Annotated in this window: 110 protein-coding genes (2 of these 110 running past the window's edge); 63 read left to right on the plus strand and 47 right to left on the minus strand. The window is 67.2% G+C overall.

Annotation, left to right across the window (positions count from 1 at the left end; translation table 11 throughout):
* The 3 genes from mdcH to AC5P60_RS03375 all read left to right on the plus strand — a co-directional run.
* Positions 1-45, plus strand: the final stretch of a protein-coding gene (gene mdcH / locus AC5P60_RS03365; RefSeq protein ID WP_483692961.1) for a malonate decarboxylase subunit epsilon. Its footprint begins 876 nt before the window's first position; only the last 45 of its 921 coding nucleotides appear in the window; the start codon falls outside the window, past its left edge; the stop codon is at positions 43-45.
* Between the two features lie 104 nt (positions 46-149).
* Positions 150-1,517: an SLC13 family permease gene (locus tag AC5P60_RS03370; RefSeq protein WP_049445977.1), complete on the plus strand. Its 1,368-nt coding sequence runs from the start codon at positions 150-152 to the stop codon at positions 1,515-1,517.
* A 105-nt stretch (positions 1,518-1,622) separates the two neighbouring features.
* The gene (locus tag AC5P60_RS03375) at positions 1,623-2,342 is read left to right on the plus strand and encodes a GntR family transcriptional regulator (protein WP_049453233.1); all 720 of its coding nucleotides are present in this window, start codon (positions 1,623-1,625) and stop codon (positions 2,340-2,342) included.
* 71 nt (positions 2,343-2,413) lie between these two features.
* Here the strand turns inward: AC5P60_RS03375 and AC5P60_RS03380 are convergent, their stop codons facing one another.
* Positions 2,414-2,746: a hypothetical protein gene (locus AC5P60_RS03380; protein WP_043034145.1), complete on the minus strand. Its 333-nt coding sequence runs from the start codon at positions 2,744-2,746 to the stop codon at positions 2,414-2,416.
* Between the two features lie 151 nt (positions 2,747-2,897).
* Here AC5P60_RS03380 and AC5P60_RS03385 point away from each other — a divergent pair, with 151 nt between their 5' ends.
* Positions 2,898-3,845, plus strand: a complete 948-nt coding sequence (locus AC5P60_RS03385) for a nucleoside hydrolase (protein ID WP_033833331.1) — start codon at positions 2,898-2,900, stop codon at positions 3,843-3,845.
* Between the two features lie 4 nt (positions 3,846-3,849).
* Here the strand turns inward: AC5P60_RS03385 and AC5P60_RS03390 are convergent, their stop codons facing one another.
* From AC5P60_RS03390 to AC5P60_RS03415, 6 genes are all read right to left on the minus strand, one after another.
* Entirely contained in the window at positions 3,850-5,109 is a 1,260-nt protein-coding gene (locus AC5P60_RS03390; RefSeq protein ID WP_483692962.1) for an MFS transporter, read from the minus strand.
* Between the two features lie 78 nt (positions 5,110-5,187).
* Positions 5,188-6,201 carry a hypothetical protein gene (locus AC5P60_RS03395; protein WP_483692963.1) on the minus strand — a complete coding sequence of 338 codons (1,014 nt, stop codon included), beginning with the start codon at positions 6,199-6,201 and terminating at the stop codon, positions 5,188-5,190.
* 125 nt (positions 6,202-6,326) lie between these two features.
* On the minus strand, positions 6,327-7,640 hold the full coding sequence (locus AC5P60_RS03400; protein ID WP_483692964.1) for a sensor histidine kinase: 1,314 nt from the start codon (positions 7,638-7,640) through the stop codon (positions 6,327-6,329).
* The gene (locus AC5P60_RS03405; protein WP_483692965.1) at positions 7,637-8,377 is read right to left on the minus strand and encodes a response regulator; all 741 of its coding nucleotides are present in this window, start codon (positions 8,375-8,377) and stop codon (positions 7,637-7,639) included. The genes AC5P60_RS03400 and AC5P60_RS03405 overlap by 4 nt, the downstream gene beginning before the upstream one ends.
* Before the next feature lie 57 nt (positions 8,378-8,434).
* Positions 8,435-8,980, minus strand: coding sequence for a redoxin family protein (locus AC5P60_RS03410; RefSeq protein ID WP_033833327.1), 546 nt, complete (start codon positions 8,978-8,980; stop codon positions 8,435-8,437).
* A 3-nt stretch (positions 8,981-8,983) separates the two neighbouring features.
* Entirely contained in the window at positions 8,984-9,778 is a 795-nt protein-coding gene (locus AC5P60_RS03415) for an alpha/beta fold hydrolase (protein ID WP_049453220.1), read from the minus strand.
* Positions 9,779-10,119: 341 nt separating this feature from the next.
* Between AC5P60_RS03415 and AC5P60_RS03420 the strand changes: the two genes are divergently transcribed.
* The 5 genes from AC5P60_RS03420 to AC5P60_RS03440 all read left to right on the plus strand — a co-directional run bounded on the left by AC5P60_RS03420 (position 10,120) and on the right by AC5P60_RS03440 (position 13,684).
* Positions 10,120-10,761 (plus strand): HvfX family Cu-binding RiPP maturation protein, encoded by a 642-nt coding sequence (locus AC5P60_RS03420; protein ID WP_483692966.1) that lies wholly within the window; start codon positions 10,120-10,122, stop codon positions 10,759-10,761.
* A 95-nt stretch (positions 10,762-10,856) separates the two neighbouring features.
* A complete protein-coding gene (locus tag AC5P60_RS03425; RefSeq protein WP_005408500.1) occupies positions 10,857-11,333 on the plus strand; it encodes an HvfA family oxazolone/thioamide-modified RiPP metallophore in 477 nt (158 codons plus the stop codon).
* A 56-nt stretch (positions 11,334-11,389) separates the two neighbouring features.
* Entirely contained in the window at positions 11,390-12,235 is an 846-nt protein-coding gene (locus AC5P60_RS03430) for an HvfB family MNIO-type RiPP peptide maturase (RefSeq protein ID WP_483692967.1), read from the plus strand.
* Positions 12,228-12,962, plus strand: a complete 735-nt coding sequence (locus tag AC5P60_RS03435) for an HvfC family RiPP maturation protein (RefSeq protein WP_483692968.1) — start codon at positions 12,228-12,230, stop codon at positions 12,960-12,962. The genes AC5P60_RS03430 and AC5P60_RS03435 overlap by 8 nt, the downstream gene beginning before the upstream one ends.
* 83 nt (positions 12,963-13,045) lie before the next feature.
* Entirely contained in the window at positions 13,046-13,684 is a 639-nt protein-coding gene (locus AC5P60_RS03440; RefSeq protein ID WP_043034153.1) for a ferric reductase-like transmembrane domain-containing protein, read from the plus strand.
* 55 nt (positions 13,685-13,739) lie between these two features.
* Here the strand turns inward: AC5P60_RS03440 and AC5P60_RS03445 are convergent, their stop codons facing one another.
* The 5 genes from AC5P60_RS03445 to AC5P60_RS03465 form a co-directional block, all read right to left on the minus strand.
* On the minus strand, positions 13,740-14,876 hold the full coding sequence (locus tag AC5P60_RS03445) for a metallophosphoesterase (RefSeq protein WP_483692969.1): 1,137 nt from the start codon (positions 14,874-14,876) through the stop codon (positions 13,740-13,742).
* Between the two features lie 134 nt (positions 14,877-15,010).
* Positions 15,011-16,549: a TerC family protein gene (locus AC5P60_RS03450; RefSeq protein ID WP_495201678.1), complete on the minus strand. Its 1,539-nt coding sequence runs from the start codon at positions 16,547-16,549 to the stop codon at positions 15,011-15,013.
* Positions 16,550-16,591: 42 nt separating this feature from the next.
* Positions 16,592-16,816, minus strand: coding sequence for a helix-turn-helix domain-containing protein (locus AC5P60_RS03455; protein WP_005408494.1), 225 nt, complete (start codon positions 16,814-16,816; stop codon positions 16,592-16,594).
* Positions 16,816-17,283 carry a DUF2975 domain-containing protein gene (locus AC5P60_RS03460; RefSeq protein ID WP_005412578.1) on the minus strand — a complete coding sequence of 156 codons (468 nt, stop codon included), beginning with the start codon at positions 17,281-17,283 and terminating at the stop codon, positions 16,816-16,818. The genes AC5P60_RS03455 and AC5P60_RS03460 overlap by 1 nt, the downstream gene beginning before the upstream one ends.
* Before the next feature lie 184 nt (positions 17,284-17,467).
* Entirely contained in the window at positions 17,468-18,049 is a 582-nt protein-coding gene (locus AC5P60_RS03465; protein ID WP_483692971.1) for an NMCC_0638 family (lipo)protein, read from the minus strand.
* A gap of 129 nt (positions 18,050-18,178) precedes the next feature.
* Between AC5P60_RS03465 and AC5P60_RS03470 the strand changes: the two genes are divergently transcribed.
* Positions 18,179-18,490, plus strand: coding sequence for a metalloregulator ArsR/SmtB family transcription factor (locus AC5P60_RS03470; protein WP_483692972.1), 312 nt, complete (start codon positions 18,179-18,181; stop codon positions 18,488-18,490).
* Positions 18,491-18,514: 24 nt separating this feature from the next.
* Complete coding sequence (locus tag AC5P60_RS03475) at positions 18,515-19,909, plus strand: DUF2867 domain-containing protein (protein ID WP_483692973.1); 1,395 nt, start codon at positions 18,515-18,517, stop codon at positions 19,907-19,909.
* A 38-nt stretch (positions 19,910-19,947) separates the two neighbouring features.
* On the opposite strand, the gene AC5P60_RS03480 is transcribed toward AC5P60_RS03475, so the two are convergent.
* Positions 19,948-20,379 (minus strand): pyridoxamine 5'-phosphate oxidase family protein, encoded by a 432-nt coding sequence (locus AC5P60_RS03480; RefSeq protein ID WP_005412573.1) that lies wholly within the window; start codon positions 20,377-20,379, stop codon positions 19,948-19,950.
* Positions 20,380-20,663: 284 nt separating this feature from the next.
* Here AC5P60_RS03480 and AC5P60_RS03485 point away from each other — a divergent pair, with 284 nt between their 5' ends.
* Together AC5P60_RS03485 and AC5P60_RS03490 are read left to right on the plus strand one after the other, a co-directional pair.
* Positions 20,664-21,098 carry a hypothetical protein gene (locus AC5P60_RS03485; RefSeq protein WP_483692974.1) on the plus strand — a complete coding sequence of 145 codons (435 nt, stop codon included), beginning with the start codon at positions 20,664-20,666 and terminating at the stop codon, positions 21,096-21,098.
* A gap of 35 nt (positions 21,099-21,133) precedes the next feature.
* On the plus strand, positions 21,134-21,640 hold the full coding sequence (locus tag AC5P60_RS03490) for a PaaI family thioesterase (protein ID WP_483692975.1): 507 nt from the start codon (positions 21,134-21,136) through the stop codon (positions 21,638-21,640).
* Between the two features lie 9 nt (positions 21,641-21,649).
* Here the strand turns inward: AC5P60_RS03490 and AC5P60_RS03495 are convergent, their stop codons facing one another.
* The 4 genes from AC5P60_RS03495 to AC5P60_RS03510 form a co-directional block, all read right to left on the minus strand.
* Positions 21,650-23,392 (minus strand): GGDEF domain-containing protein, encoded by a 1,743-nt coding sequence (locus tag AC5P60_RS03495; RefSeq protein WP_483692976.1) that lies wholly within the window; start codon positions 23,390-23,392, stop codon positions 21,650-21,652.
* A 162-nt stretch (positions 23,393-23,554) separates the two neighbouring features.
* Positions 23,555-24,580, minus strand: coding sequence for an AI-2E family transporter (locus tag AC5P60_RS03500; RefSeq protein WP_005408485.1), 1,026 nt, complete (start codon positions 24,578-24,580; stop codon positions 23,555-23,557).
* Between the two features lie 107 nt (positions 24,581-24,687).
* On the minus strand, positions 24,688-25,746 hold the full coding sequence (locus tag AC5P60_RS03505) for a sensor domain-containing diguanylate cyclase (protein WP_483692978.1): 1,059 nt from the start codon (positions 25,744-25,746) through the stop codon (positions 24,688-24,690).
* Between the two features lie 146 nt (positions 25,747-25,892).
* Positions 25,893-26,900, minus strand: a complete 1,008-nt coding sequence (locus AC5P60_RS03510) for a LacI family DNA-binding transcriptional regulator (RefSeq protein WP_024956977.1) — start codon at positions 26,898-26,900, stop codon at positions 25,893-25,895.
* A 95-nt stretch (positions 26,901-26,995) separates the two neighbouring features.
* Here AC5P60_RS03510 and AC5P60_RS03515 point away from each other — a divergent pair, with 95 nt between their 5' ends.
* The 5 genes from AC5P60_RS03515 to AC5P60_RS03535 are packed head-to-tail and all read left to right on the plus strand — an operon-like array spanning position 26,996 to position 31,628.
* Positions 26,996-28,048: a sugar phosphate isomerase/epimerase family protein gene (locus AC5P60_RS03515; protein ID WP_024956976.1), complete on the plus strand. Its 1,053-nt coding sequence runs from the start codon at positions 26,996-26,998 to the stop codon at positions 28,046-28,048.
* A gap of 27 nt (positions 28,049-28,075) precedes the next feature.
* Positions 28,076-29,293: a nucleoside permease gene (locus AC5P60_RS03520; protein WP_495201679.1), complete on the plus strand. Its 1,218-nt coding sequence runs from the start codon at positions 28,076-28,078 to the stop codon at positions 29,291-29,293.
* 12 nt (positions 29,294-29,305) lie between these two features.
* Complete coding sequence (locus AC5P60_RS03525; protein ID WP_049453198.1) at positions 29,306-30,430, plus strand: Gfo/Idh/MocA family protein; 1,125 nt, start codon at positions 29,306-29,308, stop codon at positions 30,428-30,430.
* A gap of 19 nt (positions 30,431-30,449) precedes the next feature.
* Positions 30,450-31,313 (plus strand): sugar phosphate isomerase/epimerase family protein, encoded by an 864-nt coding sequence (locus AC5P60_RS03530; protein ID WP_483692982.1) that lies wholly within the window; start codon positions 30,450-30,452, stop codon positions 31,311-31,313.
* Between the two features lie 18 nt (positions 31,314-31,331).
* Entirely contained in the window at positions 31,332-31,628 is a 297-nt protein-coding gene (locus AC5P60_RS03535) for a c-type cytochrome (RefSeq protein ID WP_012479397.1), read from the plus strand.
* A gap of 30 nt (positions 31,629-31,658) precedes the next feature.
* On the opposite strand, the gene AC5P60_RS03540 is transcribed toward AC5P60_RS03535, so the two are convergent.
* The 5 genes from AC5P60_RS03540 to AC5P60_RS03560 all read right to left on the minus strand — a co-directional run bounded on the left by AC5P60_RS03540 (position 31,659) and on the right by AC5P60_RS03560 (position 36,385).
* Positions 31,659-32,417, minus strand: coding sequence for a 3-keto-disaccharide hydrolase (locus tag AC5P60_RS03540; protein WP_483692983.1), 759 nt, complete (start codon positions 32,415-32,417; stop codon positions 31,659-31,661).
* Entirely contained in the window at positions 32,417-32,992 is a 576-nt protein-coding gene (locus tag AC5P60_RS03545; RefSeq protein ID WP_005412559.1) for a gluconate 2-dehydrogenase subunit 3 family protein, read from the minus strand. Before AC5P60_RS03545 ends, AC5P60_RS03540 begins: the two co-directional genes overlap by 1 nt.
* A complete protein-coding gene (locus AC5P60_RS03550) occupies positions 32,992-34,677 on the minus strand; it encodes a GMC oxidoreductase (protein WP_483692985.1) in 1,686 nt (561 codons plus the stop codon). The genes AC5P60_RS03545 and AC5P60_RS03550 overlap by 1 nt, the downstream gene beginning before the upstream one ends.
* A gap of 27 nt (positions 34,678-34,704) precedes the next feature.
* The gene (locus tag AC5P60_RS03555) at positions 34,705-35,610 is read right to left on the minus strand and encodes a hydroxypyruvate isomerase family protein (protein ID WP_483692987.1); all 906 of its coding nucleotides are present in this window, start codon (positions 35,608-35,610) and stop codon (positions 34,705-34,707) included.
* 202 nt (positions 35,611-35,812) lie between these two features.
* Complete coding sequence (locus AC5P60_RS03560) at positions 35,813-36,385, minus strand: single-stranded DNA-binding protein (RefSeq protein ID WP_005408464.1); 573 nt, start codon at positions 36,383-36,385, stop codon at positions 35,813-35,815.
* A gap of 292 nt (positions 36,386-36,677) precedes the next feature.
* On the opposite strand from AC5P60_RS03560, the gene AC5P60_RS03565 reads away from it, so the two are divergent.
* The 4 genes from AC5P60_RS03565 (at position 36,678) to AC5P60_RS03580 (ending at position 43,236) form a co-directional block, all read left to right on the plus strand.
* Positions 36,678-37,709, plus strand: a complete 1,032-nt coding sequence (locus AC5P60_RS03565; protein WP_012479391.1) for a LacI family DNA-binding transcriptional regulator — start codon at positions 36,678-36,680, stop codon at positions 37,707-37,709.
* A gap of 129 nt (positions 37,710-37,838) precedes the next feature.
* Complete coding sequence (locus AC5P60_RS03570; RefSeq protein WP_262236098.1) at positions 37,839-38,741, plus strand: ABC transporter ATP-binding protein; 903 nt, start codon at positions 37,839-37,841, stop codon at positions 38,739-38,741.
* A gap of 12 nt (positions 38,742-38,753) precedes the next feature.
* The gene (locus AC5P60_RS03575; RefSeq protein ID WP_483692989.1) at positions 38,754-42,338 is read left to right on the plus strand and encodes an ABC transporter permease/M1 family aminopeptidase; all 3,585 of its coding nucleotides are present in this window, start codon (positions 38,754-38,756) and stop codon (positions 42,336-42,338) included.
* A gap of 475 nt (positions 42,339-42,813) precedes the next feature.
* On the plus strand, positions 42,814-43,236 hold the full coding sequence (locus AC5P60_RS03580) for a hypothetical protein (protein WP_483692991.1): 423 nt from the start codon (positions 42,814-42,816) through the stop codon (positions 43,234-43,236).
* 5 nt (positions 43,237-43,241) lie between these two features.
* On the opposite strand, the gene AC5P60_RS03585 is transcribed toward AC5P60_RS03580, so the two are convergent.
* From AC5P60_RS03585 to AC5P60_RS03610, 6 genes are all read right to left on the minus strand, one after another.
* Positions 43,242-43,544: a hypothetical protein gene (locus AC5P60_RS03585; RefSeq protein ID WP_049403246.1), complete on the minus strand. Its 303-nt coding sequence runs from the start codon at positions 43,542-43,544 to the stop codon at positions 43,242-43,244.
* Entirely contained in the window at positions 43,541-44,005 is a 465-nt protein-coding gene (locus AC5P60_RS03590) for a GNAT family N-acetyltransferase (protein WP_111188035.1), read from the minus strand. The genes AC5P60_RS03585 and AC5P60_RS03590 overlap by 4 nt, the downstream gene beginning before the upstream one ends.
* Before the next feature lie 150 nt (positions 44,006-44,155).
* Positions 44,156-44,542: an SseB family protein gene (locus AC5P60_RS03595; protein WP_483692993.1), complete on the minus strand. Its 387-nt coding sequence runs from the start codon at positions 44,540-44,542 to the stop codon at positions 44,156-44,158.
* A gap of 121 nt (positions 44,543-44,663) precedes the next feature.
* The gene (locus AC5P60_RS03600; RefSeq protein ID WP_483692995.1) at positions 44,664-46,379 is read right to left on the minus strand and encodes an alpha-amylase family glycosyl hydrolase; all 1,716 of its coding nucleotides are present in this window, start codon (positions 46,377-46,379) and stop codon (positions 44,664-44,666) included.
* Entirely contained in the window at positions 46,379-47,866 is a 1,488-nt protein-coding gene (locus AC5P60_RS03605; RefSeq protein WP_483692996.1) for an MFS transporter, read from the minus strand. The genes AC5P60_RS03600 and AC5P60_RS03605 overlap by 1 nt, the downstream gene beginning before the upstream one ends.
* Positions 47,863-50,055 carry a glucosidase family protein gene (locus AC5P60_RS03610; protein WP_483692998.1) on the minus strand — a complete coding sequence of 731 codons (2,193 nt, stop codon included), beginning with the start codon at positions 50,053-50,055 and terminating at the stop codon, positions 47,863-47,865. Before AC5P60_RS03610 ends, AC5P60_RS03605 begins: the two co-directional genes overlap by 4 nt.
* A 237-nt stretch (positions 50,056-50,292) precedes the next feature.
* Here AC5P60_RS03610 and AC5P60_RS03615 point away from each other — a divergent pair, with 237 nt between their 5' ends.
* Complete coding sequence (locus AC5P60_RS03615) at positions 50,293-52,344, plus strand: glycoside hydrolase family 97 protein (RefSeq protein WP_483693000.1); 2,052 nt, start codon at positions 50,293-50,295, stop codon at positions 52,342-52,344.
* A 216-nt stretch (positions 52,345-52,560) separates the two neighbouring features.
* Positions 52,561-55,317: a TonB-dependent receptor gene (locus AC5P60_RS03620; protein ID WP_483693002.1), complete on the plus strand. Its 2,757-nt coding sequence runs from the start codon at positions 52,561-52,563 to the stop codon at positions 55,315-55,317.
* 245 nt (positions 55,318-55,562) lie between these two features.
* Here the strand turns inward: AC5P60_RS03620 and AC5P60_RS03625 are convergent, their stop codons facing one another.
* Positions 55,563-57,176 carry an alpha-glucosidase gene (locus AC5P60_RS03625; protein ID WP_049397513.1) on the minus strand — a complete coding sequence of 538 codons (1,614 nt, stop codon included), beginning with the start codon at positions 57,174-57,176 and terminating at the stop codon, positions 55,563-55,565.
* A gap of 214 nt (positions 57,177-57,390) precedes the next feature.
* Here AC5P60_RS03625 and AC5P60_RS03630 point away from each other — a divergent pair, with 214 nt between their 5' ends.
* Entirely contained in the window at positions 57,391-58,389 is a 999-nt protein-coding gene (locus tag AC5P60_RS03630; protein ID WP_049452246.1) for a polyprenyl synthetase family protein, read from the plus strand.
* Between the two features lie 189 nt (positions 58,390-58,578).
* On the opposite strand, the gene AC5P60_RS03635 is transcribed toward AC5P60_RS03630, so the two are convergent.
* Positions 58,579-59,370, minus strand: coding sequence for a dienelactone hydrolase family protein (locus tag AC5P60_RS03635; protein WP_111198492.1), 792 nt, complete (start codon positions 59,368-59,370; stop codon positions 58,579-58,581).
* Positions 59,371-59,502: 132 nt separating this feature from the next.
* Here AC5P60_RS03635 and AC5P60_RS03640 point away from each other — a divergent pair, with 132 nt between their 5' ends.
* Positions 59,503-60,096, plus strand: coding sequence for an SMI1/KNR4 family protein (locus AC5P60_RS03640; protein ID WP_012479376.1), 594 nt, complete (start codon positions 59,503-59,505; stop codon positions 60,094-60,096).
* Positions 60,097-60,190: 94 nt separating this feature from the next.
* On the opposite strand, the gene murD is transcribed toward AC5P60_RS03640, so the two are convergent.
* The 3 genes from murD to AC5P60_RS03655 all read right to left on the minus strand — a co-directional run bounded on the left by murD (position 60,191) and on the right by AC5P60_RS03655 (position 65,604).
* Positions 60,191-61,600, minus strand: coding sequence for a UDP-N-acetylmuramoyl-L-alanine--D-glutamate ligase (gene murD, locus AC5P60_RS03645; RefSeq protein ID WP_483693006.1), 1,410 nt, complete (start codon positions 61,598-61,600; stop codon positions 60,191-60,193).
* Positions 61,581-62,933: a UDP-N-acetyl-alpha-D-muramoyl-L-alanyl-L-glutamate epimerase gene (gene murL, locus AC5P60_RS03650; RefSeq protein WP_005412538.1), complete on the minus strand. Its 1,353-nt coding sequence runs from the start codon at positions 62,931-62,933 to the stop codon at positions 61,581-61,583. Before murL ends, murD begins: the two co-directional genes overlap by 20 nt.
* 76 nt (positions 62,934-63,009) lie before the next feature.
* The gene (locus AC5P60_RS03655; RefSeq protein ID WP_483693007.1) at positions 63,010-65,604 is read right to left on the minus strand and encodes a bifunctional aspartate kinase/diaminopimelate decarboxylase; all 2,595 of its coding nucleotides are present in this window, start codon (positions 65,602-65,604) and stop codon (positions 63,010-63,012) included.
* A 75-nt stretch (positions 65,605-65,679) separates the two neighbouring features.
* Between AC5P60_RS03655 and AC5P60_RS03660 the strand changes: the two genes are divergently transcribed.
* Positions 65,680-66,552, plus strand: a complete 873-nt coding sequence (locus AC5P60_RS03660; protein WP_049430436.1) for a PhzF family phenazine biosynthesis protein — start codon at positions 65,680-65,682, stop codon at positions 66,550-66,552.
* 131 nt (positions 66,553-66,683) lie between these two features.
* Positions 66,684-67,562 carry a PhzF family phenazine biosynthesis protein gene (locus AC5P60_RS03665; RefSeq protein WP_005408444.1) on the plus strand — a complete coding sequence of 293 codons (879 nt, stop codon included), beginning with the start codon at positions 66,684-66,686 and terminating at the stop codon, positions 67,560-67,562.
* A 158-nt stretch (positions 67,563-67,720) separates the two neighbouring features.
* Here AC5P60_RS03665 and AC5P60_RS03670 read toward each other — a convergent pair whose 3' ends face one another.
* Complete coding sequence (locus AC5P60_RS03670; RefSeq protein WP_005408443.1) at positions 67,721-68,152, minus strand: OsmC family protein; 432 nt, start codon at positions 68,150-68,152, stop codon at positions 67,721-67,723.
* A gap of 372 nt (positions 68,153-68,524) precedes the next feature.
* On the opposite strand from AC5P60_RS03670, the gene AC5P60_RS03675 reads away from it, so the two are divergent.
* The 4 genes from AC5P60_RS03675 to AC5P60_RS03690 all read left to right on the plus strand — a co-directional run bounded on the left by AC5P60_RS03675 (position 68,525) and on the right by AC5P60_RS03690 (position 70,788).
* Positions 68,525-68,923 carry an HU family DNA-binding protein gene (locus tag AC5P60_RS03675; protein ID WP_005408442.1) on the plus strand — a complete coding sequence of 133 codons (399 nt, stop codon included), beginning with the start codon at positions 68,525-68,527 and terminating at the stop codon, positions 68,921-68,923.
* A gap of 295 nt (positions 68,924-69,218) precedes the next feature.
* Complete coding sequence (locus tag AC5P60_RS03680) at positions 69,219-69,527, plus strand: DUF3861 family protein (RefSeq protein ID WP_005408441.1); 309 nt, start codon at positions 69,219-69,221, stop codon at positions 69,525-69,527.
* Between the two features lie 51 nt (positions 69,528-69,578).
* Entirely contained in the window at positions 69,579-70,109 is a 531-nt protein-coding gene (locus AC5P60_RS03685) for a hypothetical protein (RefSeq protein WP_033835571.1), read from the plus strand.
* Positions 70,110-70,191: 82 nt separating this feature from the next.
* Positions 70,192-70,788, plus strand: coding sequence for a YceB family lipoprotein (locus AC5P60_RS03690; RefSeq protein ID WP_049430438.1), 597 nt, complete (start codon positions 70,192-70,194; stop codon positions 70,786-70,788).
* A 38-nt stretch (positions 70,789-70,826) separates the two neighbouring features.
* Here AC5P60_RS03690 and AC5P60_RS03695 read toward each other — a convergent pair whose 3' ends face one another.
* Both AC5P60_RS03695 and AC5P60_RS03700 read right to left on the minus strand, forming a co-directional pair.
* On the minus strand, positions 70,827-71,369 hold the full coding sequence (locus AC5P60_RS03695; protein WP_033835569.1) for a type 1 glutamine amidotransferase domain-containing protein: 543 nt from the start codon (positions 71,367-71,369) through the stop codon (positions 70,827-70,829).
* A gap of 162 nt (positions 71,370-71,531) precedes the next feature.
* A complete protein-coding gene (locus tag AC5P60_RS03700; protein ID WP_012479369.1) occupies positions 71,532-71,999 on the minus strand; it encodes an SET domain-containing protein in 468 nt (155 codons plus the stop codon).
* 208 nt (positions 72,000-72,207) lie between these two features.
* On the opposite strand from AC5P60_RS03700, the gene AC5P60_RS03705 reads away from it, so the two are divergent.
* From AC5P60_RS03705 to AC5P60_RS03730, 6 genes are read left to right on the plus strand one after another with little or no spacing between them, the layout of a single operon-like run.
* Complete coding sequence (locus AC5P60_RS03705) at positions 72,208-72,663, plus strand: SUF system Fe-S cluster assembly regulator (RefSeq protein ID WP_005408436.1); 456 nt, start codon at positions 72,208-72,210, stop codon at positions 72,661-72,663.
* 17 nt (positions 72,664-72,680) lie between these two features.
* Complete coding sequence (sufB, locus tag AC5P60_RS03710; protein WP_005408435.1) at positions 72,681-74,156, plus strand: Fe-S cluster assembly protein SufB; 1,476 nt, start codon at positions 72,681-72,683, stop codon at positions 74,154-74,156.
* Positions 74,153-74,557, plus strand: a complete 405-nt coding sequence (locus AC5P60_RS03715) for a hypothetical protein (RefSeq protein ID WP_049430440.1) — start codon at positions 74,153-74,155, stop codon at positions 74,555-74,557. The genes sufB and AC5P60_RS03715 overlap by 4 nt, the downstream gene beginning before the upstream one ends.
* Positions 74,558-74,559: 2 nt before the next feature.
* On the plus strand, positions 74,560-75,324 hold the full coding sequence (gene sufC, locus AC5P60_RS03720; RefSeq protein WP_033835567.1) for a Fe-S cluster assembly ATPase SufC: 765 nt from the start codon (positions 74,560-74,562) through the stop codon (positions 75,322-75,324).
* The gene (gene sufD, locus AC5P60_RS03725; RefSeq protein WP_033835566.1) at positions 75,324-76,586 is read left to right on the plus strand and encodes a Fe-S cluster assembly protein SufD; all 1,263 of its coding nucleotides are present in this window, start codon (positions 75,324-75,326) and stop codon (positions 76,584-76,586) included. The genes sufC and sufD overlap by 1 nt, the downstream gene beginning before the upstream one ends.
* Positions 76,583-77,839: a cysteine desulfurase gene (locus AC5P60_RS03730; RefSeq protein ID WP_005408431.1), complete on the plus strand. Its 1,257-nt coding sequence runs from the start codon at positions 76,583-76,585 to the stop codon at positions 77,837-77,839. The genes sufD and AC5P60_RS03730 overlap by 4 nt, the downstream gene beginning before the upstream one ends.
* A 15-nt stretch (positions 77,840-77,854) precedes the next feature.
* Here the strand turns inward: AC5P60_RS03730 and AC5P60_RS03735 are convergent, their stop codons facing one another.
* On the minus strand, positions 77,855-78,484 hold the full coding sequence (locus tag AC5P60_RS03735) for a transposase (protein ID WP_111118894.1): 630 nt from the start codon (positions 78,482-78,484) through the stop codon (positions 77,855-77,857).
* Between the two features lie 229 nt (positions 78,485-78,713).
* Here AC5P60_RS03735 and AC5P60_RS03740 point away from each other — a divergent pair, with 229 nt between their 5' ends.
* The 13 genes from AC5P60_RS03740 to AC5P60_RS03800 all read left to right on the plus strand — a co-directional run bounded on the left by AC5P60_RS03740 (position 78,714) and on the right by AC5P60_RS03800 (position 92,220).
* On the plus strand, positions 78,714-79,253 hold the full coding sequence (locus tag AC5P60_RS03740; protein WP_033835564.1) for a GNAT family N-acetyltransferase: 540 nt from the start codon (positions 78,714-78,716) through the stop codon (positions 79,251-79,253).
* Positions 79,250-79,582 (plus strand): non-heme iron oxygenase ferredoxin subunit, encoded by a 333-nt coding sequence (locus tag AC5P60_RS03745; protein WP_033835563.1) that lies wholly within the window; start codon positions 79,250-79,252, stop codon positions 79,580-79,582. Before AC5P60_RS03740 ends, AC5P60_RS03745 begins: the two co-directional genes overlap by 4 nt.
* 200 nt (positions 79,583-79,782) lie before the next feature.
* Positions 79,783-80,187 carry a hypothetical protein gene (locus AC5P60_RS03750; RefSeq protein WP_033835562.1) on the plus strand — a complete coding sequence of 135 codons (405 nt, stop codon included), beginning with the start codon at positions 79,783-79,785 and terminating at the stop codon, positions 80,185-80,187.
* Between the two features lie 152 nt (positions 80,188-80,339).
* Positions 80,340-82,646 carry a TonB-dependent receptor gene (locus tag AC5P60_RS03755; RefSeq protein WP_483693009.1) on the plus strand — a complete coding sequence of 769 codons (2,307 nt, stop codon included), beginning with the start codon at positions 80,340-80,342 and terminating at the stop codon, positions 82,644-82,646.
* Positions 82,647-82,714: 68 nt separating this feature from the next.
* Entirely contained in the window at positions 82,715-83,434 is a 720-nt protein-coding gene (locus AC5P60_RS03760; RefSeq protein WP_033835560.1) for a tetratricopeptide repeat protein, read from the plus strand.
* Positions 83,435-83,444: 10 nt separating this feature from the next.
* Positions 83,445-84,122: a Fe2+-dependent dioxygenase gene (locus AC5P60_RS03765; RefSeq protein ID WP_049430447.1), complete on the plus strand. Its 678-nt coding sequence runs from the start codon at positions 83,445-83,447 to the stop codon at positions 84,120-84,122.
* 163 nt (positions 84,123-84,285) lie between these two features.
* Entirely contained in the window at positions 84,286-84,687 is a 402-nt protein-coding gene (locus tag AC5P60_RS03770) for a hypothetical protein (protein WP_483693011.1), read from the plus strand.
* 146 nt (positions 84,688-84,833) lie between these two features.
* Positions 84,834-87,254 carry a TonB-dependent receptor domain-containing protein gene (locus AC5P60_RS03775; protein ID WP_483693013.1) on the plus strand — a complete coding sequence of 807 codons (2,421 nt, stop codon included), beginning with the start codon at positions 84,834-84,836 and terminating at the stop codon, positions 87,252-87,254.
* A 230-nt stretch (positions 87,255-87,484) separates the two neighbouring features.
* Positions 87,485-88,123, plus strand: coding sequence for a PepSY-associated TM helix domain-containing protein (locus AC5P60_RS03780; protein WP_005408421.1), 639 nt, complete (start codon positions 87,485-87,487; stop codon positions 88,121-88,123).
* Between the two features lie 26 nt (positions 88,124-88,149).
* Positions 88,150-88,668 (plus strand): DUF2271 domain-containing protein, encoded by a 519-nt coding sequence (locus tag AC5P60_RS03785; protein ID WP_005408420.1) that lies wholly within the window; start codon positions 88,150-88,152, stop codon positions 88,666-88,668.
* A 122-nt stretch (positions 88,669-88,790) separates the two neighbouring features.
* Positions 88,791-89,594 (plus strand): DUF4198 domain-containing protein, encoded by an 804-nt coding sequence (locus AC5P60_RS03790; RefSeq protein ID WP_005408419.1) that lies wholly within the window; start codon positions 88,791-88,793, stop codon positions 89,592-89,594.
* A 53-nt stretch (positions 89,595-89,647) separates the two neighbouring features.
* Positions 89,648-90,619, plus strand: a complete 972-nt coding sequence (locus AC5P60_RS03795) for an FAD:protein FMN transferase (RefSeq protein WP_033835582.1) — start codon at positions 89,648-89,650, stop codon at positions 90,617-90,619.
* Positions 90,616-92,220, plus strand: a complete 1,605-nt coding sequence (locus AC5P60_RS03800; RefSeq protein ID WP_483693015.1) for a sulfite reductase subunit alpha — start codon at positions 90,616-90,618, stop codon at positions 92,218-92,220. Before AC5P60_RS03795 ends, AC5P60_RS03800 begins: the two co-directional genes overlap by 4 nt.
* Before the next feature lie 173 nt (positions 92,221-92,393).
* On the opposite strand, the gene AC5P60_RS03805 is transcribed toward AC5P60_RS03800, so the two are convergent.
* The 4 genes from AC5P60_RS03805 to AC5P60_RS03820 form a co-directional block, all read right to left on the minus strand.
* Complete coding sequence (locus AC5P60_RS03805) at positions 92,394-93,002, minus strand: HutD/Ves family protein (protein ID WP_005412516.1); 609 nt, start codon at positions 93,000-93,002, stop codon at positions 92,394-92,396.
* Between the two features lie 34 nt (positions 93,003-93,036).
* Positions 93,037-93,762 (minus strand): murein L,D-transpeptidase catalytic domain family protein, encoded by a 726-nt coding sequence (locus tag AC5P60_RS03810; protein ID WP_005408415.1) that lies wholly within the window; start codon positions 93,760-93,762, stop codon positions 93,037-93,039.
* Positions 93,763-93,779: 17 nt separating this feature from the next.
* Positions 93,780-94,865 carry a L,D-transpeptidase gene (locus AC5P60_RS03815; protein ID WP_483723588.1) on the minus strand — a complete coding sequence of 362 codons (1,086 nt, stop codon included), beginning with the start codon at positions 94,863-94,865 and terminating at the stop codon, positions 93,780-93,782.
* 352 nt (positions 94,866-95,217) lie between these two features.
* Positions 95,218-95,544: a ComEA family DNA-binding protein gene (locus AC5P60_RS03820; protein ID WP_024958219.1), complete on the minus strand. Its 327-nt coding sequence runs from the start codon at positions 95,542-95,544 to the stop codon at positions 95,218-95,220.
* 199 nt (positions 95,545-95,743) lie between these two features.
* On the opposite strand from AC5P60_RS03820, the gene AC5P60_RS03825 reads away from it, so the two are divergent.
* The 4 genes from AC5P60_RS03825 (at position 95,744) to murU (ending at position 99,372) form a co-directional block, all read left to right on the plus strand.
* Positions 95,744-97,237: a M20 family metallopeptidase gene (locus AC5P60_RS03825; RefSeq protein WP_111173503.1), complete on the plus strand. Its 1,494-nt coding sequence runs from the start codon at positions 95,744-95,746 to the stop codon at positions 97,235-97,237.
* Between the two features lie 68 nt (positions 97,238-97,305).
* Positions 97,306-97,575: a GlsB/YeaQ/YmgE family stress response membrane protein gene (locus tag AC5P60_RS03830; RefSeq protein WP_005408411.1), complete on the plus strand. Its 270-nt coding sequence runs from the start codon at positions 97,306-97,308 to the stop codon at positions 97,573-97,575.
* 64 nt (positions 97,576-97,639) lie between these two features.
* Entirely contained in the window at positions 97,640-98,665 is a 1,026-nt protein-coding gene (locus AC5P60_RS03835; protein WP_423373239.1) for an aminoglycoside phosphotransferase family protein, read from the plus strand.
* A complete protein-coding gene (murU, locus tag AC5P60_RS03840; RefSeq protein WP_231522603.1) occupies positions 98,662-99,372 on the plus strand; it encodes an N-acetylmuramate alpha-1-phosphate uridylyltransferase MurU in 711 nt (236 codons plus the stop codon). The genes AC5P60_RS03835 and murU overlap by 4 nt, the downstream gene beginning before the upstream one ends.
* A gap of 544 nt (positions 99,373-99,916) precedes the next feature.
* Here the strand turns inward: murU and hda are convergent.
* From hda to AC5P60_RS03855, 3 genes are read right to left on the minus strand one after another with little or no spacing between them, the layout of a single operon-like run.
* A complete protein-coding gene (hda, locus tag AC5P60_RS03845; protein WP_005408408.1) occupies positions 99,917-100,624 on the minus strand; it encodes a DnaA regulatory inactivator Hda in 708 nt (235 codons plus the stop codon).
* Complete coding sequence (locus AC5P60_RS03850) at positions 100,624-101,793, minus strand: AI-2E family transporter (RefSeq protein WP_005408407.1); 1,170 nt, start codon at positions 101,791-101,793, stop codon at positions 100,624-100,626. Before AC5P60_RS03850 ends, hda begins: the two co-directional genes overlap by 1 nt.
* Positions 101,790-102,929, minus strand: a complete 1,140-nt coding sequence (locus AC5P60_RS03855; RefSeq protein ID WP_049403272.1) for a DUF2066 domain-containing protein — start codon at positions 102,927-102,929, stop codon at positions 101,790-101,792. The genes AC5P60_RS03850 and AC5P60_RS03855 overlap by 4 nt, the downstream gene beginning before the upstream one ends.
* Before the next feature lie 99 nt (positions 102,930-103,028).
* On the opposite strand from AC5P60_RS03855, the gene purM reads away from it, so the two are divergent.
* The 7 genes from purM to AC5P60_RS03890 all read left to right on the plus strand — a co-directional run bounded on the left by purM (position 103,029) and on the right by AC5P60_RS03890 (position 107,959).
* Entirely contained in the window at positions 103,029-104,087 is a 1,059-nt protein-coding gene (purM, locus tag AC5P60_RS03860) for a phosphoribosylformylglycinamidine cyclo-ligase (protein ID WP_005412508.1), read from the plus strand.
* A 23-nt stretch (positions 104,088-104,110) separates the two neighbouring features.
* Complete coding sequence (locus AC5P60_RS03865; protein ID WP_005408404.1) at positions 104,111-104,599, plus strand: hypothetical protein; 489 nt, start codon at positions 104,111-104,113, stop codon at positions 104,597-104,599.
* Positions 104,596-105,024: a hypothetical protein gene (locus AC5P60_RS03870; protein WP_483693020.1), complete on the plus strand. Its 429-nt coding sequence runs from the start codon at positions 104,596-104,598 to the stop codon at positions 105,022-105,024. The genes AC5P60_RS03865 and AC5P60_RS03870 overlap by 4 nt, the downstream gene beginning before the upstream one ends.
* Before the next feature lie 41 nt (positions 105,025-105,065).
* Complete coding sequence (locus tag AC5P60_RS03875; protein ID WP_049403273.1) at positions 105,066-105,728, plus strand: DUF2238 domain-containing protein; 663 nt, start codon at positions 105,066-105,068, stop codon at positions 105,726-105,728.
* The gene (gene purN, locus AC5P60_RS03880) at positions 105,725-106,384 is read left to right on the plus strand and encodes a phosphoribosylglycinamide formyltransferase (RefSeq protein ID WP_049403274.1); all 660 of its coding nucleotides are present in this window, start codon (positions 105,725-105,727) and stop codon (positions 106,382-106,384) included. Before AC5P60_RS03875 ends, purN begins: the two co-directional genes overlap by 4 nt.
* Before the next feature lie 67 nt (positions 106,385-106,451).
* Complete coding sequence (locus tag AC5P60_RS03885) at positions 106,452-107,273, plus strand: DUF3108 domain-containing protein (RefSeq protein ID WP_005412504.1); 822 nt, start codon at positions 106,452-106,454, stop codon at positions 107,271-107,273.
* 2 nt (positions 107,274-107,275) lie between these two features.
* Positions 107,276-107,959 (plus strand): DUF3108 domain-containing protein, encoded by a 684-nt coding sequence (locus AC5P60_RS03890; protein WP_005408399.1) that lies wholly within the window; start codon positions 107,276-107,278, stop codon positions 107,957-107,959.
* Between the two features lie 139 nt (positions 107,960-108,098).
* Here the strand turns inward: AC5P60_RS03890 and AC5P60_RS03895 are convergent, their stop codons facing one another.
* From AC5P60_RS03895 to AC5P60_RS03905, 3 genes are read right to left on the minus strand one after another with little or no spacing between them, the layout of a single operon-like run.
* Positions 108,099-108,416, minus strand: a complete 318-nt coding sequence (locus tag AC5P60_RS03895) for a hypothetical protein (RefSeq protein ID WP_005408398.1) — start codon at positions 108,414-108,416, stop codon at positions 108,099-108,101.
* Positions 108,413-109,684 (minus strand): UDP-N-acetylglucosamine 1-carboxyvinyltransferase, encoded by a 1,272-nt coding sequence (gene murA, locus AC5P60_RS03900; RefSeq protein WP_049432040.1) that lies wholly within the window; start codon positions 109,682-109,684, stop codon positions 108,413-108,415. Before murA ends, AC5P60_RS03895 begins: the two co-directional genes overlap by 4 nt.
* A gap of 21 nt (positions 109,685-109,705) precedes the next feature.
* Entirely contained in the window at positions 109,706-109,936 is a 231-nt protein-coding gene (locus AC5P60_RS03905) for a BolA family protein (RefSeq protein WP_005408396.1), read from the minus strand.
* Between the two features lie 54 nt (positions 109,937-109,990).
* Here AC5P60_RS03905 and AC5P60_RS03910 point away from each other — a divergent pair, with 54 nt between their 5' ends.
* Positions 109,991-110,129: the start of a KpsF/GutQ family sugar-phosphate isomerase gene (locus AC5P60_RS03910; RefSeq protein WP_033835544.1), read on the plus strand. The gene runs 863 nt beyond the window's last position; only the first 139 of its 1,002 coding nucleotides appear in the window; its start codon is at positions 109,991-109,993; the stop codon falls past the right edge of the window.

A 110,129-nucleotide genomic window follows, 5' to 3' on the forward strand; every position in this document is an offset into this window, starting at 1 on the left:
GGCGCCGCGGCCTGGGTCCGCAGCGCGCTGGAGCGGCTGCAGTAACGGGTTCGAGCAGTACGTATCACGCAACACGCCGTACATCGCCTTACCCCGGGATGGCGGGTCTCCATCCGCGCTGTACGTGAGTCACGTGTCTGGGAGGGCGCATGAGTCCACAAATCGCAACGATCATCGGTCTGGTGATCATGTTCATCGTCGCCACCGCGATGCCAATCAACATGGGTGCCGTCGCTTTCGCGCTGGCCTTCATCATCGGCGGGCTGTGGGTCGACATGGGCGGCAAGGAGGTCCTGGCTGGCTTTCCCGGCGATCTGTTCCTGACCCTGGTCGGCATCACCTATCTGTTCGCCATCGCGCAGAAGAACGGCACCATCGACCTGCTGGTGCACTGGGCAGTAAAAGCCGTGCGCGGCCATATCGTGGCCATTCCGTGGGTGATGTTCGTGATCACCGCGGTGCTGACCGCCTTCGGCGCGCTCGGCCCGGCAGCGGTGGCCATCATCGGTCCGGTCGCGCTGCGCTTTGCCAAGCAGTACAACATCAATCCACTGATGATGGGCCTGCTGGTCATCCATGGCGCGCAGGCCGGTGGCTTCTCGCCGATCAGCGTGTACGGCAGCATCACCAACGGCGTGGTGCAGAAAGCCGGGCTGGAAGTGACAGAGATGGCGGTATTCCTGACCAGCCTGGGCTTCAACTTCATGATGGCGACGATCTGCTTCTTCGCGTTCGGCGGCATCGCCCTGCTGCGGCGTGGCTCGATCACCGCGGCCGGAACGATCGGCAATGCCGAGCTGGCAATGGCCGGTGGCCCGCAGGCATCGTCGCGGCAATTCGCCATCGAAGGCCATGGCGCGCTGGTCGCGGCCGGCGGCGGCACGCTCAGCAATGATCCGGCGGCACTGGATGCGGTGGGCCTGACCCGCGAGCGGTTGTTCACCCTGATCGGCCTGCTCGGCCTGGGCGTGGCTGCGCTGATCTACAACCTCAACGTCGGCCTGGTCTCGATCACCGTGGCTGTCGCGCTGGCACTGCTGTCGCCACAAAGCCAGAAGGGCGCGGTGGATGGCATCAGCTGGTCCACCGTGCTGCTGATCTGCGGTGTGGTGACCTACATCGGCGTGCTGGAGCATGCCGGCGCGGTGGACTTCATCGGCAATGGCGTGTCCGACATCGGCATTCCGCTGCTCGGCGCGCTGCTGGTCTGCTACGTCGGCGGCATTGTCTCCGCATTCGCCTCGTCGGCTGCGGTGCTGGGCGCCACGATTCCGCTGGCGGTGCCGTTCCTGATGCAGGGTCACCTCAGCGCCGCCGGCGTGATCTGCGCGCTGGCGGTGTCGTCCACCATCGTCGATGTCAGCCCGTTCTCCACCAATGGCGCACTGGTGGTGGCCTCGGCAGCCAAGGAGGAACGCGAGACCCTGTTCCGCCGCTTCCTGGTCTACAGCGGACTGGTGGTGGCCCTGGGGCCGCTGCTGGCCTGGCTGGTATTCGTGGTACCGGGCTGGATGTAACCACCCAACGGTAGTGCCGGCCGCTGCTCAGCAATCCCATGAAGCCATCCAGCGATCATGGGTTGCCGGCCAGCGGCCGGCACTACCTGGCGGTACACTTCCTCCATGGCCATTGCCCCTGCCCCGCGGTCACCGAAGAAGCGCGCCCCTCTGTACGAAGAGGTGGCCGAACACGTGCGCGAGCGCATCTACGACTACCGGCTGCCGCCGGGTGAGTGGATCGACGAGCCCGCACTGTGCGAAGAACTGGGGATCAGCCGTACGCCGCTGCGCGAGGCGCTGAAGCTGCTGGCTGCCGAAGGCCTGGTGCAGATCGATGCCGGTCGTGGCTGCCGGGTCACCCGGTTGACGCTGGAAGACCTCAACCAGCTGTTCCCGGTGATGGCCATGCTGGAAGGCCGCTGTGCGCACGAGGCGGTCAGGCACATCGACGATGCCGGCGTGCAGCAGCTGGAAGACCTGCATGCGGCGATGGAAACCGCGGCAGCCGATGGCAACATCGCCGAGTACTACCGCAACAACTACCTGATCCACGAAACCGTGCAGCACTACGCCGGCAACCCGTGGCTGATCCGCATCACCCACGACCTGCACCGCATCCTGAAGATGCATCGCGGCCGCCAGTTGCTGACCCCGGGCCGCACCGCGCAGTCGCTGGCCGAGCACCGCGAACTGATGGAGTGCTTCCGCCGCCGCGACGCGCAGGCTGCCGAACGCACCATGGAACGCCACTTGCTCAGCCAGGGCCAGGCCTTGGCCGCCTATGTGGCGGCAGGCGGGCTGCTGAACGTACCGGCGCCGTTGCCGACCGAAGGCGGTGGTTGAGCGGATGAGGTTGCCGGCCAGCGGCCGGCACTACCAGGACGTGACCTTGGCCGGCATCCTGGAACATCTCGTCAATCGCCACCACCGCAGCTGCCACCGTCACCACCCCCACCGCTGTCGCCGCTACCGCAGTCGGAGCTGCTGTAGCTGTGATGGCTATGGTTGTCACTGGAATAGCCAACGGAGGTGTCATGGCTTCCGCCGCCATCCCCCCGGCTACCCGAGCCATCGGCCGTGGCCACCGCCATGCACAGGATCGCGCCGACCAGCGGCAGAAGCCAGACCAGCAGCAACTGCACCGTCCGGCCGCCTGCCGAGAGGCCATCGCGCCTGACGATCACCACGGTAGCCACCACGTTCAGGCCCAGCACCAGCAGGACCAGCAGAAGGGCAACGATCAGCATTCGGCGGTTCCGTGCCTGGACTGCGGGCATTATGGCCTGCCTCCCCGGCAATGGCCCTGCCTGTCATGAAGATGGGACAATGTAGGGCGCGCCGGCCTGCTTCCGGGCCGCCGGCGCCCCCCGCACCACACGGAAGAAGAAGAACAACAACATGCTGAAAGTCATTTTCGATACCGACCCGGGCGTCGACGACGCCTTGGCCCTGCTGTACCTGCACAAGCACGCCCAGATCGACCTGATCGGCGTCACCACCACCTTCGGCAATGCCTCGGTGGAGTCGACCACGCACAATGCGCTGTACCTGAAGCAGGCCTGGGGCTTTGCCGCTCCGGTCGCACGCGGTGCCGGCGGCCCGCTGCAGCCGGAAGCCACCCCGGAAACCTGGCCGGTGCACATCCATGGCCACAACGGCCTGGGCAACCACCCGGTGCCGGCCGAACTGGACGCGGCCGCCGACGCGCGCCCCGCCCACCAGCTGATCATCGACCTGGTCCGCGCCCATCCGGGCGAGGTGACCCTGGTCGCGGTCGGCCGCATGACCAACCTGGCCCTTGCCCTGCAGCAGGCGCCGGACATCGCCGGCTTGGTACGCGGCGTGGTGATCATGGGCGGCGCCTTCCACGTCAACGGCAACATCACCCCGGCCGCCGAGGCCAACATCTGGGGCGACGCCGAAGCGGCCGACGTGGTGTTCACCGCCAGCTGGCCGGTCACCGCCATCGGCCTGGACGTGACCACCCGCGTGGAAATGGACCGTGACGGCCTGGACAAGCTGGCTGCGATCGGCGGTGCCGATGCCGAACTGGTGCGTGCGCTGTCGCAGGATTACGTGGACTTCTACCTGCAGGCCGGCCACAAGGGCATGGTCGTGCACGACTGCTGCGCCTGCATCGCGCTGACCCGTCCGGAGCTGTTCCAGTTCGAGCGCGCCAGCGTGCGCGTGGCCACCGACGGCGTCGCCCGCGGCATGACCATTCCCAAGCCGGAAGGCCTGGCGTTCGGCCCCAGCGTGTGGGACGGCCACGTGGTGCAGTCGATTGCCATCGGCGTCGATGCGGCCGCCGTGCTGGCCGACATCGAGCAGACCCTGAAGGTCTGACCCGCTAGCGCTTGGCCCTGCCCGGGACCGTCTCGGGCAGGGTCCACAGCACCGGCAGCACCAGCACCGCCACCAGCGCGATCATCGCGCCCGGCGCCGCCGCCCAGCCGCTGCGTTCCACCCACCATTGCGCCAGCCAGGGCGTTGCCCCGCCGAAGAAGGCCGTGGCCATGGTCACGCCCAGTGCCAGCCCACTCACCCGCCCTTCGCCGGGGAACTGCTCGGCCGTGGCCGGGGCCGCCACCGCGCTCACGCCACCGGCCACGCAGGCCAGCAATACCGCGGCCAGCGCGATGCCCAGCGGCGTCGCCTGCGCCATCCACGCGAACAAGGACAGCGGCAGCAGCGCTGCCAGCACGGTCAGGCCCAACAGCACCGGCCTTCGTCCGACTCGGTCGGACAATGCGCCGCACAGGGGCGTGATCGCGATCACCGCCACGGCCGCAATCGTCGACAGCCACAGCGCATCGCCCTCATCGTGGCCCCGCGCATGCAGGAATGCGGGCAGATAGGTGATGCCGACGTAGTAAGTAATCGAGCCCAGCGCCGAGATCGCGAACGTGCGCGCCACCGCCAGCGGATGGTTGCGCAGCACATGCTTCAGCGGCGTCGCGGGAATGCTGCCCTCGCGGCGCTGCCGCTCGAACTCCGGCGACTCGTGCATGCCCGAGCGTGCGACCAGGATCACCAGTGCCAGCGCCGCACCAACGAAGAACGGAATCCGCCAGCCCCAACGGTCCAGCTGCGCGGTGGGCAGCAGCGCGACGATAAGTGCAGAGATCGCCACCGCCAGCAGTGCGCCCACTTCGCTGGCCGCCGAAGCCAATGACGTAACCAGGCCGCGTCGGCGCGCCGGTGCGCTTTCCAGCAGGTACGCCACCACGCCGGTATATTCGCCGCCCACCGAGAACGCCATCACGCAGCGCAGCACCAGCAGCAGCACGCCGGCCGTGGCGCCTGCGGTGGCCGCGGTCGGCAGCAGCGCAGTGGCCAGCATTGCCGCTGCCATCAACGCCATCGACGCGAGCAACATCCAGCGTCGGCCGAGCCGGTCACCCAGGTGACCAAAGCACAGCGCGCCCAGCGGACGCATCAGGTAGGACACCGCGAAGCCTGCCAGCGTGACCAGCAGCGCCTGTTCGCCGCCGCCGAAGAACACCCGCGACAGCACCGTGGCGAAATACAGGTACAGGGTGAAGTCGTACCACTCCACTACCGTGGACAGGCCCGCCACCCACATCGAGCGCTGCCGCGCCGCGGTCATTGCGTATTCGCCTTCAACAGCCTCGATCCCGGTTGCGCAGGTTCGGGGCAGGATGTCATGGCCGGGGTGAAATACCGGTCATCGGCTATCCGTCGCCTGCATGTACTGGGTTTCATGGCCGGTGAAGCGCTCACCGTCAAAGCCAAAGCAGAACCGCCCTTCCTCGAACACGCGGTAGACCAGCAAGGCGCCATCAAGGCAGAACTGCGGCTGGTCCACGCCCGTTTCCAGTGTCCCGTAGCCGGTTGCGTCTCCGCCCTTCCCCGCCGGCCCGGTGAAGGCATCGATCGGCAATGGCGTCGCCCTGCCGGTGCGGGTATCGACCAGCACCAGCGTGCGCTGGAAGTATTCGGAACGATCATCGACCTGCACCAGCAGATAGTGCTGGTTGAAATTGGGCGCCTGGTGCTGGAGCGCATCTTCGATGGCTCCGCGGTGCCGCGCATCGCAGAAGTCGACCGGGCTGTAGCGGTAGCTGCAACCGTCGTGGTCGTAGGGCAGGTTCATGCCGGAATAGCTGATGCTTCCCTCGCTGTCCACGTCGTGGCCCAGTTCCGGGGTGCTGCACAGCAGCCACGAACGCTGCACATCCTCCGGGTCGGCCAGCAGCTTCGGCTCGCGGCCCTCCTCGTAAGCCACACCACCCGGGAATTCCCGGCCGAAACGCTGGCGGACGATGGGACGTGCCTTCTCCAGCGGCAGGCCGACCCTGGCCCCACGGAACGAAACAAACGTCATCGTCGGCAGGATCACCTCCTCCACCGGCAGCCCCTTCCATTGCCCCTGCACGCAGAACGTGGCGGTCTCGTTCTCCCCGTCTTCCTTGCAGGGCTTCGGTGCGTTCGTCGCCAACCAGGGATGGGCCGGGCGCCCGGTCTGCTGATCGATGTACCAGCCGTCCAGCGCGCAGGTCGGCAGGGCATCGAGCAGCGGAGAGAGGTCTGTTGCGGTGGCCGGGGCGGCAAGTGGTGCGCCCGCTGCGGGTGCCCCGGTCGGCGCATCCGTTGTGCGCTGGCAGGCCGCCAGCGCGAGTAGACCGACCAGCAGCGCGACGTGGCGCGGGCGCCGGATTGAATGCTGCGTTCCCTGCATTGCGTGTTTCCTGGTTTCGACACTCCCTGCAGAGGATCGCCGATCCCGAAGCCGTGCAGGAACGCCGCAGATCCCACATCGGGGTCAGAGCCCTTCGCTCCCGCAAAGAGATCCGACCCCGCCCGTTACCCCGGCAGCTGCAGTTCCGCCCGCAGGCCGCCGCCCTCGCGGTTGTGCAACCTCAGCGAGCCGCCCAGCGACTGTGCCAGCTGCACCGCGATGGCCAGGCCCAGGCCAGTGCCGCCGGTATCGCGGTTGCGCGAGCTTTCCAGCCGATGGAACGGCGCCAGCACTGCCTGCAGCTGGTCCTCGGGAATGCCAGGGCCACGGTCGGAAATGCTGATCCACACTCTGCCGGCGTCATCACGGCCCGCCTCGACCTCGGCGGCACCGGCGTAACGCAATGCGTTGTCGACCAGATTGCCGACCACCCGGCGCAGCGGCTGCGGCCAGGTCTGCACGACCAGTCCAGCGGGCGCACCACCGCTGACCGGCTTGCCCATGTCCTCGTAATCGCCGACCACACTGGCCAGGAACGCGCCCAGGTCCATCGACATCGGTGCGCCACTGGCGACGTGGCTGCTGCGCGCATAGGCCACGCCCTCACGCACCAGTTGACCCAGGTGGTCGAGGTCGTCCAGCAACCGCTGCTGGGTGCTGTCTTCAGGCAGGGTCTCCACCCGAAGCTTCATGCGCGTGATGGGGGTCTGCAGGTCATGCGAGATCGCGGCCAGGATCTGCAGACGCTCAGTGACATGGCCACGAATGCGTGCCTGCAGTGCGTTGAGCGCGGCCGCCGCGCCGCCCACTTCCGCCGGGCCATCTTCAGGCAGTTCGGGCCCGTCCTTGCCCGGCTGCAGATGCTCCACCGCATGCGACAGCTGCTGCAGCGGGCGCATGGCCAGGCGCACCGCCAGCCACGCGCACACCAGCAGCAGCGCCAGCTGCACCAGCAACACGGCGGGCAGCCAGCGCGCCAGCGGCAGGCCCGACGGGGTGATCTCGATGGTCAAGGGAGTGCCGTCGTGCAGGCGCAGTTCCACCTCGAACCGCTCCGGCAGGCGAGCCACCTGGCGCGCCTCCAACGGATAGCGGCGCTGCAGGCTGTCGTCGATGATCGCGGTGACCTGGCGTGCACGATCGGTCTGCAGTCCCGGCCCGGCCGCAGCCGGGCGCAGCAGGTAACGGTAGGTGCGCCGCTCCAGCCGCGGCACCCAGGCCGCGCGCTGGCCTGCGGGCAGGTGCTCCAGCAGCGCGACACTCACGGCCACGTCTTCATCGAGGTTGCGCAGCATCATGCTGCGGGTGGACTGGTAGCGTTCGAAGAACAGCAGGCCGAAAGACAGTGCGTGGGCCAGCGCCAATCCACCCAGCAGCACCAGCAGCAGCCGCGCCGACAGCGTGCGCGGCCAGCGTGGGCGGTGTGCGGTGGTGTTCATTCGTCCGGCCCCAGCAACTGCACCGGCACGCTGAACACATAGCCTTCGCTGCGCACGGTCTTGATGTAGGTCGGCTCGCGTGCGTCGTCACCCAGGCGCTGCCGCACGCGGCTGACCAGCAGATCGATCGAGCGGTCGAACAGTTCGGCATCGCGGCCCTGGGTGAGGCTGAGCAGCTGGTCACGGCTGAGCACCCGATTGGCGTGATCGAGGAACACGCGCAACAGGCGGAACTCGGCGCCACTGAGCGGATGCGCGGTGTCCTGCGCATCCAGCAGATGGCGTGCGGTGGTGTCCAGGCGCCACTCGCCGAAGGCCAGCTGGCGACCTGCTTCGCTCACCTGCAGATTCGGCGGCAGCATCTGCGTGCGGCGGATCACCGCATTGATGCGTGCCAGCAGTTCGCGCGAAGAGAAGGGCTTGGTCACATAGTCATCAGCGCCCATTTCCAGGCCGATGATGCGGTCGGTCTCGTCGTCGCGGGCGGTCAGCAGCACCACCGGCACCGCACGATGCTTGCCGGCGCGCAGGTTGCGGCACAGGCTCAGGCCGTCCTCGCCCGGCATCATCACGTCCAGCACCACCAGGTCCACGGCATGGGTATCCATCAGCGCGCGCATGGCCCGGCCACCGTCGGCCTGGCTCACGCGCAGGCCGTTGTGCTGCAGGTAATCGGCCAGCATCTGACGGATCTCGCTGTCATCGTCGACGACCAGGATATGCGGTACGTGGTTCATTGCGTTCTCGATGAAGACGGAGGTCAGGGCCGCGCTGCGCGGCCATGGTAGCGCGGCTCAGGCGTTGGCCAGCAGGCGCTGGATCTCGCTTTCGGTACGTGCGTAGTCGCCCTCGCCGTAATGGCGGTAGACCACCCGCCCCTGACGGTCGAGCAGGTACAGCGCGGGCCAGAAGCGGTTGCGCCAGGCGTTCCAGATCCGGTACTGGTTGTCCTGCACCACCGGCCAGGTGATGTCCAACCGTGCGATGGCCTTGCGCACGTTGCCGGGCAGCCCTTCATAGGCGAACTCCGGCGTATGCACGCCGATCACCCTCAGGCCCTGCGACGCGTAGCGTGCATGCCACTGGTGGACATGCGGCGCCACGTTGAGGCAGTTGCTGCAGGTGTAGGTCCAGAACTCGACCAGCACCACCTGCCCCCGCAACTGCTCCAGTGTGAGCGGTGGGCTGTTGTGCCAGGGTCCGCCACCGTCGAACCCGGCGGCGGGAACGGCCTGTGCCGGCTGCGCATCGGCCTCCGGACTGGGCCAGGCCATCAACAGCGCAGCCCCACCCAGCACGCCCATCAGCAACGGCAGCACGTACGCACGCAGTGCGGCCATCGCTCAGCCCCCCTGCTCGGCCAGTGGCAGTTCCGCCGGCTTCACCCCCGCCGCTTCCAGGATGCTGTCGGCCACCTGCGCCGGATGCGAAAGCAGCGACACATGGCTGCTGCCGATCGATTGCAGCTGTGCACCGATGCGACGTGCGGTCGCGGCCTGCAGCTGCGGCGACAGCATGCGGTCATCGCGGCTGAGCACGTACCAGCTCGGCTTGCTGCGCCACGCCGCAACGTTCACCACCTCGCCCAGCGCGCTGGCCTTCAACGGGACCTGCGTGCTGTACAGCAGTGCGGCCGATTTTTTCATCACGTCCGGCGCGAAGTCCTGGGCGATGGCATCAGCCGGCAAGGTCAGGTACCCATCCCTTTCCCGCAGTCGGGTCAGACCCGGACCGACCGGGAAACCTTCGCCCTGTTGCGCCGAAGACTGCCCTGCATCCGGTGCGAAGGCCGCCACGTACACCAGCGCCTGCACCTTCGGGTCATTGCCCGCTTCGGTGATGACCGTGCCACCCCAGCTGTGGCCGACCAGCACCACCTTGCCAGGCGCGGCGGCAATCGCGCGGCGGGTGGCGGCGACATCGTCGGCCAACGAGGTGAGCGGATTCTGTACGGCCACCGCCGGCAGCTTCCAGTCATGCAGGGTACTGATGACCTTGCTCCAGCTGGAGCCATCGGCGAAGGCGCCGTGCACCAGGATGACGGTGGGCGGTGCAGCGGTATCGGCCTGGCTAGCGAAGGCGGGGGCGGCTGCGCCGGCAAGGGCGAGAGCAGCGGCAAGCAACGAGGTACGGATCATGGGTGGCACTCCGGTGTTGGGAGTGGCCATTTCCGCCTGCCGGTGTATCACCGCTGTTTCTCCGCGGCGCGGAGTTGTACCGGACTGTAGGGCGCAGGCGGGTTTCTACAGTGGGATACATTCGGGCGCCGGTCCTGGCCGGGCGCTACCGGGTGGATATCGCTCCCCGCACGCGGGCGCGCAACGCCCCGATGTGCGTCAACGCATCGTCCTTGTATCTGACTGTACGAAACCCGGCCGCGGCCACAGTCGCTGACAAAATCCCGGGCAACGGCACACGTTGCCGATACCTGCGCCGCCTGGAATGGCCTCCATCGACCACTGGCCCGCAGGACACCACCATGATCAGCACCGCCTCTTCCATGTATACCCCCCGCCTGGACGCCGTCGGCCGCTGGCTCTCGCCATTGGCGCTGCGCACCCTGCTGGCCTGGGAGTTCTTTGAATCCGGCCGCGAGAAGCTGGGCGGCCAGAACTGGTTCGCCGACCTGGAAGGCCGCTTCCCGTTCCCGTTCTCCGCCCTGCCCGCCTCGCTGAACTGGCAGCTGGCGACCTGGCTGGAACTGGTGGGCGCGGTGATGCTGCTGCTCGGCCTGGCCACGCGCTCGGTGGCCTACGTCTTCTGGGTCCTCACCATCGTTGCCATCGCCGCCGTGCACTGGCCCGACCAATGGAACGGCCTGGGTGAACTCTGGCAGGGCTATGCGATCACCGACCAGGGCTACGGCAACTTCAAGCTGCCGCTGCTGTTCCTGGCCATGTTGCTGCCGCTGATCCTCAACGGCGGTGGCGCGCTCAGCGTGGACCGGCTGTTGGCCGGCTCACAGCATGCCGCTGTCGGCAATGACGGCCTGGGCTGGGGCGTCAGCCTGATCGCCCTGCTGCTGCCGGTTGCGGCGCTGCTGCCCGGCATCGGCTTCGGCGGTGCCCTGCTCGGCGGCGTGCTGCTGGGCTATCTGCTGCGCCGTCGCCACGCCGCCTGAGCTGATTCCCCTGTTCCCGCGCCTTTCGCTTTCCGTCGCCTCCTCGGCGGCGTCCATCCCGCACGCCCCGCGTGCTTTCCCAAGGAGTCATCACCATGTCCATCTCGACCAAGAACACCCCCTCCTCCCGCCTGCCGCGCATTGGTGCCATCGGCATCGCCCTGGCCGGTGGCCTGCTGCTGGCCGGCCAGGCCGCAGCGATCCAACCGCTGGCGATCAGCGCGGTGGCCATGAGCGCCGCCGCCGAAGGCAAGTGCGGCGAAGGCAAGTGCGGGGCCAACAAGGCCACCACCGGCAAGCCCGCCGGCAAGGCCAAGGTGGCCGAGGGCCAGTGTGGCGAAGGCAAGTGCGGCGACGCCTCGTTTGCCCGCACTGACCGCGACCACGACGGCAAGGTCTCGCGTGCCGAGTTCAACGCTGTGGCCGCCAAGCGCGCCGCCGAGTTCGACCGCATCGACACCGACCACGACGGTTACATCAGCGAGCAGGAAGCGCACGACTACCTGCGCAGCGTCTACACCGCCAACGGCAAGCCGATGCCGAAGGGCCTGTTCTCCCGCGTTGCCGATTGATCGACGTTCACCCGGCGCTGCCTTCAAGGCGGCGCCCTCTCTCTGGAGCATCCACCATGTCCCTGCCCCTGCCCACCCATGCCGCCGGCCTTGGCCTGCGCCGCGGCCTGATCGACGAACTGCTGGCCATGCCGGCCGGAGCCATCGACTTTCTCGAAGTCTCTCCCGACAACTGGATCGGCATCGGCGGTGCACACGGCGCTGCGCTGCGCCAACTCAGCGAGCGCCACTCCTTGACCTGCCATGGCCTGTCGCTGTCGCTGGGTGGTCCTGATCCGCTGGACCGCACACTGCTGGCACAGACCCGTGCCTTCCTCGACCTGCACCAGGTGCAGCTGTACAGCGAACACCTGAGCTACTGCGCCGCCGGCGGCCATGTCTACGACCTGCTGCCGCTGCCGTTCACCGCCGAGGCCGTTCACCATGTCGCTGGTCGCATCGCCCAGGTGCAGGACATGCTGGGCCGACGCATCGCAGTAGAGAACATCTCCTACTACGCCGTTGCCGGCGCGGACATGAGCGAGATCGACTTCATCAACGCCGTGCTCGCCGAAGCCGACTGCGACCTGCTGCTGGACGTCAACAACGTTTTCGTAAACGCCTGCAACAACGGTTATGACGCCTTCGAATTCCTGGCCCGCGTGCCGGCCTACCGTATCGCCTCGCTGCACGTCGCGGGCCACTTCGATGAAGACGATGGCTTCAAGATCGATACCCATGGTGCACCGGTGAAAGGCGTGGTCTGGGCACTGTTGCGCGAGGCCTATGAGCGGGTGGGCGTGCGCCCCACGCTGCTCGAACGCGACTTCAACTTCCCCCCGCTTGCCGAATTGCTGGCCGAGGTCGGGCAGATCCGCCAGGCGCAGGCCGAGGCACGTTGGCCCGAGGTGGCCCATGGCTGAGTCGCTGGCTACCCTGCAACGGCGCTGGGCCGATCATGTGCGCGCCCCTGCAAAGACCGCACCCGATGGCATCGAGGCGCGGCGGATGGCGGTCTACCGCCGCCTGTGCATTGACAGTCTGGACAGCCTGCTGGCGGGCAGCCTGCCGCGACTGAAGTCGCAGCTGGGCGATGCCTGCTGGCGCAACACCGTCGAGCACTACTACGCGAGGCACGCCTGCCGCACGCCGTTGTTCCCACGGATCGCGGGCGAGTTCGCCGCCTGGCTGGCGGTGCAGGACACGCTGGCGCTGCCGGGCTGGGCAGCGGAACTGGCGCACTACGAGAGCACGCAGCAGTCGCTGCACATTGAAGCGCGTGACGGCGGGCGGCCGTTGCAGCGCGCTCCCGTAAGCAATGATGTGCTGGCGATTTCGCCGTTGGTGCGGGTGCTTGGCTACCAGTGGCCAGTACATGAGGACGGGGCGCTGGAGCCGGTGTTGAGCACGGCTCCCACGCTGCTGGTGATCCGGCGCCTCGCCGATTTCAGCCTGCAGACCGAGGAACTGTCACCGCTGACCTACGCGCTGCTGTCGGTGTTCGGTGACGACAGCGCGTCGGTGGATGAAGCACTGCAGCTGCTGTCCGAAACACATGGCGTGGCAGCGGACGCATTGCGCATGGCCTGCGTGCCTGTTCTGGGCGAGCTGTGCGCGGCGGGCGTGCTGGTTGCATTGCCCGCTTTCTGAGGTTGCCGGCCAGCGGCCGGCACTACCCCTTCCTTGACCGGCCAGCGGCCGGCACTACCGTCCCCCTACTTCGAGATCTCATCATGGCTCCTTCCAACACGTCCTTCCTGCATGGCTGGCGCCTGTTCGTGGCCGTAGCGGTGGTCCTGATCGCCTTCGCGCTGGCGGCCTTCGCCCTGTATCCCGATGCAGCCGAAGGCAGCCGAGCCGCGATCCGGGTCACTGCGCGCACATCGTTCCTGCTGTTCCTGGCAGCGTTCACGGCATCGTCGTTCGCCAGCCTTCTGCCCGGCCCGTTCACCCGCTTCCTGCTGCGGGAACGGCGCATCATCGGCCTGTCCTTCGCGTTCTCGCACCTGTTGCATGCAGTCGCGATCACCAGCTTCGGCGTCCTCAACCCGGCGTTCTGGCCAGCACGATCCGCGCTGGCCAACCTCCCGGGCACGGTGGGCTACATTGCCATCCTGGCGCTGGCCATCACCTCGCACCGGGGGCTCGCCCGGCGCATGGGACCCACCGCCTGGCGTCGCCTGCACGTCACCGGCATGTGGATCATCGCGGCGGTGTTTACCTACTCGTACTTCAAGCGCGTTCCGGGCAACTTCTGGTATGCGGTGCCGTCGGCGCTGCTGTTCACCGCCTTCGTGGTGCGCTGGATTGCCAAGCGGGCGCAGGCGCTGCGCCGAAGTGCGCATGTGCGGCCGCCGCTGCGGGCGGCCTGAGGGGCTGGGGCCAGATACCTTTACCTGCGAAAATGGGATATGACCCCACTTCAGGTCAAGGCGCGCGGCGCAGCGTGATCAGGGTGATCTCCGACGGCACGCCGATGCGCGCCGGGAAACCGGCCCAGAGGCCCACACCGTTGCCCACGTACAGCGTCATCCCGTCCACGTCGTAGCGGCCGGACACAAAACCGCCATTGGCTCGCTTCACCAGCTGGTCCATGCCGATGATCTGCCCGCCGTGGGTATGCCCAGAGAGCTGCAGCTTCACGCCGCGCGCGGCCGCCTCGCGCGCATTGCGAGGGCGGTGATCGAGCAGGATCACCGGCGCGGCGGGATCGGCACCGGCCAGCGCGGTCTCCAGATCCGGCAGCGGCAGGCCATAGCGTGCCGCCACCGGATCGGTGACGCCGGCGATGGTCAGCGCCGCGTCACCTCGGCGTACCTGCAGATGGCTGTTCTCCAGCACCTGCATGTGCAGCGCGCGGAACGCCTGCATCCACGCCTGGTACTGCGCGTAGTACTCGTGGTTGCCGGTGATGGCGACGACGCCGTCCGGCGCCCGCAGGTCCGCGAGCGGGCGCGCGTCGTCACGGCGGGCCTCGACACTGCCGTCGATCAGATCGCCAGTGATCACGATCAGGTCCGGTGTCAGTGCGTTGCTCTCGTCCACAACTTTGCGCACCCAGTCGCCGGTCAGCAGGCGGCTGGCATGGATGTCGGTCAGCTGCAGCACGCGATAGCCGTCGAACGCAGCAGGCAGATCCTTGATCGCCACGTCGATCTGCCGAGGCTGGGGCACGGCCATGCCCTGGCTGATGCCATAGCCACTCACAAGCAGCGCCAGCAGGCCGGCCAACGGCCGCAGCTTCGAGGCGCGCAGGACCGATACGATGCGCGGCCAACGCAGCAGGTGCGAAAGCAGCAGGCCGGCATCCAGTACCAGCATCATCAAGGCCAGCAGCAGTACCGCCGTGGAGCCGGTGGCCAGAACGGCGATGGCCAGCTTCGGGATCTCCGGCGAGGCCATCGTGCCCCAGAAGGTGGCGACGATGCGCAGCTGCACGGCCACGCCCACCAGCAGCAACGACAGCACGACCTTCATCCAGATGGGCATGCGCAGTGGCCAGAACAGGCGCCAGGCCACATACAGGCCCATCAACAAACCGATCGTACTCAGCACTGCAACCATCCATGACAGAAAGCGGGCCCGCCATGGTGACGGCTGCGGGTCGTGTTGTGTAGAGCCGGGCCCATGCTCGGCTGCTCAGGAAGCCGTCGAGCATGGCTCGACGCTACAGAACCTCGATCGCGCATGGCTCGACGCTACGGATGCCCCAGGCACTCCACCCGCAGGCGGGCGATGCGACGCTTCTCCATCGCCAGTACGGTGATGCGAACATCCGCAATCTCCACCGCGTCACCGATGTCCGGCAGGCGCCCCAGACGCTCCAGCACCAGGCCGGAGATGGTCATGTAGTCGGCACTGCGCGGCAGCGATACGCCGGCCAGCCGCTGCAGGTCGTCCAGGGTCAGGGCACCGTCGGCCTCCCATTGGTCCTCGCCCTGCGCGACCACGCCATAGCGCGCGTCCTGGGTATCGACCAGGTCACCGGCAATGGCCGCCAGCAGGTCGTTGGCGGTCACCAGGCCTTCCACGCTGCCGTACTCGTCCACCGCCACCGCCAACGGCACCGGGTGCTGGCGGATCAGTTCCAGCGCCTGCAATGCGCTGGCACTGGACAGCACGTACTGCGGCTCGCGCAGGTTGCCTTCCAGCTGCAGCGGCCTGCCCTGCAGCAGGTCGGCCAGCAGGTCGCGGCTCTGCACCACGCCACGCAGGCTGTCCAGGTCGCCATCACCCACCAGCAGGCGGGTGTGCGGCGACGCCACCAGGCGTGCCACCACATCCTCCTGCCCACGGGCCAGGTCGATCCACTGCACGTCGGCACGCACCGTCATCACGCTCGACACCGGGCGATCGGCCAGCCCCAGCACGCTGCGGATCATCTCGTGCTCCGCCGGCTGCAGGCGCTCTTCGGCATCGACGTGTTCGTCCGCGCTTTCGTCGTCGTGGCCATTGGCCGGGCGCGCGCCCAGCATGCGCAGCACGGCGTCGGCGGTGCGCTGGCGGAACGGCTGGCGGCGTTCGTTGCGCTCAGGGTTGAAACGCACCCACTGGTTGAACGCCTCGACCAGGATCGAGAAGGCAATCGCCGCGTACAGGTAACCCTTCGGAATCTTGTAGCCCAGGCCCTCGGCCACCAGGCTGAAACCGATCATCAGCAGGAAGCCCAGGCACAGCACCACCACCGTGGGATGCTTGTTGACAAAGCGCGTCAGCGGCTTGCTGGCCAACAGCATCAGCGCCATCGCGATGGTCACGGCGGCATACATCACGCCCAGGTTGTCGACCATGCCCACCGCGGTGATCACCGAGTCCAGCGAGAACACCGCGTCGAGCACCACGATCTGTGCCACCACCATTGCGAAGCTGGCGTAGACCTTCTTGCCATCCTCGTGGTGTTCGCGGCCTTCCAGCCGTTCGTGCAGCTCCATGGTGCCCTTGAACAGCAGGAACAGGCCACCGCCCAACAGGATCAGGTCACGCCCGGAGAAGCTGTGGTCGAACAGCGTCAGCAGCGGCTCGGTCAGTTTCATGATCCACGCCAACGCCGCCAGCAGCACCAGCCGCATCAGCAAGGCCAGCGCCAGGCCGATTACCCGCGCGCGGTCACGCTGGTGCGGCGGTAGCTTGTCGGCAAGGATCGCGATGAACACCAGGTTGTCGATGCCGAGAACGATCTCCAGCACGACCAGGGTTGCAAGGCCCATCCAGATCGAGGGGTCAGCCAACCATTCCATTTCAGGTCCGTTTCGTCAGTAGGTAAGGAAAAGAGCGACCGCTCAGTCAGCGTCCTGTGCCTGCGCCGGGTCGTGCCCGAGCAGGTCGCCGGGCGTGCACTGCAGCTCGCGGCAGATCGCATCAAGGGTGGAAAAGCGGATGGCGCGCGCCTTTCCGGTCTTCAGGATCGACAGATTGGCCAGGGTGATGTCGATGCGCCCGGCCAGCTCGGACAGGGTCATGCCGCGTTCCTGCAGCATGCGGTCCAGGGTGATGACGATCGCCATCAGATGACACCGTCGAGGTCGTCGCGCATCGCTGCGCCCACGGCGAAGACGCGCGCCAGCACGAACAGCATCAGCACGGCCACCAGGCCAGTGATCGACATGCCACCGCCGACCTCCATCCAGGTGAAATCCGGGCCCATCCAGGCCGAATAGGCACCGATCAGGATCGACAGCAGTTCCATTGCCAGCATCAGCCAGGCCATGCGCTGCAGGCGCCGTGCATTGGCGTGGGTGAACGGCCGCTCGCGCGCCGCCGACTTCAGCAGCCTCAGCAGATGGCGCAGGAACAGCAGGCACAGCACCAGCAGCGCGATGATCGCGCCCAGGCCCAGGCAGAAGTGCAGGAACAGATCATTGCCGTGCGCGGCAGCGGCCTCGGCGTCATGCACGCTGTCGAGCAGCCAGCGGCGGTCGTGGGCGACCAGCGGCACCGCCAGCAGTGCGGCCAGGATGCCCAGCCAGCACATCGCCCGGACGGCCTGTACGGCGGCCTGGGCCAGGGCAAACAGGCCTCGCGCGGGTCTGGCGCGGGCGGGACGAGCGGTCAAGCGGCCTCCGGTGTTGGGGTGGACGCGCCGCCCCGGGATGGATTTATCGATAAACGATATATCACACGCTGCGTGAAAGGCTGAACCGCAGGCGTGGCGCCTGTCAGGGCCCGGGCGCGCCCCGCTCCTGCATCGCCTCACCCGGCGTCGCAGAGGCCATCGCCTGCACACCGGCATCGGCGGCCTGTCGCGTGACCAGGCGGAAGCGCACCTGCAGCTTGCCCTGCCCCGGGGTGGCCCAGCCGTACTGGATCGCCACCTGATCGGCCGACAGCGGCCCACGTCCCGGCAGCGAGCGCACCTGCAACGGCATCGGCGCGGCCTGCACCAACCGGGCGAATCCCTTCTGCACGACCGCCGCGTCGGCCTTTTCGGCGTAGACCGTGCACGTGCCATCGTCAGCCCAGCTCACCGCATAACGGCCACTGGCCAGGGGCACCATCCAGGCCACGCCCGATTGCCCCTGCAACAGCGCGGCGGCTTCGGCGGGCTGCAGCGGCGACAGCCCATTGGATTCCATCAGCGACTGCAACCGCGCCGGGGCCCCGATGTGCTGCATGCAGGCGGTATCGAACAACTCGCTGAAGGGATCCTGCGCCGGCGCCTTGGCCTTGGGCGTGCGCGCGGGTTGCGCCGCCGCCAGGGTGGGCAGCAGGGCCAAAGCCAGCCAGAACGCAGGACGCATCGGGATTCCACGCTACGGAAAACAGCAGGGAGGATGGCAAAGCCCGGGCGTGCCGCGCAATGGGTCATGGCTTGACAGCCGCCACCGGCGGGAGGAGTATCAGTTAACGAATTAGTTAATTAGCTCGCCATGGACCGCATCTTCGAAGCCCTTGCCTCCACCGCCCGCCGGCAGATCCTGGCCTATCTCAGTCCCGGCGAACTCAGCGCGGGCGAGCTGGCCGAGCGCTTCGACTTCAGCAAGCCGGCGTTGTCCAGCCACCTGCGCATCCTCGAGGAAGCCGGGCTGATCGAACGCGAGAAACGCGGCCAGTTCGTGTACTTCAGGCAGGTACCCGACCGTTTGGCCAACACGTTGTTCTCGTGGGCGGCCGAAGTCTGCCCTGTTGGTGGCCCGCTCAAGCGTGAAGCCCGCGCCCGCCGCAAGCCCCCCGCCCGCTGATCCGCCCCGCCAAGGAGCATGACGATGCCTGGTTCGACCCGCGATCGCCGTTCGTTTCCAGCAGTGCAGTTTCCGGCACAGGACGGCGGCAGTCCGACCGAAGTCACCCTGATCGCGCAGCTCGGCATCGGTGCCGGTGACGCGCTGGTGAGTGACGCCGGCCAGCGTCAGCGCCACCACCCGGCGTTCATCGATGCGTTGGATGAACCTTCGGCGCGACTGGGTGGAATGCACCTGCAGCATGGGGATGCCTCCTCGCTGTACAGCTTCACCGTCGGTGCCGGTGGCCACCCGTTTCATCGCCATGCAGGCCCGCGCATGTTCACCGCCATCGCCGGCAGCGCGGGAGCCGAGCTGCGTTTCGCCGCCGCCTCCGACACGCAGCTGGCAGCAGATCCCGGTGCCTTCGCGCGCACGCTTCGGCGCATCCGCATCCCACCGGACTGCCTGTTTACCGTGCGCTTCGGCGGCGGCACCTGGCACCAGTTCGCGTCGAACCATCCTGCACATCCCGCGCTGTTCGCGTTGTCCTGCCACAGCAATGAACTGGCCGGCGCGATGAGCGAGCAGGCGCGTGCACAGGTGCAACGCAATGCCGCCGATATCCCCAGCCTGACCGAGGTGCTTCCGGAATCGCACTGGCCTTCGGGCACTTCGCTTGCGGCGGCACCGCTGTTGCAACTGTCGCTGCAGGCGGCGCCTCCCAGCCTGTGCGCACACCTCTGCGCGCGTACCCGTGCCCTGCTCGGCCCGCTGCGCCGCATCCCCATGCGGCCGCTGCACGGGTTCGTCGAACGTGCCACACCGGCCTATCCCATCCGTTCGCGGCCCGCCGCCACCGATGGCCTGCTGCCCACAGCGCTGCCGCACAGCCACTACCAGGACCTGACCACCCTGTGCCTGGAACCCTCGCAGGTGGTCCACCGCTCCGCGTCGGCACTGCTGGCCGATGTACTGGACGGCTTCCTGCGCAATCCGCCCAGCGGCGTAGGCCATCTGATGGCGCTGCGAAACCGACTGGTGGCGCCGTTGCGGTTGCGCACGTCGCCGCTGGGCTGCCCGGTGTCGTCACTGCTGTCCACCGATCGCAGCCGGTTGTTCGCTGGTCGATTTCCGGTGCTGGATTCGCACATCGATACGCAGGACAACGACGCCGAAGTCCTGCTCGGCGCCGACGATCGGCACCTGCGTTTCCGCAGCAGCGTGCGCGTGCAGCGGCGTAGCGATGGACATGTCGAGATCAGCCTGGGCTCTCGCGTGCAGACCTTCAATGCGTTCGGCGGCATGTACATGGCACTGATCGACGCCGGGCACCGGCACTATGTCGCGCCGGCACTGCTGCGGCGTGCGGTGGAACACGCCTTGGCACCGGAGCTGGCCAATGTTGGGGATCCGGCAGCACACCCTGCGAACTGCTGACCCTGGAACACGATGCGCCGGGCCCTGCACGGTTCCGCTCAGATAACGATTTCGCCCTCGTCCTCGCCATCCCAGTAGTGGATGCGGCTGGCGCGCACGTGAATCAGCACCAGTCCCGGTGTATCCACGCCCTGTTCGAACCATCGCTCCAGGTCCTTCACCCAGTGCTGGCTCATCGTGGCCCGGTCGCGCACCAGCGCTGCCCTTCCCTGCACGTGCACGAACAACGGTGGCTTGCCCAGCAGCGACTTGCTGCCGGAAAAACCCAACGCGACGGCGGGGTCAGCTTCAATCTCGCGCACCATGTCGGTGTCTTCGGTGGTGAAAAACCAGCTGTCACCGTCATAGTCCACGTCGCCGTTGTTGCTCATCGGACGACCGGCAATCTCTCCGCCGGCGTGGGTCTGCAGCATCGTGAAATCGATGCCGGCCATTTTCCTGGACAGTTCAGGCAGGGTGAGCTGGGTCATGTCGTCGTCCCTCGTCGGATGGAATCCCAGCGTCTGCGCAGAGCGGTGACCGAAGCGTGGATGGGCAGTTGCGACCTCTTCACAGAAAACGCGATAGGTCGCATGGCACGTGTGTGACGCATTCCTCACCACCACACCCGCGTTAAAGGCGGATGGAGGAACGGTCCTCCACGCCGCGACACGCCTCTAACAGGGCATTGCCCGAGAATCGCGCAACCTCGCGATGCATCCGGCATGGCCGCCGGCATCACCGAGGCTCCCCTCCGCAACCGCATGGCCCCCACATGGACCTGTTCGCCTGGCTCGCGTTCGGCTGCTACCTGTTGGCGTTCTTCATTGTCTCGCTGTTTGCTGCGGCCTACCTGAAACGCTCCAACTTCATGCCCTACCACGGCCAGGCCGTGGGCCTGCCATGGAAGGAGGTCGAACCGCGCATGCAGTTGCTGCTGATGGCACTCATCCGCGTGGTCGGCGCCGGTTGGATCGCACTGGCCGGCGCCGGCGTGATGCTGGCCTGGCTGATCTTCTTCGGCGGACACTTCGCGCTGCCGCAACTGCTGGCCTTCCAGCTGTTCTGCCTGGTCGCCACCGTGCCGCCGGTACTGGTCGCTTCCGGCGTGCGGCGACGCACCGGTGCGAGTACACCGGTGCCCGCCGGCGCCGCGGTGGTGCTGCTGTCGGTCATCGGATTCGTGCTGGCCCTGTTGGCACTGTCCTGATGCGTGCTCCCTCCTATCCCTCCATCGAGGCTCCCATGAATCCCGAATCGATCTTCTACAGCGTGGTCAACGGTGATCTGCCGCCCTCCCAGGCGGGCACCCTGCTCGGCTGGCGATTCGTCGAATACGACGACGCACTGCGCCGCATCCATGTCGAGTTCGACGCCGGGCCGATGCTGACCAACCCGATGGGCAACGTGCAGGGAGGCTTCCTGTCGGCGATGCTGGATGACTGCATGGGGCCGGCGATCTACGCCACACTGCCCGCCAACCGCATCGCGGTCACGGTGGAATCCAAGACCAGTTTCGTCAGTCCGGCACGACCAGGGCGCATCATCGGTTGGGGCGAAGTCGAGCACAGCAAGGGGAGCATCGCCTTCACGCGTGGCTGGCTGACTGACCCGGCAGGCAACGTACTGGCCACCGCCACCGCCACCTTCCGGGTGGGTGCGCTGCGCTGGCGTGGCTTATCGGTACCACGTCCGATCGCGCGCCGGATGATCGCGCGGACGCTGCGGCGGGCGCATGCACGCATCGGCTGACGCATGCCCTCAACGCGTGATGCGACCGCCACCCGCCACCCGTACCCGATCACGCCCCTGCGCCTTGGCCCGATACATGGCCGCATCGGCGGCTCGTAGCAGGGTGCGCCAGCCCAGCGCGTCGGTGCCGCCCTCGGCCACGCCGAAACTGGCGGTCACCCGCAGCACGGTGCCGCCGGCCAGCGCGATGTCCATCTGCTGCAGGGCCAATCGCAATGACTCGGCCAGCTGGCGGCCACCGGCCAGATCACCGTCGGCCAGCAGCACCAGGAATTCCTCGCCGCCATAACGGGCGATGCTGTCGCTGCGGCGCAGCTGATGCCGCAACAACTGCGCCACCCGCACCAGCACTTCGTCGCCGGCATCATGGCCATGGCCATCGTTGATCGCCTTGAAGCGATCCACGTCCAGCAGGATCACCACGGCGCTTGCATCGCCCCCCGCGTGTCTCTGCTGCACCACCTCATCCAGCGCGCGCCGGTTCAACAATCCGGTCAGCTCGTCGGTGCCAGCGAGCTGGCGCAGCTCGCTGGTCAGTGCCGAGCGCTCGCGCGATTTCTCACGCAGTACTTCGATGGCGTCGAACAAGCGCTGCATCTCGGCCAGCGGGTGGGTGATATGCTGCTCCGGACCGGGTGCATCCGAGGCAAGCTGGATCACCTGCGCCTGCGCCTGCAGCAACGGCTGCAGGATCTGCCGGTGGGCAATGCGCAATGCCACGCCCAGCACCACCAGTGTGCCCAGCGCGGTCGCCACCAGCACGGCCAGGCGCATGGCCTCGCGATTGCGGGTGCGTTCAAAGCGGGCGATGGACACGCTCAGGTAGCCATCACGCAGCGCCTCAAGCGACTGCAGGGTCGGCACGTAGCGCGTGGTGAATTCGGCGGCGGTCCATGGCGGCGGCAGGCCTCGGCGGCCATCTTCGATCAACTGCTCGATCATCGGCAGCGATTCGCCGAAGAACTGCCGACGCGCCATGTCCCAGTGCCATGACAATTCCGGGTCACTGCGGAACACCGACTCGTGGCTGCCCGCCAACCGCCACAGCTCCAACAGGCGACCCTCGGTCTGCAGTGCAGCGCGTACCTGTTCCTCCCGCCATGCCCCTGGCACCGCCACCGGCGCCATCACATTCGAGGCCAGGCGGCCACCATGCTCGCGAAGATCGATCAGCACCTGGCCCTGCATCGCCGGAATCGCTGCTTCACGGTCGGCGCTGACCAGCACGTTGATCTGTGCCGAGGTCAGCAGGTGCAGGCGATCGACCACGGCGAACATGCCACTGATCGCACGCTCCACCTCCTCCACGCGGCGTGCGTCATGGGGTTGCGCCACGACCCGGTCGACCGCAGCCCGCGCCGATTGCAGGCGACGTTGCGCGTCGGCCAGCAGCCCATGCTCGTCGACCACTCCCGGATCAGCCTTGAACACGGTGTCCAGCTGCAGCAGGGCAGCGTCGACCCGCTTGCGCGCGGCCGCCAGCTGCGCGGCCAGCGGTGCCTGCTCGGCCGCATCGGCCGGGTCGGCCCCCAGCAGGCTGTTGGCGGGGCCGCGTTCGGCCGACACCAGGTTGGCCAGGTCGAAGGTCTGCCGCAGCTGGCGCAGGCTGGCCAGGTTGTCCTCGGCGGCCGTGAAGCGCAGCGTGCCCTGCACCAGTGCGATGGCCATCAGCGGCAGCGTACAGACTACGAACAGCCCAGCCAGGATCCAGACCCAGGTCCGCAATCCGATGGGCGACGCCTTGCGGGCCATGCACATTTCCCCTGTAGTGCCGAACACTGTAACGGCCGGCTACACAGGCGCCAAGCCACTCGCGGGCCAACCGTGGCGGTGGGTATACCCTGCCGACCGCGAACGCACCGACAAGGCCGCGCGAACATTCGAACCGGGACAACTACGTCATGCCCAGCCGCGTCAGATCCAGCGCTGGTCGACCAGTTCGCGCTTCACGTAGGCATAGAACACCGGCGCGGCGACCAGGCCCGGCAGGCCGAAGGCCGCCTCCATCACCAGCATGGCCAGCAGCAGCTCCCAGGCACGCGCCTGGATCTCGCCACCGACGATGCGCGCATTGAGGAAGTACTCCAGCTTGTGGATCACGATCAGGTACAACAGCGCGGCCACGGCCACATAGAACGAGACCGACAACGCGACGATGCTGATGATCGTGTTGGAGATGATGTTGCCCACCACCGGCAGCAGGCCGGCGATGAAGGTGATCAGCACCAGCGTCTTGGAAAGGGGCAGGTGCACGCCGAACAACGGCAGCACGCCCAGCAGGAAGATGGCGGTGAAAAGGGTGTTGAGCAGGGAGATCTTCACCTGCGCGAACACCACCTGGCGGAACGCGGTGGCCAGGCGGCTGGTGCGCCCGATCAGCTCCTGCGCCAGCGGCCCCATCGTCGGCAGCGGCAGTTCGTCGTACAGCGCGATCATCGCGCCCAGCACCATGCCGATCAGTACGCGTACACCCACCTGCACCACCGAGGTACCGGCCACGCCCAGCTGGCGCTGGTGCTCGGCGGCCCAGTCATTCAGCGCCGCACGCAGCGCCGGCATGTCCTCGGGGATATACGGCTGCAGCAGCGCCGGTACCTGGTGGCGCGACGAATTGAGGATATCCATCAGCCGTGCCAGCAGGGCGTCCGGCCCACCGGTCTCGTTGCGGAAGAACGACGCCACACCGATCCCGGCCAGCACCAGCGCGCTGATGATGATTGCCGACAGCACGATCACCGCGATCGCCCGCGCCCGCCCCGGCGGCAGCTTGCCTTCCACGGTGGACGCCAGCACATGGGTCAGCTGGAACACCAGCAAGCCCGACAGCAGCGTTACCACCAGGCCGAGCTTCAGCGCCAGCCACATGCCCAACAGCATCATCAGCCAGGCCGCGATCCTCGCAACGGGGGGCTTGGGCTGGGCAACGAGGGCGTCTTGCATGGGCGGCGCGTCCGGGCGGGGTGGCCCATGGTAGAGGATTGGCGTGCCGATTCCGCGTGCAGGATGAACGGGCGTTTCGGCCTCGTTCGGCGGCAGCCGTGCCGCACTCACTCACCGTAGCTGGCTGTGTTCTTGCCCTGCCGCTTGGCGTGGTAGAGCGCGCGGTCGGCCAGTGCCAACCAGTCCTCGACACTACCGCCACGCGGCGTCGCGGCAATACCGATACTCACGCTGAACTCCACGCCCGGCGTGGCCTGCCGCGCGGCCTCCAGCAGGTGCAGGCGCACCCGCTCGGCCACGTGCATCGCATCGACGGGCGCGCAGTCGCACAGCAGCACCACGAACTCATCGCCCCCCAGCCGCGCGGGCGTATCACCGGGCCGGGCAAAGGTGCGCAATGTCGCCGCGATATGCCGCAGCACCTCGTCACCGGCGCGGTGGCCATGCGAGTCATTGATGCGCTTGAAATCATCCACATCGAGCATCAGCAGGCAGGCAAAGCCGCCCTGGCCCTGGCCCTGGGCCCGGTCCAGCGCCTGCTGCGCACGCAGGATCAGGAAGCCACGGTTGGCCAGCTCGACCAGCGGGTCCATCCGGCTGAGCCGCTGCAGCTGACGGTTCTGCGATTTGACCCGGCGCGCCAGCTGCCAGCTGAGAATGCTGAGGCCGATGCCATACACGAACAGGAACGGGACACTCAGCACGATCGTGCGCTGCGAGGTGACCGGCTGGTAAGGGAAGCCGAGCAACCACCAGGTGAGTGCGAAGCCCAGCAGCAGGGCCAGCGTGGCGCGCATCGCCAGGCGCACGCCACCGGCAGCGATCTTGTCGGCCACCAGCAGCGCGGCGAACAGTGCGCTGGGCACCGCGCTCAACGCCATGAAGGCGATCCAGCCACCGCCGAAGAAGGAGTCGGCCACCATGCAACGGAACTGGACGACCGCCGGCTGGCGGGAGCGCTGGGTCAGCAGCAATGCCAGTGCCGGCCACGCCAGCGCGTTGAGCAGCAGCAGGACCCACGCCAGCCCGCCATCCTGGCGTTCAAGCATGATCGAGGCGATGGGGATCGCTCCCAGTCCATTGCCGACGAAACGCATCCAGCCGATGCGACGTGCCGCGCCAATGCCTTCGACCGCGCCTTCCGCCGAATCGGTGAAGAATGGCACTGCCGCCCCCCTTGCGCGATCGCACCTGCTGCTAAGGCCCTTGCCGGGCTGCCTGCGATGAGTCTGACAGCTTTGCGTCAATTCGGGATCAAGGTTGCACGATATCGCGCGGGCCGGCTGCCACGCTCCGCGGCCCCACCCCGTGGTCACCTGCGTCGGGGCGCAGCCGTCGATCCCCGCACCATCAGGCTGAAATCCAGCGTCTGTTGAAGCGGAACATCCACCTGTTCGATGATGGCGAGCAGCAGGTTGACCGCGCGCGCGCCGATTTCCCGCATCGGCTGCCGGATGGTCGTCAGCGGCGGCGTGAGGTAGCGGGAAGACGCCAGATCATCAAAGCCGACGATGGACAGGTCTTCCGGCACGCGGATGCCCAGCTCCCGGCAGGCCGCCAGGGTGCCCAGCGCCATCTGGTCGCTGAAGCAGAAGATCGCCGTTGGTGCGGACGTGCCGTCCAGCAGCGCCATGGCAGCCGCATGGCCGGATTCCACTGAAAAATCCCCGGGCACGATGCTCAGCTGGCGCAGGCGGCCACGCACCTTGCCGGCCCCCCGTACCCCTTCCAGGCGCTGCTGGTGCAGGGGATTGTCCGGCGGCCCACCGACCACGGCGATCCGTTCATGGCCCAGTGCGTACAAGTGCTCCATGACGGCGCGTGCGGCGGCGGCATTGTCGATGTGCACACTGGGCAGGCCCAGCGCGGGATCGAACTCGCAGCCGTTGACCACCGGCGCGGCAGCCCCCCTCTGCTGGACAATCTCGCGCGCCGTCGGTGGCAGGCGATGGCCAAGCACGATCATGCCGTCGGCCTCGTTGCGCCGGAGCATCTGCGCGTAGCGTTCCTCGCGGTCGGGTTGGTCCTGCGTATCGCCCAGCAGCACCGCATAGCCGACAGCCTGCGCGGCGTCTTCCGCCCCTTGCAGGATCTGCGCGAAGAACGGGTTGGCGATATCCGGCACCGTGACCAGGATCTTGCCGCTGCGCTGGGTCTTGAGCGTGCGGGCAACCGTGTTCGGCACGTAGCCCAACGCCGCGGCGGCCTGCTCGATGCGCGTGCGCGTGGCCGGCAGTACTTTGTCCGGCCGCGAAAGTGCACGCGACACGGTGCCGGCGGAGACGCCGACGTGCTTTGCGATGTCGTAGATGGTGGCCATGGCGTTAGTTCTCCCGCCCGCTGTGCACTGCACAACAGGTCCTGCGTGCGCCCCTGCTAGGATAATGCAATCGATTGCATCGAGGGCGAATCACGTTGAAGACGCTCAAGGGTCCAGCGCTGTTCCTGGCGCAGTTCATCGGCGACACGGCTCCTTTTGATCGGCTGGACACGCTGGCCGGATGGGCCGCGGGTCTGGGCTATTCTGGCGTACAAGTCCCCACCACGGCGCCCCACCTGTTCGATCTGGCCGAGGCCGCGCGCAGCCAGGCGTACTGCGACGACCTCGCCGGCATGCTGGCAGGTCATGGCGTGCAGATCACCGAGCTGTCCACCCATCTGCAGGGGCAGCTGGTCGCGGTCCATCCGGCCTACGACAGCCTGTTCGACGGATTCGCACCCGCGGACAAACGTGGCGATCCCACGGCCCGCCAGGCCTGGGCGGTGGAGCAGCTTCTGTTGGCCGCCAAAGCCAGCCAGCGGCTGGGGCTGACCGCGCATGCCACGTTCTCCGGCGCATTGGCCTGGCCCTATTTCTATCCCTGGCCGCAGCGCCCACCGGGACTGGTGGAAGAAGCCTTCGCCGAACTCGGCCGCCGCTGGCGCCCGATCCTCGATGCCTTCGATGCCTGCGGCGTGGACCTCTGCTTCGAGATCCACCCGGGCGAGGACCTGCACGATGGCGCGACCTTCGAACGCTTCCTCGATGTGGTGGATCATCACCCCCGCGCCAAGATCCTGTACGACCCCAGCCACCTGCTGCTGCAGCAGATGGACTACCTGGGTTTCATCGACCGCTACCACGCGCGCATCGGCATCTTCCACGTCAAGGACGCGGAGTATCGCCCCAGCGCAAGCAGCGGCGTGTATGGCGGCTACCAGGACTGGATCGAGCGTCCGGGCCGCTTCCGTTCGCTCGGTGATGGCCAGATCGACTTCAAGGCGATCTTCTCGAAGTTCGCCCAGTACGACTTCCCCGGCTGGGCGGTACTGGAATGGGAGTGCTGCCTGAAGCACCCCGAGGACGGCGCACGCGAGGGTGCCGCCTTCATCCGCGACCACATCATCCGCGTGACCGACCGCGCCTTCGACGACTTTGCCGACAGTGGCACGGACGCCGCGTCACTGCACCGCATGCTGGGAATCTGAGCCAAGACCGCCCCGGGAGGGCAAGCCATGACGCACGCCATGTCGCGCCTGGGCGCGATGATGTTTCTGCAGTTCTTCATCTGGGGGGCGTGGTTCGTCACCCTCGGAACCTACCTGGTGCAGGGCCCGCTGCAGGCCAGCGCCAGCCAGGTGGCCACCGCCTTCCTCAGCCAGTCCATCGGCGCGATCGTTGCGCCGTTCCTGGTCGGCCTGATCGCCGACCGCTACTTCGCGGCGCAGCGCATCCTCGCGGTGCTGCACCTGGCCGGCGCGGTGCTGATGTGGCTGGCGTCCACCGCCACCAGCTTCAGCGTGTTCTCGGCCTGCGTGATGGGCTACATGCTGCTGTTCATGCCGACGTTGGCACTGGCCAACAGCGTGGCGGTGCGGCACATGCAGTCGCCCGAGAAACAGTTCCCGCTGGTACGCGTGGCCGGCAGCATCGGCTGGATCATTGCAGGTGTGCTGATCGGCTGGCTGGGCTGGGAACAGGCCCATCGGCTTGAACTCACCTTCCGCATGGCCGCGCTGGCATCGCTGGTGCTGGGCCTGTATGCATTCACCCTGCCGCACACGCCACCGCTGGCGCAGCAGCGCGATGCCGGACTGGGGCAGATCCTGGGGCTGGATTCGTTGCGACTGCTGAAGTCGCGCGCCTACCTGGTGTTTTTCCTGGCGTCCATCGCCATCTGCATCCCGCTGTCGTTCTACTACAACTTCACCAATCCGTATCTCAACGACCTGGGCGTGCGCGGCGCAGCAGGCCTGCAGTCGCTGGGCCAGGTCTCCGAAGTGCTGCTCATGCTGGCCATGCCGTTCCTGTTCGTGCGGCTGGGGGTGAAGACCATGCTGGCGGTCGGCATGGCCGCCTGGGTGGTGCGCTACGCCATGTTCGCCTTCGGCGATGCGGGCAGCGGCTTCTCGCTGCTGGTGATCGGCATCGTGCTGCACGGCATCTGCTACGACTTCTTCTTCGTCACCGGCCAGATCTACACCGATGCGCATGCCGGCCCCGCCGCGCGCAGCAGCGCGCAGGGCTTCATCACCCTGGCTACCTACGGCGTGGGAATGCTGATCGGCACCTTCCTGTCCGGCGCGGTGGTGGAGCACTTCACCACCGAGGCCGGCCCCGACTGGCAGCAGATCTGGCTGTTCCCGGCCGGCGTTGCACTGGTGGTGTTGATCGCCTTCTTGCTGCTGTTCCGCGACCGGCCGACGGTCACGGCCGCGCCCTCCACACCCTGAGGATCCCCGTCGATGCCCAAGCTTGGAATCGCCATCGTCGGCGCTGGCATGATCGGTGCAGTGCATCGTCGTGCGGCACTGCTGGCCGGTGCCGAGGTGCGCGGCGTAGCCGCCTCGTCAGCGCAGCGCGCGCATGAGGCCGCGCAGTCCTGGAATGTCCCGCGCGCCTACCGCGATATCGAGGAGGTGATCGCCGATCCGCAGGTACAGGTCGTGCACGTGTGCACGCCCAACCATCTGCACCGCGCCATGGCACAGGCTGCGCTGGAAGCCGGCAAGCACGTGATCTGCGAGAAACCGCTGGCGACGACGCTGGACGATGCACAGGCGCTGGCGGCGCTGGCCGCATCGACCGGATTGGTTGCCACGGTGCCCTTCGTCTACCGCTACCACCCAGTGGTCCGGGAGGCGCGCGCACGCATCGCCCAGGGCGATCTGGGGCCGTTGCACCTGATCCACGGCAGCTACCTGCAGGACTGGCTGCTGGATCCGGCCAGCAACAACTGGCGCGTGGACCCCGCGCTGGGAGGCACGTCGCGCGTGTTCGCCGACATCGGTTCGCACTGGTGCGACCTGGTCGAATGGGTCAGTGGCGAGGGCTTCGCCGAAGTGAACGCGGCGTTCTCCACGGTAATCGCCGAGCGTGGCGCCGTCAGCGGGCAGAGCTTCAGCACGCCAACGGCCGCCAGTGCGATGCAGGCTGTCACCAGCGAAGACGTGGCCGCAGCGATGTTCAGGACCGGCGCCGGCACGCTGGCGTCATTGACGGTCAGCCAGGTCTCGGCCGGACGCCACAACCGCCTCTGGTTCGAGATCGATGGCGCCAAGGCCAGCGTGGCCTTCAACCAGGAGGATGCCGAACGACTCTGGATCGGCCTGCCCGATCAGCGCGAGGAAACCTTCATGCGCGGCCCCGGTGCCGGCAGCGCCGAACAACGCCGCCTTTCCATGCTGCCGGCCGGGCATGCACAGGGCTACGCCCAGTGTTTCGAGGCGTTTGTGGCCGACACCTATCGCGCCATTGAAGGCGAGCGGCCGCAGGGCCTGCCCACCTTCGAAGACGGTCTGCGCTCGGCACGGATCGTCGATCGCGTCATTGCATCAGCCAGGTCACGTACCTGGACCACCATCGGTTGAATTCCGGGAGGATCTGTTGATGAAAGCTCTTTTCCGTAGAAGTGCAAGTCTCGTCCTGCTGCTCGCTGCCCTGCCCGCCTTCGCGAGCGAAGCCGCCACCACGCAGAAGCCGATCGCGGTGCAGATGTACACCCTGCGCAATGCAGGCTCGCTCGATCAGCAGTTGAAGATCGTCCACGACGCGGGCGTCCGCGCGGTGGAAACGGTCGGTACGCAAAACACCAGCGCCACCGAACTCAAGCAGCTGCTGGACCGGTATTCGATCAAGGCGGTTTCGTCGCACGTGCCACTGGCCGAGCTGCGGGGCAACCTGGATGGTGTGGTGACGTTCAACCGGTCGATCGGCAACAGCACGCTGGTGGTGCCTTACCTGGACCAGAAGGACCGCCCAACCGATGCCGCGGGTTGGACCGCATTGGGCAAGGAGCTGGGCCGCATCGCCAAGCAGGTGCGCGGCAAGGGCATGCGCCTGGCCTATCACAACCACGATTTCGAGCTGGCCGACTTCGACGGTCAGACCGGGCTGGAGCTGCTGTTCGCAGCGTCCGGGCCCGACCTGCAGACCGAGCTGGACCTGGCCTGGGTTGCACGCGCGGGCCTGGACCCGGCGGTGATGCTGGGAAAATTCCGTGGACGCGTGTTTGCGGTGCACGCCAAGGACAATGCGCCGAAGGGCCAGGCCCAGGATGAAGGCGGATTCGCCGCGGTGGGCCAGGGCGTGCTGGACTGGAACGCGATCCTGCCCGCCGCTGCGGCGGCCAAGGTGCAGTGGTACATCGTCGAACACGACCAGCCACGCGACCCGGCCAAGGTCATCCAGACCGGCGCGGACTACCTGCGTGAACACCTGCCCGCCAACGTGCCCACCCGTGCACGGCGCTGACGCATCAAGGAGCCCCACATGAAGATGATCCTGGCCCTGGCCCTGGCTCTGGGCGGCATGAGCACTTCAACGGCAGCCCGGGCCAAGGACGATCCTGCCGCCGGCGCGAAACTCTATGCCCAGCACTGCACTGCCTGCCACGGTGCTGAACGCGCCGGCGTACCGCCTACCTTCCCGGCGCTCACCGACGTCGGCAAGCGGCTTCAGCCCGCCCAGGTCAAGGACAAGATCAGGAAGGGCGGAGGATTGATGCCGCCCTTTGCCCAGCTGTCGCAGCAGGAGATCGACGACCTCGCCAGCTATCTGGCGAAGTAGGCGGCCGGCGACCACGCCGGCCGCGTGCCGCTACAGTTCGCGCACCCAGATGTTGCGGTAGCTGACCCTGGAGTCATGCTCCTGCAGATAGAGCGGCGCGCACGCATGGGGTGCGTACGAAGGCGCACCGATGTACTCGGTCCTGCCTGCCAGCACGGTGTCGTCCTGCACGAGTACGCCGTTGTGCAGCACGGTGATGCGCGCGGGCGACGTCAGGCCGCCGCCCTGCGAGAAGCGCGGTGCCTTCCAGATGATGTCGTAGACCTGCCACTGGCCCGGTGCGCGCGAGGCGTTCACCCGTGGCATGGCCTGCTTGTAGATCGAACCCGCCTGGCCGTTGGCATACGTCGGGTTGCTGTAACTGTCCAGCACCTGCAGCTCATACAGTTCCTGCAGGAAGATGCCGCTGTTGCCCCGGTTCTGGCCGTCGAAGCCCTTCGTCTCGGTGGGGGTACGCCATTCGACATGCAGCTGGACATCGCAGAAGCGTTGCCGGGTGCGGATGCCCTTGCTGCCCGGAACGACGGTCATGGCGCCATCGGCAACCGTCCAGGGCACGCGCCCGCCCTGCTCTGCCTCCCACGCCGAGACATCCTTGCCATCGAACAGCACGATGGCATCGGAGGGGGCCTTGCCTGGCGGCGTGGCCACGACTGCGGGCACGGGCGTCCACACTTCGGTCTTCTTCGGGTCACGCGCAGCGTCGGTACCGTCCTGAGCGAATGCAGATGCAGCGGCCAGCAGGCCGGCCGTGATCAACGCAGGGCGGATCATCAGGATGGTGTCCATCAGCTGGTCCCCCACGCGGGCGTACCGGGGACATAGGCCAGGTCACCGTCGTAGCGGCCCGGCACGGCGACGTACTGCAGCACACCGGTCGCCCCGACCTTTGAAGTGAAGAAGCCGAAGATGGCCAGCTGCTTGATCATCGTGAAGTAATGCGGCATGGCCTCGCCTTCCTCGGGAGTGCCGGTCTCGGTCACGTCGGCATTGCGTGCCTTGGCTTCGGCGTCCAGCGTTCGCAGCAACCCGGTGCGGGCTTCCGGCGTGAGCGATACGAAACGGCCACCGGCGCGCGTGTCGATGTCGGCCAGGCCGGCGCGGAACGTCGCCTGCTGCCGGGCGGTGTAACAGTCGCTGACGAACGTCGCCATGAACGCACCGGCACCCGCGTCCTTGGCCCCGGGCGTCCTTGTCCGCGGCAGGATGGTTTCGGCGATCTCGTCCAGCATGCCAATGTCGGCATCGGAGAACGCGGGCATCGCCCCGGCAGCCGGCACCTTGCCATGCACCAGCGCAGGCAGGCCAACCATGGCCGCACCGGTAGCGGCAACGATCATCTTCAACAGTTCGCGGCGATCCATCAGAGGTTCCCCGCTTTCAGTTCGCGTACCGCATGGTCGGCCGCGCGCGCGGTCAGCGCCATATAGGTCAGCGAGGGATTCACGCAGGCGCTGGAGGTCATGCAGGCACCATCGGTCACATAGACGTTGGGGGCATCCCAGACCTGGTTGTGCGCATTCAATACCGAGCTTTTCCGATCACGTCCCATGCGTGCGGTCCCCATCTCGTGGATGCCCTTGCCCGGGGCATAGTCGTTGTCGTGCATCTTCACCTCCTTGACCCCGGCCGCCTCCAGCATCTCGGCGGCATCGGCGGCCATGTCCTTGCGCATCGCCAGTTCATTGGCGCGCATGGACACGTCCATCGCCAGCACCGGCAGTCCCCATTTGTCCTTGCGGTCGTGGTCCAGGCGGATCGTGTTGTCGTGGTGCGGCAGCATTTCACCGAACCCGGTCATACCGATGCGCCAGTCACCCGGCACGGTCAGTGCCTCCTTCAGATCGGCACCGATGTTGAGCTCGGCGATCTCGCGCGACCATCCGGTGCGGCTGGCACCGCCCTGGTAGCCGAACCCGCGCAGGTAGCCGCGCTTGTCGGCCGCGACGTTGCGGAACCGCGGAATGTAGAAGCCGCAGGGACGGCGGCCGAAGTAGTACTTGTCTTCGTAACCCTCGACCCGGCCCGAGGCGCCCGCACCGAAATGATGGTCCATCACGTTGTGCCCCAACTCGCCGGACGAAGAGCCCAGCCCGCCGTCCCAGACGTCGGTGGCCGAATTCATCAGCAGCCACGTCGAGTTGAACGACGATGCATTGAGGAAAATGACCTTGGCCGTGTACTGGTAGGTCTGGCCGGTTTCGGCGTCGATCACCTCCACGCCACGCGCGCGCTTGCGATCCTTGTCGTAGAGCACTTCCTTGACGATCGAGAACGGCCGCAAGGTCAGGTTCCCGGTCTTCATCGCCGCTGGCAGCGTCGCCGCCTGGGTCGAGAAGTAGGCACCGAAGGGACAGCCCAGGATGCACTTGTTGCGGTACTGGCAGTTCACGCGCCCCTGCTCGGGCATCGGCTGGGTGATGTTGGCAGTGCGCGAGTGGATCATGTGGCGCGTTCCGCCGAAGGCCTTCTTGATGCGCGCGGCCACATCCTTCTCGACGATGTTCAAGGGAATCGGCGGCAGGAACTCGCCGTCCGGCAGCACGTCCAGTCCTTCGCGCGTGCCGGCGATGCCGGCGAACTTCTCTACATGGTCGTACCACGGCGCGATATCGGCGTAGCGGATCGGCCAGTCGGTGGCGATGCCGTCCTTGAGGTTGGCCTCGAAATCCAGATCGGAGAAGCGATAGCTCTGCCGCCCCCACATCAAGGAACGACCACCGACGTGGTAGCCACGGAACCAGTCGAAGCGCTTGGTCTCGATGTAGGGCGATTCCTGTTCGTTGGCCCACATTCCTTCCAGGTTCTCGGCCAGGCCGTAGTCGCGCATCAGCACCGGGAAGGCGGCCTTCATCGCCTGCGTTGGCCGGTTGCGGTGCGGGAAATCCCACGCCTCCTTCATCGCGTTGACGTAGTCCTTGACGTGCTCGATGTTGCGCCCGCGTTCCAGCATCAGGACCTTCAGGCCCTTCTCGGTCAGCTCCTTCGCCGCCCAACCGCCACTGATTCCCGAGCCAACAACAATGGCGTCGTAGTGATTATCTGCCATGGGTTTCTCACCTGGGTGGATATCGTTTCAGACGTCGCAGAGGCGGATCGCCTCGCGCAATGAGGCAACGGGATCGGGCGCTGCAGGCGTGAATTCCTGCGCCAGATACCCCTTGAAACCGGTGTCGCGGATCGCGCGACAGATGGCTGGATAGTGGAGCTCCTGCTGGTCTCCGATCTCGTTCCGGCCGGGCACGCCTGCGGTGTGGTAGTGCTTGAAGCAGGCGTGATGCTTGCCGATGGTGGCGATGATGTCGCCCTCCATGATCTGCATGTGGTAGATGTCGTAGAGCAGGCCGAAATTGTCCGAGCCGAGCCGCTGGCACAGCTCCACACCCCACGCGGAGTGGTCGCACAGGTAGTCGCGATGATCGACCTTGGAGTTGAGCAGCTCCATCACCAGCACCACGCCGCGCTTCTCGGCATGCCCGAGGATGCGCTTGAGCCCAGCCTCGGCATTGGCCATGCCGTCCTGCGGGTCCATACCGTTGCGGTTGCCGGAAAAGCAGATGAGGTTTCGATAGCCGGCATCGGCGACCAGATCGATGTGCCGCGTGTAGCGTTCCACCAGCTGGTCGTGGAACTCGCGGCCGGCAAAGCCCTTGGTCAGGCCCAGTTCCGCGCCGTTGCACATCGAGCTGTACACGCCATTCGCCTTCAGCGTGGGCCAGTCTTCCGGGCCGACCAGGTCGATAGCGGCAAAGCCGATGTCCTTCACCGTCGTGCAGAGCTGGGCAACGGACAGCTGCGGGAAGGTCCAGCGTGCGACGGAATGCTTCAGGTTGCCCTTGAGTGGCGCCGTGGCGGCGAATGCGGGCAATGCGCCCACGGTTGTCGCGGCCCCCAGGCCAATGCTGCCGGCAACTGCGATGCGCAGCGCATCGCGCCGCGTGAGCCCCCTCGAAGGAGCCGGTCTGATCGAATGGATGGACATCCACCTTCCGGCCTCCCAACCGGTATCAAACGCAACGATTCACAGCAATGCAATCGATTGCACCATAGGGGAGGAAATTGTCTGTTTGCAAGTCGCGGTGCACGAAAAACTGATGGTGCGAGGCACAACGCAGATGGCATCGCGCAAAAAGAAAAGCCCCGCATGAGCGGGGCTTTCTTTTCTGCTGCGAATGAGCGTTCGATCAGAACGGAATATCGTCGTCAGCGAAGTCATCCATCGGCGGCGCCTGCTGCGGCTGCGGACGCTGGTTGCCACCCTGGTTGCCGTAACCGCCGCCCTGGTTGCCGCCCTGGTTGCCATAGCCGCCACCCTGGCCCCCACGCTGGCCGCCACCGCCACCATACTCCTGGCGCGGAGCCTGCTGGCGCTGCGGACGATCGCCGCCGTAGTTGCCACCACCGCCGCCGCCACCGCCTTCACCGCGGCCGCCCAGCATCTGCATTTCATCGGCAATGATGTCGGTGGAGTACTTCTCCACGCCGTCCTGGCCGGTGTACTTGTCGTAGCGCAGGCTGCCTTCGACGTAGACCGAGCTGCCCTTGCGCAGGTACTCGCCGGCGATCTCGCCGAGCTTGCCGAAGAACACCACGCGGTGCCATTCGGTACGCTCCTGCTGGTTGCCATCCTTGTCCTTGCGGACGCTGGTGGTGGCCAGGCTGATGCGGGTGATCGCCATGCCGCCCTGGGTGTACTTCACGTCCGGGTCGTTGCCGAGATTGCCGACCAGGATGACTTTGTTGATGCCGCGCGCCATAGGTACCTTCGTCCGTTGTCCAGGGGCAGACCGCCAGTGATAGCACAGCCCCGGGCGGGGGTGCAGTAGGCGAGGCCGCCCCTGTTGAAATTTGGGGGAATGCGAGAACGATGCATCTTAGCATTGCCGCCGCCATCCGCCCGGTCAGAAGACCCCGGCCGCGCAGGAGGATTGAACTGATTTCCTTGTCCGGCAATGACTTACCCTCGCTTCGGTGGACATCCGGAGGGGCATTGGCGTCTGCCCATGGCATCATGCCCGGGCACCTCCCCCCGCCCCCTTCCGCGTTCCCATGACGATCAAAGGCAAAGCCACCTCCCTGGACATCGCCCACCTGGCCGGGGTCTCCCAGCCGACCGTGTCGCGGGCCCTGCGTGGCAGCCCGATGGTCAACGCCGAGACTCGCGAGCGCATCCTGCGCATCGCCCGCGAGCTGAACTACAAGGTCGACAAGAACGCCTCCAGCCTGCGCCTGCGCAATGCCGGCACCCTGGCCCTGCTGTTCTTCGAGGACCCGACCAACGACGACTCGCTGATCAACCCGTTCTTCCACTCGATGCTGGGCTCGATCACCCGTGCCTGCGCCCTGCACGGGCAGGACCTGCTGGTCTCGTTCCAGCAGCTGTCCACCGACTGGCAGGCCGATTACGAGGACAGCAACAAAGCCGACGGCATCATCCTGCTCGGCTACGGCGACTACCACGAATCGCGCGATCGCCTGCAGCGGCTGGTTGAACAGGGCACGCACTTCGTGCGCTGGGGCGCCGCCCTGCCCGGCCAGCCCGGCGTGTCGATCGGCAGCGACAACTTCCAGGGCGGGCATGACATCACCACCCACCTGTTACAGCAGGGCTGCCGCCGCATCGCCTTCCTCGGTCATGCCTCCAGCCACTACCCCGAGTTCCAGGAGCGCTACCGCGGCCATGTCGCGGCCCTGCAGGACCACGGCCTGGCCGCCGAACCGGCACTGCAGCACGATGCGATCACCACCGAGGCGTCGGGCCAGGAAGCCTGCCAGGCGCTGCTGGCACGCGGTGAACCGATCGATGCGATCTGCGCCGCCAGCGACCTGATCGCCATCGGCGCGATGCGGGCCCTGCGCGAGGCCGGGCTGCGGGTGCCACAGGACGTGGCGGTGACCGGCTTTGACGACATCCCGCTGGCGGCTTCGGTGTCCCCGGCGCTGACCACCGTGCAGCAGGACACCAAGCAGGCTGGCCAACTGCTGGTCGAGCGCCTGCTGGCGCTGATCGGCCGGCAGCCGGTGGAGAGCCAGAGCATCCCGGTGAAGCTGGTGGTGCGGGAATCGTCGCTGCGCGGGTAGGCACCGCAGGGCCGGCGCCCCTACCAACGCACGACGGCCCGATTCCCCCCCCATGACCAACGGCGGATGCGCACGGAGGCTGATGCGCGGATAACGCGCAGACATCGCCCATGGAAAGGTGTACGTCACATGCTGAAGATCGATTCGCTGTCGAAGACGTACGCTAATGGCGTGCACGCCCTCAACAACGTCAGCCTGGACATCCCGCGCGGCATGTTCGGCCTGCTCGGTCCCAACGGCGCCGGCAAGTCGTCGCTGATGCGCACGCTGTCCACCCTGCAAGAGGCCGACAGTGGTACGGCGACACTCACCATTCCAGGCGAGGCACCGATCGATGTACTGCGCGACAAGGACGCGGTGCGCCGCCGGCTGGGCTACCTGCCGCAGGATTTCGGCGTGTACCCGAAAGTCAGCGCGCTGGACCTGCTGGAGCATTTCGCAGTGCTCAAGGGCCTGACCCAGCGCGCGCAGCGCCGCGAGGTGGTCGATGGGCTGCTGCAGCAGGTGAATCTGTGGGATGCCCGCAAGCGCAAGCTGGGCACCTACTCCGGCGGCATGCGCCAGCGCTTCGGCATTGCCCAGGCGCTGCTGGGTGACCCGCGGCTGGTGATCGTCGATGAACCCACCGCCGGCCTCGACCCGGAAGAACGCAACCGCTTCCTCAACCTGTTGGCGGCGATCGGCGAGAACGTGGCGGTAATCCTCTCCACCCACATCGTCGAGGACGTGACCGATCTGTGCCCGACGATGGCGATCATGAACAAGGGCCAGGTGCTGCTGACCGGGCGCCCGGCCGATGCCATCGACGCCCTGCAGCAGCAGGTCTGGCGCAAGCAGGTTGATCCTTCGGAACTGGCCGACCACGAGGCACGCTACGTGGTGCTGTCCACCCGCCTGGTCGGTGGCCGCCCGGTGATCCACGTGCACAGCGCCAACGACCCTGGCGACGGCTTCGCGGCCGTGGCTCCCGACCTCGAGGATGTGTACTTCCAGCGCCTGCGCCTGCAGGCCCGTGCCCGCGCGGCAGCCTGAGCGGAGCACGCCATGATCTTCAATTTCTTCCGCTTCGAACTGCGCGAGCAGCTGCGTTCCCCGCTGCTGTGGCTGCTGGCCGGGCTGTTCGCCCTGCTTGCCTTTGCCGCCGCGTCCAGCGACGCCGTGCAGATCGGTGGCGGCACCGGCAACGTGCACAGCAACGCGCCCACCGTGATCGCGCAGATGCTGGGCATCTTCACCCTGCTCGGCATGCTGGTCACCGCGCTGTTCGTCAGCAACGCGCTGTTGCGTGACTTCGAACTCGGCACTGCCGAACTGATCTTCGCCAGCCCGGTGAAGCGCCGCGATTACCTGGCCGGGCGCATCGCTGCCGCCCTGGCGGCCGGGCTGCTGGTCTACATCCTGATCGCGTTCGGCCTGTGGCTGGCGCCGTTCATGCCCTGGGTCGATCCCGAGCGCATGGGCCCGATCAGCTGGCAGGGCTATGCCTGGACGTTCGCGGTCATCGTCATTCCGAACCTGTTGTTCACCACCGCACTGCTGTCGCTGCTGGCAGTGCTGACCCGCTCGATCCTGTGGGTCTACATCGGCCTGGTGGCCTACCTGGTCCTGTACGGCGCCAGCGCGGCGCTGCTGCGCGACATCGACAATACGTGGATCGCGGTGCTGAGCGAACCGCTGGGCATGCGCGCACTCGGCCGTACCATCCGCTACTGGTCCACTGCCGAACGCAACGACGGGGTTCCCGAGCTGGCCGGTTACCTGCTGGCCAACCGCGCCCTGTGGTTGGGCGTGGCTGCCGCGCTGTTCGCCGCCACCTTCGCGCTGTTCCGCACCGAACGCAGCGGCAGTGGCCGTCGGCGCTGGGGCCGCAGGCAGGCGCAACCGGCTACCGATGCCAGCGTGGTCCGCCCCACCCGCGCGACACTGCCGCGCGTGATACCGGCGTTCACTGCCAGCACGGCGTGGCAGCAGTTCCTGCGCCAAGTCCGCTTCGATACACGCGGCGTCCTGCGCAGCGTGCCGTTCATCGTGCTGCTGGTATTGGGCCTGGCCAACTTCCTGCCCAGCGCGCTGTTCCGGCAGACCCTGTACGGCACCTCGATCTGGCCGGTCACCTCGCAGATGATCATGGGCCTGCAGGGGGCCTTCAGCTGGCTGCTGGTGATCATCGTGCTGTTCTTCGCCGGTGAGCTGGTCTGGAAGGAACGCAGTGCGCGCATCAATGAAGTGACCGATGCCATGCCGGTGCCGAACTGGGTGCCGCTGCTGGCCAAGTTCACCGCACTGCTGGCCGTGATCATCTGCTTCCAGGCCGCCGGCGCGCTGGCGGCGATGGGCGTGCAGCTGGCCAAGGGCTACACGCATCTGGAGCCGTTGCTTTACCTGCGCAGCCTGGCGCTGGATTCGGTGGTCTACATCCTGATGGGGGGCCTGGCGCTGGTGCTGCAGGTGCTCACCAACAACAAGTTCGTCGGTTACGCATTGCTGATCGTGGTGATGATCGGCCAGGGCGTGCTCGGCCTGCTCGACTACACACAGAACCTGTACAACTTCGGCAGCTGGCCCAACGCGCCCTATTCGGACATGAACGGCTACGGCCACTTCCTGACCGGGCAACTGGTGTTCCAGGGCTACTGGGCGTTGTTCCTGCTGACGTTGATGTGCCTGGCGTCGGCCTTCTGGGTACGAGGTGTCAGCCAGAGCCTGCGCCAGCGCCTGGCCCTGGCCGGCCGCCGCCTGCGCGGCCCGACCGGGGTCTTCGCCGGAGTCGCCGCATTGGCCTTCGTCGGCGTGGGTGGCTGGCTGTACTGGAGCACCAACATCCGCAACGAGTTCGTCTCGCCCGACCAGCAGCTGGACCTGCAGGCCCGCTACGAGCGCGAGCTGTCGAAGTACCGCAACCTGCCGCAGCCCCGCATCGTGGCGGTGGACAACCGCGTGGACCTGTCCCCCGAATCGCAGTCGATGGTGATCGATGCGAACTGGACGGTGCGCAATACCCACGCCACGCCGATCCAGGACGTGCACGTCTCGATGGGCGATGACAAGCAGCTGGTCGCGGTCGACCTGGGTGGGCAGACACTATCGATGCATGACGCCGATCTCGGCTACCGCATCTACCGCCTGCAGAAACCGCTGCAACCGGGTGAGACCCGCAGCGTGCATTTCCGCGTGGTGCAGAAGCCCAACGGCATCACCGCGGGCCAGGCACCAAGCAACATCGTCGACAACGGCACCTTCTTCAACAGCCGCGTACTGCCGTCGTTCGGCTACAACGAAGGCGCCGAGATCAGCGACCGCAACGAGCGGCGCAAGCGCGACCTGGGTGAGCCGCGGCGCATGCCCAAGCTGGAAGACGAAGCCGCGCGTGCCAACACGTACATAGCCCACGATGCCGACTGGCTCGACTTCCGCACCACGGTCTGCACGGCACCGGACCAGGTGGCGTTGGCGCCGGGCTACCTTCTGAAGGAGACCACGGTAAATGGCCGGCGCTGCTTCAGCTACGCCATGGACCGGCCAATGCTGAACTTCTACGCCTACCTGTCGGCACGCTGGGAGGTGCGCAGGGCGAAGTACAAGAACATCCCGGTGGAGGTCTACTTCGACCCGGCGCACGGCTACAACGTGGACCGGATGATCGAAGCGGTGCAGAAGTCGCTGGCCTACTACGAAGCGAACTTCACCCCGTACCAGCACCGCCAGGTACGCATCATCGAGTTCCCGGGCTATGCGCGCTTCGCGCAGTCGTTCGCCAACACCATCCCCTACTCCGAAGCCATCGGTTTCATCGCCGACCTGCGTGACCCGGACAAGGTGGACTACGTTTTCTACGTGACCGCGCACGAGATCGCACACCAGTGGTGGGCGCACCAGGTGATCGGTGCCAACGTGCAGGGCGCCACGGTGCTGTCCGAATCGTTGTCGCAGTACTCTGCGCTGATGGTGATGGAGCAGGAGTACGGCCGCCAGCACATGCGCCAGTTCCTCAAGCGCGAACTGGACGGCTACCTGTCCGGCCGCGGCGGCGAGGCCATCGAGGAACAGCCGCTGGAACGTGTGGAGAACCAGCAGTACATCCACTACCAGAAGGGTTCGCTGGTGTTCTACCGGCTGCGCGAGGAGATCGGCGAGCAGGCGCTTAACCGCGCATTGAAGCGCTTCCTGCAGGACAAGGGGTACCAGCAACCGCCGTACACCACCTCACGCGAGCTGCTGGACTACATCCGCACCGAGACCCCGGCCGACCGCCAGCAGCTGGTCACCGACCTGTTCGAGAAGATCAGCTTCTACGACAACCGCGTGATGGCCGCCAGCGCCCGCAAGCGCGATGACGGCCGCTACGACGTGACCCTGGACCTGCACGCCGCCAAGCAGTACGCCGACGGCAAGGGCAAGGAGAGCGACGGAAAGATGGATGACTGGGTCGAGGTCGGCGTGTTCGCCAATGGGCCGTCGGGCAAGGAGCGCGACCAGAAGGTGCTGTACCTGCAGCGCCACCACATCACCAGCGCCGATCCGAAGATCACAGTGACGGTGGATGAAAAGCCGGACGAAGCAGGCTTCGATCCCTACAACAAGCTGATCGACCGGGTGAGCGATGACAACCGGCGCAAGGTAACGATGTGAGGTATGCGGTGGTGCCGGTAGCGGCCAGCACCACCGTCGACTGCGTGTATGGAAATGCAACGTGATCGCGATGATCCACGGCTGAAGGTTCTGCTTTAGCTCACTACCCCGACTGATCGCTGGCATCGCGCGTAGTCCATCTGCAGTGCCGAGCCATGCTCGGCACCATCTGCCTGAAGACTCTCCCCTGACGTCTGTCCCAGGCATAACCGCATCAGCAACGATGCCTCTTGTCGCACTCCGGCTCGCGCGCCCGCTTCCCGTCTCCTGACATCACATTGATCCAGAATCCTTGCGCTTCGCGAGCAGACCGCTGATGCAAGGCGGATCGCCGCGCCCGCAATGTGGAGCTACGGAACAACCTCGAACACGAGGCGGGTCCACTGACATGATTCCTCATCCAAGGAGTTCCACTTGTGAGAAGCATCCAGGCTGGATCGTTGCGAATGGGTCCTGCCTCGCTAGGAGCAAGACAATGAAGAAGTGGCTTCTGCTGGGAACGCATATCCTGATCGCCATGATCTCCTCCCTACTGGGAGGGCTATACGTAATCCAGACGTTTCCCAGCCTGCGGCAGCAGTACAGCAATGAACTTGCGATGTCGATCCAACTTCTTTTCGACGAACAGGGGCAGCCAAGGGACGAGGCCGACCTTCGCCGCAGAATCTCTCTGAACATCGCCAACAGCCTGCACCTTTCCGCCAGATCACCGGGCAGGTCGGAGACAGAACTCGAGCGCCTGAGAGCCCTCAGCCGTCGGGTACTGCAGCAGGATCTGCTGAGATATGTCGAGCAGTCGGATGCGCGGCGCAATGCGCTTGACGGGGCCGTTCATCTGACACGCGACCTGCCAACACACGGCTCGCCCCCCGCTAATGCCAGGACACGCCCGGCATGAGGGCGTCAGCCGCCGGGCGACGCCGCGGCCTTCGGCCCCAGCAACGCCAGCAGCACATAGACCACGATCGAGGCGACGGTACCGAGCGCCGCCGGCAGCCCGAATGCCCACGCCGAACGGCGCTGCTGGCGCGCCCACTGGGCCAGATGCCAGGCCGCGCCCAGGTTGATCAGCCAGGCAATGACGAACACCGGCCACAGCACCATGCCCACCGCGCGCAGCAGGGGCATGGACACCAGCGCGGCAGCGATCGCCGCGATCAGGAAGATCAGGGCCGAGCGGGAATGGCGTGCCGTGGATACGCTCATGCGGCCAACCTGCGCACCATCACCAGCACGCGATAGCTGCGGTTGTCGGCTTCCTGCAGCGGCTTCCAGCCCAGCCGCGCATACAGCCCACCGTCCAGGGCCTCGGTCTGCAGGTAGAGATCGGAAACCCCCATTCGCACCGCCTGCGCCGCTGCTTGCTCCACCAGCGCGCCAGCCAGCCCACGCCCGCGATGGCTGTCGGCCACGAATACGCCGCCCAGCCAATGTTCGTACTGTGGGAACGCCTGCATTTCCCGCCGCTTGAGCTGGACTGCGCCAACCACCTGACCGTCATCGAATACGGCGATCAGGTGCGGGAAACCTTCGGCGTCCTGTGGCGGATTGAGCCGCTGCAGTTCCTGTTCCAGTGTCAGGCCGGCGTCCTGGCCCCATTCCGCGTGGTACCACTGGGCCAATTGCTGCCGTTCCGGTGCGTCGGCGGGTAGTCCCCTGAATTCCATGGCAATGCCTCGATCCCGATGTCACCCAAGGGGATCATGGACGGCGCCCGAAGGGAAGCCTTCTGTAAAGTCGAGCCATGCTCGACACATCAGGCCATGCGCGAAAGGCAGTCGAGCATGGCTCGACGCTACAAATGGCGCGACGGCAACTCAGCCCTGGGCGAAGTCCTTCAGGATCTCGCCAACGCCGCTGGGCGAGATCTCAAAGCCCAGCGAAGTACCCGGGTTGATCACCACGCCGTAGCCACCCGGCACGCGGCGCAGCACGTCCAGCATCAGCCAGCGGATCTGGTGTTCGGCCTGCTGGCTGTAGACGCCCACCCGCGACGGATCGGTGAACACCGCCACATGCAGGGTGCCCTGCTTGTCGAACAGCAGCGGGTCGAAGCCGCTGCCGTCCGGGGTGACCAGGCTGCCGGTCAGCAGCACTACCTCGGAAGCGACGAAGGCCTCCATGAAGGCGCGGATCGGCACCGCCCCGTCCATCGCCGCCTTCAGCAGGGTTTCGATCAGGGTCTGCGGGGCGAGGTCGGTCATGGCGATACGGCGGGGCGTGGGGGGTGCCTATTGTGCCGGATGCGGCCAAACCCGGTAGTGCCGGCCACTGGCCGGCAGCTGCAGGTACCCGGAATCCGGGGCTGCCGGCCAGCGGCCGGCACTACCGCCCCAGACGCTGGTCCCGCGCCTTCTGGTCGGCCATCGCCTTGTCCAGCTCGGCCTGCAGCGCCGGCTGCTGCACGGCAGCGTCCAGCACATAGACCTTCACGCCGTGCGCGGGCACGTCGGCCTTCAGCGGACCGTTCACCTGCAACGAACCGCCGTCCAGCGCATCGCGCCAGCGGCCGGACTGGACGAAACGCGCCACGGTGAGGGTCCTGGCGTGGTCGCCCTTGTTCAGCAGCACCAGCGCGGTCTGCGCCACCTCGCCATGCTGCAGCACGCGCAAGAACACTGCCTCATCGCCCTGCAGGCGCTCGTTCACCTGCAGGCCGCGCTGCAGCGCCGGGGTGGCTTCGCGCAGCCTGGCGATACGCTGCAGCGGCGCGAAGATCGGGCTCTTCGGCGCCGCATCCACACGCGGCTGGCCGAAGTACGCACGATTGCCGGCATGCTCGGCACGGCCACGCATGAAGCCCGTCTCCGAACCGTAATAGACCACCGGAATGCCGCGCGCGGTGAACAGCCAGTTGTGCGCATCGATGAAGCCATCGTCGCTGGCCTGCAGGCGCGGCATGTCGTGGTTGTCGTAGAAGCTCATCAGCTCGTACGGGTTGGCGTACGGTCCGCCGCTCAGGTGCAGCGGCTCGGCCAGGGTCTCGAAGCCCTTGTTGGCGGTGCCGAAGGTCTGCTCCAGCGCGCCGCGCAATGGGAAATCGAGCACGCTCACGTTCGCGTTGGCGGGCCAGGTGTGCTCGGCGATGCGCGCGGCATCGTAGTCGAACGCTTCGCCGAACATGAACATGCCCGGATGCTCGGCGCGGATGCGCTTGACGAATTCATGCCACCACGGGTGCGGCAGCCAGCCGATGGTGTCGATGCGCAACGCGTCCACGCCCTGCGCGGTCCACTGCAGGTAGGCGCCGACCAGGTAGTCCATCACCGCCGGATTGTCCTGGTTGAAGTCCGACAGCTCGGCCAGGTTGCCGTCGAAGATCGAGCCGTCCTTGCTATCGACCGGACCGATGTTGTTGTAGAACGCGTGCAACGGGTTGTGCTTCGGATCCAGTTTCTGCGGTGGCAGGTTCTGGTGGTCGGCGATCAATTTTCCGTCCTTGTCGAAGATCTGCCCGAACTGGGGCTGCCGTGTCGGCATGGTCCAGGCCGGCGAACCGTGGTTGCCTACGATATCCAGCACCACCTTCAAGCCAGCACCGTGCAGGCCCTTGGTCAGCCCGGCGAAGTCCAGGTCCCTGCTCGGCAGGTGCTCGTCGAGCTTGTAGAAATTGATGCCCCAGTAGCCGTGGTAACCGGTCTTGCCACGATCGGTCAGCGTGCTGGTACAGCTGATCGGCTTGCTGCCGGTAAAGGCCTCGTCCGGGTTGTCGACGATGGGTGTGATCCACACCGCACCGAAGCCCAGGTTGCGGATGTACTGCGCATTGTCGAGCACGCCACGGAAGTCGCCGCCGAGGTAGCCGATGTTGCCGTCCACCTTGTCCGGGCATGGCACCGGGATATCGAAGGTGCGGTGCGCGCCACCCTGGTCACGATGGTCATTGGACGGGTCACCGTTGACAAAGCGGTCGGTGACCACGAAGTACACCGCATCGCTGGCGAACGGCTCGGTTGTGCCGACGTAGTCCGGGCGCGGCGCGGCCGCGGCCTGGCCGGCGAACAGGGCAAGGGAAACAGCAACAGCCAGGACACCACGCATCACACCACCTCCGGACGGGACGGAACCCGCAGCACGCACAGGCCGGCCAGGAACAGGCTGCAGCCGCCCAGCACCAGCACATGCATCGGCTGGCCACCCAGCCATGCGCGCAGGGCAAAGCCAAGCGCACTGGCCGCCACCAGCTGCGGAATCACGATGAAGAAATTGAAGATGCCCATGTACACGCCCATCTTCGACGCCGGCACGCTGTCGGACAGCAGTGCATACGGCAACGACAGGATCGAGGCCCAGGCAAAGCCCACACCCACCATCGACAGCAGCAGCCAGTGCGGGTCGCGGATGAACATCAGCGAGACCAGGCCGGCGCCACCCAGCCACAGGTTGACCAGGTGGCTCCAGCGCAGGCCGATCGCACGCACCATCGGCGGAATCAGCACCGCCGCCAGCGCAGCGAAGCCGTTGTAGGCGCCAAACAGCACGCCCACCCAGTTGGCACCTTCGTTGTAGGCGGCCGACTGTGGATCGGTCGAACCGAAGTGGGTACCGGCCACCGCAGCGGTGGTGTAGATCCACATGGCGAACAGCGCGAACCACGAGAAGAACTGCACCCACGCCAGGCGGCGCATGGTGACCGGCATTGCGCGCAGGTCGCCGACGATGGCGGCCAGCATATGCGTGGCCGGCAGCGCGCGCGCGGCCGCCAGCAGCAGGCCGTAGCCGGCGTACAGGCCTGCCAGCACGTACAGCATCCTGTCGCCTTGCCGCCAGGTGATCAGCAGCGCCAACAACACACCCAACCCAAGCCACAGGGTCACCCGCGTCCATGAAGCCGGGCCGTTGATCGCGGCCGCCGCGTGATGCGCCGGCGGCTCGGCATCATCGAACCCGGCCAGCTCCGCCGGTGAATATTCGCGGGTGCTGACCACCGTCCAGGTGATCGCCGCGAGCAGCACCACCGCGCCGAAGTAGAACGCATAGCGCACAGTGTCGGGCACTTCCCCGGCGGCCGCGGTGTTGGCAACGCCGAAGTGGGCCAGGATGAATGGCAGGAAGCTGGCGACGATGGCGCCCACGCCGATGAAGAAGCTCTGCATCGCGTAGCCGGCCGGACGCTGGTGTGGCGCCAGCTGGTCGCCGACAAAGGCACGGAACGGCTCCATCGATACGTTGATCGAGGCATCCAGCACCCACAGCGTGCCGGCCGCGATCCACAGCGTCGGCGAGTTCGGCATCACCAGCAGCGCCAGCGTGGTCAACACCGCACCGATCATGAAGTACGGACGACGGCGACCCCAGCGGGTCCAGGTGCGGTCGGACAGGTAACCGATCACCGGTTGCACCAGCAGGCCGGTCAGCGGCGCGGCAATCCACAGCCCGGGCACCGCGTCGATGTCCGCACCCAGCGTCTCGAAGATGCGGCTGGCGTTGGCGTTCTGCAGGGCGAACCCGAACTGGATGCCGAGGAAGCCGAAACACATGTTCCAGATCTGCCAGAACGACAGCTGCGGTTTGGCGGGACGATTCATCGTGCACCCTCTTCCATCGCCACCGGCGCCACCGTCAGCGCCTGCACCTGGGCCTGGTTGAGCACGCCCTCGCGGCCGCCCTTGCCCCCGGTGTAGTGCGCGAAATGTTCAAGCGCGCTCATGTTGAAGCCCTCTTCAAGCGCGACCGTGCACTGACCCTTTGGCACCGTGAATGTTGCCGAGGTCGAGTCCTGCACGGCCACGCTGTGCGGCAGCGTGACCGTGTGCCGCTGCAACGGCTGCCCCGGGCACTGCAGCACCAGCTGCTTGACCGCAGCCGTGACGCCGGTGTTGATCGGCCCATTCGGGTTTCGATATTGCAGGCGCAGGCGAACCTGCCCGGCCTTGGCCGAGGTGAACGGCCAGCGCTGCGCACCCTTCAGCACCTGCTGCGGACCGACGCAGACCATTGGGCTGTGCAGCGATTCCAACGCGCCTTCGCGTCGGGTCAGGCTGAGGCAATGCTGCAGCCCATCGTCGCTGATCTGCACCTGGCCATTGCTGGCGACGACGGCCCTGCCGTCCTTCCACAGAACCTGCCCGGCTTGCACCGGAACGTTCCAACCCGTGCCCCTGCGCAGGGCCTGCGGTGCCGCCGGTGTTGCGGGCGCACGCGCGTTGGCATCCGCAGTCGTGGCAGCGAAGCCTGTTGCTGCCGGGGCAGTCACCAGCTGCACCGTGGTGGTCGTGCCGCGCGTGGTGGTCCAGCCCGCCACCAGCAAGCCATCGCCCACGCTCTGCGGACGCTCCAGCACATAGCGCTTGCCAGTGACTTCCAGGCTGATGCTGCGCTGCGTGCCGAACAGTTCCGGCACCAGCGCGGCCGGCAGCTTGGGCTGCACGCGGCCATCGTCCTGCACGCCGAACACGCCTTCGACCACCATCGACAGATACCCGGCCACCGACCACAGCTGGCGTTCGGAGTTGACCACCGGGCCGCTCAGCGCGCCTTCCTCGACATGCACGGCCTGGCTGACCAGCTCGTAGTTCTCCATGTTGGAACCGGCCAGCGCGGCGCCCCGCATCAGCGAACGGATCTCGGCGGCGATGCGCGGCGCATCGTCCAGCTGCCGCGCCGCACGCAGCGAGTAGGCGCTGACAAACGGCCAGATCGCACGGTTGTGGTAGATCGGCTGCTGCGCTTCCTGCGGCCAGACCACGGGGCTGCCGGCTGGCCCCATCGGGTAAGCAGCCAGTGCACGGCGCGCGCGCTCGGGCGGCAGCACCTCGGCGAGGATGCCCAGCGACAGGCCCAGCAGATCGACCTTGGCGTACGGCACCGGGTGCGCGGCTTCGCCGATGTAGCTCATGTACTGGCCGATATCCTCGCGCCAGAAGCGCGCATCGATCTGCTGCGCCAACGCATCCGCCCACGCCTTGTAGCCGGCCGCGCGGGCGTCGCCGTGCTGGCCGGCCAGGCGTTCGGCCAGGCGCAATGCCTGGTAGTGCAGCACGTTGGTGGACAGTGCGTAGGAATCACCGATGAAGCGCACGTCCTCGCGGGTCCAGTCCGGATAGGTCTGCTCGCGCCAGTCCAGGAACGAGGTCTCGCCACGATACAGGCCCACCTGCGCGTCGAACACCATCGCGCGGTCCTGCGCCAGCGTGCCCTTCAGCGCCTGCCAGACCTGGTCGGCAAACGCGCGATCCTCCAGCAGATGACGTGCCGCCAGGAACCACACCACGCGATCGCTGCTGATCGGCCAGCTGCCACCGGAACCGGTGTCCTGCGCCACGAACAGGCCGGGCGTGTGCCCGTCGCGCGCAACCGACAGCTTGAACTGCAGCGACTGCCGGGTGCGCTCCGGGTCCAGCCGCGCCAGCGCCAGATCGGCGGCGAAGCTGACATCGCGGGTCCACACATAGGGCCAGCGCGCGCCGGTCTGGAAGCACTCGCACGGCACCGGTCGGCCTTGGTCGAACGCGGGATCGCGAATCGCGTCCACGCGGTCCTGGTCCATCTCCTGCTGGGCCAGCGCGAACAACGCGTCGAACATCACGCTGCCGGTCTGGCTGCGCATCGGTGCGGCTGCGATCTGCACTGCGCCCTTCGGCGCATGCAGCACGAAGCTGCCGTTGGCAGCGGCTTCGGCGCGCGCATGGCGGCCGTCGAATTGCAGGTCGGCCGCCTGCGCGGTCGATCCCAGCGCTGCCCCCAGGGCAGCGGTCAGGCAAATGATCTTCAGCATCGAAGCGGCGGACCGGCTTGCGCCCGTCGGCCTCCCTCCCTCTCTGCACGCGTTGTAGGTCCGCACCGTCGTTGCCGGCGGGCGGGCGCGGCCCCTCCCTCAAGGTGCCTTGGCCCCATGGTAGACGCGGGGCTGTCGGCTGCGTCCAGCTGCATACGTATTCATGGCGCCACGCGGTAGCGCGCCTGCTGCGCTGGCTTATGGTCCGGGTCTGCCAACGGCGCCTTGGGAGGGGAAATGCCGATGCCACACACGGTTGTACGCGCGCTGTTCGCGCACATGTTCGGCCTGGCCCTGTTGGGCGTGGCCACGCTGGCACAGGCCGCGCCACAGGTGGCCAGCGTCGAGTCACCGGGCAAGGTAATCAAGGTCAGCCTCGTGCTGGACGGCGGCACCGCCCGCTACCGCGTCGAGCGTTTCGGCGACCCCGTAGTGGAGGATTCGAAGCTCGGCTTCGCCCTGCGCGACGGCCGCCTGGACCGCGATTTCGCCCTGCTTGGCCAGCAGCGGCGCAGCGTCGACGACAGCTGGGAGCAGCCGTGGGGCGAGCGCCGGCTCACCCGCAACCACTTCAACGAGCTGACCGTGCAGCTGGCCGAAACCACCGGCAGCAAGCGTCGGCTGGATGTGGTGTTCCGCGCCTACGACGATGGCCTGGGCTTCCGCTATGTGTTCCCCGAACAGCCGAACCTGCACGAGGCGATCATCGATGACGAACTGACCGAATTCGCCATCGCGCCTGAATCCACCGCTTGGTGGATCCCCGCCGGCGAGCCGATCCACTACGAATATCTGTACCAGCGCACGCCGCTGCGCGAGGTGCCGCTGGTGCATACGCCGATGACCGTGCGCAGCCGCGATGGCCTGCATGTGGCCATTCACGAGGCCGCTCTGGTGGACTACGCCGGCATGTGGCTGCGGCGCACCGAGGGGCAACGCCTGCGCGCGCAGCTGTCACCCTCGGCCGAAGGCTGGAAGGTGCGTCGTGCCCTGCCCTTCGCCACGCCGTGGCGCACGCTGCAGATCGCGGACCGCGCCGGTGGCCTGGTCGAATCGGACCTGATCCTCAACCTCAACGAGCCCAATGCGCTGGGCGACGTGAGCTGGGTGAAGCCGGCCAAGTACGTGGGCGTGTGGTGGTCGATGCACCTGGACAACGAGAGCTGGGCCACGGGGCCGAAGCACGCGGCCACCACCGCCAGGACGAAGAAGGTGATCGACTTCGCCGCCGCGCATGGCTTCCGCGGCGTGCTGGTGGAGGGCTGGAATCCGGGCTGGGACGGCATGTGGGTGGGCAACGGCTACGACTTCGATTTCACCCGGGCCACGCCTGATTTCGACATCGAGGCGCTGTCGGCGTATGGCCTGAAAAAGGGTGTGCACCTAATCGGCCACCATGAAACCGGCTGCGCCATCGAGCACTACGAGGACCAACTGGGTGCCGCGCTGGACCTGTACGCGCGCCTGGGCGTGGACCAGTTCAAGACCGGCTACGTCTGCGACGATGGCCAGGTCGACCGCCGCAATCCCACGGGGGGCCCACTGTGGCGCGAGTGGCACGACGGGCAGTTCATGGCCCGCCACCATCTGAAGGTGGTGCAGGAGGCTGCGCGCCGGCACCTGTCGGTGAACCTGCATGAGCCGATCAAGGACACCGGCCTGCGCCGCACCTACCCCAACTGGATCTCTCGCGAAGGCGCGCGCGGCATGGAGTACAACGCCTGGGGCCAGCCGCCGAACCCGCCGGAGCACGAGGTCAACCTGGTGTTCACCCGCATGCTGGCCGGGCCGATGGATTACACCCCCGGCATCCTCAGCCTGAAGGGCCGCCACGGCCAGGCCATCCCCAGCACGCTGGCCCGCCAGCTGGCGCTGTACGTGGTGCTGTACAGCCCGATCCAGATGGCCGCCGACCTGCCCGAGCACTACCTGCAGCACCGTGAGGCATTCCGCTTCATCGAGGACGTGGCGGTGGACTGGGAGCAGAGCCGCGTGCTCGATGGCGAAGTGGGCGACTACGTGACGATCGTGCGCCGTGACCGCAACAGCCGCGACTGGTTCCTCGGCAGCATCACCGACGAACACGGCCGCGTGCTGCCGGTATCGCTGGGCTTCCTGGAGCCAGGCGTGCGCTATCGCGCCGAGATCTACCGCGATGGCGAAGGCGCCGATTTCCGCAGCAATCCGTTCGCGTTCGCGCGCGAAACCCGCGAGGTGACCAGCGCCGATGCACTGACGCTGGTGCTGGCACCGGGCGGTGGGCAGGCCATTCGCTTCACGCCGCTGTGAATGCCCCGGTAGTGCCGGCCGCTGGCCGGCACCACCGCAAGCAGGATCTGAAAGCGATTACACCCCTGCAAACGCCATTGAATACGTATGCAGGGTGATTCCCGCGAAGAATGCGCTGCCTACCATAGCGGCGACGACAGCGGCCACCGCGTCGCACGTTCACGGCACCGCCGGGACGTTCACGAATCGATCTGCAACATTGCCTGGGAGGGGAAAATGTTGAACCACAAGCGCAGTGCGCTGAGTCTCGCGCTGGCCGTTGTGCTGGCGCCGACGCTGGCGTCGGCACAGTCCACGCAGAGCACCACCACGCCGGCCGGCACCGCCGCCACCAACCTGGATACGGTGCAGGTCACCGGTATCCGCCGCGGCATCGAGAGCGCGATCGCGGTCAAACAGGACGCCACCTCGGTGGTCGAGGCGATTTCCGCCGAAGACATCGGCAAGCTGCCCGACGTCAGCATCGCCGAATCCATCTCGCGCCTGCCCGGCCTGGCCGCCCAGCGCGTGGCCGGCCGTGCGCAGGTGATCAGCGTGCGCGGCCTGTCGCCGGACTTCGCCACCACCCTGCTCAATGGCCGTGAAGTGGTCAGCACCGGCGACAACCGCGGTGTCGAGTTCGACCAGTACCCGTCCGAGCTGGTCAACGGCGTGACCGTCTACAAGACCCCGGACGCGGCGCTGGTCGGCCAGGGCCTGTCGGGCACCATCGACATGCAGACTGCACGCCCGCTCAGCTTTGGCGAGCGCGTGATCGCGGTCAGCGGCCGCTACCAGAAGAGTTCGCTGGGCCGCGCCGCCAACGTCGATCCGTACGGCAACCGCTTCAGCGCCAGCTACATCGACCAGTTCCTGGACAAGACCCTGGGCATTGCCATCGGCTACGCGCACAGCGACATGCCGATCCAGGAGAACCAGGTCGGCCTGTACGAACCGTGGACCACCGAACACACCGACAAGGGCGAGCGCCCGGGCGTGGGCGCCGGCACCTACTTCTCCGATGGCATCAAGGCGCTGCGCCGCACCGGCAACAACAAGCGCGACGGCGTGATGGCCACGATCCAGTTCCGTCCGAACAACAGCTGGACCAGCACCTTCGATGCGTTCCACACCGAAGCCGAGCAGATCGACACCGCCAACCAGTTCGAGCTGAACCTCAGCAACTACAACGGCAACTACACCCCGGGCCTGCTGGTCAGCAACCCGCAGATCAACGCCAACGGCTCGTTCACCGGCGGCACCGCCAGCGGCGTGTATCCGCTGGTGCGCGGCATGTACAACAAGCGCAAGGACAAGATCGATGCGTTCGGCTGGAACAACGAGTTCAACTTCGGCGGCGTCAAGCTGGTCGCCGACCTGAACTACTCCAAGGCCACGCGCGCTGAGCTGAACCTGGAAAACAACCTGCAGCTGACCCCGATGCCGCAGCTGGACACGGTCGGCGTATCGATCCGTCAGAACGGCTTCTCGCAGATCAGCCCGGGCCTGAACTACTCCAATCCCGACGCGCTGTTCCTGACCAACACCATCTACGGTTCCGGCTACGGCAAGGTGCCGCAGGTGGAAGACCGCCTGAAGGGCGGCAAGCTGGCCGCGACGATTGCGCTACCCGAGGCCATTGCCTCGTGGGCGCCAGACCTCGACATCGGCGTGAACTATGCCGACCGCCGCAAGGTGAAGACCCAGTCCGAAGGCAACATCCTGCTCGGTGCACAGGGTGATGCCAACATCGCCTCGGACCTGCAGTACCGCCCGGTCGACCTGAGCTTCGCCGGCCTCGGCACCATCCCGGCCTGGAACGTGCCGGCCGCGGTCGGTCGCTACATGATCTTCAACCCGGTCGACAACCTGGACTACCTGATTCCCAAGTCGTGGACGGTGCAGGAAAAGATCACCACCGCGTGGGCGCGCCTGAACATCAACACCGACATCGGCGTGGTCGGCGTGCGCGGCAACATCGGCGTGCAGATGCAGCACACCGACCAGAGCTCGGATTCGCGCTACTGGGACAGCTCGCAGCCGGCTGGCAGCAACATCCAGCCCTACTCCGCAGGCCGCAAGTACAACGACTGGCTGCCGAGCTTGAACCTGGCCTTCATGTTCCCGCACCAGCAGACGCTGCGCTTTGCCGCCGCCAAGCAGGTCGCACGCCCGCGCGTGGACCAAATGCGTGCCGGCCTGGAGTTCGGCGTGGACACCGGCACCGGCCGCCCCGGCGGCAGTGGCGGCAACCCTTTGCTGGACCCGTGGCGCGCCACCGCACTGGACCTGTCCTATGAGAAGTACTTCGGCGAGAAGGCTTACGTGGCCGCCGCGATCTTCTACAAGGACCTGAAGAGCTACGTCTACACCCAGTCGGTGGACAACTACGACTTCACCGCGCTGCTGGGCAGCTACGTACCGCCGCCGGGCATGACCGCACCGGTGCTGACCACCGGCACCTTCTCCGCGCCGCAGAACGGCAAGGGCGGCACGCTGAAGGGCCTGGAGCTGACCGCATCGTTCCCGCTGGACATGCTGACCGACAGCCTGCGTGGCTTCGGCGTGCAGGCCAGCGCGACCTTCAACAAGAGCGACATCACCATCCTGGATCCGGAAAGCGCGTCCAGCGTGGGCAGTGACCCGATCAGCCTGCCGGGTCTGTCCAAGCGCGTGTACAACTTCACCGCCTATTACGAGCGCAGCGGCTTTGAGGCACGCGTGAGCCAGCGCCGACGTTCGGACTTCATCGGTGAGATCGGCAATTTCAACGGCAATCGCAGCCTGCGCTACGTGGTGGGCGAAAACGTGACCGATGCGCAGGTCAGCTACACCTTCAGCGACAGCAGCGCCCTGCGGGGGCTGACCCTGCTGCTGCAGGGCAGCAACCTGACCAACGAGCCGTACCGCACCTACGCCGGCAGCAAGGACCGCCCGCTGGAGTACATCGAATGGGGCCGCACCTACATGCTGGGCGTGAACTACAAGTTCTGACCACGACCGGGTAGTGCCGGCCGCTGGCCGGCAACACAAGGGGAGCAGGACCGGAAACCCGCTGCGCAGGCAGCGGGTTTTCTTTTGCGCGAATGCCCATCCACGCAGAGCGTGGATCTACCTAGGGACACCCCAACCAGTAGATCCACGCCATGCGTGGATGCCCTTCACCGCAATCCCACCCACAAAAAAGGGACGGGGCGCTTCGGCCCCGTCCCCGCAAGTACCGCCACCGGAGAAAACGGTCAGCTGCGTCGGGCGCAATACACCGCGCGCGGCGGCAGCTGGAGTTCATTGCCCTGCACCGTGCCCGCATCCGGGCCCGGCACCGCCACCTGCTGCCAGTTGCCCGGCGGCAGCGGATGGCTCACCGCTTCGGCCGACAGGTTGAAGGCCAGCAGGAGGGTTTCATCTGCAAGCATACGCTCGAACAGCAGCACTGGCTCGGCGCTTTCGATGAACCGGATGCTGCCATGCAGGAGCGCCGGCTGGCTACGCCGCCAGGCCAGGAAGGCGCGGAACGCCGCCAGGACCGAGTGCGGGTCGCGCTCCTGCACGGCCACCGCCGCCGCCCGGTGCTCGGCCGGGATCGGCAGCCAGGGCGTGCCGGAGGTAAAGCCAGCCAGCGGAGCGTCGGTCCACGGCAGCGGGGTGCGGCAACCGTCGCGGCCCTTGAAATTCGGCCAGAAGGTGATGCCATACGGGTCCTGCAGCGCCTCGAACGGCACCTCGGCCTCGGCCAGGCCCAGCTCCTCGCCCTGGTACAGGCACACCGAGCCGCGCAGCGAGCACAGCATCGCCACCAGCATCCGCGCCAGGCGCGGATCGGCCGGATAGCCGCCCCAGCGGCTGACCGCGCGTTCCACATCGTGGTTCGAAACCGCCCAGCACGGCCAGCCTTCGGTCATCGCCGCTTCCAGCCGCGAGACCGTGTCGCGGATGTAGGCCGCGCTGTAGTCGTCCACCAGCAGCTCGAAGCTGTAGCCCATGTGCAGGCGGCCGTCCTGGGTGTACTCGGCGGTGGTGGCCAGCGAGTCTTCCGACGAGATCTCGCCCAGGCTCACCGCGCCCGGATACTCATCCAGCAGCGCGCGCAGCTGCTCCAGGAATGGCAGGTTCTCCGGTTGGGTGTTGTTGTAGAAGTGGTACTGGTAGGCGTACGGGTTGTCCGGACTGAAGCCGCGGCCCACGCGCTTGTCCGCCGGCTTGGGCGGGTTATCGCGCAGCTGCGCGTCGTGGAAGCAGAAGTTGATCGCATCCAGGCGGAAGCCGTCCACGCCGCGGTCCAGCCAGAACCGCACATTGTCCAGGGTGGCCTGCTGCACGTCCGGGTTGTGGAAGTTCAGGTCCGGCTGGTCGACCAGGAAGTTGTGCAGGTAGTACTGCTCACGGCGCGGTTCCCACTGCCAGGCGCCGCCGCCGAACAGCGACAGCCAGTTGTTGGGCGGGGTGCCGTCCTCGCGCGGGTCGGCCCAGACGTACCAGTCGGCCTTCGGATTGCCGCGGTCCTGGCGGCTCTCGCGGAACCAGGCGTGCTCGATCGAGGTATGGCTCAACACCTGGTCGATCATCACCTTCAGGCCCAGGTCGTGCGCCTTGGCCAGTAGACGGTCGAAGTCGTCCAGGCTGCCGAACAGCGGGTCGACGTCGCGATAGTCGGCGATGTCGTAGCCGAAGTCGGCCATCGGCGACTTGAAGAACGGCGAGATCCAGATCGCGTCCACGCCCAGCGCGGCAATATGGTCCAGGCGCTGGATGATGCCCGGCAGGTCGCCCACGCCATCGCCGTTGGCATCGAGGTAGCTGCGCGGGTAGATCTGGTAGATGACGGCTCCGCGCCACCATGGATAGTGCGACATCGACAGCCCCCCTCCGGGCATGCGGGACCCGCCGGCAGCGGGCCGAAATCCTGTTCCGGCAAGCTTAGCGGCGGCCTCGCGGGCATGGCGCAACCTGCATACGTATTCACGCAGGCGGCAGCGTTTGCGGGGCCGGGAACGCCGGCCAGCCCCGTTTGCGCCCGAATTCACGGCCAGCGCCTATAATCGGTGGTGAGCCTGAAAGCCTGATCGCATGACCATCACCGAAGACACCCGTCCCGCCCTGGGCCTGCCCCAGATCCAGTCGCTTGCCGCGGCCGACATGGCCGCCGTCGACGCCCTGATCCGGCGCCGGCTGTCCTCGGACGTCGTGCTGATCAACCAGATCGCCGACCACATCATTTCCGCCGGCGGCAAACGCCTGCGCCCGATGCTGGTGATGCTGGCCGGCCACGCGGTGGGCCAGGCCGGTCCGGAGCACCACCAGTTGGCGGCGATCATCGAGTTCATCCATACCTCGACCCTGCTGCACGATGACGTGGTGGACGAATCCAGCCTGCGCCGTGGCCGCAGCACCGCCAACGCGCTGTGGGGCAACGCGCCCAGCGTGCTGGTCGGCGACTTCCTGTACTCGCGCAGCTTCCAGCTGATGGTCGAGCTGGAGCGCATGTCGGTGATGCAGATCCTGGCCGATGCCACCAACCGCATCGCCGAGGGTGAAGTGCTGCAGCTGCTGCACGTGCACAACCCGGATACCGACGAAGCCGCCTACCTGCGCGTGATCGAGCGCAAGACCGCGGTGCTGTTCGCCGCCGGCACCCGCTTGGGTGCGCTGGCCAGCGGCGTGGACGAAGCCACCCAGCAGGCCTTGTTCGACTACGGCATGCACCTAGGCTACGCGTTCCAGATAGCCGACGACGTGCTGGACTACTCGGCCAATGCCGAGGAACTGGGCAAGAATCTGGGCGACGACCTCGCCGAGGGCAAGGCCACGCTGCCGCTGATCCACGCGATGGCCCACTCCGACGACGCCACCCGCGAGCGCCTGCGCACCATCGTGCAGGACGGCGACGCTTCGGCGATGCCGGAAGTGCTGGCCGCGATCCGTGCTACCGGCGGCCTGGAGTACAGCCGCGCGCGTGCCGAGGAATATGCCGAAGCCGCCGAGCGTGCGCTCGATGGTCTGGGCGACAACGACGCCGTCGCCGCCCTGCGCGGCCTGGCGCGTTACGCGGTGCAGCGCTCGCATTGACGGGTTGAGGTGTGCCGACCAACGGTCGGCACCCACCAAACCGGCGTTCCGGAGGGTGCCAACCATTGGTCGGCACGGAAACGCCCGCATTGACCGCATCCGGTAGTGCCGGCCGCTGGCCGGCAACCTCATGATGCTGCCGATGTGATCGGGAATGCCGGCCAGCGGCCGGCACTACCGCTGCGCGGATCAACGTTTCTCGAAGCGCTCCTCGAAGAACTCATCCAGCGCCTTCCACGCGCGCTTGGCCGCCCGCTCGTTGTACTGGCACCCCGGCGGGCTGTTGGCATCGCGCTCGGCAAAGCAGTGCACCGCCCCGCTGTAGTTGGTGAACTCCCAGTCGACCTTGGCGGCGTTCATTTCCCTCTGGAAACCGGCGATATCCTCGGCGGTCACGCTCCTGTCGTCGGCACCATTGAGCACCAGCACCGACGGGTGACTGCCACCGGCCTGCGCCGGCAGCGGCGAACCCAGCCCGCCGTGCAGGCTGACCACACCGGCCAACGGCGCACCTGCACGGGCCAGCTCCAGCACCGTGGTGCCGCCAAAGCAGAAGCCCACCGCACCGATCCGGCTGGCATCGAGCGGCACCTTGCCGGCCTGCGCCTTGAGCACGTTCACCGCTTCCAGCGCGCGTGCGCGCAACAGTGGCCTGTCGTTGCGCAGCTTGCTGGCCACCGGCCCGGCCTCGGCATCGGTCTTCGGCCGCACGCCCTTGCCGTACACATCGGCCACCAGCACCACGTAATCATCGCCTGCCAGCTGCTTGGCCTTCTCGATGGCCGACTCGTTCACACCCTTCCAGTTCGGCACCATCACCAGCCCCGGGCGCTTGTCGTTGTCGCCATCGTCATAGACCAGCACGCCACTGAAGGTCGTGCCCTGGTGTTTCCACTCCACCGGCTGCGTCTTCATCGCCGCCCACGCCGGCATCGCCGCCAGCCCCAGCATCACCGCCACACCGCATCGCCAACGATTCATGCGCCTGCTCCGCAAGAAAAAGGGGACGGAGGGGATTAAGCCGTATTCGCCCCTCCCGCGTCGCATTCTGCATTGGCGACGTGACGCAGGTGTGGTTGGATACGACTTAATCCCCTCCGTCCCCTTTTTCGCATGAACCTTGTTGACCGCTTTCTGTCTGGCCTGATCCCACGCCTGCCTGCCGACGATGCCCCACAATGGGCTCACGTCCAGGGCGCCAGCGCAGAAGACCTGCAGCGCCTGCGCATGCAATGGCCGCAGGTGCCTGACAGCCTGGTGGAACTGTTGTCCCGCGTGGATGGCACCCATTTCCGCGAGTACCCCGGCGGCGGGGTCTGCGTGCTGATGCTCGGCTCGGACGTGGAGGACGGCGGCTATCCGTACTACCTGCGCTCGGTCGCGCAGATCTTCGAGGACCAGCAGCAATGGGACGACAGCATCCGTTCCATCTACGAAGAGTGGCTGGATGACGAGCCGGAGATTCTGGGTGAAGGCATCGACGCGGATCTGCCGATGAACCGCCGCCTGTGCTTCTCGCACTGCATGAACAACGGCGGCACGTCGATGCTTTACCTGGATTTCAACCCCGCACCGGGCGGCACGGTCGGCCAGGTGGTGCGCTACCTGCACGACCCGGACAGCTATGCGGTGATCGCGCCCAGCTTCGATGCGTATCTGCAGCAATTGATCGACGGCGGCTACGCGTTCATCGACGAGGAGCAGTAGATCCACGCCATGCGTGGATGAATTTCTCCGGAGGGTTGCCGGCCAGAATCCCGTTGGGGTCAGAGCCCTTTCCTGCGGAAAGGGATCCGACCCCTCAGGCGATGCCCAACCCCGGAATCGCGCTGATGCTGTCCGGGTCGAATCCGGCCAGCTCGGCGAAATGACGGCCACGCGCCACGTAATCGCGGTACGCACCAAAGCTCGGTGCGCCCGGCGACAGCAGCACCACCCCACCCTGCTCACCCAGCGCAGTACGCGCCAGCACCATCGCCTCGGCAAGATCGCCCGCAGCATGCAGACCGAAGCGACCGGCATCGGCCAGCGGCTGCAGCATGGCGTGGATGCGCGGGCCGTTGCTGCCCATGGTCACGATCTCCACCGGCGGCACGTCGTGCGCCATGTGCTGCATGAAATCGGTCCAGTCCAGGCCACGGTCGTGCCCGCCCACCAGCAGCGCGATGCGCTGGCCGGCGAAGCACTCCAGCGCAGCCAGGCTGGCATGCGGCGTGGTGCTGATCGAATCGTTGACGTAGGTCAGGCCATCGGCCACGCCGATGCGCTGCAGGCGGTTGGGCAGCGGACGGAAGTCCTGCACCGCCGGCGCAAGCGCCGCGGCATCCAGCCCCAGCGCTTCCAGCGCGGCCAGCACCGCACACAGGTTGCCACGGTTGTGGCGGCCCGGCAGCGGCGTGTCGCGGGTATCAAACACGGCCTGCTCACCGCGATGCACGATGTCGCCGCGCATGTGCCAGCCCTGCAGCTGGTTGAACCAGACCACTTCGCTGTCGGGCAGCGACAGCGCGGCCAGGTGCGGATCGGCGGCATTGAGCACGGCGATGCGCGGTGCGGCTTCAGTCACCAGCCGCAGTTTGTCGTCGATGTAACGCTGTTCGCTGCCGTGCCAGTCCAGGTGTTCCGGGAACAGGTTCAGCACCACCGCCACCTGCGGGTGGGCGCCACTGCGTGCCACTTCGCCGGTCTGGTAGCTGGACAGTTCCACCGCCCAGTACTCAGGCGCGGGCTGCGGGTCCAGCACTTCCAGCAGCGGCAGGCCGATGTTGCCGACCAGGCCGGTACGGTGGCCGGCGGCACGCAGCAGGTGCGCGACCAGCGCGGTGGTGGTGCTCTTGCCCTTGGTACCGGTCACGCACACGGTGTCGTGCACGATGCCATCGTCGGCCGCGTGTTCGGCGAACCACAGCGCGGTGCCACCAATGAAGCGGGTGCCCTGCCCTTCCGCCGCCAGCGCGATTGGCTGGTAGGGGCTGATGCCGGGAGACTTGATCACCACGTCAAACGCGGCCAGCGCTTCAGCAGAAGGCTCGCCACGCACGTCCAGCACGCCCTGCGTTTCCGCACGCGCGGCCTCGACTTCAGCCGCCGGGCAGAACAGGCTCAGCGGCAGCGTGGGCAGGCGCTCACGCAGCACCGCAAACGCGGCGCGGCCCTCACGGCCCCAGCCCCACAGCGCAACGCGCTTTCCGTCAAGCTTCGAAATCTTCACGCACCCGTTCCCACAGCGCAGCCGGAACGCGGTGCTCGCCCTGCAGCTGCAGCAGCGGTGCCAGTTCCAGTTCGGCGGCATCCAGCTGCGGCTGGATCTCGTTGCAGAAGCGCTTCACCAGCACGTCTTCCTTCCACTCCGGGCGCTGCGCCAAGGTCGCCATCGCCGCACGCGATTCACGGCCTTCGCCCACGCACTCGAACGGCTTGTGGTCCTGGAATTCCAGCAGCGCATCGAAGCCACCGGCCTGCTCGGCATCGTCCAGCAGGTTGCGGCCGAAGATGCGCACCAGGCGCGTCTTGGGCATGAACGGGGCCAGTGCCAGGAACACGAAATGGCACTTCGGGCAGACGCCGCACCAGCGGTTCACCGGGCGCTCGCCGAGGATGTGGAAGTTGCGGTTGCAGCTGGAGAAATGCGCGTCGTAGAAGTCACTCTTGGCGAACTGGCGGGCCACCGCCAGCTCGGACATCGGGCGCAGCAGCGAGTAGTACTGCAGGTCCGCCGCCACGTACTTCTGCACATGGCTGCCGAACGCCTGCTCGCAGGCCCAGCCCTTGGACCACTGATGATTCACTTCGCCGGTGCCTGGAATCTGGCTGCCGTAGCTGGCCGAGCGCTCGTTGGAGAACACCACCTGGTCCACGCCGTGCAGCAACGCGGCCAGCACCATGATCGCCGAGTTCACCACCGTCACCGGGATATGGCCGTTCCATGCGCCCTGGCGATTCAACTCGAACAGTTCAGGTGCCAGCGTGCGGCCCAGGTTCAATGTCGGCAGGCCGGTGCGCTCGGCGCACGCACGGATCAGCTGCGAGCCACCGATCCAGGTCACGGTCTCGTCCACGCCGGCACGGCGCAGCGCTTCGATGCTGACCAGCGAATCCTTGCCGCCGCCGATGGCCACCAGCGCGTGCGGCTGCAGGCCCAGCGACGGCGCCTGCACGGCCTCGCCCTGCACCGGCAACCGGAAGCGGCCGCGCAGGTTCAGGCCATTGCGGTAGGCGAATTCGCCCAGGCCGTTGAGGTAAATGGTCTCCACCAGTGCGGCGGTATCGGCATCGATGCTGTAGCTGTCGATGCTGACCGTCTCCGGCACGCCCGCCTTGTAGTAGCTGACACCGGCGATCAGGTGCAGCAGCTGCAGCGCGCGCTGCACGGCGGCGGTACGCGCCTCGTCCAGCACGAACGGGGCGCCGGGTACGGTGATGGTCTCCACCATCTCCGGGCCGTCATCAAAGGCATAGACCAGCCTGGCCACGCCGGTCTCCGCGGCGAATTCGCAGCGGACGAAGCGGAAGCGGGAAACCTGGTGTTTGTCGAAAGCAGTCATGGTGTATCCGGTCAGGCACGGGCCCGCGCGATGGTGCGCGGCGTGTCGGTGGGCGGGTGCAGGGCGCGCGCGGCGATCATTCGATCACGTCTTCGCGCGGCAGCATCCGCTGGTTGTAGGTGTTGGCCATCGAATAGCCGTAGGCGCCGGCATCGGCGATCAGCATCACGTCGTCCGGCGCGGTCGACACCGGCAGCTTGCGGCGCTTGCCGAACACGTCGCTGGACTCGCAGATCGGGCCGACCACATCGAATGCGGCCTCAGCGTAGCCACCCTGGCGGCTGAGGTTCTCGATGTCGTGCCAGGCGTCGTACAGGGCCGGGCGCATCAATGCACTCATGCCGGCATCCAGGCCGACGCGGCGCACGCCGTCCTTTTCCACCACCTGGGTGGCGTGGGTCAGCAGCACGCCGGATTCGGCTACCAGGTAGCGGCCCGGCTCGATCGCCAGGCGGAACGCCGGATGCAGCGCCTTGACCTCGGCCAGGCCCTCGGCCCAGGCATCCAGGTCGAACGGCTCGTCCTCGGCGGAATACGGAATCGGCAGGCCGCCGCCGATGTCGATGGTCTGCACGCTGCCGATGCGGCGGGCGAAACCGGCCAGCTCATCGCACATCAGGCGCCAGTGCTGCGCGGTCTCCACACCGCTGCCCAGGTGCGCGTGCAGACCGACCACGCGGCTGCCCAGATCAGTGGCCGCGCGCACGAACTCATCGACACGGGCGATCGGCAGGCCGAACTTGGACTCCTTGCCACCGGTACGGACCTTGGCGTGGTGGCCTTCGCCACGGCCCAGGTCGACGCGCAGCCACAGCTCGCGGTTGCGGAACAGGTCTGGCCAGCGCTGCAGTGCTTCCACGTTGTCGACGGTCACGGTCACGCCCAGCGCGAATGCGGCTTCGTACTCGCTGCGCGGGCAGAAGCTGGGGGTGAACAGCACGCGCTTGGGCGACAGTTCCGGCAGGTGCTGGAACACATGCTTCAGTTCGCCATGCGACACGCACTCCAGGCCGAAGCCTTCGGCTTCCAGCAGCTGCAGGATGGCGGGGTGGCTGTTGGCCTTGATCGCGTAGTAGCGCTGGTCGATCGGCTTGATCGCGGCCAGCGCGCGGGCGCGGGCGCGCACGGTCGGCAGGTGGTAGACGTAGCGCGGCGTACCGGCATCGGCCAGCTGCAGCAGGTGCGCACGCTGGCCCCGCCACCACGGCGTGCCACGCGGGCGCACGGTGCCGGCGATCTCGCGCCAGCGCGGGCCGAATACTTCGGTCTCTTCCACCGGCATCGCGCCGCTGTCGATCAGCTCGGCGTGCAGCACCGGCAGCAGGCCATCGGCATCGGCCTCGTCGATGACGAAGGTCAGGTTCAGGTCATTGGACGACTGCGAGATCATGTGCACGCGCTCGCGGCCGAAGGTGGCCCACACGTCCGACAGCTTGTGCAGCAGCGAACGCATGCCACGGCCCACCAGGGTGATCGCCGCACACGGCACGATCACCTTCACCTTGCAGATCTGCGACAGGTCGGCCGACAGCGCGGCCAGCACATCGGTATTGACCAGGTTCTCGGACGGATCCAGCGACACGGTGACGTTGGTTTCAGCCGAACCGATCAGGTCCACCGACAGGCCGTGCTTCTTGAACAGATTGAACACATCGGCCAGGAAGCCGACCTGCTGCCACATGCCGATGCCTTCCATCGACACCAGCACGATGCCGTTGCGGCGGCTGATCGCCTTCACCCCTGGTACCGGCGCGGCGCTGCCATCGATGCTGGTGCCCGGCAGTTCCGGGCGCTCGGTATCGAGGATGGCCATCGGTACGCCGGCATCGCGGCACGGCTTGATCGAGCGCGGGTGCAGCACCTTGGCGCCGGTGGTGGCGATTTCCTGCGCCTCGTAATAGTCCAGGCGGGTCAGCAGGCGCGCGTCCGGCACATCCTTCGGATTGGCGCTGAACATGCCCGGCACATCGGTCCAGATCTCCACCCGGCTGGCACCCAGCAACGCGCCGAAGTACGCCGCCGAGGTATCCGAGCCACCGCGGCCGAGGATGGCGGTACCGCCATCGGCGTGCCGCGAGATGAAGCCCTGGGTGATCAGCAGGCGGGTCGGCTGCGCACGGAAGCGCTGCATCCATTCCGCGTCGGCACGCCACTGGCAGTTCACCGACAGGCGCTGCGACCAGTCGCTCTGGTTCGGCTGCGGCGGCATCGCGTCCAGCCACTGGCGGGCATCCATCCAGCCCATGTCCAGGCCCGACGCGCGCAGGTAGGCCGCACCCAGGGTGGAGGACAGCAGCTCGCCCTGGCCCAGCACTTCGGCCTGCCAGTCGAGCGGACGGGTGGCTGCACGCGTGTCGTCGAGCAGGCCCTGCAGCGCGGCGAGGCGATCGGCCAGCACCTCGCGCCCCAGGCCCAGCTCGGCCAGGAAGCCTTCATGGCGTTCGACCAGCGCCGCCACGCGGTCCCGGCTGTCGGGCGCGCCATCGGCGATCGCGGTCAGTTCGTTGGTGACCCCGGACAGCGCCGACACCACCACCAGCACGCGCGAGCCGGTCTCTTCCGCGCGTTTTTTCGCCAGCTTCCCGATCGTGTCCCAGCGGTGACGACGCGACACCGAGGTGCCGCCGAACTTCAGTACGATCCAACGATCGACAAGGGGGGAAGCTGACATGGATTGGCTATGTAGAATGTGGGGAAGCCGCCCTCGGGGGCGGAACCTTTGATTCTAAGCGCAATATCCCCGTAGATGGCCGTCCTCCGTTACCTGCAGCTCGATGTCTTCGCCCCCCGCCCCGGCACCGGCAACCCGTTGGGCGTCATCCTGGACGCCGACGGGCTCTCCAGCAGCCAGATGCAGGCCCTGGCCGCCTGGCTGAACCTGTCCGAGACGGTGTTCTTCCTGCGCCCCAGCACGCCGGGCGCCGACTACCACATCCGCATCTTCACCCCGACCCGCGAGCTGGCCTTCGCCGGCCACCCCAGCGTCGGCGCCGCCTGGGCGGCGGTGACCTGCGGCCTGGCGCAACCGCACGACGGTGCCCTGCTGCAGCAATGTGCGGCGGGGTTGCTGCCGGTACGGGTGAGCGGCCCGGCTGAGGCACTGCAGATCCAGCTGGCCAGCCCACCGGCGCGGCGACTGGACACAGCGGCCGACGGGGCGCCCGAAGCGCTGCTGCCGCTGGCCGACAGCGGGCACGCGCCCGAACTGTGGGACAACGGCGCACGCTGGTGGCTGTTGCCGCTGCGCGACGCCGCCGCAGTACGCAACCTTGTGCCGGACATGGCCACGCTGGCCGACTGGAGCCTCGCCAGCGACGCGACCGGTGTGGCCGTGTTCGCCGACGAGGCCGGCGACGACCACACCCGGGTGGTGCGCGCCTTCTGCCCGGCTGATGCAGCCGCCGTGCCCGAGGATCCAGTGACCGGCAGCGCCAATGCGCTGATCGGTGCCTGGCTGCGCCAGCGCGATGCCCTGCCCGGCCGCGAGGGCCGCTACGTGGCCAGCCAGGGCCGCGAAGTCGGCCGCGATGGTCGCGTACAGGTCGAGGTTGATGCGCAGGGCACGGTGTGGATCGGCGGCCAGGTGCAGTGCGTGATCGATGGCAGCATCCGCTGGTAGCCCACGGAAGAAAGGGGACGGAGGGAATTAAGTCGCTTATGGCACATGGGGCAAAAGCGACTTAATTCCCTCCGTCCCCTTTTTGGTGCCCCGCGCTACGCTATGCGGCCTGTTTACTGGAGTGCCACCTGATGACCACCCGCCGTTTCCTGCAGCTGGACGTGTTCTCCCCGCGCGCCGGCGCTGGCAATCCGCTGGCCGTGGTACTCGATGCCGAGGGCCTGGACGACGCCAGCATGCAGGCCATCGCGCGCTGGACGCGCCTGCCCGAAACCACCTTCGTGTTCCCGCCACAGGTGCCGGGCGCCAGCTATCGATTGCGCATGTTCAGCCCGCAGAAGGAAGTACCGTTCGCCGGCCACCCCAGCGTCGGTACCGCGCACGCGGTGCTGCAGGCGGGCCTGGCCGCAGCGGTCGACGGCGTGCTGGTGCAGGACGGCATTGCCGGCGCGCTGCCGCTGCGCGTCAGCGGTGAGGGTACGCAGCAGCGCATCGCCATCCGCACCCCGCGCGCGCAGCTGGCCGAGACTGCCGAGGCGACCGATCCTCGCCTGCAGGCCGCGCTGAAGGACTGGCCGCTGGGCACACTGCCGCCGGCACGCATGCAGGGCGGCCGCAGCTGGTGGGTGGTGCAGGTGGCCGACGAGGCCGCATTGCGCGCGCTGCAGCCAGACTGGGATGCAGTGGCCGCACTGGCTGAATCCACCGACAGCATGGGCGTGTTCGCCTATGCCTTCAGCGATGGCAGCGAGGGTTTCGACCTGGCCGTACGTGCCTTCGTCGGCAATGGACGCCGCTTCGAGGACGCCGCCTCGGGTGCGGCCAATGCGGTGCTGGCCGCGTGGCTGGACCTGCGTGACGCGCTGCCGCGTGGACGGACGCCGTTTGAAGTCAGCCAGGGCCGCGAAGTCGGCCATGACGCGCGCCTGACCCTGCTGGTCGACCAGGACGGCGAGGTCTGGTCGGGCGGCCAGGTGCAGACGGTGATCAGCGGCACCATTGATTGGTAAACACCATCGAGGTGGAGCCGAAGGCAGCGGCAGGAGCCGCTGCCAACGTCGGACGCGACGGCCCGGAGGGTGGCGGCCAGGAAGGCCGCCATAACGCTGGCCGGCTGTTACCTGGACCTCGACATCATGAGGTTGCCGGCCAGCGGCCGGCACTACCCTCAGCCCAGCTCGGCTTCCAGGCTGATCGGCACCGCGCTCAGCGCCTTGGACACCGGGCAGTTCTGCTTGGCGTCATCGGCAATCGCACGGAACTGCGTCGCGTCGATACCCGGCACCACTGCCTTCACCTTCAGCCGGATCTGCGACAGCTGCGGGCCGCCCTCCAATGACAGATCGACCTTGGCTTCGGTGTCCAGCGAGGTCGGGGTAAAGCCGGCTTCGCCGAGCTTGGCCGACAGCGCCATGGTGAAGCAACCGGCGTGCGCAGCAGCGATGAGCTCTTCCGGATTGGTGCCCTTTTCGTCGCCGAAACGGCTGTTGAAGCCGTAGCGTGTCTTGTCCAGCAGCCCGCTCTGCGGCGTGCTCAGCTGCCCCTTGCCCGACTTCAGATCGCCTTCCCAGTGCGCGGTGGCGTGTCGCGAGATTCCCATGTGCTGCTCCTGCGTGACGGTGATGAACGGTTACCCTCGCACGGCAGGCGTTAGCCCTGCGTCGCTCCGCCGCACGCCGCAGGTCGCCTTCCGAACCCGGCGCGTGGACACTTCCTCGCCAACCGGAAACGCATTTTTCTCTTGTTTTCAGTGGTTTCGCGCATTCCGCCGATGGGCGCGCGTGGGCCGTCGCGCGCGCTGCCACACCCCCGTCCCCCACGGCGCGCCATGTACTGAATCGGCCTGGATATGAAAAAACATGCACTTTCCGCGCTTCGGGCTATTGGCGGCGCCCAAGAGTTGCCCTACATTGCGCTTGCCGACGGGGTTCGGCGCCGACCAAACAACCAACCGTTCACGGAACAGGAAACCATGGCAAAGACCGCTAAGAAGGCTGCCCCGAAGAAGGCAGTGAAGAAAGTCGCGACGAAGGCAGCCGCCAAGCCGGCCGCTCCGAAGCCGATCAAGGAAGTGCTGACCAAGTCCGGCCTGGTTGCACACATCGCTGAAGCCTCCGGCGTCGTCGCCAAGGACGTCCGCGCTGTGCTGGCCTCGCTGGAAAGCGCCGTTGCCTCCTCGGTGCACAAGAAGGGCGCTGGCTCCTTCACCCTGCCGGGCCTGCTGAAGATCACCACCGTCAATGTGCCGGCCAAGCCGAAGCGCAAGGGCATCAACCCGTTCACCAAGGAAGAGCAGTGGTTCGCTGCCAAGCCGGCCACCACCAAGCTGAAGGTGCGTCCGCTGAAGAAGCTGAAGGACGCCGCGCTGTAAGCGCGCGCCCCAACGCGGATTCCGACGGGACGGCTCTGGCCGTCCCGTTTTCTTTTGCACGTTCCCGGCAGCAGGTCCACGCCACGCGTGGATGCGCTGCCCCGGGGCATCCGCAACACAGCGTTGCCGCATACTGGAAAATCCGCGTTCAAGCCCGTCGCCATTAGCCAGGCGCGGCCTGGGCAGGCCCTGGAACGTACCGGGTGGAACACTGCGTGCAGCCCCGGCCATCGCCGCCGGGCACGGCCTTGCCTAAGGTGGGCACATCCTCCACAGCTACGGCGAGCATCCCCTCATGGCCAGCCCCTCCACCCGCTACCGGATCTCGGTGACCCCCATCGAAAAGGACGGGTTGCAGTGCACCGGGCGCTGCACCATCGAACTGGAACATCGCGCAAGCCGCGACCTGATGCGCCTGCTGGAAGCGGCGCCCCGCACCGCTGGCATCAGCGGTGACGAACGCGCGACCCTGGTGATCGCCACCCAGCTGCTGCGCGACATCGTGCAGCGCCACGCAGAGACCGATGGACATGCGTTGGCCGCCATCGCCGGGCAGGTGCTGCCGGCACTGGATGCGCTGGAACAGTTGCCCTCCTCCCGCTGATTCCCGCGCAGCCGATACACTGTCTCCCCCACATCGCCTCGGGGAGGAGGCATGCGCAGGACGCTTTTCCTGATCGCGCCCCTGGCGCTGCTCGGCTGCTCCAGGCCTGCGGCAGCGCCTGATGTTGCGCCAGCGCCAGCTGTCGCCAGCGCCGGAACGCAGGGCATCGCCGGCACCGAAGCGGCGCCCCTGCAGACACCGGCGATCGATCCGCTGTTCGCTGCGGTCGCCGCCGACGCCCAACCACCATCGGTGATGCTCAACCGCTACGTGATCGCGCTGCTCAACCGCAACCGTAGCGCCAGCGACGCGGCATGGGCGATTCCACCAGCCGATCCTCACCGCGCAGATGACGCTGCCATACGCCAGCTGCAGGGCGTGCGTACGCTGCGGCTGGACAGCGAGCCCCCGGTGGCGCGCGACGGCCAGCATCCTCCCCAGCTGCTGGAGGTGCCGGTGCGGATCCGCGCGGTCACCACGCAAGGCACCTTCCGCTTCGGCGGCTGGTACCGCGTGCAGCCCAGTGCTGATGGCCGCGGCTGGCAGATCCAGTCGGCGCAACTGCGGCCAACGCTGGACTGAACCGTTGCAGCGGCATGCACGCGCGATTCAGCCGCCCCGGCTACTCTTTCCTCCATCCTTTCCCAGTCCAGCGGTCACCGCCATGCGCCTGCGTTCCCTGATGACCCGCGTCGCCGCCTCCACCGTGCTGATCGCCGCCGCGATCGGCGCGCAGGCCGCCCCATCCATTTCCGGCCGCGAACTGTCGGTCGGCGCCAGCGATGTGCAGCAGTATCTCGATGGCAGCTTCCCGCGCACCCAGGACGCGCTGGGCGGACTCATCGCCCTCACCATGAGCCACCCCCAGCTGAGCCTCCCGGCCGGCGAGCGCTTGAACCTTGGCATGGACGTGGCACTGGCCACTGCCGGTGGCAATCCGGCCAAACTGGGTACGGTGAAGCTCAGCAGCGGCCTGCGCTACGACGCGCAGACCCAGGGATTCCACCTGCAGCAGCCGAGCGTGGATGACTTCACACCGGCCAACCAGGGCGGTCGTCTCGACTCCCGTACCCGTGGCCTGCTAAACGCCTGGCTGAGCGACTACGCCCAGCGGGAGCCGATCTACAAGCTGGACCCGGCCGTGGCCGGCGTGCTTGGCGCGCTGCAGGTGCAATCGGCACAGGTGAAGAACGGCAAGCTGGTGGTCACCTTCAACCAGAACCTGGGCAACCTGGTGCCGGCAGGCGTGCTGGGCAAGTAAGGTAGTGCCGGCCAGCGGCCGGCACTACCGGCAGCGCATCAGGCGGCGAGTGCCTTGACCACCGCCTCACTGAAGGCTGGGATGTCGTCCGGCTTGCGGCTGGTGATCACGTTGCCGTCGACCACGACCTCGGCATCGCGCCAGTTCGCCCCCGCATTGGTCAGATCCTGCTGCAGGGACGGCCAGGACGTCAGCTCGCGGCCATCGGCGAGGCCACTGTTGATCAGCAGCCACGGGCCATGGCAGATCGCCGCCACAGGCTTGCCGGCTTCGTCTACTGCGCGGACGAAGCCGAGTACAGCCTCGTCGGTACGCAGCGTGTCCGGATTGATGACGCCTCCCGGCAGCACCAGGGCATCGAAGCTGGCCGGATCGGCCTCATCCAGCGGAATATCCACTGCAACGGCGTCGCCCCAGTCCTTCTCTTTCCAGCCCTTGATCGTCGCCTCCTTTGCAGGCGACACGACGCTGACGCGCGCGCCTTCGGCTTCCAGCAGACGCTTGGGTTCGGTCAGTTCGGACTGTTCAAAGCCGTGGGTGGCAAGGATGGCAATCTGCTTGCCCTTCAATCGTTCTGCCATGGGTGCACTCCGGTTGGGGGTGCCGACAGAATGGAAGAACGGCCCTTGCACGGCGGTGACCCTGCCGTGCACGGCAGGTGGAGAGCCTCCGGGTGGTGCCGGCCGCTGGCCGGCACCTGGATTGCGCCTTGCCGGCCAGCGGTCGGCACTACCCGGTACCAGTCAGCGCTTGGGCTGCAGCATGGTGCCGGTGCACTTGGGCGAGCCGCAGCGGCACTCCCAGATCTTCTTCAGCTTGGCGGTGTGACGCTCGGCCAGGGTGATGCCGTAGTTGTAGGTCAGCTCTTCGCCGGCCTTGATGTCACGCAGCGCCTCGATGAACACCTTGTCGCCACGGCTGTCACCGTCCTCGTCTTCCTCGATCACCGCCTCGCAGTTCGGATCGCAGCTGTGGTTGATCCAGCGCGCATCGTTGCCCTTGTAGTTGGCATCGATCACCCAGTCATCGTTGAGGGTGAACAGGAAGGTATGGCCGCTTTCGACGTCGCCGCTGTCATCGGCATCAACGTCGCCGTGGCTGCGCAGCAGGCCCTTGTACTGGATCACGCGCTCGCCCTGCTTGATCGGGGCCACGGCGAACACGCCGTTGCCATGGATGGCGGACTTGCGGGCTTGGATCTTCTTCGGCATCGGCACGGGCTGTTTGCAGCGGATGGAACCGGGATTCTCGCCCATTCCGGGTGATTGCGAAAATCACCCCGTTGGCGCAGCATGGCGCCCCGGCGGTGGCCCCGGTGCGTCGTCCCGGTCCCTCCCAGCGCCGGCTGAATGCCCGGGTTGGATGCCGGCGAATAAAAGCGTACAATTTCAGTCCGCTTTAAGAACCGCTCGCATTCCCATGTTGCGTGTCACCAAGCTCACCGATTACGCCACCGTGGTGCTGACCGTGCTTGCCGCCCGTCCGGGCGAGGTGCTCAGTGCCACTGAGCTGGCCGAATTCACCGGCCTGGAGCCGCCCACCGTCAGCAAGGTGCTCAAGCCGCTGGCGCAGGCCGGCCTGGTCGAAGGCCTGCGCGGTGTCCGTGGCGGCTACCGCCTGACCCGCCCGGCCATCGAGATCTCGCTGTTCGAAGTGGTCGAAGCGATGGAAGGGCCATTGGCCCTGACCGAATGCAGCCACGACCACCACCAGTGCGGCATGGCGCCCAAGTGCGGCGCGCGCAGCAGCTGGCGGCTGATCAACGACGTGGTCTCCGAGGCCCTGCGCGATGTCACCCTCGCCCAGATCCTGCCCCCTCTTCCCCTTGCCGATGACGAACAGCGCCGCACCATCGCTGTCGACGTCGTCTCCTGATCCACAGGCAGCCCCCCATGGCCACCGAAACCATCGAAAACGTCGCCCACGACGACACCCCCAACCGCGAGATCCACGAGCAGCTCGGCCGCAAGTATTCGGCCGGCTTCATCACCGAGATCGAATCGGACTCCCTGCCGCCGGGCCTGGACGAGGACACCATCCGTGCCCTGTCGGCCAAGAAGGACGAGCCGGAGTGGATGACGCAGTGGCGCCTGGACGCCTACCGCCACTTCCTGACCATGCCGATGCCGGACTGGGCCAAGCTGGAGATCGCGCCGATCGACCTGCAGGCGCTCAGCTACTACTCCGCGCCGAAGGGCCCGAAGTACGCCTCGCTGGATGACGTGCCCAAGGAGCTGCTGGACACCTACGACAAGCTGGGCGTGCCGCTGCACGAGCGTGCCAAGCTGGCAGGCGTGGCGGTGGACGCGGTGTTCGACTCGGTGTCCGTCGGTACCACGTTCCGCAAGGAACTGGCCGAGAAGGGCATCATCTTCTGCTCGATGTCCGAGGCCATCAAGGAACATCCGGAACTGGTCCGCCAGTACCTGGGCACCGTGGTGCCGGTAGGCGACAACTACTTCGCCGCGCTCAATTCGGCGGTGTTCTCCGATGGCAGCTTCGTGTTCATTCCCAAGGGCGTGCGTTGCCCGATGGAACTGAGCACCTACTTCCGCATCAATGCCGGCCACACCGGCCAGTTCGAGCGCACCCTGATCGTGTGCGAGGACAAGGCCTACGTGTCCTACCTGGAAGGCTGCACCGCGCCGATGCGCGACGAGAACCAGCTGCACGCGGCGGTGGTCGAGCTGGTCGCGCTGGAAGACGCGGAGATCAAGTACTCCACCGTGCAGAACTGGTACCCGGGCGACGAGAACGGCGTCGGCGGCATCTACAACTTCGTCACCAAGCGTGCCGAATGCCGTGGCGCGCGCAGCAAGGTCACCTGGACCCAGGTCGAAACCGGTTCGGCGATCACCTGGAAGTACCCGTCCTGCGTGCTGCTCGGCGACGACTCGGTCGGTGAGTTCCACTCCGTGGCGCTGACCCATCACCGCCAGCAGGCGGACACCGGCACCAAGATGATCCACGTCGGCAAGCGCACCAAGAGCAAGATCGTCAGCAAGGGCATCAGTGCCGGCCGTGGCCAGAACACTTACCGCGGCCTGGTGCGGGTGGACCGCAACGCCGATGGCGCGCGCAACTACACCCAGTGCGATTCGCTGCTGATCGGCAAGCAGTGCGGCGCGCACACCTTCCCCTACATCGAGGTGAAGAACCCGGGCGCCACCGTCGAACACGAGGCGACCACCTCGAAGATTTCCGACGACCAGCTGTTCTACTGCCGCGCCCGTGGCATCAGCCAGGAAGACGCGGTGTCGATGATCGTCGACGGCTTCTGCAAGCAGGTGTTCCGCGAACTGCCGATGGAGTTCGCGGTGGAGGCCAAGAAGCTGCTGGAAGTCTCGCTGGAAGGAAGCGTCGGATGATGCGTACGTCTTTGCCCGCACTGTTGCTGCTGGGCCTTTCGCCCTGGGCCCTGGCCAACGCGTCCTGCACCCCCGAAGAACTGGTGGGTGCCACCCCGGTCAAATTGCCCGCCAGCACGGTCATCTCCGCGCCGAAAGAATTCTCGATACTGCTGACAACGCGGCAGGACGGCAGCTTCGGCGCGATCCGGGCTCGCCTGAGCTCGGGCAACCGTGAGCTGGATCGCGCCGCTGCCGAATCCATCCGACAGGCCTCCCTCGCAGTCTCCTGCCTGCAAGAACCCGGTGAAGAGATCATCGTGGTTTTCTCCGCCCTCCCCGCTCAACCTGGGCAGCCCGGCAACGGCACGGTGCAGATCGTCCGCATCGACCCCGCAGCCCCGAAACCTACCAAGCCATGACCATGCTGAAGATCGAAAACCTCCACGCCCGCATCGGCGACAAGGAAATCCTCAAGGGCCTGTCGCTGGATGTTAAGCCCGGCCAGGTGCACGCCATCATGGGCCCGAACGGCGCCGGCAAGTCCACCCTGGGCAATGTCCTGGCAGGCCGCGACGGCTATGAAGTGACCGAAGGCAGCGTGCAGTTCGAAGGCAGCGACCTGCTCGACCAGGACCCGGAAGCGCGCGCCGCCGCCGGCCTGTTCCTGGCGTTCCAGTACCCGGTGGAAATCCCGGGTGTGAACAACACCTACTTCCTGCGCGCCGCGCTGAACGCGCAGCGCAAGGCGCGTGGCGAGGACGAACTGGACTCCATGCAGTTCCTCAAGCTGGTGCGCCAGAAGCTGGCCGTGCTGCACCTGAAGGACGAGCTGCTGCACCGTGGCGTCAACGAAGGCTTCTCCGGTGGCGAAAAGAAGCGCAACGAGATCTTCCAGCTGGCCGTGCTCGAGCCGAAGCTGGCGATCCTGGACGAAACCGATTCGGGCCTGGACATCGACGCGCTGAAGAGCGTCGCCGACGGCGTCAACGCGCTGCGCGGCGCCGACCGCTCGTTCCTGGTCATCACCCACTACCAGCGACTGCTCGACTACATCAAGCCGGACGTGGTGCACGTGCTGGCCGATGGCCGCATCGTCAAGAGTGGCGGCCCGGAACTGGCGCTGGAACTGGAAGCGCACGGCTACGATTTCCTCAAGGATCGCGTGGTGCGCGAGGCGGCGGTCTGATGAGCGCCCTGCTCGACTCCATGGCCCAGGCCTTCTGCGGCAGCGACGCGCGCCGCGAAGTGCTGGACGCGGCCCTGCGTGACGGCCTGCCAGCCGCGCGCAACGAAGCCTGGAAGTACACCTCGCTGCGCCAGCTGGAACGCCGTGCGTTCGCGGCTGCACCACTGCAGGGCCCGGCGCTGGACGCCGCGCTGCTGGACGACATCCCGGCACCGCGCCTGGTGTTCGTCAACGGCCGCCTGGATGCCGCGCTGAGCGACGTGCAGAGCCTGCCGGCCGGCGTGCAGCTGCAGCCGCTGTCGGCCGCACTGGCCTCCGGCGAAGACGCCGTGCGTTTCCTTGGCCGCCGCTACGAGCGCAGCGAAGAGATCTTCGCCCGCCTGAATGCCGCGCTGGCCGATGAAGGCGTGGTGCTGCGCGTGGACGAAGGCGTGCAGGTCGAAGCGCCGCTGCAGCTGGTGTTCGCCAGCGTCGCCGGCGATACCGACCTGGCCTGGCACCACCGCCACCTGATCGAACTGCGTGCCGGCGCCAGCCTGGGCGTGGTCGAGCACCGCCTCAGCGTCGGCGATTCGGCCCACCTGGACAACACCGTGCTGCACGCCCATGTCGCCCGCGATGGCGTGCTCAAGCACGCCCGCGTGCAGGCCGGCAGCGCGCGCCAGACCAGCTTCCTGCGTACCGACGCGGTGCTGGCCCGCGACGCGCAGTACCACCGCGTCGATCTGGAACTGGGCGCCGCGCTCAGCCGCCATGAACTGAACGTGCGCCTGGAAGGCGACAATGCCCAGCTGACCGCCAACGGCGTGCTGCTCGGCAATGGCCGCCGCCACGTCGAAACCCGCCTGGGCATCGACCACATCGCACGCGATACGAGTTGCGAGCTGCTGTGGCGTGGCGTTGCCGCCAACCGCAGCCGCGTGGTGTTCCATGGTGGCATCCAGATCCGCGAAGGCGCCGACGGCACCGATGCGAACCTGTCCAACAAGAACCTGCTGCTGTCGGCCGACGCCGAGATCGATACCCAGCCGACGCTGGTCATCGACGCCGATGAAGTGAAGGCCGCGCATGGTGCCACTGTCGGCCAGCTCGATGCCAACGCGCTGTTCTACCTGCGCTCGCGCGGCCTGCCGCAGGCACAGGCGCAGGCACTGCTGAGCGCCGCGTTCTGCCACGAGCCGCTGAAGATCCTGCCGGAAGCCCTGCGCGAGCAGCTGGCACGCCGTTTGGACAAGGCCCTGGCCGAGGCGGGTGTGGCATGAACCTGTCCACCCCGCGCCCGATCGAAGAACGCACCGGCGCGCCTGATTGGGATCGCGTCCGCCTCGACTTTCCGCTGCTGATGCGTGAAGTGCACGGCAAGCCGCTGGTCTATTTCGACAATGCCAACACCGGCCAGAAGCCGGTGCAGGTGATCGGCGCGGTGGACGAGTTCTACCGCCGCTACAACGCCAATGTCAGCCGCGCGGTGCACGCGCTCGGCAGCGAAGCCACCGACGCCTACGAAGGCGCGCGCAACAAGCTGGCACGCTTCCTCAACGTGCGCCCCAGCGACCTGGTGCTGTGCAGCGGCACTACCTTCGCCATCAACCTGGTGGCGTATTCGTGGGCCCTGCCGCGATTGAAGGCCGGCGACGTGATCCTGATCACGCGCATGGAACACCACGCCAACATCGTGCCGTGGCAGCTGGTCGCACAGCGTACCGGCGCCACCATCCGCGTGGCCGAGATCACGCCTGACGGCGCACTCGATCTGGATGCGCTGCGCGCGGCAATGACCCCGGAGGTCAAGCTGCTGGCGGTCACCCACGTGTCCAACGTGCTGGGCACGGTCAACCCGGTGCGCGAGATCTGCCGTGAAGCGCGCAAGCGCGGCATCATCACCGTGGTTGATGGCTCGCAGGCCGTGCCGCACCGCAAGGTCGACGTGGCCGCGATCGGCTGTGACTTCTACGCCATCACCGGCCACAAAATGTGTGGTCCGACCGGCACCGGTGCGCTGTGGGCGCGCCGCGAGCACCTGGATGCGATGCCGCCGTTCCTTGGCGGCGGCGAGATGATCAAGGAAGTCAGCTTCGACGGCACCGTGTTCAACGATGCCCCGCACAAGTTCGAAGCCGGCACCCCGAACATCGCCGGCTTCATCGGCCTGGGCGTGGCCGCCGACTACCTGCAGCAGCTTGGCCAGGAGAACGTGGAAGCACGCGAGGCTGAACTGCTGGCGCATTTCACCGAAGAGCTGCGCCGCGTCGACGGTCTGCGCATCATCGGCGAAGCACCGGAGAAGGCCGCCGTGGTCTCGTTCCTGATCGACGGCGCACATGCCCACGACCTGGCAACCCTGCTCGACCTGGAAGGCGTGGCCGTGCGGTCAGGCCAGCACTGCGCGCACCCGCTGCTGCAGTACTTCGGCGTCGCGGCAACCTGCCGTGCCTCGCTGGCGTTCTACAACACCCACGCCGAGATCGAGCGCTTCATGACCGCGCTGACCAAGGTGCGCAAGCTGCTGGGCTGAGCCGGCACACCGGGGTCAGGTCCCTTTCGCGACGCGAAAGGGATCTGACCCCACCAGCATTCCCGACAGCCGCCGTTGCGACTGCAATGCCCGCCGGATCGCCAGCAGATCCCCCGCCGGAATGCCCGCCTCGATGAACTCCACATAGCGCCTGCGCCGTTCATCCGCATCAGAACCCATCAGCTCGAATGCCGAATGCGGCTCGAGCAGCGCATTGGGCCTGCCACGCGCATTGGCGCGATAGCTGGACCAACGATAGTCGCCGGGATGCGCCACCTTCCCCGCCCGAACCGGGTTGAGCTCTATGTAGCGCTGGCAGGCCAGCAGATAGCGATCCGAATCCACCACCGTGGAGTGGAAGCGCCCCTCCCATAACGTGCCGGTGCGGCCCTGCCGATCATTCACCCGACGTACGTAGGCCCGGCTCACGGCCTGCATCATCGTTGACAGCCCGCCGCAGACATCAGGCGTTGCCAGAAGATGGACGTGGTTGCCCATCAACACATAGGCGTGAACCCGGCAATGCTGCTGGTGCGCGTGATGACACAGCAGGCGAAGGCAGGCGGCGCGGTCGCCATCGGTGAAGAACACGGGCTGGCGATTGTTGCCGCGCTGGACGACATGTTTGCGGGTATCCGGGTGCATCGACCCGTCGTGGCCTCGGCATGGCCTGCTCCTGGTAACAGGGGGTCAGAGCCCTTCGCTGCGCAAAGGGATCCGACCCCGAGCATCTGCCGATTCCGCGCCCGTGCCAGTCGGTCCATGGCCTGCCGTTGGGTCAGTAGACGCCGGGGGCAGAGCTCCTCCGCGTTGCGAAAGGGATCTGCCCCCTCCCCCCATTTGCGCCCGCCCACGCCCAACCTAGAATGGGGCCATGAGCACCCTGACCTTCCGCGCCGCCACGCCGGCCGACATCCCCGCCCTGATCGCCCTCGTCACCTCGGCCTACCGTGGCGACGCCAGCCGCGTCGGCTGGACCACCGAAGCCGACCTGCTGGATGGCGCCCGCATCGACGCCGAAGGCATCCAGGCCGACCTCGACCGCCCGCGCTCGACCATCCTGCTGGCCGAGCGCGGGGACCAGCTGGTGGCCTGCGCCCACGTCGCCGATGTCGACGGCAAGGGCTACTTCGGCATGTTCTCGGTCGATCCGGCCCAGCAGGGCGGCGGCGTCGGCAAGCAGCTGATGGATGCCGCCGAAGCACACGCCGCGCGCGAATGGAACGTACCGGTGATGCAGATGACCGTCATCGACGTGCGCGACGAGCTGATCGCCTTCTACGAGCGCCGCGGCTACAGCCGTACCGGCATCAAGAAGCCGTTCCCGTATGGCGACGAACGCTTCGGCATCCCGAAGCGCGACGACCTGCGCTTCGAGATCCTGGAAAAGCCGCTGAACGGAGCCACCGCGTGAGCGAGGCCTGGACCTTTGTCTGTGCCGGCAACGAGCTGCTGCCGGGTGAAATGAAGAGCGTGTTCGACGAAGTGACCGGCACGCCGATCGTGGTATTCAACCTCGACGGCGAGCTGTACGCACTGGAAGATCAGTGCACGCATGAAGAGTTCGAACTGTCCTCGGGCGAGTTCAACACGACCGAAGGCAGCGTGGAGTGCGTGCTGCACGGCGCGCGCTTCGACGTGCGCGATGGCCGCGCCATGTGCGCCCCGGCCTACAGCCCTGTGCCCAAGTTCCCGGTGAAGCGCGAGCACGACGCGATCTGGACCCGCGACGACCGGGATTGAGGCGGCGCTGGGCCCGGAGAGCCCCCAGAGGGCGCCTCGCGGGAGAGCATCCACCCATGGGGTGATCCACTGGAGTGCACTGAGGGGCCCTCCAGGGCCCTTCCAGGCCATCCAGATCGGCAACCCGATTGCGCATATGCGAATCATTATCGTTGATGTTATTCTACGTAACATCTTCGTAACGACATCGCCCCTGCGCCATGGCTTCGCCCGCGCCCACCGCCACGCTGTGCCAGCTCGCCCGCCAAGGGTGGCCACTGCTCGTGGCCGTGCTGCTGACGTTGCTGCTGGGCTGGTCGGCCTTGCACGAAGGGCGTGGCGTCGATCCGGCCGCGCACGGCTGGCAGGCACACGCTGAAGATCTGCTGCAGGCGATGCCGCTGCCGCAACCGCCAGCCGACGAATGCCCGCAGCACGCCGCACCAGCACCGGAGCCTCCGTTCGATGGCGAGGGCACCTCGCCCTGCACCGGTCTGGTCCCTGCACGCGCCGCTCTGGTCGCGCGTATCCCGCTGTGGCGCTCCGATACCCTGCGCTGGCAGTTGCATGATCCCGCGCTGCGGTTGAACCCCGGCCACGCACCGCCCGCACCGCACGCCAGCTGAGGCGCCCTGCGGCCGTTGCCGTGCGCCTGATTGCGTTTCCCGCCAGCCGAGCCTGGCTCGGCTCTACAGCACCCACTTCCCGCCTGTCGCCGCATGCCCATCTGCGCCGGCTCGCGCTCGCCCTTTCCCGATCCGAGCCACTACCCACAGTCATGACCCACATCACGTCCCGCAAGCACGCCCCGCGCGTTTCCCTGCTCGCCACCGCCACCCTGGCCGCGGGCTTTGCTCCGCTGGCTGCGCAGGCTGCCGACGGCGCCGACGCCGGTTCCCGCAACGCCACCGAGCTGGACAAGGTGCAGGTGCGCGGCAGCTGGTTCAACCCGTCCTCGCCGAAGTTCACCGCCGAGCTGCTGGACACCCCGAAGTCGGTGTCGATCGTGTCGGAGAAGCTGATCGCCGAAACCGGTGCGACCAACCTGCAGGATGCGCTGCGCATGGTGCCGGGCATCACCTTCGGTGCCGGCGAAGGCGGCAACCCGACCGGCGACCGCCCCTTCATCCGTGGCTTCGATTCGCAGAGCAACGTGTTCGTCGACGGCCTGCGCGACGTCGGCTCGCAGACCCGCGAGATCTTCGACCTGGAGCAGGTGGAAGTGGTCAAGGGCCCGAGCTCGGCCTACGGCGGCCGTGACTCCGGTGGTGGCAGCCTGAACCTGGTGAGCAAGACGCCGAAGCTGAAGAACGAGACCAGCGCCAGCATGGGCATCGGCACCGACAGCTACGCGCGCGGCACCGTGGACGCCAACTACGTGCTGGGCGACGGCATCGCCGCCCGCCTGAACCTGATGAAGCACGAGTCGGACATCGCCGGCCGCGACGCCGCCAACGTCAGCCGCTGGGGCATCGCGCCGTCGATCGCGTTCGGCCTGAACGGCCCGGCGCAGCTGATCGCCAGCCACTACCACATGCAGAGCGATGACCTGCCGGACGCGGGTGGCTTCCCCTACAGCAATCCGTTCTCCAGCGGCCCTAACGTGGCCAAGAACGGTGATGGCCGCCCGATGGTGCCGGACCGCAACAATTACTACGGCCTGGTCGACCGTGATTTCCAGCGCACCCGCGCCGACATCAGCACCCTGGACGCCAGCTACGACTTCGGTGGCCACAAGCTGCGCAACATCGCGCGCCTGGGCAACACCAGCAACGACTACCTGTGGACCCAGCCGGACGACAGCAAGGGCAACCCCAACCTGTACGGCACCTTGTGGCGTCGCACCAACACCCGTGCGGTCGACGTCAAGAGCTTCGCCGACCAGCTGGGCCTGACCGGTGCGTTCCAGACCGGCGCGCTCAAGCACAGCTACAGTGCGGGCGTGGAGTACAGCGACGAGAAGATGACCCGTGGCAGCTACCTGATGTCGCCGGGCACCGCCAATCCCCTTGAAAACAGCGCCAACAGCACTCGCTGCCAGGTGTCCGGCGCGGCCACCGGCTACAACTGCACCGACTTCAACAATCCGAACCCGAACGATCCGTGGGCGGCCGGTCAGATCGTCTATCGCAGCGACAAGGCGCTGGACGTCGAGCAGCGCACCAAGACCACCTCGGCCTACGTGTTCGACACCATCGAGCTCAATGAGCAGTGGATGATCAACCTCGGCCTGCGCTATGACGACTTCCGTACCACCCTGACCACTCCGGTGGCCGGCAAGGCACCGACCCGCGTGCGCAACAGCAAAGACTTCCTGAACTACCAGGCCGGCGTGGTGTTCAAGCCGGCCGCCAACGGCAGCATCTACCTGTCCTGGGGCACCTCCTCGACCCCGCCGGGCATGGACGGTGGCGACGGTTCGGACGGCCTGAGCGCCGCCGTGGCCGACCTCAAGCCGCAGGACACCAGGAACCTCGAACTGGGCACCAAGTGGGACCTGTTCGACAAGCGCCTGAACCTGACTGCCGCGATCTTCCACACCGTGATGAACAACGCACGCGTGACCATCGACAACGGCACCAGCCAGAACGCCGGCAAGAAGGAAATCAACGGCTTCGAGCTGGGCTTCACCGGCCAGCTGACCGATGCCTGGAGCCTGTACGGCGGCTACACCTACCTGGACTCGGAACTGAAGGACAACGGTTTCGTCTGTGGCGCACCGGTGGGCCGCACCTGCCCGTCCAACGTCTACGTGCCGTCGCCGAACAACGGCAACGTGTTCCCGAACACCGCCAAGCACAGCGCGAACCTGTGGACCACCTACCGCTTCCCGATCGGCCTGACCATCGGCGCCGGTGCGTTCTACTCGGACAAGCAGTACGGTGACGTCGCCAACACCAAGTGGATTGCCAGCTACACCCGCTTCGACGCGATGGCCAGCTACGCGATCCAGGACAACATCAGCCTGCAGCTCAACGTGCAGAACCTGACCGACAAGACCTACTTCACCAAGGCCTATGCCTCGCACTACGCGAGCATCGCCCCGGGTCGCTCGGCCACCCTGGCACTGAACGTGAAGTTCTGATGTAACTGCGCTCCACCACGGCGGCAGGCTCTCCTGCCGCCGTTTTTGTTTCCGGCGATACTCACCCCATGGCAACCCGTACCCCCATCGACAGCGATGCTCTGGCCGCGCTGCTGCAGCACGATCCGCAGGCTGCCTTCGCACGCGTGCGCGACGCCGCGCAGGCCGGACAGGTCGAGGCACAACTGCTGCTCGCGCAGATGCACATGGAAGGCAAAGGCACCGCACAGGACGCCTCGGCGGCACGGCTCTGGTACGAGACCGCCGCCAACAACGGCGCGCCAATGGCGATGAACATGCTGGGCCGCTGCCACGAACTGGGCCAGGGCACCGCACCCGACCCGGTGCTGGCCGCGGTGTGGTACCGGCGCGCGGCCGACACCGGCCTGGACTGGGGCCTGTACAACCTGGCCAACCTGCTGGCCACCGGCCGCGGCGTGACCCAGGACCGCGCACAGGCACTGGCCCTGTACACCCGTGCCGCACACCTGGGCCATGCCAAATCGATGAACCTGCTGGCCCGCCACCTCGAAGACGGGCTGGATACCGCACCCGATCCGCAGGCAGCCCTGGGCTGGTACCAGCGCGCGGCCGAAGCCGGTGATTTCCGCGGCCAGGCCAACTACGCCTCGATCCTGCTGCAGGCCGGCCAGGTCGAGCAGGCCGTGCACTGGCTGCGGCGCGCACTGGCCCACGGCAGCCCGGCGTTCATGGCGCACATCGTGCCGGAACTGGCCGCGTCGCCGCATCCACAGGTGCGCGCCCTGGTCGCGCCGCCGTCCCTCTGAGGAGTCCCGCATGCTGCTGCACATCCCCGACATTCTCAGCGCCGACCAGGTGGCCGACTTTCGCCGCCGACTGGATGCCGCCGACTGGACCGATGGCCGCGAAACCGTCGGCCATCTGGGCGCGCAGGCCAAGCACAACCAGCAGCTGCCCGAGGCCTCACCGCTGCGCCGCGAACTGGGCGAGATCATCCTCGTCGCGCTGGCCCGGCACCCGCTGTTCTTCAGCGCCGCGCTGCCGCTGAAATACCTGCCGCCGCGCTTCAACCGCTACAGCGGTGGCGGCACCTATGGCTTCCATGTTGATGGCGCGGTGATGAACCTGGCCAACGGCGAACAGCTGCGTTCGGACATTTCCTGCACCCTGTTCCTGTCGGCGCCGGACGAGTACGAGGGCGGCGAACTGATCATCAGCGACACCTACGGCGAGCACGAAGTGAAGCTGCCGGCCGGCGACCTGATCGTGTACCCGTCCAGCAGCCTGCACCAGGTGCGCCCCGTCACCGCCGGCGCGCGCGTGGCCTCGTTCTTCTGGGTGCAGAGCATGGTCCGCGACGATGTGCAGCGCCGCCTGCTATGGGAAATGGACGGCTCGATCGAGCGCCTGCGGCAGACTGGCGGCGACGCCGGGGCGGTGCTGCAGCTGACCGGCGTGTACCACAACCTGCTGCGGCGCTGGAGCGAGGTCTGAGCCCGGTCGGGCTGGCCTGCGAAATTTTGGCAATCATTCTCATTTGCAACAGCTAACAGCTCTCATTACAATCACGCCCCGTTGATGCCGGCCGCTGCCGGCAGACCCCTGGGACCCCTGCTTGCTGCGCCCGCTTCGCCCTCGTCCACTCATCCATCGCAAGATGGGCACCGCCATGCGCGGCCAGCGTCCTGCGCTAGCCAGCCTGCTGGCGTGGGTGGCGATGCTGGCCTTGCTGCTGGGCACCCTGCCGCTGCTGCCACACGGCCAGGCCGGAATGGCCGTGCAGATGCCGCTGGAAGAGCGCGGTGGCGAAGGCACCTTGCAGGAAGAGGTACCGGCCAAGCTGCGCCGCTGTGCTGCCGCTCCGGTGAAATCAGCCGAGAAGGCACGCCCGCCGTTGCTGCTGGCCAGCCAATGGCTGCGCACCGAGCTTGAACTCGTACCCGCCACGCCGGCCATGCCCGGCGTGCGCCCGGACTGGCCGCTGGCCGCTCCGGACACGCCCTGGGCCGATGCGCCCGGGCGCCGCCAGCAACGCGGCCAGGCGCCGCCGCTCGCCTGATTCACGGCCCCGCGTGACCGCCTGCGCGGTCGCGCCCGCGCGTTGCTGCCTGCTTCATCCCTGCCGCCCCTGACCGGGCCTCCCCGTGCATGCCGCGACGTTCGCGCCTGGCATCGCACCACCCTGCATCCTTCGAGGTTACTGCCATGGCCCAGCGCCATCGTGTCCGTTCGTCCCTGTCCCGTACCCTGCTGACCAGCGCCGTGCTGGCGGCCATGACCGCCCCTGCCTTCGCCCACGGTGACGCTTCCGGCGCGCCACAGACGCTGGACAAGGTGGTGGTCACCGCCTCCGGCTTCGAGCAGAAGGTGGTCGATGCACCGGCCAGCATCAGCGTGGTCAGCCGCGAAGAACTCAGCAAGCGCCCCTACACCAACCTGGTCGATGCGCTGCGCGACGTCGAAGGCATCGACGTCGGCCTGGAGGCTACCGACAAGAACGGCCGCGCCACCATCTCCATGCGCGGCCTGCCGTCCGAATACACCCTGGTGCTGATCGACGGCCGCCGCCAGAGCAATGTCGGCCAGCTGTACCCGAACAACTTCGGTGGCGGCCAGTTCGCCTACCTGCCGCCGCTGGACGCGATCGAGCGCATCGAAGTCGTGCGCGGCCCGATGTCCACGCTGTACGGCTCGGACGCGATGGGCGGCGTGATCAACATCATCACCCGTCGCAACCAGGACCGCTGGCATGGCGCCGTAACCCAGGGCTTCACCGTGCAGCAGGACGACCAGTTCGGTGATGCGCGCACCACCGACCTGTACCTCAGCGGCCCGCTGCTGAAGGACCGCCTCAGCCTGGCGCTGCGCGGCAGCTACTACGATGCCAAGGCATCGAACCCGGAGTGGGATGCACTGACCCTGCCCGACGGCAGTCTGTGGGAGCGCAGCATCGGCTTCGGCGGCGGTGGCAAGTCGGTGGCCAACACCAACTGGAATACCGGCGTGCGCCTGGACTTCCGGGTCAACGATGACCACGAACTGTGGCTGGACTACGACGTGTCGCGGCAGAAGTACGACAACAGCGAAGGCCAGACCGGCACGCTGGACAGCCTGGCCAGCCTGTGGCGTGTCGGCAATGCGGTCATCCCCAACCCGAACGGCAGCGGCACCGTCACCCGCCGCGTGGTGCAGCCGCGCGTCGGCTACACCGCCTACCAGCGCTATGAGCGCGATCAGCTGTCGCTGACCCACCAGGGCCGCTACAGCTTCGGCACCTGGCAGACCTCACTGACCCACAGCAAGAGCAGCAACCTCGGTCGTTCGCTGCCACTGACCCTGGACGAGCGCGCCAACCTGCAGACGCTGTGGAATGACGTCTGCCGCCGCACCGGTGCCGCCAACAACTGTGCGGCCGGCCGTGGCAATGCCCTGGCCGCGCTCAACCCGAGCGAGATGGCGCGCCTGCAGGCGTTCCTGCCGCGTCCGCTGCGCACCATGGAACTGGAGGGCTACGTGCTCGACACGATGCTCGACCTCGACTTCGGCGCGCACAAGCTGACCGTCGGCGGCCAGTACAACGACACCGACATGATCGACGGCGTGTTCGGCATGGATGGCGCCGGTTATCGGAGCAACACCAGGCAGAAGCACCGCATGTGGGCGCTGTTCGCCGAGGACAACTGGGCGCTGACCGATACCCTCACCGCTACCTTCGGCCTGCGCTACGACGACCACAACGTGTTCGGCAGCCACGTCAGTCCGCGTGGCTACCTGGTGTGGAACGCCAGCGATGCGTGGACCTTCAAGGGTGGCGTCAGCACCGGCTACAAGACCCCGCGACCGGACCAGTTGTTCCCGGGCATCACCGGCTTTGGTGGCCAGGGCGTGCTGCCGCTGGTCGGTTCCCCGAACCTCAAGCCTGAAACCAGCACCAACTACGAGCTGGCCGCCTATTACGAAGGCCAGCGCTGGGGCTTCAACGTCACCGGCTTCTTCAACACGTTCGAAGACAAGATCGCCAGCGGCGGAACGTTCCCGAACTGCGAAGTGGCGCGCGCCGGCAGCGGCTACTGCGTGGACATCGGCCCAGGCTGGGCAGCACTGGGCTACAGCACCTTCACCCAGAGCGTGAACATCGACAAGGCCGAGACCCGCGGCGCGGAACTGGCCGGTCATGTCGACCTGCTCGACACCCTGCAGCTGCGCGGCAACTACACCTGGACCAGGAGCGAGCAGACCAGCGGCCCCGACAAGGGACGCCCGATCTCAGGCACCACGCCGGCAAAGCACATGGCCAACGCCAGCCTCAACTGGCAGATCAACGAAGCGATCAGCCTGTCGCTGATCGGCGAAGGCCGCTACGACCGCTATCGCGACACCCTCATCGACAGTGCCGGCACCCGCCACGTGCGCTATTACGAGGACTACACGATCTTCCACCTGGGGGGCAGCTGGAAGGCTACGCCGTGGCTGACGGTCAATGCACGGGTCAACAACCTGTTCGACAAGAACTTCGTTTCGCAGTCGTGCCTGCTGCTCAATCCCAGCGAGTTCAGTTGCGTGGATGACTACGCGACCAAGGACCAGCGCCGCAGCTACTGGATTTCGTTGAACGCGAAGTTCTGATCGCCGCGCACCGGCAGTGCCGGCCACTGGCCGGCATTGCCCTGCCCTGGTGGGTGCCGACCTTGGTCGGCACCGCTTCATCCACGCATGGCCTGGATCTACCGATCGGTAGTGCCGGCCGCTGGCCGGCAACCCGCAATGCCTGCTCCCGGGATACAGAACGACACGCAATTGCGAGCTATTCTCATCAATGATGTAATGGGCAGTCCCCGTCCGCCTCGAACCGTGCCGTGAGCCGTCCTGCCTCTTCCACCGTGCAGCAGCAACAGAACCGTGGCTTCTGGCTGCGGACGCTGCACCAGTGGCACTGGATCAGCTCGGCGGTGTGCCTGATCGGCATGCTGCTGTTCGCGGTGACCGGCCTGACCCTCAACCATGCCGCGAAGATCGAGGCCAAGCCCGAGGTGCAGAACCAGCATCTGGAACTGCCGGCCGCGCTGCTTGGACAGCTCGGCACGCGCGAAGACGGCAACGCACCGATTCCGCGCCCTGCCCGGCAATGGCTGGACACGCAGCTGGGCATCGCCATCGGCGGGCGACCGGCCGAGTGGTCGCCCGAAGAGATCTACCTGTCGCTGCCGCGCCCCGGTGGCGACGCCTGGCTGAGCATCGATCGCGAGACCGGCGCGGTGGAATACGAATCGACCTCGCGCGGCGCGGTGTCCTACCTCAACGACCTGCACAAGGGCCGCAACGCGGGCCCGGCGTGGGGCTGGTTCCTGGACCTGTTCGCCGTGGCCTGCCTGGTGTTCTGCATCACCGGCCTGTTCCTGCTGCACCTGCATGCGCGGCAGCGGCGCATGACCTGGCCGCTGGTCGGCCTCGGCCTGATGATCCCGCTGCTGATCGCCCTGTTGCTGATCCACTGACTTTTCCCCGTTTCCGGAGCCGCCCCATGCGCGTCACCCTGACCATCGCCCTCAGCGGCCTGCTGGCCACCTCGCCGGCCTATGCCACCACCCTCGACATCAACGTCGAAGTGCCCAAGCTCAACGTGGCCGAATACCACCGGCCGTATGTGGCCGTGTGGCTGGAAGGCGCCGACCAGAAGGTCGCGGCCAACCTCTCGGTCTGGTACCAGCAGACCAGCAACAGCGAAGGCCACGGCACCAAGTGGTTGCCCGACCTGCGCCAGTGGTGGCGCAAGAGTGGCCGCACCCTGCAGGTGCCGGTGGACGGCGTGACCGGCCCGACCCGCCCGGCCGGCAAGCACGCGCTGTCGTTCAACGACAGGCAGCCGGCACTGAAGCAGCTGGCCCCGGGCAACTACACCCTGGTGGTGGAAGCGGTGCGCGAAGTCGGCGGCCGCGAGCTGCTGAAGATCCCCTTCACCTGGCCAGCTACCGCCGCGCAGAACGGCAAGGCGCAGGGCGCCACCGAACTGGGCCAGGTCACCCTCGCCGTCAAACCATAACTGCCTGAGCCGGGGTCGGATCCCTTCCGCAGGAAGGGCTCTGACCCCATCGCCGTATCCCCCGGGGTCAGAGCCCTTTCCGATGGAAAGGGATCCGACCCCTTCCAACTGGAGTCTTCCGCATGAAGCGCACGCTCGTCCTCGCCGCCGCCCTGGCCGCTGCCCTTCCCTTCTCCGCCCTGGCCCACAAGGCCTGGCTGCTGCCCTCGCAGACCGTGATCGCCGGCAACGCGCCGTGGATCACCGTCGACGGTGCGGTCTCCAACGACCTGTTCTACTTCAACCACGTGCCGCTGCGCCTGGAATCGCTGGTGATCACCGCGCCGGACGGCAGCACCGTGCAGCCGCAGAACGCATCCACCGGCAAGTACCGCAGCGTGTTCGACATCGAACTGAAGCAGCCGGGCACCTACCGCATCGCGTCGGTCAATGACGGCCTGTTCGCCACCTACGAGCAGAACGGCGAGCGCAAGCGCTGGCGCGGCAGCGTCGCCACCTTCGGCGAACTGCCGAAGGACGCGAAGAAGCTGGAAGTGAGCCAGTCAGTCGGCCGCGTGGAGACCTTCGTCACCAACGGCGCGCCGAACGATACTGCGCTGAAGCCGACCAACCGTGGCATCGAGCTGGTCGCCGTCGGCCACCCGAACGATCTGTTCGCCGGCGAGGAAGCCACCTTCCGCGTGCTCGTCGATGGCAAGCCGGCGGCCGGCCTGGAATTCGAGATCGTGCGTGGTGCCACCCGCTACCGCAACGCACAGGACGAGCTGAAGGTCACCAGCGATGCCAAGGGCGAGATCAAGGTGACCTGGCCGGAAGCCGGCATGTACTGGCTGGAAACCGGCACCGAGGACAACAAGACGTCGGTGAAGCAGGCCGCCAAGCGCCGCCTGAGCTACGTCGCCACGCTGGAAGTGCTGCCGCAGTAATGACGTGGACCGCGATGCCGGGCAGCCCGGCATCGCACCCGCAACGCATCACCATGACCGACTCCCTGCTCGACATCGCCCGCCTCGGCGGCACCACCATGGGCACCACCTGGAGCGTGTCGCTGGTCGCGCCGCGCCAGCGCGACCTGCACCCGCTGCACGCCGGCATCCAGGCGCGGCTGGACGAAGTGGTCGCGCAGATGAGTACCTGGGAGCCCGGTTCGGACCTGAGCCGCTACAACCGCGCCGACGCGGGCCAATGGGGCGTGCTGCCGGCCGAGACTCGTTACGTTCTGGCCTGCGCACAGGCGATCGCGTCCACCAGTGGCGGCGCCTTCGATCCCACCGTCGGTCCGCTGGTTGCACTGTGGGGCTTCGGTGCACATGCCGGTGAACGCCGCCAGCCCGACGACGCTACCCTGCAGGCCACGCGCGATCGCTGCGGTTGGCAGCGCCTGCAATGGCAGGACGATGCGCTGCTGCAACCGGGCGGGCTGGAACTGGATCTCTCCGCGATCGCCAAGGGCTTTGGCGTCGACCATGTCGCTGCGTGGCTGCGCACACAGGGCATCACTGCCGCGCTGGTCGAAGTCGGCGGCGAACTGGCCGGCTACGGCCGCAAACCGGACGGCCAGCCGTGGCGCGTGCTGGTGGAGTCCGCGCCGGAAGAAGATGCGCACACCAATACCCCGCCGCGGGTGCTGGCGCTGGAGGGCAAGGCGGTGGCCACCTCCGGCGATCGCTGGCACCAGTACCAGGTCGATGGCGAGGCCTACAGTCACAGCCTGGACCCGCGTTCGGGCAGACCGGTGCGGCAGGTTGCGGCGGCAGTGACGGTGGTTGCCGATGATGCGATGCATGCTGATGCCTGGGCCACTGCGTTGACCGTGCTGGGCCGCGAACAGGGCATGGCGCTGGCCGAGCGCGAAGGCCTGGCTGCACGCTACCTGCAGCGTGCAGCAGACGGCCCGCAGGAATTCCTCAGCAGCGCCTTCCAGCGCCTGCTCGACGAGCAGAGCCCATGAGTACCCGGCCGTCGCGCGCGTGGCTCGGCAACGCGCTGGTCCTGCTTCTGCTGGCGCTGATCGGCTGGGCGCTGCTGCGCCTGCACCTCGGTGAAGCGTGGTGGCAGAGTGCGCCACCGGCGCGGCAGTTTCAGATCGCGGTACTCGCCACGGCGCTGTATGCGCTGGCCTGCGTTGCGCTGTGGTGGCGTGGGCGCCCGCGCGACGATGCCGCAAGCGGAGACTCCGCGCCCATCCTGCTGGCCTGGTCCAGCCAGACCGGCTTTGCCCGCGAACTGGCCGAACGCAGTGCCGAGGCCCTGCGCGGAGCCGGCGTGCCAGCGCGCGTGCGCGGACTGCATGAGGTCGACGCCGTGTTGCTGGCCGGCAGCCAGCGCGCGCTGTTCATCGCCAGCACCACCGGCGAAGGTGATCCGCCCGACCACGCCCTGCCGTTCCTGCGCGGGGTAATGGCCACGCCGCCCTCGCTGCAGCATCTGCACTACGGCGTGCTCGCACTGGGCGACCGCAGCTATGGCCACTTCTGCGGATTCGGTCACCAGCTCGACCAATGGCTGCGCCAGCACGGCGCGCAGCCACTGTTCGATGCAATCGAAGTCGACAACGCCGATCCGGCGGCGCTGCGTCATTGGCAGCAGTTGCTGGGACAACTCGGCGGTAACGCCAGCGAACTGCCCGACTGGAGTCCGGCCGAGTACCAGCCGTGGACGCTGCTTCAACGCGAGCATCTGAACCCGGGCAGCCCCGGCGGCCCCGTGCATTGGTTGCGCCTGCAACCCCCAGCCGATGCAGATGCGCAATGGCAAGCCGGTGACATCGCCGAGATCGGCCCACAGCACGCATCGCACACCGTGCGTGCCTGGCTGGACACACAACGCTTTGACGCGGACATCGTGCTGGATGACGGACAGACGTTGCTGGCACGCGTCGCGCGCTCGCACCTGCCCTCATTGGTTCCCCCGGGTGATCTGCCTGCGTTGCTGGCGACCCTGCAGCCGCTGCCGCACCGCGAGTACTCGATCGCCTCGGTGATGGCCGACGGTGCGGTGGAGCTGCTGCTGCGCCGCCAACTGCGCGCCGATGGAACACCGGGCATCGGCAGTGGCTGGCTGTGCGACCACGCGGCCATCGACGAACCGGTGCAGCTGCGTCTGCGCCGCAACGACAATTTCCATGGCGTGCCCGCCGATGTGCCGCTGCTGCTGATCGGCAACGGCACCGGCATCGCCGGCCTGCGCGCGCATCTGCACGAACGCGCCCTGCAGGGCGCGCGCCGCACCTGGCTGCTGTTTGGCGAGCGCACCGCCGCGCACGACTTCCACTTCGGTGAAGAACTGCAGGCGATGCTGGCCGACGGCACGCTGGCGCGGCTGGATGCGGTGTTCAGCCGAGATGGCGGCGCGCATCGCTATGTGCAGGACCGGCTGCTGGCCGAAGCGGCAACGCTGCGGCAGTGGGTGGATGAAGGCACGACGATCCTGGTCTGCGGCAGCCTGCAGGGCATGGCCCCGGCGGTGGATGCGGTGATCGAGCAGGTGTTGGGTACTGCGGGCAAGGAAGCGCTGTTGCTGGCCGGTCGTTACCGGCGCGATGTGTATTGAGGTTGCCCCATCCACGCATGGCGTGGATCTACTGAACGCACCGACGCCCGCGAACCGCCCTCTTGTGGGTGCGAACCGCGTTCTGGTGGGTGCGAACCTTGGTTCGCACCATGACGCGGCATCGGCGGCCGCAGCCACGCCATGCGTGGATGGCGCCCACCCGCGCCCAGGAATCATCCCGCTGCTGCACTGACCCGTATCGCCAGCAACTCGCCACCGCCCTGCAATGCGTGCCGCTGACGTTCGCCGGCCGCCAACCATGCGGTATCGCCCGCCTGCAACGCCGGCAGCCCGCTGTCGGCACCAAACTCCGCCTGACCGGCCAGCAGATGCAGCGCCCAGGCCACGCCCGGTTCGCAGAAGAAGAACATCGCGCCCACCAGCGGCCGGTGCAGCAGTTCGGCCTGCAGCAGCTCGCGCTTCCACATCAGGTTGAAGTCGTGGGTGGTGCCATCGACCAGTTCCCCATGCAGTGTCTCCTCACCAGCAAACCGCACTCGTCCGTGTGGCGGCAGCACTTCCGCCACGCGTCCATCGTCGAAGCGCAGGCGCACGCCATTGCCCTGCAGCAACACCAGTTCGCGCTCCACGCCGGGGAAGGCAGAGAACGCGGCATCCTGTTCGATTTCGGCCACCGACAGGCGCAGCGCCCAGTCATCGCCCTGCGCGGGCAGGCGCAGGATCTCGCGGGTCCAGCCCAGGCCGTTGCGCCAACGTTCGCGGCGGTAGTCCAGGCTGGAGATCACCTGGCTCGGAGTGTGCAGCAGGGAGTCGATGTTCATCGGCGCATTGCATCATGCCGCACGCCGTCGTGCATCACCGCGTGGCGAGCGTGCCCTGGCCACCGCACCCGCCGGCCAGCAGCTGCGAGTGCTTCAGCCAATCCTGGTCGGGGTAGTAAGCAAACACCATCGTGCCGCCACGCAACGCATCGATCAGCGGCCTGGCCACCGACAGGCGCACCGCCGGGCAACCCAGGCTGCGGCCCAGCCGCCCCTGCAGCTGCGCGGCAGCCGGGTTCACGTATGGCGCACCATGGATGACGATGGCTCGGTCACGCGCGCGGTCGTTGAAGCCCGGTTCCAGCCCGGCCAGGCGCAGCGAATATCCATTGCCACCCATGTAGGTCTCCTGCGCGGTGAACGCGCCGAGGCTGGACATGAAACTGCCATCGCGGTTGGAGAAGTGCTCGGTGCGGTTCTCGCCACTGTTGCGGCCATGCGCCACCCACTCCTCGAACAGCAGGCGCTGGTGGGCCAGGTCGAACACCCACAGGCGCGGCTCGGTGGACGGGCGCGAATAGTCGATCACGCTGAGGCGATCACCATTGATGCCCAGTTCCGGCCGCTGCAGCGCACAGCGCATGGCGTGCGCCGCCAGCTGCAACACGTGGCGGTCGGCCTTGGGCGCACTGCGCGACAGCAGGGCAGCCAGATCATCGGCGCTGGTGGCAAGGGCGGGCGTCTGTGCCAGCGCCGGGGCGCTGGCCGAGGTCGCCAGCAGGCCGAACGCGGCCAGCCGGCACAGGCGGGATGCAGTCATGGGCACAACGAGGGCACTCAGTTGCCCTTGAGGGTGGACCCTGGCGGCTCGGATTCCAAGACCGGCTGCATTCCGGATTCAGCCGGGCTTGGGCGGACCGCCGGCAGCGAGGTCACCAGCAGGGTCGTGCCCGGCACCAGCACCTGGTACAGCTGGCGGGCGAAATCGGCCGGCAGCGCCATCGGCAGCGAGGGCGTGGCCAGCAGGTCCGGCGTGGCCTGGGCACGGTCCTGGCCCAGCAACGGGTAGGCCGTCCACTGGTGCAGGCGCTGGTTCACGTCCAGCGGGCTGGGGGTGTCGCTGTAACCCTGCCCCATCACGAACAGCGTGGTGCCCTGGAACGCCGGCAGGGCGTCAGCCTTCAGCGGCGACTCGCCGATCATCACGCCATCGCGCAGCACGTACAGGCGCTGGTCGTGCAGGCTGACCAGGATGCCGACCTGCCCGGCCGGCGCCGCGCTGTCGTCCCACCAGGCCTGTGCCGGGGCTCCGCCCTCGGCCTCCGGCAGGGCCTGGCCGCGCGCGTTCACCGGCGCCAGCACCGACGGATAGGCCAGGGTCATCGGTGAGCTCTTGGCATCGGCTACGACCACGGTATCGCCGCGCTGGGTTTCGCTGAACAGCTTCTGCGCGAAGGCCTGCGGCAGGCGCACGCAGCCGTGCGAGGCGGGATGCCCGGGCAGGCTGCCGCCATGCAGGGCGATGCCGTCCCAGGTCAGCCGCTGCATGTACGGCATCGGCGCGCTGTTGTAGAGGTTGGACCTGTGGTCCTTGTCCTTCTGCAGGATGGTGAACACGCCGGTTGGCGTCTCGTGCCCGGCCTTGCCCGAGCTGATCGTGGTCAGGCCGATGGCAATGCCGTTGCGGTAGACGTAGGCGCGCTGCTCATCGAGGCTGACCACCAGCACGATCGGGCCGGTCGGCGAGATTTCCGGATGCCAGAGGTATTCGCCCGGCTTGAGGTCGGTCGGCCCGCGCACTTCAGCGCTGCTGGCTGCGGCAGCCGTGGGCTTGCCAGCCGCTGTCGGCGCAGCGGCATGGGCCAGCAGCGGCAGGGCCAGTGCAAGGGCGAGCATCAGGGTGGTGGGGCGGTGCGGGAGCATCCAGCGGGGGTCCTTTCCATGCGGTGCGGCCACCGTACACCATCGGCCCGTGGTGGCCGCGGCAAAACCAGGCGCCGGAAATGAAACTGCCCGGCGACACAGCCATGTGTCGTACCGGGCAATCGTTACGTCCTTGTCGGCCTGCTGCCGCCCCCTCGCATCCTGCGCTGTGGGGGTAGCGTTGCATCCTGCACGCGGCCGCGTCTGTCCTGTTTGTATCTCAGCCCCTTCCACAGGTCTGTGATGCCACCATCCTGGTGATTGGTGCCGCGTCCTGCGGCGGTCGGTGGTCACGGCCGTCCTGTCCGTGACCGCTGAACCAGCTTCCTGCCGGTTCCGACGATTCCTGCTGTCAGCGCCTCGGTACGGTTCGCACCGGTACCGATCCGGGTACCGGATCCGCCGGCAACAACCTGTTGCCTACGGTTATCCGCTGTCGATTCCGTTCGACGATTGCTTTCCCTATCCCCTTCACCTGCGTCAGGTCCTCGACGCGATGAAACGGGCCGTGTCTGCGCCGGTGCTCAACGATCGCCTCGGCCTTGGCGGCTCCGACCATCGTCAATCCCTGCTGCAGCGCCTGGGCATCGGCGCGGTTGATGTCGATCGGTTCGGCGGCATGCGCCCCAGCGATCCCCATGACCAGCACCAGTGCCCTCAACACGACAAACCAAGGCACAACGTGTATCTCCTTGTGATTCTGGCCGCCCCGACCGGCAATCCCGTCGGCAGGAACAGTGTCCGTCACCACATGCACACAGCCTATCGGTTTCCCGGATTTCCGTAAGCCAGCCAAATACCCGACGTGATGTAGGAAAAACCCTACCCGTGGCACAGGCGTAGAATGGCCGGATCAGCCCATGCAACCGGAGTTTCAGATGGACAGCGCCAAGCTCGGCCAATTCGTCAATGACAAGTGGGACAGCGAGATCGTCCCGCAGTTGGTCGACTACATCCGCATTCCCAACAAGTCGCCGATGTTCGACGCCAATTGGGTGCAGAACGGCTACATGGAACAGGCGGTCACGCTGATGGAGAGCTGGGCCAAGGCCCAGCAGCTGCCCGGCCTGAAGGTTGAAGTGGTGCGCCTGGAAGGCCGTACCCCGCTGATCTTCCTGGAAATTCCGGCCACCGGCGCCGAGACCGGCGACGACACCATCCTGCTCTACGGCCACCTGGACAAGCAGCCGGAAATGACCGGCTGGGACGACGACCTCGGCCCGTGGACCCCGGTCCTGCGCGGCGACAAGCTGTATGGCCGCGGCGGCGCCGATGACGGCTACGCCATCTTCGGCTCGCTGGCCGCCGTGCTGGCGCTGCAGGCCCAGGGCCTGCCGCACGCGCGCTGCGTGGTGCTGATCGAAGCCTGTGAAGAGTCGGGCAGCTACGACCTGCCAGCCTACGTCGACCACCTCGCCGACCGCATCGGCAAGCCGTCGCTGGTGGTCTGCCTGGATTCGGGCTGCGCCAACTACGACCAGTTGTGGTGCACCACCTCGCTGCGCGGCCTGACCGGCGGCAATTTCACCGTGAAGGTGCTCAACGAAGGCGTGCATTCCGGCGATGCCTCCGGCGTGATCCCGTCCAGCTTCCGCCTGCTGCGCCAGATCCTTTCGCGCATCGAAGACCAGGAGACCGGCCGCATCCTGATCGACGGCATGAACGTCGAGATCCCGGCCGAGCGCCTGGAACAGGCCAAGCGCGCCGCCGAAGTGGTGGATACCGAGATCTTCGAGAAGTTCCCGATGGTCGACGGCCTGCGCCCGATGAACGAGGACCTCACCGAGCTGGTGCTCAACCGCACCTGGCGCCCGGCGCTGTCGGTCACCGGCGTCGGCGGCATGCCGCCGCTGGAATCGGCCGGCAACGTGCTGCGCCCGCAGACCTCGGTGAAGCTGTCGCTGCGCCTGCCGCCGACGGCCGATGGCAAGACCTGCGGCGAGCTGCTGAAGGAAGCGCTGCTGCGCGACCCGCCGAATGGCGCGCAGGTCAGCCTGGACCTGGAAAAGGCCTCCACCGGCTGGAACGCCCCGGCGATGGCGCCGTGGCTGACCCAGGCCATCGACGACGCCAGCCAGGCCTTCTTCGGCAAGCCGGCGATGTACATGGGCGAAGGCGGCTCGATCCCGTTCATGGGCATGCTGGGCGAGAAGTTCCCCGGTGCCCAGTTCATGATCACCGGCGTGCTCGGCCCGCACTCCAATGCGCACGGCCCGAACGAGTTCCTGCACATCCCCATGGGCAAGAAGGTCACCGCCTGCGTGTCCAAGGTGATCAGCGAGCACTACGCAGCCAGCCTGCGCGGCGAGACCAGCGGTTCGCCGGTGGCTGCCGACAGCGGCACCCGCCACGGCGACCACGGCTGCTGCTGATCCGGCACCCGTGACGGACGCAGCCTGGCCTTGCTAGGCTGCGTCCACCCTTGGTGGAAATCGCGCGCATGAATGGTCTGTTCGGCAGCAGCAGCTGGCTCTACATCATCCTGGTCGGCTTCTTCGTCGGCCTGCTCGGGCGTTTCTTCATGCCCGGCAACAACCGCATGGGCTGCCTGCTGACCATCGTGCTGGGCATCCTTGGCGCCCTGGTCGCCGGCTGGTTCGGCCAGTACATGGGCTGGTACGCCCCCGGTGAGCCGGCCGGTTTCCTCGGTGCGGTAGTGGGTGCGGTGGCCGTGCTGGCCGTGCTGCGCCTGTTCAGCGGCCGTCGCTGACCCCGTCCCTCCTTCCCTTCCTGTTCCCGACGTTGGCGCGCCCGGCGCGCCCGGATATGCCTGCATGACCGAACCCGCCTCCGATCCCCAGCGCAGCGCGCAGCGCCTGCAGTGGGCCCGTACCCAGCTCGATGATGCCAACGCGGTGGTCGAACGCGCCTCGGTCGATGCCGGCATGCGCAGCTACTGGCGCACCACCAGCACGCGCGGCAGCCACATCGTGATGGATGCCCCGCCGGGGCTGGAAGATCCGAGGCCGTGGCTGCGCATGCGCGGCCTGCTGCACGACAACGGCCTGCGCGTGCCCATGCTGCTGGCGCAGGATCTGGATGCCGGCTTCCTGCTGCTGGAAGATCTCGGCGGCCCGACCCTGGCCAGGATCCTCGACGAGCGCAACGCCGATGAATGGTTCGGCCGTTCGATCGAACAGCTGCTGCGCCTGCAGGCGATCCCGGTGCCGGCCGACTTCGGCCAGTTTGGCGAGGCGCTGCTGCAGCGCGATGCCGGCCTGTTCGACGAATGGTTCCTGCAGCGCCACCTGAACCTGGAGCTGGACTGTGGCGAGATCGAAGGGCTGCAGCTGGTACACCGCCGCTTGATGGACAACGCGCTGGGCCAGGCCCAGCTGATGACCCACCGCGATTACATGCCGCGCAATCTGATGCCGGTCGAAAATGGTCCCGCAGTGCTGGATTTCCAGGACCTGGTGCGCGGCCCGATCGCCTACGACGCGATGAGCCTGTTCAAGGACGCGTTCCTTAGCTGGCCGCTGGAGCGTGTGGACGAGTGGCTGGCGCAGTACCACGAGCGTGCCCGCGACGCCGGCCTGCCGGTGCCCGACCGCGCCACCTTCCTGCGCGATGCCGACTGGATGGGCATCCAGCGCCACGTGAAGATCCTGGGCCTGTTCTGCCGGCTGCGTTACCGCGACAACAAGGGCCATTACCTCGACGACGCACCGCGCTTCATCACCTATCTGGATGAAGTGCTGCCGCGCTATCGGGAACTGGCACCGCTGCAGCAGCTGCTGGACGAGCGCATCAAGCCGGCGCTGGCCGGGCTGGGTGCACCGATGCGCGTGGCCCGATGAAGGCGCTGGTCTTTGCCGCCGGCCTCGGCGAGCGCATGCGCCCGCTGACCCTGCACACGCCCAAGCCGCTGCTGGAAGTGGCTGGCAAGCCGTTGATCGTCTGGCACCTGGAACGCCTGGCCGCACTCGGCGTGCGCGAGGTGGTGGTCAACACCGCATGGCTGGCCGAACAGTTCCCGGCGACGCTGGGCGATGGCAGCCAATGGGGCCTGCACCTGCATTTCCTGTACGAAGGAGCGACCCCGCTGGAGACCGGCGGTGGCATCCTCAACGCCCTGCCGGTGCTGGGCGATGCCCCGTTCCTGGTGGTGAACGGCGACATCTGGACCGATTTCGATTTCGCCACGCTGCCGCGCGAGCCGCGGGGCCAGGCGCACCTGGTGCTGGTCGACAATCCGGTTCAGCACCCGCACGGTGACTACCGCCTCGATACGCAGGGGGTGCTGCACCACGATCGCGAAGGCCCCTGCCTGACCTATGCCGGCATCGGCGTGTACCGTCCTTCGATCGTGGCCGACTGGCGCACGGTGATCGGCGAGGCGCCGGGCAGCGAGCGGCTGCCGCCGAAGTTCTCGGTGGTGCCGCTGCAGAAGCATTTCATGGCGCAGGGGTTGATGACCGGGCAGCACCATCGCGGGCGCTGGACCGATGTCGGCACCGTGGATCGCCTGCGTGCGCTGGATGCTGAGTTGGCGGCGAACGGCTGAGCCCCTCGTGGCTGGTCGCGTAGCGCGGATCGCGTGCTTGGCCGGTCGGGTGGGCCATGCAGGGGACGCTGCAAGTACGTCCCTGTAAGCTCGATGGCGACATCCATGGCGCCAACGCCCCTGCATGGCCCACCCGACCAGCCTCTGACAGTTTCCGTGGGCGTCCAGCCACGGAAAAGAAAAAAGAAAAGCAAAAGCGGGTCGCTTCGCTGCGCTTGCTCTGGTGACGACCAACGGTCGTCACCCACCACAAGCAAGACACGTGTCGACCAAGGTCGACACCCACCAACAGCAGTCAGCAGTAAGCAGTAAGCAGTAAGCAGTGCAGTACGCAGTCCCGGCAGATCGCGGCCAACTGTCGAAGGCGGGGTGGGTCCGGTTGCGGGGGCGTGAGCCGCATGGATGCGGCGACCGAGCTTACAGGGACGTACTTGCAGCGTCCCCCGCAACCGGACCCACCCCGCCATCCCACGGAGATGGCCAGCTTTTGACGTTGACGTTGATTCGGCGGGTGCAGGGCGCAGCCCTGCAAACAAACCCACCCTCAGTAGCGGGGCCGGCCTTCTTCCAGCACCTGGCGCAGGAACGGCACGGTGATCCGCCGCTTCGCCGCCAGCGACTCGCGGTCCAGCCAGTCCAGCAGCGTGATCAACCCACCCAGTTCGCGCCCGGTATGCGACAGCAGCCACTCGATGGATGCCTCGTCGATCGCCAGGCCGCGTCGCAGCGCGCGTTCGCGCAGCACCGCTGCCCGCCCCTCCTCATCCAGCGGCTGCAGCAGCACGCGCACGCACTGGCCCAGCCGTGAACGCAGGTCCGGCAGCACCAGGCCCAGCGCTTCCGGCGCCTTCTGCGCCGTGTACAGCACGGTCACGCCTGCAGCGCGCGCGCGGTTGTGGAAATCGAACAGCGCGATCTCGTCGTCGCGGTTGCCGGCAACCTCGTCCAGGCCGTCCAGCGCCACCAGCTCACGCGCCTCCAGCCCATCCAGCGCCGCACGCACGCGGCCGGCTGCACTGGCCAGCGGCACATAGGTCGGCAGGCGCCCTGCCTGCTCGGCGCTGGAACACATCGCCAGCGCCTGGTGGGTCTTGCCCGTGCCCGCCGCACCTTCCAGGTAGACCCAATCGTGGCTGGCACCCACCGCGATCGCGCGCAGCTGCGCCAGCGCGCCATCCGGCGCGCCGATGAAGGTCTCCAGGCGCTGGTCCCGCGGGTAATGCAGGGCCAGCGGCAGTTGCGGCACACCCATCACTTCAGGTCGGGGCCTTTTTCGTTCGGAACGATGATATGGGGCGCATCGACCACGCCGTCAAGCACGATTGCCGGCTTCTCGCCCACGTACAGCTCGCTCTGGCGGTAACGCTGGTGCGCGTAGCGCAGCAGCACGTTGGTCACCGCCGCCACCGGCAGCGCGAGCAGCATGCCGAGGAAGCCGAACAGCTGGCCGCCGGCCATCACCGCGAAGATCACCGCCACCGGGTGCAGGCCGATCTTGTCACCGACGATGCGTGGGGTCAGTACGTAGCTCTCCAGCAGCTGGCCCACGGTGAACACCACGCCGACCAGGATCAGCAGCTTCAGGTCGAAGCCCTGTGCCTGCACCAGCGCGGCGATCACCGCCATCAGCACGCCGGTGGTCGCGCCCAGGTACGGGATGAAACTGATCAGACCGGCAATCAGGCCGATCAGCAGGCCCAGCTTGAGGCCGACCAGCGACAGGCCGCCGGCATAGATCACGCCCAGTGCCAGCATCACCAGGAACTGGCCGCGGATGAACGCGCCCAGCACCTCGTTGGACTCACGCGCCAACGCGCTGATGGTGCCAATGTGGTTGCGCGGAATCACCGACGCCACGCGCTCGACCAGCTTGTCCCAATCACGCAGGAAGTAGAACGCCAGGATCGGCAGCAACAGGATGTTGACCACCCAGGTCACCATCGCGAAGCCGGAGCGCGAGACGTAGCCCATGAACGTGGTGGCGAAGCCGCCGGCCTGCTGCCAGTGGCTGCGCACCCATTCGATCAGGCGGTCCGGGTCCAGCCACTGCATCACTTCCAGGCCGGTCTTCTGCTCGAACCAGGGAATCCCCTTCTCCATCAGCCACGCCTGTGCTTGCGGGGCAACCGCGATCAGGGTGGTGATCTGGCGCTCGATCATCGGTACCAGCACCAGCAGCAGCGCCACGATCACCAGCACCATCGCCGCAAACACCAGCACTACGCCGGTCATGCGCGAGCGGCCGGTGGCCTCGATGCGGTCCACCAGCGGGTCACCCAGCCAGGCCAGCGCCAGCGCCAGCACGAACGGGGTCAGGATCGGCGCCAGCAGCCACACCACCCAGCCGATCAGGCCGGCGAACAGGATGTATTTCAGGCGGCGCAGGAACTGCGCGATTTCCGCTTCCGGGGTCAGAGTCATCGCAGGCGGTACTCGTTGCTGACCGGGGCGGCCACCGGAGTACCGGTGGTGTCGTCGATCGGAGCGGGCAGGGCCGGCAGCGGAGCGCTCGGCACCAGCACGCCGTTGTCGCCCAGCATGCGGTTGAAGCCGGCCAGGCCGGTGGTCATCTCCAGGTTCAGCTCCAGCTGGCCAGCCGAGGCATGCAGGGGGGTGACATTGCGCACCACCGGCACCTCGCGCAGGCCAGCGGCCAGACGCAGGTAGTCGTCGGCGCTGTTGATGCCGGTGACCACCACACGGTAGGTCCCGGCCTGACCGACGGCGGCGCCGGCCTTGGCATAGCGTTTGACCAGCGCATCGGCGGCGCCGTCGGCACCGGCCGCCATCGCGCGCATGGCGTTGGCGTCCTTGCTGGTCCACTTGTTCAGTTCACGGCCGTTGTCGACGAACACCCAGTCCGCCTGCCAGCCGCCATTGGCGCGGTACAACTTGCCGATCAGCTGCATCGGCGGCGAGTAGCGCGAGGACGCACGGGCCACGGCGGCACTGTCCTGGCGCCAGATCGCACCCGCCAGCGCCTGTTCGGCGGCGCCACCACTGGGCAGGCCCAGCTTGTAGCCGCGCTCGATGGCGCGGTTCAGCAACGGCCGGGCGGCGTTGGCCTGCTGCACGCTGACCAGGCGCGGGCCACTGCCATCGTCGACGGCCAGCCACAGCACCGGCTTCGGTCGCGGCTGCGGCCACAGCGGCAGGCCCAGCGCCGACACCAGCGAGTCGACATCATCCTCGCGGAAGCGGGCCACCAGCAGGGTACGGAAGCTGGGGGCGCCACTGGCGCCCACGCTCTGGTCCTGCTTGTAGTCGTAGCTGGCCACGTAGTCCTTGGCGTTGCGCAGCGCCTGCACCACGCCGGGGCGGGACATCACGCTGCGGTCGCCGGACAGCTTGCCCAGTACCACGCTCAGGGCGCGGGCCAGGGCGCCGTTGCGATCGGCCTCGGCTTGGCTGTTGACGGGCACTTCGGCCTCGTACGCGCCACTGGCGGTGGCGACATCACCCTCGGTGCGAAGGCCGCTCTGGGCCATCGTGGCCACCGGCAGGCTCAGCGCAAGGAGCAGGGTCAGAATCAGGCTGCGGCGCATCAGGACATCCATTGGCTCGACGTATCCGGGGGAATTGTTGCCCGAATACGGCCTTTGCGCCAATGCGGCCTGTTAAAATCGCCCGTTCAACCCCTGCCAGCGCCGACGCCCGTGACCAACACCCCGTCTTCCGCCCCCTCCCCCCTCACCTACCGTGACGCGGGGGTCGACATCGACGCCGGCAATGCGCTGGTCGAGCGGATCAAGCCCCTGGTCAAGCGCAGCTTCCGCCCGGAAGTGATGGGCGGCCTGGGTGGCTTCGGTGCCCTGTTCGACCTGTCCAACAAATACCGCGAGCCGGTGCTGGTGTCGGGTACCGACGGCGTGGGCACCAAGCTGAAGCTGGCCCACCAGCTGAACCGCCACGATACGATCGGCATCGACCTGGTCGCCATGTGCGTGAACGACGTGCTGGTGCAGGGCGCCGAACCGCTGTTCTTCCTGGACTACTTCGCCACCGGCAAGCTGGACATCGACACCGCCGCAGCGGTCGTGGGCGGCATCGCCAACGGCTGCACCGAGGCCGGCTGTGCGCTGATCGGCGGCGAAACCGCTGAAATGCCCGACATGTACGCCCCCGGCGAATACGACCTGGCCGGCTTTACGGTCGCCGCGGTGGAGAAGAGCGAGCTGAAGGACGGCGCCAGCGTGGCCGCCGGCGACGTGCTGATCGGCATCGCCTCCTCCGGCCCGCACTCCAACGGCTACTCGCTGGTGCGCCGCATCTACGACCGCGCCGGTCGCCCGGCCGATCTGGAGCTGGAAGGCGGCGTGAAGCTGGTCGATGCGCTGATGGCACCGACCCGCCTCTATGTGAAGCCGATCCTGTCGCTGCTGAAGTCGCACGGCGAGGCCATCCATGGCATGGCCCACATCACCGGCGGCGGCCTGACCGAGAACATCATCCGCGTAGTGCCCGACGGCCTCGGCCTGGACATCCAGGCGTCGTCATGGACCCTGCCGCCGGTGTTCCAGTGGCTGCAGAAGGAAGGCGCGGTGGCCGACAGCGAGATGTGGCGCACCTTCAACTGCGGCATCGGCTTCGTGCTGATCGTCGCAGCGGACCAGGTGGCTGCCGTTTCCGATGCAGTCAAGGCGCAGGGCCTGGAGCACTGGACCATCGGCCAGGTGGTCACCGCCGAAGGCGCCGAACGCGTCCACATCGGCTGACGCCGGCAACCCAGGAGCCCCGCATGGACGCAACGCCCCCTTTGTCGCCCGCCCCCGTGCCGCCGCCGCTGGCGACGGTACCGCCGTTCAGCGCGCAGGATGCCGACCACCTGCGCATGCTGGCCATCGCACACTACGTGGTCGGTGGCCTCATCGTGCTGTTCTCGCTGATCTTCATCCTGCACATCGTGATCGGCATCGCCGCGTTGACCGGCAGCCTGCCGATGAAGTCCGGCGGCGAGCCCTCCTCGCTGGAGGAACAGCGCCTGATGGGCTGGGTGTTCACCGTTCTCGGCTGCGTCGTCGTGTTCGGTGGCATCACGCTGGGCGCGTTCGTGGCCTATGCCGGCCGCTGCCTGTCCCGCCGCCGTCGCCATCTGCTGTGCCTGATCGCGGCTGGCCTGGCCTGCCTGTTCACGCCGGTCGGCACGGTGCTGGGGGTGTTCAGCCTGATCACCCTGCTGCGCCCGCAGGTCAAGGCCGCCTTCGACCTTCCCGCCGCGACCGCATGACCGCCTCCGGCAATCCGCCGCCGCTGCCGCTGCCGCATCAGACCCTGGCACAGCTGCAGCTGACCAGCCATCTGCAGACACTGAGAGTGCTGTTCTACGCCCTGGCCGGTTTCCACTGGGTCGCCGCAGTGGCGTTCCTCGGCCTCAGCGGCTGGGTGGCCCAGTCGCGCGGGTTGGAGGATGTCTGGATGCTGACCACGGTCTATGCGTCCATCGCCGTGCTGGCCGCCGTGCTGGGGTTCGTGCAGCTGCACACCGCGCGCCAGCTGTCACATCGCACCGGGCTGGCCTGGTGCCAGCGCGCGGCGTGGCTGGGCGTGCTGGCTGGACCACTGGGCATGGCGTTGGCCGCCTATGCCTGGGTGTTCCTGTCCAAGCCGGAGATGGCTGCGCTGTTCGACCGCGGTGATCACCTCAGTGCCTGAATCTGCCGGCAGACGCCCCGTCCTCATCTGATCGATTTCCCATGTCCGCGCCTGCCCTCCCGACGTCTGCTTCGCCCACCACCCGCCGCTTCCCGGGCCCGAAGAAGTGGGCTTTCGCCGCCGTACTGGCGGTGTTCGCGATCAGCTGGATCCACCCGCTGTGGCCCACCGAGCAGGCCCTGCACAGCACGCTGACCGTGGTCGGTCTGGCCGCGCTGCTGTGGGTCGACCGCCGCGGCGGCTGGCTGGGCAACGGCGCCTTCATCGCCATCTGCGGCTTCATCGCCCTGCACTGCGTGGCGGCGCGCTGGCTGTATTCCAACGTGCCCTACGACGCCTGGGCGCAGATGCTGACCGGCTGGTCGCCGAATGCGGCCTTCGGCTGGCAGCGCAACCATTTCGACCGCCTCATCCACTTCCTGTTCGGCGTCTGCTTCACCCCCGCACTGCTGCAGCTGGCCCGTCATGCGTGGCCGGCGCTGCGCCTGGGCCAGGCCTTCACCCTGGCGGTGATGACAGTGATGTGTGCCAGCCTGGTCTACGAATGGTTCGAATGGGCCATCGCGCTGGCGCTGTCGCCGGATGCCGCCGAAGCCTACAACGGCCAGCAGGGTGACATGTGGGATGCGCATGCCGACATGCTGATGGCGACCGTCGGCAGCCTGCTGACCTGGCCTCTGATCCGCCGGAGTTCCCTGCAATGACCGCCCCAACCCGCATCGCCGTGCTCGCCTCGGGCCGCGGCAGCAACCTGCAGGCCATCCTCGACGCGATCGGCAGCGGCCGCCTGTCGGCCGAGTTGGTCGGCGTGTTCTCCGACCGCCCCGCCGCAGAGGCCCTGCTGCGTGTCGATGCCGGCCTGCGCTGGGCGCATGCACCGAAGGAATTCAGCGACCGCGCCAGCTACGAGCAGGCGCTCGGCGATGCGCTTGCCGCGGTACAGCCGGACTGGATCGTCTGTGCCGGCTACATGCGCATCCTTGGTCCGGCCTTCGTGCAGCGTTTCGATGGCCGCCTGGTCAACATCCACCCGTCGCTGCTGCCGCTGCACAAGGGCCTGGACACCCACGCGCGGGCGCTGCAGGCCGGTGACGCCGAGCATGGCGCCAGCGTGCACCTGGTGGTCCCCGAACTGGATGCCGGCGCGGTGCTGGCGCAGGCCCGCGTGCCGGTGCGGCCCGGCGACGACGCGCAGGCGCTGGCCGCACGCGTGCTTGCGGTGGAGCATCCGCTGCTGATCGCCACACTGCAGCTGCTGTGCGAAGGCCGCCTGGCTGAACGGGAGGGTCAGCCCTGGCTGGACGGTCACCCCCTGTTTAGCCCCTTGGCCCTAGATTCCGCCGGAAACCTGAACCGGTAACGCTCTTGCACACGCCCCGCTGACTGCGGGGCTGGCATCCTGCCCCCTCCCGCGGTTCCTGTCCTCCATGAAGACCACGACGCTGCTGTCCACTTCACTGCTGTTGTCGCTTGCCGTGCTTCCCGCTGTGGGCTGGGGCCAGGCGCAGCCGCCTGCGGCTTCCCCGCCGCCCACACCCGCTGCGCTGCCACCGAACGAGCCCAGTGTGCCGCTGTTGCCGGCACTGGCCTGGGAGCCGCCGCCGCTGCAGCCGTTCACCGCCACCTACCAGGCCTTCTACAAGGGCAAGGAAGCGGGTGATGCCAGCATGCAGGTCACCCACACCGGCGGCAGCCAGTGGCGCGTGGACATGCAGGTGGTCGGCCGCCGCGGCTTTGCCAGCGTGCTCGGCCTGAACATCGAGCAGAGCACGGTGTTCGAGGAGCGCAGTGGCGTCTACGCACCGCTCAGCCAGAGCACGGTGCGCAAGGGCCTGTTCCTGGGCAAGAAGGCCGTGGGCACTTACAACTGGCAGGCCGGCACCGCGCAATGGACCGGCGACGTCAAGAAGGAGCGCGCGCAGCCGATCCCGCTGCGGGCCGGCGACCAGAGCGCGCTGCTGATCAACCTGGCGATCATGCGCGATGCGCGTCCGGGCGCCACCATGCATTACCGCTACGTGGACATGGGCAAGGTCCGAGAACACGACTACCAGGCCGCGCCGCAGACCGAGAACGTCGAGGTCGGCGACCTGTCCTACAACGCGCTGCGGGTCTACCGGACCAACGGTGGCAGAAACGAAACCATTCTCTGGATCGCCAACGGTGTCCCCACCCCGGTGCGCATCCTGCAACGCGAAGACGGCGAAGACCGCGTCGACCTGCGCCTGATCGAATACCAAGGAGTCTGAGCATGAATACCCTGACCCGCCCCCTCACCTGGATCGCAGCCGCTGCCCTGACCGTGGCCAGCCTGCCGGCCATGGCGCTGGAACCGTTCAAGGCGGATTACCTGGCCAGCTACATGGGCATGCAGGCCAACGGCACCATGACCCTGGCCAGCGAAGGCAGCAACAAATGGCGCTACAGCCTGCAGGTGAAGAACCAGCTGGCCGACCTCAGCCAGAGCACGGTGTTCGAGGAAGTGCGTGGCCAGCTGCGTCCGCTCAGCAGCCAGGACCGTTCGGCGCTGCTGGTGAAGAAGCGCAACGTGCAGGCCAACTACAACTGGACCAGCAACCAGGCCACCTGGACCGGCGACATCAAGCCGGACCGTGCGGGCCCCATCGCGCTGAAAGCAGGCGACATGGACGCGCTGCTGATCAACCTGGCGATCGCCCGTGACCTGGCCGCCGGCAAGCCGCTGACCTATCGCATGGTGGACGAAGGCCGGATCAAGAACATGACCTACCGCGTGATCGGCAAGGAATCGATCACCGTGGCCGGCAAGAGTTACGAGGCGACCAAGGTCTCGCGCGCCGACGGCAACAAGGAGCTGATCGCCTGGATCGTGCCGGACTTCCCGGTGCCGGCGCGCATGCTGCAGCGTGAGAGCGGCCGCGATGCGCTGGACCTGACCATCAAGGCGATGAACTGAGTGCCGGGGTCGGATCCCATCCCCTCGGGGATGGGCTCTGACCCCGGTTGTGTGGCTGGGGTCAGAGCCCTTTCCGATGGAAAGGGCTCCGACCCAGGGCCCCGCGAAAAGAAAACGCCCGCTTTCGCGGGCGTTTTTCTTACTTCTTTTCCTCGGCCGCCGCCGGCTTGAACTCGGTGCGGCAGTCCACTCGGATCTGCTCGCCGGTGCTGCGCCAGACAAAGGTGCGGCAATGACGGTTGCCGTCCTGGCTGTCGTTCACCGCGACCGCATAGAACGACTCGATGATCTCGTCACGCGTGACCGTGCCGTCGCCGTTCCAGTCCATGTCCTTCTGCTCGATGCCCTGGGTGATGGCGATGTTGGCGTACCAGGCATAGCCCAGCCACGCCAGCACGATCAGCACCAGGGCCAGCAGCGCCTTGCGACGCGGGCTGAACTTGCCGCGCAGGATCATGGCACGCGCCGGATGGTGGCGCCGAGCGAAGACAGCTTCTCTTCGATGTTCTCGTAGCCACGATCAAGGTGGTAGATGCGGTCGATGGTGGTATCGCCGCTGGCCATCAGGCCGGCCAGGATCAGCGAGGCCGACGCTCGCAGGTCGGTCGCCATCACCGGTGCGCCGCTCAGGTGCTCGCTGCCACGCACGATGGCGGTGTGGCCTTCAACCTGGATGTCCGCGCCCAGGCGCAGCAGTTCGTTGACGTGCATGAAACGGTTCTCGAAGATCGTTTCGTTGATCACGCCCACGCCGTCAGCCACGCAGTTGAGTGCCATGAACTGCGCCTGCATGTCGGTCGGGAATGCCGGGTACGGCGCGGTGGTCAGGTTGACCGCCTTCGGCCGCCGGCCCTGCATGTCCAGGGTGATGCTGTCGTCGGTGGTCTCGATCTTCGCACCGGCCTCGACCAGCTTGGACAGCACCGCGTCCATGGTGTTCGGGCGCGCACGGTTGACGGTGACCTTGCCACCGGTCATCGCCGCGGCCACCAGGAAGGTGCCGGTCTCGATGCGGTCGGGCAGCACTTCGTGGCGGCCACCGGACAGGCGCTCGACGCCCTCGATCACCAGGCGGGCGGTGCCCAGGCCTTCGATCTTCGCGCCCAACGCGATCAGGCAGTGCGCCAGGTCGGTCACTTCCGGTTCCATCGCGCAGTTGTCGAGGACGGTGGTCCCTTCAGCCAGCACCGCGCCCATCAGCACGTTCTCGGTGCCGGTGACGCTGACCATGTCGAAGGTGAAGTGGCCACCCTTCAGGCGCTTGGCGCTGGCCTTGATGAAGCCGTTCTCGACCACGATCTCGGCGCCCAGCGCCTGCAGGCCCTTGATGTGCTGGTCGACCGGTCGCGAGCCGATCGCGCAGCCGCCCGGCAGCGACACTTCGGCGGCGCCGAAGCGGGCCAGCAGCGGGCCCAGCACCAGGATCGAGGCGCGCATGGTCTTGACCAGCTCATACGGTGCGACGTGCTGGTTGACCGGACGCGGGTCGACCACGATCGCGCTGCCGCGCGACAGCGTGCCCTGGTCGATGGTGACCTTGGCGCCCAGCTCGCCAAGCAGCTTCACCGTGGTGACCACGTCGTGCAGGTGCGGCACGTTGGTGATCTCCACCGGCTCATCGGCCAGCAGGGTCGCGCAGAGAATGGGGAGGACGGCGTTCTTGGCGCCGGAGATGTTCACTTCACCGTGCAGCGCAGCGCCGCCGGTCACAACGATCTTGGCCATGTATTCGGGATCTTCTGCGGTTCAGCCGGCTTCGGCCGGGGTCACGGTTTTCAGCGCCAGCGCGTGGATCGCGCCGCCCATCAGGTCGCCCAGGGTGGCATACACCATGCGGTGGCGGGCCAGCGGCATCTTGCCGGCAAAGGCCTCGCAGACCACGGTCGCTTCGAAATGCACGCCATCGTCGCCCTGCACGTCGGCGCGGGCGCCGGGCAGGCCGGTTTCGATCAGATTGCGGATGGTGTCGGCGTCCAACGGGCTTTCCTAATAAAATGTGGGTCCATTCTACTTCCGCTGCGTGGCGTCCGCATGGCCGAATCCCTGTTGCCCCCCCGTTCCGTCGACCCTGCCGGCCTGGTTGCCAGTGGCCGCCGCGTGTTCGAGATCGAGCGGCAGGCCCTGGATGCCGTGGCCGACCGCCTCGGCGAGGCCTTCCAGCAGGCCTGCC

The sequence above is a fragment of the Stenotrophomonas sp. YJH_SMC_120 genome, assembly GCF_059368675.1.

Excerpts from the sequence above, each read along its gene's own strand:
- AC5P60_RS03850 (WP_005408407.1), bottom strand. The coding sequence starts at position 101,793 with ATGACTCTGACCCCGGAAGCGGAAATCGCGCAGTTCCTGCGCCGCCTG.
- AC5P60_RS03830 (WP_005408411.1), top strand. The coding sequence starts at position 97,306 with ATGAATGGTCTGTTCGGCAGCAGCAGCTGGCTCTACATCATCCTGGTC.
- AC5P60_RS03490 (WP_483692975.1), top strand. The coding sequence starts at position 21,134 with ATGAATCCCGAATCGATCTTCTACAGCGTGGTCAACGGTGATCTGCCG.
- AC5P60_RS03540 (WP_483692983.1), bottom strand. The coding sequence starts at position 32,417 with ATGGACACCATCCTGATGATCCGCCCTGCGTTGATCACGGCCGGCCTG.
- AC5P60_RS03885 (WP_005412504.1), top strand. The coding sequence starts at position 106,452 with ATGAAGACCACGACGCTGCTGTCCACTTCACTGCTGTTGTCGCTTGCC.
- AC5P60_RS03690 (WP_049430438.1), top strand. The coding sequence starts at position 70,192 with ATGCGCCTGCGTTCCCTGATGACCCGCGTCGCCGCCTCCACCGTGCTG.
- AC5P60_RS03750 (WP_033835562.1), top strand. The coding sequence starts at position 79,783 with ATGGCTTCGCCCGCGCCCACCGCCACGCTGTGCCAGCTCGCCCGCCAA.
- AC5P60_RS03610 (WP_483692998.1), bottom strand. The coding sequence starts at position 50,055 with ATGCTGAAGATCATTTGCCTGACCGCTGCCCTGGGGGCAGCGCTGGGA.
- AC5P60_RS03535 (WP_012479397.1), top strand. The coding sequence starts at position 31,332 with ATGAAGATGATCCTGGCCCTGGCCCTGGCTCTGGGCGGCATGAGCACT.
- AC5P60_RS03790 (WP_005408419.1), top strand. The coding sequence starts at position 88,791 with ATGAAGCGCACGCTCGTCCTCGCCGCCGCCCTGGCCGCTGCCCTTCCC.
- AC5P60_RS03475 (WP_483692973.1), top strand. The coding sequence starts at position 18,515 with ATGCCTGGTTCGACCCGCGATCGCCGTTCGTTTCCAGCAGTGCAGTTT.
- AC5P60_RS03895 (WP_005408398.1), bottom strand. The coding sequence starts at position 108,416 with ATGATCCTGCGCGGCAAGTTCAGCCCGCGTCGCAAGGCGCTGCTGGCC.
- AC5P60_RS03580 (WP_483692991.1), top strand. The coding sequence starts at position 42,814 with ATGAAGAAGTGGCTTCTGCTGGGAACGCATATCCTGATCGCCATGATC.
- murU (WP_231522603.1), top strand. The coding sequence starts at position 98,662 with ATGAAGGCGCTGGTCTTTGCCGCCGGCCTCGGCGAGCGCATGCGCCCG.
- murA (WP_049432040.1), bottom strand. The coding sequence starts at position 109,684 with ATGGCCAAGATCGTTGTGACCGGCGGCGCTGCGCTGCACGGTGAAGTG.
- AC5P60_RS03795 (WP_033835582.1), top strand. The coding sequence starts at position 89,648 with ATGACCGACTCCCTGCTCGACATCGCCCGCCTCGGCGGCACCACCATG.
- sufB (WP_005408435.1), top strand. The coding sequence starts at position 72,681 with ATGGCCACCGAAACCATCGAAAACGTCGCCCACGACGACACCCCCAAC.
- AC5P60_RS03405 (WP_483692965.1), bottom strand. The coding sequence starts at position 8,377 with ATGAACCACGTACCGCATATCCTGGTCGTCGACGATGACAGCGAGATC.
- AC5P60_RS03670 (WP_005408443.1), bottom strand. The coding sequence starts at position 68,152 with ATGGGAATCTCGCGACACGCCACCGCGCACTGGGAAGGCGATCTGAAG.
- AC5P60_RS03530 (WP_483692982.1), top strand. The coding sequence starts at position 30,450 with ATGAAAGCTCTTTTCCGTAGAAGTGCAAGTCTCGTCCTGCTGCTCGCT.
- AC5P60_RS03810 (WP_005408415.1), bottom strand. The coding sequence starts at position 93,762 with ATGACTGCATCCCGCCTGTGCCGGCTGGCCGCGTTCGGCCTGCTGGCG.
- AC5P60_RS03485 (WP_483692974.1), top strand. The coding sequence starts at position 20,664 with ATGGACCTGTTCGCCTGGCTCGCGTTCGGCTGCTACCTGTTGGCGTTC.
- AC5P60_RS03625 (WP_049397513.1), bottom strand. The coding sequence starts at position 57,176 with ATGTCGCACTATCCATGGTGGCGCGGAGCCGTCATCTACCAGATCTAC.
- AC5P60_RS03395 (WP_483692963.1), bottom strand. The coding sequence starts at position 6,201 with ATGCAGGGAACGCAGCATTCAATCCGGCGCCCGCGCCACGTCGCGCTG.
- AC5P60_RS03855 (WP_049403272.1), bottom strand. The coding sequence starts at position 102,929 with ATGGATGTCCTGATGCGCCGCAGCCTGATTCTGACCCTGCTCCTTGCG.
- AC5P60_RS03440 (WP_043034153.1), top strand. The coding sequence starts at position 13,046 with ATGGCTCCTTCCAACACGTCCTTCCTGCATGGCTGGCGCCTGTTCGTG.
- AC5P60_RS03825 (WP_111173503.1), top strand. The coding sequence starts at position 95,744 with ATGGACAGCGCCAAGCTCGGCCAATTCGTCAATGACAAGTGGGACAGC.
- AC5P60_RS03695 (WP_033835569.1), bottom strand. The coding sequence starts at position 71,369 with ATGGCAGAACGATTGAAGGGCAAGCAGATTGCCATCCTTGCCACCCAC.
- AC5P60_RS03665 (WP_005408444.1), top strand. The coding sequence starts at position 66,684 with ATGACCACCCGCCGTTTCCTGCAGCTGGACGTGTTCTCCCCGCGCGCC.
- AC5P60_RS03420 (WP_483692966.1), top strand. The coding sequence starts at position 10,120 with ATGATCAGCACCGCCTCTTCCATGTATACCCCCCGCCTGGACGCCGTC.
- AC5P60_RS03730 (WP_005408431.1), top strand. The coding sequence starts at position 76,583 with ATGAACCTGTCCACCCCGCGCCCGATCGAAGAACGCACCGGCGCGCCT.
- AC5P60_RS03675 (WP_005408442.1), top strand. The coding sequence starts at position 68,525 with ATGGCAAAGACCGCTAAGAAGGCTGCCCCGAAGAAGGCAGTGAAGAAA.
- AC5P60_RS03495 (WP_483692976.1), bottom strand. The coding sequence starts at position 23,392 with ATGGCCCGCAAGGCGTCGCCCATCGGATTGCGGACCTGGGTCTGGATC.
- AC5P60_RS03465 (WP_483692971.1), bottom strand. The coding sequence starts at position 18,049 with ATGCGTCCTGCGTTCTGGCTGGCTTTGGCCCTGCTGCCCACCCTGGCG.
- AC5P60_RS03520 (WP_495201679.1), top strand. The coding sequence starts at position 28,076 with ATGACGCACGCCATGTCGCGCCTGGGCGCGATGATGTTTCTGCAGTTC.
- AC5P60_RS03785 (WP_005408420.1), top strand. The coding sequence starts at position 88,150 with ATGCGCGTCACCCTGACCATCGCCCTCAGCGGCCTGCTGGCCACCTCG.
- AC5P60_RS03755 (WP_483693009.1), top strand. The coding sequence starts at position 80,340 with ATGACCCACATCACGTCCCGCAAGCACGCCCCGCGCGTTTCCCTGCTC.
- AC5P60_RS03510 (WP_024956977.1), bottom strand. The coding sequence starts at position 26,900 with ATGGCCACCATCTACGACATCGCAAAGCACGTCGGCGTCTCCGCCGGC.
- AC5P60_RS03605 (WP_483692996.1), bottom strand. The coding sequence starts at position 47,866 with ATGAATCGTCCCGCCAAACCGCAGCTGTCGTTCTGGCAGATCTGGAAC.
- AC5P60_RS03550 (WP_483692985.1), bottom strand. The coding sequence starts at position 34,677 with ATGGCAGATAATCACTACGACGCCATTGTTGTTGGCTCGGGAATCAGT.
- AC5P60_RS03805 (WP_005412516.1), bottom strand. The coding sequence starts at position 93,002 with ATGAACATCGACTCCCTGCTGCACACTCCGAGCCAGGTGATCTCCAGC.
- AC5P60_RS03875 (WP_049403273.1), top strand. The coding sequence starts at position 105,066 with ATGTCCGCGCCTGCCCTCCCGACGTCTGCTTCGCCCACCACCCGCCGC.
- AC5P60_RS03655 (WP_483693007.1), bottom strand. The coding sequence starts at position 65,604 with ATGTCAGCTTCCCCCCTTGTCGATCGTTGGATCGTACTGAAGTTCGGC.
- AC5P60_RS03835 (WP_423373239.1), top strand. The coding sequence starts at position 97,640 with ATGACCGAACCCGCCTCCGATCCCCAGCGCAGCGCGCAGCGCCTGCAG.
- AC5P60_RS03660 (WP_049430436.1), top strand. The coding sequence starts at position 65,680 with ATGGCCGTCCTCCGTTACCTGCAGCTCGATGTCTTCGCCCCCCGCCCC.
- AC5P60_RS03430 (WP_483692967.1), top strand. The coding sequence starts at position 11,390 with ATGTCCCTGCCCCTGCCCACCCATGCCGCCGGCCTTGGCCTGCGCCGC.
- AC5P60_RS03565 (WP_012479391.1), top strand. The coding sequence starts at position 36,678 with ATGACGATCAAAGGCAAAGCCACCTCCCTGGACATCGCCCACCTGGCC.
- AC5P60_RS03595 (WP_483692993.1), bottom strand. The coding sequence starts at position 44,542 with ATGACCGACCTCGCCCCGCAGACCCTGATCGAAACCCTGCTGAAGGCG.
- hda (WP_005408408.1), bottom strand. The coding sequence starts at position 100,624 with ATGGGTGTGCCGCAACTGCCGCTGGCCCTGCATTACCCGCGGGACCAG.
- AC5P60_RS03680 (WP_005408441.1), top strand. The coding sequence starts at position 69,219 with ATGGCCAGCCCCTCCACCCGCTACCGGATCTCGGTGACCCCCATCGAA.
- AC5P60_RS03600 (WP_483692995.1), bottom strand. The coding sequence starts at position 46,379 with ATGCGTGGTGTCCTGGCTGTTGCTGTTTCCCTTGCCCTGTTCGCCGGC.
- AC5P60_RS03635 (WP_111198492.1), bottom strand. The coding sequence starts at position 59,370 with ATGAATCGTTGGCGATGCGGTGTGGCGGTGATGCTGGGGCTGGCGGCG.
- AC5P60_RS03715 (WP_049430440.1), top strand. The coding sequence starts at position 74,153 with ATGATGCGTACGTCTTTGCCCGCACTGTTGCTGCTGGGCCTTTCGCCC.
- AC5P60_RS03760 (WP_033835560.1), top strand. The coding sequence starts at position 82,715 with ATGGCAACCCGTACCCCCATCGACAGCGATGCTCTGGCCGCGCTGCTG.
- AC5P60_RS03555 (WP_483692987.1), bottom strand. The coding sequence starts at position 35,610 with ATGTCCATCCATTCGATCAGACCGGCTCCTTCGAGGGGGCTCACGCGG.
- AC5P60_RS03615 (WP_483693000.1), top strand. The coding sequence starts at position 50,293 with ATGCCGATGCCACACACGGTTGTACGCGCGCTGTTCGCGCACATGTTC.
- AC5P60_RS03870 (WP_483693020.1), top strand. The coding sequence starts at position 104,596 with ATGACCGCCTCCGGCAATCCGCCGCCGCTGCCGCTGCCGCATCAGACC.
- AC5P60_RS03560 (WP_005408464.1), bottom strand. The coding sequence starts at position 36,385 with ATGGCGCGCGGCATCAACAAAGTCATCCTGGTCGGCAATCTCGGCAAC.
- AC5P60_RS03640 (WP_012479376.1), top strand. The coding sequence starts at position 59,503 with ATGAACCTTGTTGACCGCTTTCTGTCTGGCCTGATCCCACGCCTGCCT.
- AC5P60_RS03375 (WP_049453233.1), top strand. The coding sequence starts at position 1,623 with ATGGCCATTGCCCCTGCCCCGCGGTCACCGAAGAAGCGCGCCCCTCTG.
- AC5P60_RS03585 (WP_049403246.1), bottom strand. The coding sequence starts at position 43,544 with ATGAGCGTATCCACGGCACGCCATTCCCGCTCGGCCCTGATCTTCCTG.
- AC5P60_RS03500 (WP_005408485.1), bottom strand. The coding sequence starts at position 24,580 with ATGCAAGACGCCCTCGTTGCCCAGCCCAAGCCCCCCGTTGCGAGGATC.
- murL (WP_005412538.1), bottom strand. The coding sequence starts at position 62,933 with ATGACTGCTTTCGACAAACACCAGGTTTCCCGCTTCCGCTTCGTCCGC.
- AC5P60_RS03735 (WP_111118894.1), bottom strand. The coding sequence starts at position 78,484 with ATGCACCCGGATACCCGCAAACATGTCGTCCAGCGCGGCAACAATCGC.
- AC5P60_RS03385 (WP_033833331.1), top strand. The coding sequence starts at position 2,898 with ATGCTGAAAGTCATTTTCGATACCGACCCGGGCGTCGACGACGCCTTG.
- AC5P60_RS03545 (WP_005412559.1), bottom strand. The coding sequence starts at position 32,992 with ATGGATCGCCGCGAACTGTTGAAGATGATCGTTGCCGCTACCGGTGCG.
- AC5P60_RS03800 (WP_483693015.1), top strand. The coding sequence starts at position 90,616 with ATGAGTACCCGGCCGTCGCGCGCGTGGCTCGGCAACGCGCTGGTCCTG.
- AC5P60_RS03630 (WP_049452246.1), top strand. The coding sequence starts at position 57,391 with ATGACCATCACCGAAGACACCCGTCCCGCCCTGGGCCTGCCCCAGATC.
- AC5P60_RS03480 (WP_005412573.1), bottom strand. The coding sequence starts at position 20,379 with ATGACCCAGCTCACCCTGCCTGAACTGTCCAGGAAAATGGCCGGCATC.
- AC5P60_RS03425 (WP_005408500.1), top strand. The coding sequence starts at position 10,857 with ATGTCCATCTCGACCAAGAACACCCCCTCCTCCCGCCTGCCGCGCATT.
- sufC (WP_033835567.1), top strand. The coding sequence starts at position 74,560 with ATGCTGAAGATCGAAAACCTCCACGCCCGCATCGGCGACAAGGAAATC.
- purN (WP_049403274.1), top strand. The coding sequence starts at position 105,725 with ATGACCGCCCCAACCCGCATCGCCGTGCTCGCCTCGGGCCGCGGCAGC.
- AC5P60_RS03370 (WP_049445977.1), top strand. The coding sequence starts at position 150 with ATGAGTCCACAAATCGCAACGATCATCGGTCTGGTGATCATGTTCATC.
- AC5P60_RS03400 (WP_483692964.1), bottom strand. The coding sequence starts at position 7,640 with ATGAACACCACCGCACACCGCCCACGCTGGCCGCGCACGCTGTCGGCG.
- AC5P60_RS03865 (WP_005408404.1), top strand. The coding sequence starts at position 104,111 with ATGGACGCAACGCCCCCTTTGTCGCCCGCCCCCGTGCCGCCGCCGCTG.
- AC5P60_RS03575 (WP_483692989.1), top strand. The coding sequence starts at position 38,754 with ATGATCTTCAATTTCTTCCGCTTCGAACTGCGCGAGCAGCTGCGTTCC.
- AC5P60_RS03450 (WP_495201678.1), bottom strand. The coding sequence starts at position 16,549 with ATGGAATGGTTGGCTGACCCCTCGATCTGGATGGGCCTTGCAACCCTG.
- AC5P60_RS03525 (WP_049453198.1), top strand. The coding sequence starts at position 29,306 with ATGCCCAAGCTTGGAATCGCCATCGTCGGCGCTGGCATGATCGGTGCA.
- AC5P60_RS03415 (WP_049453220.1), bottom strand. The coding sequence starts at position 9,778 with ATGATCCGTACCTCGTTGCTTGCCGCTGCTCTCGCCCTTGCCGGCGCA.
- AC5P60_RS03570 (WP_262236098.1), top strand. The coding sequence starts at position 37,839 with ATGCTGAAGATCGATTCGCTGTCGAAGACGTACGCTAATGGCGTGCAC.
- AC5P60_RS03890 (WP_005408399.1), top strand. The coding sequence starts at position 107,276 with ATGAATACCCTGACCCGCCCCCTCACCTGGATCGCAGCCGCTGCCCTG.
- AC5P60_RS03775 (WP_483693013.1), top strand. The coding sequence starts at position 84,834 with ATGGCCCAGCGCCATCGTGTCCGTTCGTCCCTGTCCCGTACCCTGCTG.
- AC5P60_RS03740 (WP_033835564.1), top strand. The coding sequence starts at position 78,714 with ATGAGCACCCTGACCTTCCGCGCCGCCACGCCGGCCGACATCCCCGCC.
- AC5P60_RS03470 (WP_483692972.1), top strand. The coding sequence starts at position 18,179 with ATGGACCGCATCTTCGAAGCCCTTGCCTCCACCGCCCGCCGGCAGATC.
- AC5P60_RS03765 (WP_049430447.1), top strand. The coding sequence starts at position 83,445 with ATGCTGCTGCACATCCCCGACATTCTCAGCGCCGACCAGGTGGCCGAC.
- AC5P60_RS03620 (WP_483693002.1), top strand. The coding sequence starts at position 52,561 with ATGTTGAACCACAAGCGCAGTGCGCTGAGTCTCGCGCTGGCCGTTGTG.
- AC5P60_RS03390 (WP_483692962.1), bottom strand. The coding sequence starts at position 5,109 with ATGACCGCGGCGCGGCAGCGCTCGATGTGGGTGGCGGGCCTGTCCACG.
- AC5P60_RS03380 (WP_043034145.1), bottom strand. The coding sequence starts at position 2,746 with ATGCTGATCGTTGCCCTTCTGCTGGTCCTGCTGGTGCTGGGCCTGAAC.
- AC5P60_RS03455 (WP_005408494.1), bottom strand. The coding sequence starts at position 16,816 with ATGGCGATCGTCATCACCCTGGACCGCATGCTGCAGGAACGCGGCATG.
- AC5P60_RS03700 (WP_012479369.1), bottom strand. The coding sequence starts at position 71,999 with ATGCCGAAGAAGATCCAAGCCCGCAAGTCCGCCATCCATGGCAACGGC.
- AC5P60_RS03460 (WP_005412578.1), bottom strand. The coding sequence starts at position 17,283 with ATGTGCTGGCTGGGCATCCTGGCCGCACTGCTGGCGGTGCCGCTGGTC.
- AC5P60_RS03770 (WP_483693011.1), top strand. The coding sequence starts at position 84,286 with ATGGGCACCGCCATGCGCGGCCAGCGTCCTGCGCTAGCCAGCCTGCTG.
- sufD (WP_033835566.1), top strand. The coding sequence starts at position 75,324 with ATGAGCGCCCTGCTCGACTCCATGGCCCAGGCCTTCTGCGGCAGCGAC.
- AC5P60_RS03815 (WP_483723588.1), bottom strand. The coding sequence starts at position 94,865 with ATGCTCCCGCACCGCCCCACCACCCTGATGCTCGCCCTTGCACTGGCC.
- AC5P60_RS03590 (WP_111188035.1), bottom strand. The coding sequence starts at position 44,005 with ATGGAATTCAGGGGACTACCCGCCGACGCACCGGAACGGCAGCAATTG.
- AC5P60_RS03435 (WP_483692968.1), top strand. The coding sequence starts at position 12,228 with ATGGCTGAGTCGCTGGCTACCCTGCAACGGCGCTGGGCCGATCATGTG.
- AC5P60_RS03705 (WP_005408436.1), top strand. The coding sequence starts at position 72,208 with ATGTTGCGTGTCACCAAGCTCACCGATTACGCCACCGTGGTGCTGACC.
- AC5P60_RS03685 (WP_033835571.1), top strand. The coding sequence starts at position 69,579 with ATGCGCAGGACGCTTTTCCTGATCGCGCCCCTGGCGCTGCTCGGCTGC.
- AC5P60_RS03410 (WP_033833327.1), bottom strand. The coding sequence starts at position 8,980 with ATGGCCGCACTGCGTGCGTACGTGCTGCCGTTGCTGATGGGCGTGCTG.
- AC5P60_RS03445 (WP_483692969.1), bottom strand. The coding sequence starts at position 14,876 with ATGGTTGCAGTGCTGAGTACGATCGGTTTGTTGATGGGCCTGTATGTG.